This window comes from Kitasatospora sp. NPDC023176, assembly GCF_055560495.1.
On record NZ_JBVHIP010000010.1, the window covers coordinates 55,384 to 165,625 of the forward strand.

Below are 110,242 nucleotides of genomic sequence, written 5' to 3' on the forward strand. Positions count from 1 at the left end.
CACTCGCCGTCCGCCAGTGGGAGCGGCTGCACCGGACGTACCGCCGCCTCGGCCACGCCGTGGAGCTGATCGACCCGGTGCCCGGCCTGCCCGACATGGTCTACGCCGCCAACGGCGCGACCGTGCTGGACGGCCGGGCCCTGGTGGCGACCTTCCGCTACCCCGAGCGGGCCGCCGAGTCCGACGCCTACCAGTCCTGGTTCCGGTTGCACGGCTACCGCGCGGTGCGCCGCGCCGGGCACGTCAACGAGGGCGAGGGCGACCACCTGGTGGTCGGCCGCCGGGTGCTCGCCGGTACGGGCTTCCGCACCTCGCGGGCCGCGCACGCCGAGGCGGAGCAGCTGTTCGGCGTGCCGGTGGTCAGCCTGACCCTGGTCGACCCGCGCTTCTACCACCTGGACACCGCGCTGGCCGTCCTCGGCGACGACCACGTCATGTACTACCCGGAGGCCTTCGACGCCGACAGCCGCTCCGTGCTGCGCGCCCTCTACCCGGACGCGATCCTCGCCGACCGGGCGGACGCCGAGGTGTTCGGGCTCAACGCGGTCTCCGACGGGCGCCGGGTCCTGCTCCCGGAGGCGGCCAAGAACCTGGCGGGCCGGCTCGCCGAGCACGGCTACGAGCCGATCCCGGTGGACGTCTCCGAGCTGCTCAAGGGCGGCGGCGGGGCGAAGTGCTGCACCCTGGAACTCCGCCCGTGACGAGCAGCGCCTGTAGGGTGCGCGGCGAACTCGCCCACCCGGGGCGCCGAGTCGGCGTCGGCCGCGGCCGGTTCGTCGGCCCCGGTCCGCCCGGTGTCATCCCGGGCGGACCGGGGCCGAGGTAGCCGGTCAGGCGCCGAGCCAGAGGTCCGGCCCGAACACCTCGTAGTGGATGTCGGCGGCCGGGACGCCCGCCGCGAGCAGTTGCCCGCGCACGGCGCGCAGGAAGGGCAGCGGGCCGCACAGGTAGGCGGTGGTGCCGACCGGGATCTCGACGGTCGACAGGTCGACCAGGCCGGTGCGCTCGGCCGGCCACTCGCCGAGCGGCTGCTCGTAGAAGACGTGGGCGGTGGCGTCGGGCAGCTTGGCGGTCAGCTGCTCCAGGTCGGCGCGGAAGGCGTGGCTGAGCTGGTCGCGGTCGCCGTGGACGGAGACGACCCGCCGGGTGGAGCCGGTGGCGGCGAGGTGGTCGAGCATCGCGGTCATCGGGGTGTTGCCGATGCCGGCGGAGGCGAGCAGCACCGGGCCATCGCCGTCGGCGAGGACGATGTCGCCCAGCGGGGGCGCCAGTTCGACGGTGTCGCCGGTGTGGAGGTGGTCGTGCAGGTGGCCGGAGACCTCGCCGCCGGGCTCGCGCTTGACGCTGAAGCGCAGCGCGCCGTCGGCTCCGCCGGAGAGGCTGTACTGACGGATCTGGCGGGCGCCGTCGGCGAGTTCGGTGCGCACCGAGACGTACTGGCCGGGCCGGGCGGCCGGGGCGGGGCGGCCGTCGGCGGGCCGGACCAGGTAGGTGGTGACGGTCTCGGTCTCCTGGTGGCGGGCGATGACGGTGTACGGGCGCCACAGGTCGGCCGGGTCGCCGCCGGCGGCGGCCTCGGCGCGCAGCCGGTCCTCGACGGCGATCAGCGCGTTGGCCATCAGCCAGTAGACCTCGTCCCAGGCGGCGGCGACCTCGGGGGTGACGGCCTCGCCGAGCACCTCGACGATCGCGGCGAACAGGTGCTCGTGGACGACCTCGTACTGTGCGCCGGCGATGCCGACCGAGACGTGCTTGTGGGCGATCCGGGCGAGCATCGCGTCCGGCCGCTGGTCGGGGTGGGCGATCAGCGCGGAGGCGAAGGCGGCTATCGAGCCGGCCAGGGCCTCGCGCTGGGTGCCGTTGGCCTGGTTGCCCCGGTTGAACAGGTCGCGCAGCAGTTCCGGGTGCGCGGCGAACAGCCGGTCGTAGAAGCGCGGGGTGATGTCACCGATCGCGCCGCCCACGACGGGCAGGGTGGCCTCGACGACCTCGGCGGACTTCGCGGACAGCATCAGAGGAGCTCCTGACTGGTAGCTGAGAACTACTGAGAACTACTGAGAACTGGTATCTGAGATTCGTATTCAAGCGGATGGGTACCGACTGATCCCTGAGGGGGATGGGGTCAGTCGGCGGGGCCGGCGGTGAGGCTGAGCAGCACCGGCCCGGTGGGGGAGGCCACCAGGTCGTCGATGCTGAGCGGGTCGAGCACGGCGAAGAACGCCTCCTGCGCGGTGCGCAGCGCCCCGCGCAGCCGGCAGGCGGCCCGCAGCGGACACGGCGGGTCGTCCTCGCAGCCGACCACGTCGCCGACGCCTTCGAGTTCGCGCAGCAGCAGGCCGAGCGAGCCGGTCCGCCCGGCGAAGGTGATCATCAGCCCGCCGCCGCGTCCGCGCCGGGCCTCCACCACCCCGAGGTGCTGCAGCCTGCTGACCACCTTCGCCGCGTGGGTGTACGGCACGCCGACCGCCTCGGCCACCTCGCGGGTGGTCGGGTTGTCGCCCTCGCCGGCCACGGCCAGTCGCATGGCGATGCGGAGGGCGATGTCGGTGCTCTTGGTCAGCCTCACGATCGAGACGCTAGCGAATGCGACTCCACAACTCCAATTTCCTGCACGTTCCTGGCTGAGACCCCGGTCACGCCGTGGGCCGGGCCGGCGGGGGTGGGTCGTGGGCCGGGCCGGGCGGTGGGTGCGGCGCTGCGAGGGTCGTCGCGACCGCATCCCGGTCGAAACTGAACAGTTGAAGACATTACCGATCAGCTCCTGACGCGTCATCAACACCCGATCTACGCTTCCTGCGGCTCCGGAGCCACGCCCTTCACCGCACCCCCCGACTGCCGACTCCCCTGGAGATCCCTTGAGATCACGTCGTGCACCCTGGCGCGCCTGGACGGCCGTGACGGCGATATCCGCCGCCACGGCCGCACTGCTCTCCCAGCCCGTCACCGCCGAGGCCGCCGCGCCGCCGCCCGCCGTGACGGCCCGGGTGCCGGTGGCGCCGTACCCGTCCGGGGTGGCGCTCACCCCGGACGGCTCCCGGGCCTACGTGACCAGCCAGAGCAGCGGCACGGTCAGCGTCCTGGACACCGTGAGCAAGGCGGTCACCGGCAGCTTCACCGCCGGGACGGGCTCCTACGCGGTCGCCGTGTCGCCCGACGGCAAGCGCGCCTACCTGACCCACCACCTGGACAACACGGTCAGCGTCCTGGACACCGTGAGCAAGGCGGTCACCGGCAGCTTCACCGCCGGGACGGGCTCCTACGCGGTCGCCGTGTCGCCCGACGGCAAGCGCGCCTACCTGACCCACCACCTGGACAACACGGTCAGCGTCGTGGACACCGCGAGCAACACCGTCACCGCCACCGTCCCGGTCGGCGTCCAGCCCTGGGGCCTGGCGCTGTCCCCGGACGGTACGCGCGCCTACGTCAGCAACGCCGGGGCCGGCACGGTGAGCGTGCTGGACACCGCGTCCGGCGCCGTCACGGCGACCGTCCCGGTCGGCGCCGAGCCGCACGGGCTCGCCGTCTCCCCGGACGGCAAGCGCCTGTACGTCGCGGCCTCCGGCGCCAAGGCGGTGAACGTGGTCGACACCGTGAGCAGCACGGTGAGCGCCACCGTTCCGGTCGGCCACAGCGCCTTCGGCCTGGCGCTCAGCTCCGACGGCAGCCGGCTGTGGGCCGCCGACGGGGACGACACCACGGCCGCCGTGCTCGACACCGGTGCCAACGCCCTGCTGGGCACCGTCACCGTCGGCAACGGCCCGTACTCCGTCGCCCTCGCCCCGGACGGCTCCACCGCGTACGTCTCCAACTACGCCGACAACACGCTCAGCGTCATCGACGCGGCCAGCCGGACCGTCACCGCGACCGTCCCGGTCGGCGCCAGCCCGTACACCCTGGCGCTGAGCGCCGACGGGCGGCGCGGCTACCTCGCCGACTTCACCGGCAACGCCGTCGAGGTGCTGAACTTCCCGCTGCCGGTGCCCGTGGTGACCGGGATCAGCCCCAACGGCGGCTCCGGGGTGGGCGGCACCACGGTGACCGTCACCGGCACCGACCTGAACGGCGCCACCGCCGTCACCTTCGGCGCGGCCGGCCCGGCCACCTCGTTCAGCTGCACCAGGACCAGCTGCACCGCGACCGCCCCCGCCACCACGGTGACCGGCCCGGTGGACGTCCAGGTCACCACGGCGGGCGGCACCAGCGCCGCCGGCCCGGCCGACCGCTTCGGCTACACCGCGCCCAGCGCCCACCTGGCCGTCGCGCTCGCCGCGACCCCGGTCTCCGGCCTGCTCGGCGGTCGGGTCGACTACACCGTGACCCTCACCAACCAGGGCCCCGACCCGCTCACGGCGGCCACCGTCTCCGCCGCCCTGCCCGCCGGGCTGACCACGACCTCGGGCGACTGCACCGTCGCCGCGGGCAAGCTCACCTGCACCCTGGCCGCGCCGCTCGCCAAGGGCGCCGCCACCACCCGGCACTTCTCGGTGGCCGTCGGGCTGCTGAGCCTGGTCTCCTCCTGGGACGTCACGGTGGCCCGCACCGCCGGGGCCCCCGCCGACCCCTCGCCCGCGACCAGCCGGTCCACCCGCAGCTGCACCTCCGTCCTCGGCCTGCTGATCACCTGCCGCTGACCGGCGCTCTCGGAAGACCCCGTCCGTGAGAACCCAAGAACGCCCGGGCGGGGTCTTCCTCGTGCCCGGGGCCACGATCCCGGCGCACCGCTGGACGGAGTGTCCGATTCGGACGTACAGTCCGTCCATGCCTGCCGAAACCCCCGACCCGCGCGTCCTGGCCTGGTCACCGGTCTGCCGCGCGGTGGCGCTGCTGCTCGGGCCCTACGCCGAGGTGGTGCTGCACGACACCGCCACCGACCGGGTGCTGGCGATCTGGAACCCGATGACGGCCCGCGCCCCCGGCGACCCGTCCCTGCTGGGCGAACTGGACGAACTGGACCCATCGGCGCCGGACGTCTACGGACCGTACGAGAAGCTGCTGCCGGACGGGCGGCGGCTGTCCACGGTCAGCGCGGTGCTGCGCGACGCGGCCGGCCGGCCGTCGGCGGTGCTCTGCGTCAACCTGGACCGCGGCCCGCTGGACCAGGCCGCCGCCCTGCTGGCGAACTTCGCCGCGCCCACCGCCCCCCGCCCCGAGTCGCTGTTCGAGCGGGACTGGACGGAGCGGATCAACGACGTGGTCGGCGGCCACGTCCGCGCGCAAGGCCGCCCGCTGGAACGCTTCACCCGGGAGGATCGGCTCGCCGTGCTGCGCGAGCTGGACGCGGCCGGGGTGTTCGCCGTCCGCCGCGCCGTGCCCGCCGTGGCCATCGCGCTGCGGATCTCCCGCTCCACCGCCTACGCCCTGCTCGCCGAGCTCAAGCACCCGGCCGGCCCCGGCGTCGGCCCCAGGAAGGACTGAGTACCCGATGACCCAGCTGCCCGACTTCCGGATCGAAGCCCACTTCACCCGCTGGGAGTTCACCGCCCGCCACCACCTGACCGCCTCCGACGCCCAGACCATGTCGATGGCCGAACTGCTGGCCCTGGCCGGCCCGGAGGACCGCGAGGCCTGGGAGACCCTGTCGCTCGGCTACACCGAGACCTTCGGCGATCCGGGCCTGCGGCAGGCGATCGCCGGGATGTACGAGCGGGTCGAGGCGGACGACGTGATCTGCTTCGGCGGTGCCCAGGAGGGCATCAACCTCGCCATGCAGGTGCTGCTCGGCCCGGCCGACCACGCGGTGGTGGTGACCCCCAACTACCAGTCCGCGGAGACCATTCCGCTCTCGCTCTGCGAGGTCACCGGCGTCGCGCTGGACGAGCGGCAGGACTGGGCGCTGGACCTGGACGCGGTGGCGGCGGCGCTGCGGCCGAACACCAAGGTGCTCTCGGTCAACTTCCCCAACAACCCGACCGGCACGCTGATCGACGCCGCCGACCTCGCCCGGCTGGCCGAGCTGTGCGAGGAGCGCGGCATCCGGCTGTTCTCCGACGAGGTCTACCGCGGCCTGGAGCGCGAGCCCGAGCGCATCCTGCCGCAGGCCGCCGACCTCTCGCCCACCGCGCTCTCGCTCAACGTGACCTCCAAGTCGCTGGGCCTGCCCGGCCTGCGGATCGGCTGGATCGCCTGCCGGGACCGGGAGCTGCGCAGCCGGCTGGAGCGGGCCAAGCACTACACCACGATCTGCAACTCGGCGCCCAGCGAGGTGCTGGCCCGGATCGCGATCACCGCCCGGGAGCGGATCCTGGCCCGCAACCGGGGCATCATCGCCGCCAATCTGCCGCTCTTCGACGCCTTCTTCGCCGAGTTCCCCGAACTCTTCGAGTGGCGGGCCCCGGACGGCGGCTGCGTCAGCTACCCGCGCTACCTCGGGGCGGACGGCGTGGAGGACTTCTGCACCGCGCTGGTCGAGCAGGCGGGCGTGCTGCTGATGCCGGCGAGCATGTTCCGTTCCGAGCTCACCCCGACCCCGGCCGACCGCTTCCGGATCGGCGTCGGCCGCAGCGATCCGGGCCCGGCGCTGGAGGCCTTCGCCGAGTGGCTGCGCAAGCGCTGAGAGGCGCGCGAGGCCGGGACACCCGCTGGGTGTCCCGGCCTCGCGGCTGGTCGGGCCGCGCCGCGGGTGCGGCCCTGGGCACGACCCTGGGCGTGGTCCTCGGTGCGATCCTCGGTGCGGGCCTGGGAGTGGTCCTCGATGCGGTCAGAGCTTCTGCCAGGCCGGCTTGGCCGCGTAGGTGTCGCGGAAGTAGTCGGCGAGCTTGAGGCGGGAGGCGGCGGCCTCGTCGACCACCACGGTGGCGTGCGGGTGCAGCTGCAGCGCCGAGGCGGGGACGGCGGCGGCCAGCGGGCCCTCGACGGCCAGGGCGACGGCCTCGGCCTTGGCCTCGCCGGTGGCCAGCAGGACCAGGTGGCGGGCCTCCAGGATGGTGCCGATGCCCTGGGTGATGACGTGGTGCGGGACCTCGTCGATGCTGTCGAAGAAGCGGGCGTTGTCGACCCGGGTCTGCCGGGTCAGGGTCTTGATCCTGGTCCGGGAGGCGAGCGAGGAGCAGGGCTCGTTGAAGCCGATGTGGCCGTCGGTGCCGATGCCGAGCAGCTGGAGGTCCACGCCGCCGGCCTCGGCCAGCGCGCGGTCGTAGGCGGTGGCGGCCGCGGCGATGTCGGCGGCGTTGCCGTCCGGGCCCAGGAAGGAGGCCTCGGTCAGGCCGAGCGGCTCGACGACCTCGCGCAGCACCACCGAGCGGTAGGACTCCGGGTGGCCGGCCGGCAGCCCGACGTACTCGTCCAGCTGGCAGATGCGCGCCCGGGAGGCGTCCAGTCGGCCGTCCCGGACCCGGGTGGCGAGGGCCTGGTAGATCGGCAGTGGGGTCGAGCCGGTCGCGACGCCGAGCAGGGCCTCGGGCTTGTCGGTCAGCAGATCGGTGATCGCCGCGGCGATGAGGTCGCCGGCCGCAGAGGCGTCAGGGACGATCACGATTTCCATACTGGGTCCACCGTTCTGAGGCGAGGCTGAGGTCTAGACCTTCGAGGTCTAGACCAGTTTGCCGTGAACGTGGCCCCCAGGTCCACCCGGGGCGGGTGCCGGAGCCCGGGCGTTCTGCCTGGTGGGGGCTCCCGGTGCCGGACGGACGGAGAGCCGGGGCCCGAAGAGGCCCCGGCTCCCTGTGCCCTGTCGAACGGGCCGCCCTGTCCTACGGATGCCGTTCCACGGGTGGACGGCCGGGGTGTGCTGGTCCCTCCGATCCCTTCGCTCCCTCCGGAGCGGACTGGATCAGAACGGGTTGGTACAGGTGGTCACCTGCTTGCTGGCGTCCAGCGCCGGGCCGGCGGTGGCGCAGATGATGTGGGGGGCGGCGGCGGTGACCTTGGGGGTGACGGCCTGGGCGGAGCCGAGTCGGACGGTCGTCGCACTGGCGACCGTCTCCCACGGGCTGCCCCAGGCCTGCTGGGAGCGCACCTCTACCTGAACCATCGTCAACTGGTTGGGGTCCGCGTTGACCTGGGCGATGCCGACGATGCCCTCGCTGTCGGCCTGGTGCGTGATGCAGGGGCGGTTGAGCACCGTGGCGCAGGCCGCGGTGCCGGCCTCGGACGTCGCCGTGGCGGCCATGGCGGGGGCGGCGGACAGCCCTGCGATCCCTGCCACCGTCATCATCACGGCTGCAATCCGAGTGCGCATGATACGAACCTCCTTGGAATTTAAGGGAATCTCACTCCTTGAGATGAGTGTTGCACACATCCTGGAATCGGCGGATGTGCGTTGCGTCACACTCATGGTGACGGTTCAACTACTGGCTGCAATCATTCGCCGGATGTTCGGCGCCCGGACACGTCGCGGCCTGACGGACGATCAGTCCGTGGATCGGTTCGCGGGCGGCACGGCCGTCCGCCGCCGGCCGTCGCCCCGCCGTCCACCGGCGCCGACGCGCAGGTCTGACAACCGAAGTCGTCCGAGGTCAGGGCCATGATCGCGCGGGCGATCGCGTCCGGCCCGGGCATCCGCTCCAACCCGTCGGTGTTCAACGGACCGTAGGCCTTCCGGAACGCCGCCCAGGCCGCGTCCGGGATCCCCGGCGGGCGGACGAAGGCGGTGCCCGTGGTGCCGGGGAGGATCGCGTGGATCCTGATGCCCCGCGTCCCGTACGCCAATGCGGCCGCTTTGACCAGACCTTGAATCACCCTTTTCCTGGCTGTGTAGGCGCCGACGTCCGGCCGGGCCTGCTCGGCGGCCGAGGGCGGGGTGCGGACGGCCAACCCCCGTGACCGGCCTTTGCGGAGGTTCCGGGCAAGGCGCGTCGAGCCGTACCCGAAGTGGCTGAAGTCGTGCAAGATGAGGGGGAGTTGACGTCCACGGCCGCCGCCCTGGCAGCAGCCGCCCCGACCCCGCCTCGGCCGACCGGCCCCGAGGAGGAGCCGCCCTCCTCCCACTGCGGAGGCAACTCCCCGCCGGCCGTCCGGTGTTGGCCGTGGCCCTTCACTCGTCCGGGTGGCGCATTGCCACCGGGGCGAATCGGACGGATACCATCGAGCCGATCCCACGGAGGTGGCTGCGTGGACACGGTCATCGTGCAACTGCCCGGCCCGGGGCCGGACCTGGCGCCCGGCGCGGCGGGCGGCGGATCGTCCGGCGCGCCCGGACTGCTGCGGATGGGCCCCGGCGAGGCCTCGGTGTTCGGTCGCGGCGAGCCCGCCCGCCCGGTCGCCATCCCGCTGCCCGACCAGGGCGTCTCCCGTCGCGCGGGCGAGGTCGTCGCCGCCGAGGACTACTGGCGGCTGTCCAACTTCAGCACCACCGCCACCTATGTGGTGGAGAACCTCGAAGGCGCGGGGGAGCACATCAAGGTCGCCCCCGGACGCCTCGGCGCGCCCGTCCCCTTCGAACTCTCCCGCGTCCTGCTGCCCGCCCTCGGCGAACCCGCCACTTTCAAGGTCTTCGCCCCGCAGCACGCCTACCTGGACGGCCCGCCGGGCGGCACCGACGGCGAACGCACCGTCAGCCCCTTCGCCCTGGACCCGACTGCCAAGTACTTCCTGGTGCTGCTCGCGCTCTGCGAGCCCCGGCTGCGCTCGCCCTCCACCGCCGCCGTCCCCGGGGTGACCGAGGTGCTGGGCCGGCTGCGCGCCCTGCCCTCCTGTCGCGGGCTGACCCGCTCGGCGGTGAACTACCACATCGACTACCTGGTCGGCGCCAAACTGCGGCTGCGCGAGCCGTACGAGGAGGGCCCGGCCGGCGGCAAGCGCGAGGAACTGGTGGCCCTGGCCCTGCGGTTCGACCTCGTCCGGGAGGAACACCTCTCGCTGCTCCCGCCCCGGCGCCCGGTCACCCGGCCGTGACCCCCGCGGACCAGCCGGACGCCGACCAGCCGGACGCGGACCAGCCGGACGCCGACGGGCCGCACGCCGACGGGCTCGACACCGCGCAGCCGGAGGCCCCGCCGCCCGACACCGGGGGGCCCGGCACCGAGGCGCCCGACGACCGGCCCCCGGAGCGGCCCGGCGCCGCGCGGCCGCCCTTCGAGGTCCCCGACGGCTACCCGCTGGCCGGCTACCGCGCCGGCGCCTTCCTCGGCGCCGGCGCCTGGGGCAGCGTCTACGCCGCCGAGGGCCCGGACGGAACCCCGGTCGCCGTCAAGATCCTCGGCCCGGCCCGCTCCAGCCCCGGCCAGCGCCGCACCATGGCCCAGATGGCCGCCGGCGAGCTGCGCTTCAGCCGCCGCGCCGACCACCCCCACCTGATCCGCACCCTCGCCGTGGTCACCGTCGACGACCCCGGCCACCCCGAACTGGACGGCGCCGTCGCCCTGGTGATGGAACGCGCCGCCCACAGCCTCCAGGACCTCCTCGCCACCGCCCGCCCGGGCACGCCGCTGCCCGGCGCCGAACGCATCCTCACCGAGGTCTGCGCCGGGCTGACCCACATGCACCGGGCCGGCTGGGTGCACGGGGACCTCAAACCGGCCAACATCCTGCTGATGCCCGACGGCACCGCCAAGATCGCCGACTTCGGCCTGACCGCCGAGCTGGAGGGCACCCACGCCTACGCCCCGCCGCTCGGTTCGCCCGACCACGTCCCGCCCGAGTGGTGGTCCCAGCGCACCGGCGCGCGCGGGGTCGCCGTGCGCCCCAGCGCCGACGTCTGGGCCTTCGGGGTGATCGCCCACCAGCTGCTCACCGGCGGACTGCACCCCTTCCTCGGCGCCACCGCCCGGGCCCGCTCGCTGGCCGCCCAGTCGTACGCGCGCGGCGCCGCGCCGCTGCGGCTGGACCAGGCGCTGCCGGTCCGCTGGCGGCCGGTGGTGGCGGCCTGCCTGGCGTCCGGCCGGGAGGAGCGCGCCCGCACCGACCTCGCCGCGCTGGTCGCCCGCGCCACCGCCGGCCCGGGCGGGCGCCGCCGGACGCTGCGGGCCGGTGCCGCCCTGCTGGCCTGCGTGGCCGTCCTGTTCGCGCTGACCGGCGGCCCCGAGCCCGGAGGGCCGGGCGTCCACCGGGCCGCACCGCCGCTGCCCGGGGCGATCCCGGCCGGCTCCGACGTCCCGGTCGCCTACCGGAGCATGATCGAGGACGCCGCCCGGCGCTGCCCGGAGCCGGAGGTCACCCCGGTCCTGCTGGCCGCGATGCTCAAGGCGGAGAGCGGCTTCGACCCGAACGCGGCCCGCCCGGAGACCGGCGAGTACGGCATCGCGATGTGGACGCCCGCCGTCTTCGAGGCCTGGGCCAAGGCCGCCAACCACGCCGGCCCGAAGTCCTACCTGGACCCGGGAGACGCGATCGCCGCGATGGGCAACTACGTCTGCTGGCTCGACCAGCAGCTCAAGCGGCGAGGCTTCACCCGCGACCTGCCCGCCCTGGTCACCGCCGCCTACCGGACCAGCGACAAGACCGTGGCCGCCACCGGGGGCGTCCCCGAGCGGGTCCGACCGCACGTCGACAAGGTGCTCCGGTACCTGGCCGACTATGGCGGGTGACCGCGCATACCGGGATGAGTTGTGCTACATCCCCCCGTATCCCGGCGCGGGCACCCGGAGGACCGGCCTCCGGTCTGGGATCCTCGGGCGCATGATCACGAAGCTCCGCGCGGCCGCCGCGCAGTGGACCCTCGTCGTCCCGGTGGCGGCGTTCGTCGTCCTCGTCCTGACCTGGCACAAGGACCTGCCCGGCTGGGTGGTGGGCGTGGTCGCGTGCTTCCTGATCGCGGCCGTGCTGGCCGCCGTGCACCACGCCGAGGTGATCGCCCACTGGACCGGGGAGCCGTTCGGATCGCTGGTGCTCGCGGTGGCCGTCACCGTGATCGAGGTCGCGCTGATCGTCACCCTGATGGCCGACGGAGGCGACAAGTCCTCGACCCTCGCCCGGGACACCGTGTTCGCCGCCGTGATGATCACCTGCAACGGGATCATGGGCCTGTCCATCATCGTGGCCGCGGCCAAGTACCGCACCGCCGTCTTCAACGCCGAGGGCACCGGCACGGCGCTCGCCTGCATCGCCACCCTCGCGACCCTCAGCATGGTGCTGCCGACCTTCACCACCAGCACCCCCGGCCCGCAGTTCTCCACCACCCAGCTGAGCTACGCGGCCGTCGCCTCGCTCGTGGTGTACGGGCTGTTCGTGACCACCCAGACCCTGCGGCACCGGGACTACTTCCTGCCCGTCACCCCGGAGGGCAGGGTCCGCAGGATCGAGGAGGAGGACGACCACGCGACCCCGCCCACCCTCCGGGCCGCCGGGGTCAGCCTGCTGCTGCTCGCCGTCGCGCTGGTCGCGGTGGTGGGCCTGGCCAAGGGCGTCTCGCCGACCATCGAGTCCGCGGTGGCCGGTGCCGGGCTGCCGAACGCCGTGGTCGGCGTGGTGATCGCCATGATGGTGCTGCTGCCGGAGACCATCGCGGCCCTGCGCGCGGCCCTGCGCAACCGGGTCCAGACCAGCCTCAACCTGGCCCTCGGCTCGGCGCTCGCCAGCATCGGCCTGACCATCCCGGCGGTCGCCATCGCCTCCGCCTGGCTCTCCGGCCCGCTCGTCCTCGGCCTCGAACCCTCGCACCTGGTGCTGCTGACCCTGACGATCGTGCTCGGCACCCTGACCGTCATCCCGCGCCGGGCGACCCTGCTGCAGGGCGCGCTGCACCTGGGCGTCATGGCCGAGTTCGTGGTGCTGGCGGTGAATCCGTGACGAGGGTGAACCACTGAGGCCCTCCGGGCCGTCGAGATGAACGGAAGCCCCTGGCACGTCCCCCCGTGCGGTCAGGGGCTTCCGTCGTCTCCGGCCGTGACCGGCCTGGGAGGAGCGGGTCACGACCGGGAGTCCCCGGCCCACCGGTGATGCGGCGGGCCGGGGACTCGCTGATGGCCGCGGCTCAGACGCGGCCCGCGCCTCCCGGAGGGCTCAGACCCCCGGAGGCGGCGTCAGGGGCCTCCTCCGGAGGCCGGGTGCCTCAGGAGGAGGTGCGGCGACGGCGGGTGTAGACCACCGCGCCCGCGCCGGCGACCAGCAGCGCGGTGCCGACGCCCGCGTACAGCAGGGTGCCGTCGCTACCGGTGGTGGCCAGCTTCCTGCCGTCCGAGGCGGCGCCATCGGTACGGCAGGCCGGGACGAGCCTGCGCGGTGGGAGGGGGTCTCCGGTCGGCCACTGGACCGGGAGCCGGCCGCGTACGACGTGAGGGGCACAAAATTCCTCCAGTGGGAAACGTGACGCAAGGGAGGTTTGGCCGAAATACGGCGCTGAGGGCGATTGGTCCGGCTGGTCCCTCGCAACAATCCGATCACCCGGTTGTGGGGAAATCGTGCGTCCCGCAGGTATCCGAGGCGGTCGGGGCCGGCCGGCCCTGCCCCGGCGGACGGAACGGAGGCTCCGCGGGTGGCCGGTATTGGCCGGTCCGTGGCACGGGTCCGCGTGTCGGGGCGGCGGGCGGAAGCCGTGGTTCTCTATCGTCCGTCTGGAACCGCCCAGCCCACCGATTCCGTTGTGCGTGCGGCCGATCGCGCGAGCAGCCGGTCGAGCCGGCAGCCGATCCGACCCACGGGGAGTGCTCGATGCCCGGCCCAGAGCAGCAGGTGCGACCGGAGCGGCAGCGGCCCGCCCGGACCGAGGACAGCGCCGACGTCATCGTGGTCGGCGCCGGACCGGCCGGCTCCACCGCCGCCTACCACCTCGCCCGCACCGGCCTGGACGTGCTGCTGCTGGAGAAGTCCGCCTTCCCGCGCGAGAAGGTCTGCGGCGACGGTCTCACCCCGCGCACCGTCAAGCAGCTGGTCGACATGGGCATCGACGTCTCCGAGGAGGCCGGCTGGCTGCACAACAAGGGCCTGCGGCTGATCTCCGGACACCGCTCACTGGAGTTCGACTGGCCCGAGCTGTCCGCCTTCCCCGGCCACGGACTCGTGCGCCGGCGCGCCGACTTCGACGAACTGCTCGCCCGCAAGGCCGCGGCGGCCGGCGCCAGACTCATCGAACGGGCCAACGTGGCAGGCCCGCTGACGGACGAGCGGTCCGGCCGGATCACCGGCGTCAGCGCCAAGCTGGGCGAGGAGCGCCGGCCCGTCGAGTACCGGGCCCCGATCGTGGTCGCCGCGGACGGCAACTCCACCCGGCTCTCCGTCGCGATGAAGCGCTACCGGCGCACCGACCGCGCGATGGGCGTGGCCTACCGCACCTACTTCACCACCCCGCGCCACGAGGACCGCTACCTGGAGGCCTGGCTCGACCTGCGCGACCCCACCGACCCCGCCCACCGCCTGCTGCCCGGCTACGCCTGGGTGTTCGGCATGGGCGACGGCACCGCCAACGTCGGCCTCGGCGTCCTCGACACCGCCAAGACCGACCTCGACTGGCGGGACCTGCTGCGCCGCTGGTGCGCCGACCTCCCGCCCGGCTACGACTACCACCCCGAGGCCGTCACCGAGCCGATCCGCGGCTCCGCCCTCCCGATGGGCCTCAACCGCCAACCCCACTACGCCGACGGCCTGTTGCTGATCGGCGACGCGGGCGGCACGGTCAGCCCCGGCACCGGTGAGGGCATCGCCTACGCGATGGAGTCCGGCCGCCACGCCGCCGAGACCATCGTCCAGGCGCACGCCCGCCGCACCGACCGCGGCCGCGAACTCGCCCTGCGCGCCTACCCGCAGAGGCTGCGCTCCGCCTACGCGGGCTACTTCGCGCTCGGCCGGCTGGCCGCCGACCTGCTCGGCCGCCCCCGGCTGCTCGGCGCCGCCGGCGCCGCCGGGCTGGGCCACCCGGCGCTGCTGAAGGTGGCGTTCCGGCTGATGGTCAACCTGACCGAACCGAACTCCAAGGACGCCCTGGACCGGCTGCTCCACCTGCTCGGGCGGGTCGCCCCGGGGCGGTGAGGCCGACGCCGGAATCGCTCATTCTTTCGGGTGAGTGGTTCCGGCGTCCCGGGCTTGGCCGAAACCGGGGAAATCGGCACGCCGTCCGCCAGGTCGTGTTGACGAATGATCAGCAGATCCGCTTGCCTTGTGCCGAACCGGACACGGAGGGTGAGCACAGCGCCCCCTCCGTGCGGACGTTCCCGACCGACCCCTACGACGGAGACACCGTGCGCCTTCGCCTTCGCCTGCTCGTCGCGCCCCTCGCCGCAGCCGCCGCCCTGACCGCCGTGAGCATCCCCGCCGCGGCCGCCGACCCGAGGGCGGCCACCCCGTCCGACCAGTGCTCCGCGGCCTTCGAGCACGACGATCCGCGCCTCGGCCCCCAGGACCTCCCGACCACCGGCCCCGTCGGCCGCCAGCTCCTCGGCTATCAGCGCACCGGCGGCGCCAGCGACCAGGACTTCCTGGCCCAGTACTACGACCCGAGCGCGAACGGCGGCAAGGGCGGCTGGAAGTACCCGCCCGCCGACGGCTACGCCACCCTGCCCGACGGCACCCCGGTCGAGTTCGACCTCACGCTCTACCCGAACCAGAACATCGACCGCTACGGCAGCGAGTACGGGGCCTTCCTCGCCCCCGAGGGCCTGCCCTACGCCGACCGCGCCATCCCGCCGCAGAGCCTCGACGGCACCCCCGCGGCCGGCTGCAACTACCACGACTACAAGGTGGTCAAGCCGTTCACGGTGCACGCCGGGCCCATCGCCCCCTGGTTCAACCAGCCCGGCTGGGGCCTGCAGTACCAGCTCGACGCGACCCTCCTCCCCGGCGGCCCGGCCAAGCTCAACGTGCTCTGGCTGGTGGAGAACGGCTACCTCGCCCGGATCTGACCGGACGTCACCGTCCGGCGGCCGACCGCCGGACGGGCCGTCGCCCACCCGGAAATTCGCTGGCGGGGACGGCGCGGCGGGAGGTAGGAAGGCGGGGTGACCACCAGCAACCCGGCGACCGACCGGCGCCTCTTCCAGCCCGCCGTCCTCGACCTCGGAGACGCCCTGCTCCGCCCCTGGGGCCGCGCCCTCGACCTGCCCGGCGGCACCCTCGCCGCGGTGTCGGCGGCCGCCGCGGACCAGGAGGTCGCCCGCTGGAACCCGCTGCGCGACGCCACCGACCCGGCCGGCGCCGGCGCCTACCTCGACCGCGCCGACGAGCGCTGGGCCGACGGCGACACCGCCTGCTTCGCCATCACCGACGCCGCCGACGGCCGGCTCCACGGAAACGTCGCCCTGCAATGGACCGACCGGGCCGAGGGCATCGCCATGGTCGGCTACTGGCTGCTCGCCGCCGCCCGCGGCCGCGGCCTCGCCACCCGTGCCACCACCGCCGTCACCCGGTGGGGCGTCCGCACCGCCGGCGTCCGCCGCATCGAGCTCTACCACGCCGTCGGCAACGACCCCTCCTGCGGCGTCGCCACCCGGGCCGGCTTCCCGTACGAGGGCACCCTGCGGGCCTCCTACCGCAGCGGCGACGGCCCCTACCACGACGAGCACCTGCACGCCCGCCTGGCGACCGACCCGGAGCCGGACGCCGACCGACCGCGTGCCGGATCCGTGATCGCGGGCGGTCCGAAGGCTGCTGACGGAACGTGAGGAACCCGGGCGGCCGGCACCCCGCCGGTGCACCGCACCGCTGCACCAGGCCGGCAGGCCCGAACCCGGCCCGGCGGCTGCGCCTGGCCGAGGCGTTCGTCCCGGCGGCTAACGGTGGTACTGGGCGAGCTGGATGAGGTTGCCGCAGGTGTCGTCCAGCACCGCGACGGTGACCGGACCCATCGCCGTCGGCTCCTGGGCGAACCGCACCCCGAGCCGGTGCAGGCGGTCGTACTCGGCGTGCACGTTGTCCACCGCGAACTGGGCGGCCGGGATGCCGTCCTCGACCAGCGCGGTCTTGTACGGGCCGACGGCGCGGTGGTGGTCGGGCTCCAGCAGCAGTTCGGTGCCGTCCGGCTGTTCGGGGGAGACCACGGTGAGCCACCGGTGCTCGCCGACCGGCACGTCCTCCTTCTTCAGGAAGCCCAGCACCTCGGTGTAGAAGCGCAGCGCCTTGCCCTGGTCGTCGACGAACACGGTGGTCAGGTTGATCCTCATGGGGAGTCCTCCGAAGTGCCCGGATGGTGGCGACGGTTGCCGAGCCGATCGTAGATCGCGTGCAGCCAGGGCTGCCGGACGGCGGGCAACCGGGCGAGGCGGTGGCTCAGCAGGTACCGGTCGGGCTCGAACAGCCACCCCGGGCGCAGCGGCAGCGGGTCGTCGCGCTCCTCCCCGGCGGGCAGCCTGGTCGTGCGGCGGGCCGGCGGGAAGGCCAGGTACGTCCACACCGCGGCGTCCAGCGGGACGGGCACCGCGCCGTGGCCGGCGGGCGGCTGCCAGGCGGCGCCCGTCCACGGGTGGCGGGGGACGAGCGCGATGTCCGGGGCCGGGGCGGGGGTGAGGCCGGGCCCGGCCAGGCCCAGGGTGCGGGCCGGGGCGCCGGCGGGGAGCAGCCGCCGCAGGGTGCGGCCGAAGGTCTCGGTGAGCAGGCCCGGAGGCACGGCCACCGGCTCTCCGCCGGAGGCCGCCAGCACCTCGGCCAGGGCCGCCCCGACCGTGGCGGTCCAGCGGTCGTTCCACCAGCCGTCCGGCTCGACCGGCGGCAGCGGCGGCACCGCCCAGCCGTCCCCGGCCGGGCGGGCCGGGCCCTCGACCGGCAACCGCCACACGGCCCGCGGGTGGAGCCACACCGCCTGCCACTGGTAGCAGTCGTCGATCCGGGCGCCGACCGTGCGCCCGCACCCCTCGCAGGCGAGGTTCGGACTCCCGGCCGCCGCGCAGCAGCCGTCGCACCGCTCGGGGATCAGCACGGTCCCGCGGGTGTCGCCCGGGGCCAGCAGCACCGCGCCGCCGGACCCGCACCACAGGCCGTCGACCGGCGCGTACACGCCCCGCGCGACGGCCTCCGCGACCGTGATCTCGGCCCAGGGCCGCCAGGGCGGCTCGGACGGTTCCGGGTCGACGGCGAAGGTGCCCGGTTCCAGCAGCGGCGGCAGGTACCTGTGCCCGCCCTGGCGGTGGGCGTGCGGCGGCAGCGCCACCTCCGCCACCGGCACCGTCAGCTCCGTACCGCACCCCGCGCACGCGAACACCGCCACGCGCTCTCCCCCCGCTCGCCCGTGAACACCCGGAGTATTCCGGCCCGGGCGCCGGCCGCCAAGCGGATTTCGCCCGCCGCGGCGCCCGATGCCGACAGGCTGCGCGCCGGGCCGGGGACCGTCCTAACCTGGAAGGGCGCGCACGGTGCGTGGCCTGCGGCGGAAGCACGGGAGAGACGGCCATGACGGTGATCTCGGCGGCCCTCATCGGTACCGACTGGCAGCCCCGGCTGCCCGGCGGCGCCGAGCTGCTGCGCGAGTGCGCCGCACGGGGCTGGACGGTCGTGCTGACCGGCCCCGGGCCGGCCGGGGCGCCCGCCCTGACCGTGACCGCCCCCGGTAGTGACCCGGTACGGGCCGCGCTGGCCCTGGTGGACGGCGCGCCCTCGCACGCCGTGGCCGTGGCCGGGAGCGTGCGCGAGGTGCGGGCGGCGCGGCGGGCCGGGGTGCCCTGCGTCGCCCTGGAGGCCGGCGGGGACGCCAGCCCCGAGCTGCGGGCGGCCGGCGCGGCCGAGGTGCACCGCGACGCCGCCGCCCTGCTGCGTGTCCTGGATGACAGCCTGCTCGCCCGTCCCCGGGCCTTCGGGCGCGTGGCCGCCGCAACAGGCGGTCCCCGGAACGGTTAACGCCAGCCCGTACCGGGCAACCGCCCGGGTGCGAGCACGTCACCGGAAGTGTCGGAGGTGACCGAGATGGACGGACCCGCGTTGAGCGGATGGGAGCGGCGGCTCCTCGAGGAGATCGAGTCCGATCTGCGCCAGGACACGCGTCTCGACCGGAAGTTGAGCACGATGGGGGCGGGGCGGCCGAACCGGGTGCTGGCCGCGCTGCGCAGCGCCGGGCGCCGGATCTCGGCCGGGGTGGTGCTGACCGTGCTGGTGATGACGGCGATCTGCGCCGGCATCGGCGTGCGCACCCCGGCGACCGCCGTGCTGATCGCCCTCGGGGTGGTCTGGGCGGCCTCGGTGGCGGCGGCGGTGGCCGCCACGGCGCTGTTGCGGCGGCGCCGGGGACCGGGCCGGGGCTACACCGTCGACCAGGACCGGCCGGACCGGCGCGAGCGTGGTGAGGGCGGGGAGGGTCGTGAAGGTCGTGAACGCCGGCCCTGGGACCGCCCGGAGGCGTGACCCGAGGATGGACCGAACCACCGAGAGGTGCACATGAGTACCGACCTGTGGGAGTACCGACCGGGCTCCCACCCCGCCGCCGACCCCACCCTGGTCGGGTACGAGGTGCAGGCCACCGACGGCCCGCTCGGCCGGGTCGACCAGGACGCCGGCGACCACCTGATGGTCGACGCCGGCCCCTGGGTACCGGGCACCCGGGTGCTCGTCCCGGTCGGCATGGTCGCCCGGATCGACCACCTGGACCGCGCCGTCCACCTCGACTGCCCCCGGGCCCGGCTCGGCACCGTCCCACCGCCCGCCGAGGACCTCACCGCCTGCCGCCGGACCTGAGCCATGGGCTGGCCGTCCACCACCCTGACCGGTCGGACGATCGCCTTCCTGGTCGCCCCCTACGGCGCCGAACAGCGGGAACTGGCCTCGCCCTGGCAGGCCGTCGTCGAGTCCGGCGGCCTCCCGCGGCTGCTCTCCACCGCCCCGGGCCGGGTCCAGGCCGTCCGGAGCGAGGCGCTCGGGGACACCTTCGCGGTGGACGGCCTGGTAGCGGAGGCGGATCCGGCCGCCTACGACGGGCTGGTGCTGCCCGGCGGCGTCGCCAACCCGGACCGGCTGCGGCTGGACCGGGCCGCGGTCGCCTTCGTCCACGCCTGCTGCGTCACCGGCCGCCCCGTCGCGGCGATCTGCCACGCGGCCTGGACGCTGATCGAGGCCGACGCCGTCCGCGGCCGGACCCTCACCTCCTGGCCCAGCCTGCGGACAGACCTGGTCAACGCGGGCGCCCACTGGGTGGACGAGGAGGTGCACGTCTGCCGGGAGGGGCCCGGCCCGCTGGTGACCAGCCGCAGGCCGGGGGACCTGCCGGTGTTCGAGGACACCCTGGTCACCGAGTTCGCCCACGCGGCGGCCGAGCGGCGGAACTGAGCCGCCTCCTCAGGCCCTTCAGACCATGACGAGCGTGCACGCGGCCCGGTGGACGCCGTCGCCCTCCGGGGCGGGGCCTGTCGGCAGGTGAACCGGGCGCCGGGCAGGTGTCGGCCGGAGTGATGCCCAACCGCTGGGCCGGGGTGGCGGCGACGGTCGTGCCCGGGGCAGTGGAGCCGTCCGCGACCTGGCGGCGGACGGGCGCCCCGAACACCTCGGGCAGATCGTCGTGGCGACGTGCGGCGCTGAGGGAGCCGGCGGTGTACGGCGCTGAGGGAGTGCTCCGGGAAGCGCCCGCACCGTCCGGCCCGGCGCGCGGGTCGGTTCCCGCGGTCAGTCCCCGCGCAGCCGGACGAAGGTGGCGGTGGGCGGGCGGCCGGTGAGGGTGAGTTCGGCGCGCAGCGGGGCGGTGAGCGGGTGCACCTGGCCGTGGTCGGGGTCGGTGGCGGGCGGGCCGAGCAGCGGGCCGGCCGCCCGGGCGACCTCGCGGGCCTGGACGGGGGTCAGCCGGGGGCTGGTCAGCAGCACCCGGCCGTCGTCCAGCCGCAGCACCAGGGCGTGCGGCCGGGCCGCCGGGCCGGTGAGGGCGCTGACGGTGGCGTCCACGGTGTCGGAGCGCCGGTACTTGACCCAGCCGTGGCCGGCGCCGCGCGCGCGGTACGGGGAGGCGGCGGCCTTGCACACCAGGCCCTCCACGCCGGTGTCGGCCAGCCGCGCCATCCACTCCAGCGCCTCCGCCCGGTCGGTGGTGGCCAGGACGGGCTGGATCGGCGGCGGGACGTCGGCCAGGGCGGCGAGCAGCAGCCGGCGCCGGTCGGTGAGCGGGAGGCGCCGGACGTCGCGGCCGGGCAGCGCGAGCAGGTCGAAGGCGATCAGCCCGAGGGCGACGTCCGGGGCAGCGGCCCGGGACCGGCGGGTGTGCAGCAGCTCCTCGAAGGCGAACCGGCCGGCCCGCCAGGCGACGAGTTCGGCGTCCAGCACCAGCCCCTCCGGCAGCCGGGCGACGGCGGCGGCGATCGGCGGAAACTCGGGGGCGAGGTCGCGGCCGCTGCGGGACTGCAGGAACGCCGGGCGGTCGCCGCGGGCGAAGGCGACGCAGCGGAAGCCGTCCAGTTTCAGCTCGTACTGGACGCCGCCCCCGCCCAGCCCGTCGGCGGGCGGCACGGCGGGGACGGCGACGGGGCGCATCACCCCGACGGGCGGGTGCAGCACCTGTACCTGCCGGGGTTCCGTGGATGCGGCGGGTTTCGTGAGTGCGGCGGATGCGGCGGACACGGAGGGCGAGGAGGGCAGTGGCCGGGCCTGCTCCGGGTCCAGCAGCGGCGCGAACAGGTCGCCGTGCGCCGCCAGCCGTCCCGGCAGCTCGGCCAGGGTGAAGACCAGCTCCGCCTCCCCGCGGGCCCGCTCCAGCTCGGCCCAGGTGAGCGGGGTGGAGACCGTCGGCAGCGGCCGGGCGCGCAGCGTGTACGGGGCGGCGGTGGTCTTCTTGGCGTTGTTCTGCGACCAGTCGACCAGCACCCGGCCGCGCCGCCGGGCCTTGGCCATGGTGTGCACCGCCAGCTCCGGGTGCTCCGCCTCCAGGGCGGCGGCCAGCGCCTTCGCGTACCCGGACACCTCGGCGCTGGGGGTGGGCTCGATCGGCACCAGCAGGTGCAGGCCCTTGGAGCCGGAGGTCTTCACCCAGGCCGACAGGCCGTCCGCGGCCAGCCGCTCGCGCAGCAGCAGCGCGACCGCCCGGCAGGTCAGCACGTCGGCGCCCTCGCCCGGGTCGAGGTCCAGGACCAGCCGGTCCGCCAGCCCGGGCGCGGCGGCGTGCCACTGCGGGACGTGCAGCTCCAGGCAGCCCAGGTTGGCGACGGCCAGCAGGGCCGCGCCGTTCTCCAGCACCACCTGGCGCAGCCGCTCGCCGCTGGTCGGCACGTCCACCGTGCGCACCCAGTCCGGGGTGCCGGGCGGCGGGTTCTTGGCGACGAACACCTCCGCCTCGACGCCGTCCGGGCAGCGCAGGAAGGACACCGGGCGGTCGCGCAGATGGGGGAGCAGGGCGGTGTGCACGGCGGCGTAGTAGCGCAGCACGTCGCCCTTGAGGGTGCCGATGCTCGGGTAGTACACCTTGTCGAGGTGGGACAGGGCGAGGGTGTGTCCGTCCACCGTCATCTGCGGCACGGTCGGTCTCCGAAGGCTCCTACGGGTGGCCCCCGCAGCCAGTCTGCCCCGGCGCGGCGCCCACCGCCCGGGGCGGCCACCGCCGCCGGGGCCTGTCATCGCCCGGGCCTGTCACCCCCGGGGCCTATCACCGCCCGGGGCCGTCAGCGCCGCGCGGGGCCGACCAGGGCGTGGGCGTCCGCGACCAGGTCCTCGATCCGCGCCCAGTCCGGCTCCGGGCCGTCCAGGTAGGCGCCCAGCCAGCCCCGGTGCCCGACGTACGGCGGGCGGAAGTAGCGGGCCGGGTCCTGCCCGACCAGCCGCTCCTGGGCGCCGCCGGGCGCCGCGCACCAGAAGGCCAGCCGGTCGTCGTGGTGGTGGTCCGAGAGCATCACGAACACCCGGGCCCGGCGGCCGGAGCCCGTGAACCAGGTCGGCTCCCCGTGGCTGACTCGCTCCTCGACCTCCGGCAGCGCCAGGCAGAGCGCCCGCAGCCGGTCCACCGGGGTGGGCGTCACCGGGACGGCATGGGCCGGGGCGCGCCCGGATAGGTGCCGAAGTACCAGTGGTTGCCCTCCGGGTCGGCGGCGGCGAAGTCGCGCGAGCCGTAGTCCGTCTCGGTCAGCCCGGTGGTGATCCGGGCCCCGGCGGCGACGGCCCGGGCGTGCACGCCGTCCGGGTCGGCGGTGACCACGTACGCGCTGAAGCTGCCCGGCTCGCCCCGCCACTGGCCCGGCGCCGTCTCGCGCACCGAGCCGAGCATCACGCCGCCGCCCTCCGGCCAGGCCAGCTCGGCGTGGGCGACGAAGCCGTCCTCCCCGTAGCTGACCACCTCCCGGAAGCCGAAGGCGTCCGACAGGAAGCGGATCAGGGCCCGGGCGTCGTTCGCGCGCAGGGTGGGCCAGACCTGCGGGGCAGGGGTCTCGGTGTCCATGACCGTCACTCCTCGGGTGGGTGGGTTACGCCTCCCACTCTGCGACCGCCCCGCCCGCCCCGCCTTGGACGTTTCGGAACTTCCCCTCCTCCGGTCCCTCCGCCGCCAGCCAGGCGCTCGGCGCGGCCCCGGCCAGCGCGCGGAACTCCCGGGCCAGGTGCGCCTGGTCGAAGTAGCCGCAGCGGGCGGCCAGTTCCGCCAGCCGGGGCGGCGGCGAACCACCCGCGAGCAGGTGCCGGGCCCGGTCGAAGCGGATCACCCGGGCGGCGGCCTTCGGGGTGAGCCCGGTCTCCCGGCGGAACCGGTCCTGGAGGTACCGGGCGCTCCAACCGGTCTCCCGGGCCAGCTCCGCCACCGGCAGCGCGCCGCCGCTGCGCCGCAGCGCCCGCCACGCCCAGCCCACCTCCGGCGGCACCAGCCCGGACGGCCGGGCGGCCCGCAGCAGCGCCCCGTCCAGCACCGCGAACCGCTCCGCCCAGCCGTCGGCCGCCTGGAGGCGCTCCCGCAGTCGCGGGCCGAGCCGCCCCAGCACCTCCTCCGCCGGGACGTCGATCCCGGCCAACTCCCCGGCGGGTAGCCCGAACAGCGCCCGGGCGGCGAGCGGGTGCACGGCGATCTGCACCCCGGACTGGGCGCCCTCGTGGGTGATCAGCGCGGGGGAGGTGTGCAGCCCGCCGAGCAGCGTCGGATAGCTGCCGGGCGGCTGCGCCGGATCCGGGTGGCCGGAGATCACCAGCGGCTCGTCCAGGGTGAGGATGAAGGTCAGGTACGGGGAGGGCAGACCGCGGTGCACGGCCGGGGCCAGGCCGCGCTGCCGGTAGCCGGAGTACCAGGCCACGTACGGGCGCAGGGCCGTCGCGGGCCGGGCGCGGACGGCCTCGTCGACCGCCCCGGCGGCTTGCGTCGTCACGGGTTCCAGTATCGGCGTCCGCGGTCGCGCGCGGGAGCGGGGTTGCCTATGGTGAGGGCACGGTCACCCTGTGAGGGGCGCGGTGCGCCGCGAGGGGGAGGACCGTCGGGGGGTAACAGCGACGAAGGAGTCCCCGTGACCACTGCCCGAGACATCATGCACACCGGCGCCCAGTGCATCGGCGCCCACCAGACCCTGGACGAGGCCGCGCGGATGATGCGCGAGAAGAACGTGGGCGCGCTGCCGATCTGCGGCGACGACCAGAAGCTGCACGGCATCATCACCGACCGTGACATCGTGGTGCGCTGTCTCGCCGAGGGCAAGGACCCGGCCACCATGACGGCCATCGAACTGGCCGGACACCTGCACTGCGTGCGGGCCGACGACAGCATCGACGCGGTGCTCAAGAAGATGGAGCAGCACCAGATCCGGCGCATCCCGGTGATCGACGGCGAGCGGCTGGTCGGCATGATCAGCGAGGCCGACCTGGCGATGGGCCACCGCGACGGCCACCGGCTGACGGACCAGCAGATCATCGAGTTCATGGACAGCGTCTACATGAAGCGGTGACCGCCGGCCGTAGGGTCGCCCCTACGGCCGCCCCGTCCGCGTGCCCGTGACCGGCCGGTCCCCCCGTACCGGCCGGGCCTTCCGAGGGTGCCGGACGGGGCCTTCGCGCGTCTTGTACAAATGCGCAGCGCCCGACCGGGCGGGCCCCGTCAGCCGGCGTCGAGCACGGCGCTGGTGACCCGCCCGACGACCCGGTCGGCCGGCTCCGGCGCGGTGGTGGAGCGGCGGGAGGCCAGGAAGTCGCGCGGCGAACAGCCCACCATGGCGCGGAAGGTACGGTCCAGGTGGGACTGGTCGTAGTAGCCGCAGAGCGCGGCCAGGTCGGCGCGCGCGAACCGGCCGTCCGGGGCGGTCAGCAGCCGCAGCGTCCGCTGCAGCCGCAGGATGCCGGCGGCCTGCTTGGGGGCCAGCCCCAGCTGCTCGCGGAAGCGCAGCTCCAGTCGGCGGCGGCTCCAGCCCGTGCCCTCGACCAGCGTCCGGACCGGCACCCGCCCGTCCGAGCGCCGCAGTTGCTGCCAGGCCCAGGTGACGTCCGGCTCCCAGGCCGGGCCGTCGGCGAACAGCGCGGTGAAGTAGCCGTCCAGCAGGGCGAACCGGGCCCGCCAGCCGGGGGCGTCGGCCAGTCGGGCGGCCAGCGGGCCCAGCCGGGGGCCCAGCACCTCCCCGGCCTCCGCCCACTGGCCGCCGAGCTCCCCGGCCACCGGGCCGAACGCCCGGAACGCGCCCTGCGGGGTGAGCGAGACGGCCAACCCGTGCAGCGCGCCGCTGTGTTCGGCGATCGTCGCGGTGCGGCGCAGCCCGGCCGCGATCGAGCCGAGGGAGACGGCGGGGGCGGGCGCCACGGCGTCGGTGAGCCGCATCCGGCCCTCGAAGGCCAGCGCCACCGTCACCACGTCGGTGGGCACCTCCAGACGCCGGCGCGGGCTCTCCAGGGCCAGCCGGTAGCCGTGGTAGTCGAGGACGTACCGGCGCAGCGGTGCGGCGGGCAGGCCGAGCACGGTCTCCGGCCCGGTTGTCGGCAGGGTGTCCTGGACCATCGCAACTCCCCTTCTCACAGCTGACACTGGCGGGTGTACGGATCATCCCAGGCGGGCCGGCCCGGTGTCCCGCGTCTCACCGTGCGGAATCCTGGTTCTCACTTGCCGGGATGAGGGCACACTGGCGGGTATGGGAAAGCAGTACGAAAGCATCGACGGCCGGCTGCGGCAGTTCATCGAACGCCAGCCCCTCTACTTCGTCGCGACCGCGCCGCTGGCCGCCGACGGACACGTCAACCTCTCGCCCAAGGGCCGCTCCGGCACCCTCGCGGTCATCGACGAACTCACCCTCGCCTACCTGGACTTCGGCGGTTCACAGGCCGAAACCATCGCCCACCTGCGGGAGAACGGCCGGATCACCCTGATGTGGTGCGCCTTCGACGGCCCGCCCACCGTCGTCCGGGTGCACGGCCACGGTGAACCGGTCTTTCGCGACGACCCGCGCTTCGCCGAACTGCTCGGCCGCTTCGAGCCCGGCGCGGACGGATCGGGCCTGCGGGCGATCGTGCTGGTCCGGGCCGAGCGGGTCTCCGACTCCTGCGGATACGCCGTGCCGTTCATGGACTACCGGGCCGAGCGCGAACTGCACGCCCAGTTCTTCGACCGCAAGGACGAGGAGGAGTTCGGCGCCTACTGCGAGCGCAAGCCGCACGTCGGCACCAGCATCGACGGCCTGCCGGCCCTGCCGCTGCCGCTCCCGGCCCGACCGGTGCGACGGGCCTGACGGGCCTGACGGGCCTGACAGGTATGAGGGGCGTGAGGGGTGTGACGGGTCTGATGGGGACGTTTCCGAAGAGCTGCCATTATCAGCGGCATGAATGACCGTCAGATGGACATGGAATCCGCCGGCATGCCGACCCACCCCGTCGTCGAGCGGATCGAGCGGGCCGCGGCCACGGCCGGAGTACTGATCGCGGGCATCGGCCCGGCGCAGTGGAAGCTCCCCACCCCCTGCGCGGACTGGGACGTCACCGCGCTGGTGAACCACCTGGTGGGCGGGATCAACCTGTACGTCGGCCGGCTGACCGGCACCGACCCCGGCAGGGCGCACGAGGACGACTGGCTCGGGGACGACCCGGTCGCCGCCTACCGGGCCGCCGCCGCGGCGGACCTCGCGGCCTGGCGCCGCCCCGGCGCGCTGGACCGTACCGTCACCATCGCGCTCGGTGAGCTGCCGGGCGAGTTCGCCGCCACCGTCCACCTGACCGAACTGGCCGTGCACGGCGCGGACATCGCGGTGGCGACCGGTCAGGAGAAGCTGCTGGACACCGAACTGCTGACCGGCCTGCTGGCCGCGATCCAGGGCTTGGGCGTCGACCCGTACCGCGTCCCCGGCATCTTCGGCCCGAAGGCCCCGGTCCCGGAGGACGCCCCGGTCCACCTGCGCCTGCTGGCCCACCTGGGCCGGACGGTCCAGGCCTGAGGACGCTGGGGGCGTGGCGCCGGGGGGGCGGGTCGTGACATGACGAAGCCGCCGCACCCCTGGGGAGGGGTGCGGCGGCCTGCGCGCGGCGGGGGGCTTACTTGCCCAGGCCGGCCTTGGCGGAGCAGATCGGCCAGGCGCCCGGGCCCTGGGCGGCGAGGACCTTCTCGCCGATCGCGATCTGCTGGTCCTTGGTGGCCTGGTGGGCCTGCGGGGCGTAGGCGGTGCCACCGAAGGCGGCCCAGGTGCTGGAGGTGAACTGCAGGCCGCCGTAGAAGCCGTTGCCGGAGTTGATGGCCCAGTTGCCGGTGGCCTCACAGGAGGCGACCTTGTCCCAGACCGTGGCCGGGGCGGCGGAGGCGCTGGTGGCCGCGACGAGGCCGGCCACCGGGAGGGCGGTGAGCGCCCCGGCCATCAGAGCCATCCGGACGCGGTTGCGGCGCTTCGGGGTGGCAGTGGTGGTGGCAGCGGCGGTCTCGTTACGGAAGGTCATGCGGTTCCTTTCGGAGGGGGTCTGCGAGCGTGCGGAACCAGGCCCTCGGAAGGGCGTCGGGTTCGGGGGCGCGTCACTCGCGTGGTCCGGCACCGTTCCTGCCCGGGGGCGCTGGGCCCGGCCGGAGCGGAATCACTCGGTGCAACGAGTTCGAAGGTACGGGGGTGGTTGTGGCGGTTTCAAGGATTCGCAGGTTTAGGCACGTCAGAGGCTTGTTACCGCAGGTAGCGATCACGAAAATCAGGTGATTCGGCCCGATTTCAACCTATTTCCAAGATCAAACCACCCTCCGGAGTGGCCCCCGTCACCCCGGAGGCGCTGTGAGGCCGCGCACACCGTCGACAGCGCGTGACGGCCCGCCCCGCCCCCGGTGCCGGAACCGCCGCCCCGCGCGGCCGTCCGGGTGGCCCGCGCCACAGCCCTCACCCGGAGTGCCCCTGTCCGCCACTCCCGGTGGCGGGCATAGCCTTCGGCCCATGAGCAATGAGAGCGATGCGGCGGACGCGGGCGCCGTCGACGACGCGGGCCGCCCGGCCGGCGAGAGGCACGGGGAGTACGAGGCGGCCGCCGCCCCCAGCGGCTTCGAGCTGGGGACCGACGGGCCCAAGGTGATCCTCGCGGGCCTGGACGGCTCCGACTCCTCCTGGCGCGCCACCGCCTACGCCGCCGGACTGGCCCGCCGGCAGGGCGCCGTCCTGGCCGTCGCCTACGTCCAGCCGATACTCGGCGCCGCGACCGCGCTGGCCGGGGCCGCGGTGGAGGAGACCACCCAGGAGATCGCCGACGAACTCCTCGCCGCGCTGCGCGAGGCCGAGCACCGGGTGCGCGAGGTCTGGCGGGTCGACTGGCGCTTCCTCACCATGCGTGGCGACCCGTACACCGGCCTGGCCAAGCTCGCCGACGAGCTGCGCGCCGACGCCGTAGTGGTTGGCGTCTCCGAGCAGGCCGGGCACAAGGTGATCGGCTCCGTCGCGGTCCGGCTGGTCAAGGCGGGCCGCTGGCCGGTCACCGTCGTCCCGTAGACCGAAAGCCCCGGTCGGGGCCCCGGCCGTGACCTGGACCGAGGCGCCGGCCGTGACCTTCGGCTGTGACCTGGACCGAGGCTCCGCCGTGACCTCGGCCGTGACCTCGGCCGCGACGTCGCCGGGCCGGACCGCCCACCGGGCGGCTCCGGAGCGGCCGGTAGGGTGCGTGACCATGACGGAAACGCCGGGCGCGCACCCCACCGAGCCGGCCCACCCGACCGGCAACGACCTGCACCTGGACCTCCCCGCCACCGGCGGCCGCCGCTCCGCGCTGATGGCGGCCCTGCGCGAGGCGATCCGCAGCGGCCGACTGGCCCCCGGCACCCGGCTGCCGCCCTACCGGGCCCTCGCCGCCGACCTCGGCCTGGCCCGCAACACCGCCGCCGAGGCCTACGCCGAACTGGTCGCCGAGGGCTGGCTCACCGCCCGCCAGGGCTCCGGCACCACCGTCGCCGAACGCGCCGCACCCGCACCCTCCCGCCGCACCCGGCGCCCCGCGCACCGGCCCGGGCCCGTGCACGACCTGCGCCAGGGCCGGCCCGACGCCTCGTCCTTCCCCCGCACCGCCTGGCTGGCCGCCGCCCGCCGGGCCCTCACCGCCGCACCCAACGAGGCCTTCGGGCCCGGCGATCCGCACGGCCGCCGCGAACTGCGCACCGTCCTCGCCGACTACCTCGCCCGCGCCCGCGGGGTGCGCACCGACCCCGACCGGATCGTGGTCTGCGCCGGCTTCGCCCACGCGCTGCGGCTGCTCTTCGACGGCGCCACGCCCGTCCTGCCGCCCGCCGAGCAGGGCCCGCTGGCCGTGGAGGCCTACGGACTGGGCTTCCACCGCGAACTGCTGGCCGCCGCCGGGGTCGCCACCGTGCCGCTGCCGATCGACGAACAGGGCGCCCGGGTCGATGAGTTGGCGCTCCGCCCGGAGATCCGCACAGCCCTGCTCACCCCCGCCCACCAGTTCCCGACCGGCGGCCCGCTGCACGCCGGGCGCCGCGCCGCCGTCGTCGACTGGGCCCGCGGGCACGGCGGCCTCGTCCTGGAGGACGACTACGACGGGGAGTTCCGCTACGACCGCCAGCCGGTCGGCGCCCTCCAGGGGCTCGACCCCGACCGGGTCCTCTACCTGGGCAGCACCAGCAAGAGCCTCAGCCCCGCGCTGCGCCTCGGCTGGATGGTCCTGCCGGACCACCTGGTGGACCGGGCGCTCGCGGCCAAGGGCGAACGCGAGGCCTGGGTGAGCGCGTTGGACCAGCTGACGCTGGCCGAGTTCATCGACTCCGGCGGCTACGACCGGCACCTGCGCCGGATGCGGCGCCGCTACCGGGACCGCCGGGACCAGCTGGTGGCCGCGCTGGCGGCGCACGCCCCGCACGTCGAGGCGTCCGGCATCGCGGCCGGTCTGCACGCCGTCCTGCGACTGGCCCCCGGTACCGAGCGGTCCGTCCTCAAGGCCGCCGCCTACCGGGGCCTGGCCGTCGAGGGGCTCGCGGACTACCGCCACCCGGCGGCCGGCGCGGAGGCGGTGCCCGCCGTCGACGGCCTGGTGGTCGGCTACGCCACGCCGCCCGACCACGCCTACCCGGCGGCGCTCCAGGCGCTGTGCGACGTCCTGCCGCCGCCGTCCTGAGCGGGCCGGAAGGCTGGTCCGGCGCGGGTGGTGGGCCGGAAGGCCTGTCCGGTGCGGGCGTCGGGCATCGGGTGGTGGGGCAGGCAGGCCGCGAAGGATAGGCCACCGGAGGTTCCGCCGGGCCGGAACGCGGTCGGTCGGTCCGGGGCGTCCGCCCGCCGCTCGTGCGTCGGTACGGGTTCGGGCCGAGGAGGGCGGCCCCGGCGACGTCGCCCCCTACGCTCCATGGACATGCGCAGAACACATCTGAGCCGTGCCGCGGTCGCCGTGGGTCCGGCCGTCGCCGCCGGTCTGCTGTTGTCCGCGGCACCCGCCCAGGCGGACAGCCCGCTGCCCCTCACAGCCGTCTCCGACCGCCAGACGACCGGCCGGGGAGGTGAGTTCACGCTGACCCTGACGCTCACCAATCCGTACGACACCCCGATCCAGTTCGTCTACCAGAGCGTCCAGCAGACGTACGACAGCAGTCTGGTGCAGGGGCTCAAGTTCACCGCCACGGCCTGCGGCGCCCAGACCAACGGCTGCAGCGACAACGTGCACGGCGGCATCGCCCGCTACGACGTCCCGCTCGCCCCCGGCGCCAGCAGCACCTTCACGGTCACCTACACCGTGGCCCCCGACTCGGCCTGCGGCCAGGGCGTCCGGATCGACTTCTACTCGTACCTCTACTACGAGTACAACGGCGGTCTGGCCAACAACTCCGGCATCCTGGGCATCCCGGGCACCCAGGTCGCCTGCTGATCCGATCCCTTCCTCCTCCCGGCGCGGCCCCTGCGGCCGCACCCCCGTACACCCGTCAGGTGCCGGCCACCCCCGTACCGGCACCTGACGGGCCTTTCGCGTTTCCGGACCCGGACCCGGACCCGGACCCGGACCGGGGTCGCGGTCGGGTCCGGGTCGGGGCCGCAGGGTGCCCGGCCGTTGTGCCGGGTTGACGGCCGGCGGGCGTGGGGGAGGGCGCGCGGGCGGTGTGTCGGAGCAGTGGCGGGCGCTGGGGGAGCTGGGTGCGCGGGCGCGAACGGATGTTCCGGTGGCGGATGGGGCGCGCGGGGGCGGATCGCGCGAGATTCACCCTATCGGGGGGTAGTCGGCCGCCGTACGGGCTCGGTCGGGTTCTGGTGATCTAGGGTTCCGGATGGGCCGCCGGGCGATGGCGGTCCCGCTCCCGAAACTCGCCAACTTCCCCACCAGTAAGCGGATCTGATGATCCGTTGCGGACGCGTGTGCCCAGGGCGGAGCGGTACGGCCCTGACCGCGTGGTCCGACCCACACGAATGGAGACCCCTGCCGATGCCCGTGGACACGAGCCCGGAGACACAGCAGGACCGGCAGCAGAGCCTTGCGACGGCCGCTGCCCGCAACCTTGCCACCACCACCAAGTCCGCACCGCAGATGCAGGAGATCACCTCCCGCTGGCTGCTCAAGGTGCTCCCGTGGGTCGAGGCCCACGGCGGTGCGTACCGGGTGAACCGACGGCTCACCTACACCGTCGGCAACGGCGTGGTGGAGTTCATCAAGACCGGCTCCCAGGTCCGGGTGATCCCGGCGGAGCTGGGCGAACTCGCCCTGCTGCGCGGCTACGAGGACGAGGAGGTGCTGACCGCCCTCGCCGACCGGTGCGAGCAGCGGGACTTCGGTCCGGGCGAGGTGCTCACCACCCAGGGCGAGGCGGCCGACCGGATCTTCCTGATCGCGCACGGCAAGATCAACAAGATCGGCACCGGCAAGTACGGCGACGAGACCGTGGTCGGCGTGGCCGGCGACGGCGACCGCTTCGGCGACGACGCGCTGCTGAACCCGGACGCCGCCTGGGAGTACACCGCGAGGACCGCCACCTCCGGTGTCGCCCTCACTCTGAGCCGGGACGACTTCGCCCGCATCCGGGACAACGCGCCGACCCTCCAGGAGCACCTGGAGTCGTTCCTGTCCCTGCCGCTGCAGGCCCAGAACGAGCGCGGCGAGGCCGAGATCGCCATGTCGGCCGGCCACCGCGGCGAGTACCAACTCCCCGGCGCCTTCGTGGACTACGAGCTCAAGCCGCGCGAGTACGAGCTGAGCGTCGCGCAGACCGTCCTCAAGATCCACACCCGCGTCGCGGACCTGTACAACCAGCCGATGAACCAGACCGAGCACCAGCTCCGGTTGACCATCGAGGCCCTGCGCGAGCGCCAGGAGCACGAGATGATCAACAACCCGGAGTTCGGCCTGCTCAACAACGCCGACTTCGACCAGCGGATCCAGACCCACTCCGGCCCGCCCACCCCGGACGACCTGGACGAGCTGCTCAACCGCCGCCGCGACCCCGACTACCTGCTGGCCCACCCCAAGGCCATCGCCGCGATCGGCCGCGAGTTCAACGCCCGCGGCATCTACCCGCACCACGTCGACCTCGGCGGGCAGCAGGTGCCGGCCTGGCGCGGGGTGCCGATCCTGCCGTGCAGCAAGATCCCGATCACCAAGGAGAACACCAGCTCGATCCTGGTGATCCGTACCGGCGAGGACAACCAGGGCGTCATCGGCCTGCACCAGACCGGCCTCCCGGACGAGTACCAGCCCTCGCTCTCCGTCCGCTTCATGGGGATCGACGAGAAGGCGATCATCTCCTACCTGGTCAGCGCCTACTACTCCTGCGCGATCCTGGTGCCGGACGCGGTCGGCGTGCTGGAGAACGTCGAGATCGCGCACCGTCGCCACTGAGCGCCTGGAACAGCGAGCGCAGGCCGTAACCGGTCGGCGCGAAGATCGTTTCACCTGATGACGGACGGTCCGCCCCGGAGGTGGGCCGTCCGTCTGATCACGTCTGAATGCGCTTGGTCGTGCCCGATCGGTTCTGACCCGGCCCAGGTCATCGCCGCCCGTTTCCGTCGGCTGTTCAGACCGGATCCTTCCGTCCTCCCCAGGCGACCCGAGAGGTGTGTGGAGCCCATGCCGCAGCGGCGGCAGTTCCGACGGATACCGCGGCACGGCGGCGGGTCCGCGGCCCCCGGGCGACGGGTGCGGCTGATCGGCGCGGCGGTCGGCGTGGTGGCGATGTGCGCGCTGGTCGGCGGCGCCAGCGCCTCGGGTGCCGAACGCCCCGGCGGGCATCCGCACGGCCCGGCCGTCGACACCTGCGTGTGCACCGAGACGGACCTCTCGACGTCGGTCGGCCCGGGCGGCAGCGTGGACGTCGGGGTGGACGTGGACGTCCAGGTCGGCGTCAGCGTCGCCCCGGACATCGGCCGGCACCACGGGCCGCGCCCGCCGCACGACCATGACCACGAGCACCACCCGTGTCACCGGCCGCCCACGGCGGCACCGTTACCCGCGGTGCCCTCGTCCTCGGGCACGGCCGGGCTCCGGCAGCAGCCGGGGCGGCCGGCGGAGGAGCACGGTGGGGGCGGTGACCACGACGGGGACGGGCGGCACCACCACCACCATCACCATCACCACCATCCGTGCCCGAGCCCCACCCCGACGCCTACGCCGACTCCCACGCACACGCCGACGCCGACGCCGACCCACACCCCCAGTCCCACGCCGACGCCTACACCCACGCCGACCCACACCCCCAGTCCCACGCCGACGCCGACGCCTACACCCACGCCGACGCCGACGCCGTCTCCGACGGTGGCACCCCCCAGCCCGAGCCCGGTGCCCACCCCGCCGCCGTCGCCCCCGGCGCCCGCGCCCCCGCCGCCGCCTGCCCCCGCACCGGCCGTACCGCCCCCGGCGGTGCCCGCCGCGCCCGCGGACCCGGCGCCCGACGCACCTGCCCCGCAGGCGCCGCCGCCCGTCGTGGTACCTGTCCCCGTGGTGCCCGCCCCGGCGGCCCCCGACGTGGTGGCGCCCAGCCCCGTGGTGCCGAGCCCGGTCCGGCCGAGTCCGCTGTGGCCGACGCCGTCGGCGCACCCGGTGTTCAAGGTGCGGGCCACCAGGCCGATGCCCGTCACGAAGCACCACCATGCCGCCTCGACGACCACCACGATGCTGCTGATCACCGTTCCCGCGGTTCTCGCGGCGGCGGCGCTGCGCCCCGGTGGCCGAGGCCGCGGTCGCTCCGGGTCCTGACGGCGTCAGCGTCCTTCATGCACCTCCGGAGCCTGACGGCTTCCGGTCCGCCCGGAGGACCTCCGGGCCCCGACGGACAGTTTCCCGGGCTCGACCGACCGGTCGGGTCCCGGACTTCCCCGTTCACGTCACAAGCCAAGCCAGAGAAGGGAGTTCCCATGTCAGAGTGGGTGGCGCTGGTCATCGCCTTGGCGGCGGCCTGTGCCGTTGTGTTGGCGGTGGTGGTGCTGAGGCGCCGCCAGCGGGGTGTCGTCGAGAACGCCGACGAGACGCCCGACGTCATCGAGTACATCACGATGATGATCGGCGTGGTCTACGCGATCGTCCTCGGTCTCGCCATCGCGGGTGTCTGGGAGGCGCGCGGCGCCGCCCAGGACGACCTGTTCACCGAGGCGCAGGCGCTGCGGGAGGTGAGCGACCGGGCGGTGGTCTACCCGGCCGAGTTCCGCGACCAGGTCCGGGCCGACGTCGACGCCTACGTCACGTACGTGGTGCACGTCGAGTGGGACTACATGGGCAAGAACGGCGAGATCACCGACAAGGGCACCCAGTTGCTGGACAAGGTCCAGAACGAGGTGGCCACCCGGGCGCCGGCCTCGGACCTGGAGGCCCAGGCCTACCAGCCGATCATGGACCGGATCAGCCAGGCCTCCGGCGCCCGCAACCAGCGCGGCCAGAACGCCGGGCCGACCATGCCGGGCGTGGTCTGGTTCGGGCTGATCGGTGGCGCGGTGGTGACCGTCGGCATGCTGTTCGCGCTGCAGATCAGGCGCACGCCGAGGGAGTTGATCCTGGCGGCCTGCTTCAGCGTGCTGATCGCCTTCCTGTTGTTCATGATCTGGGACTTCGACGATCCGTTCGCCCGGAGCGTCTCGGTCACCACCCAGCCCTTCGAGGACCTCTTCCCCTCGCTCAACCTCTAGAGCTGTCAGCACGCTCGACCGCAGGAGCGGCACAGGCCGACACCGGTGGCCCCGGACGGGACCACCGGTGTCGGCCTGTGCCCGACGCGATGTCAGCGCAGGCTGCTGTCCAGCGAGTTGAGCATGGTGCCGGAGGCGTCGTCGTTCTCCAGGGAGAAGGCGAACAGGCCGCCCAGGCCCTTGCTCTTGGCGTAGGCCCCGCGCGCCTGGACGGCCTGCGGGGTGTCACCGGTCCAGAAGTCGGTGCCGTCGTAGACCCAGCTGCTCTCCGTCACCGGGTCCCAGTGGGTCTGCGCGGCGGTCGGGTTGAGCTCCTTCCAGGCGGCCAGCCCGGCCTCATGGCTGAGCGGCTTGGCGGCCGTCGGGCCGGTCGCGCTCTGGTACAGGCCGTAGTTCGAGCCGGCCGGGACGCCCGTCCAGCCGCGCCAGTAGAACGGGATGCCGAGCACGATCTTGTTCGCCGGGAAGCCGCCGGGGATGCCGTACTCGGGCAGGCCGGCGGTGTACGCGGTGAGCGTGGTGTCCACGTTGTACTTGCGGGTGCCAGGGGTGATCGGCGTGGTCGGGTCGGCCGGGCTGTCGTGCAGCGGGTCCTGGTGGTTGGTCGGGCCCTTGGCGTCCCAGGAGCCGTGCATGTCGTAGGACATCACGTCGGCGTAGTCCAGGTAGGCGCCGATCCTGTCGGTCTCCAGCTGGGCGATCTTGTCCTGGCCGCTGGGCAGCGCCGCGCTCAGCAGGTACCGCTTGCCCTGGGCGGCGCCGAGGGCGTCCAGCTGGGTGCGGAACTCCTTGAGCAGCAGGGTGTAGTTCTGCTTGTCGGCGGGGGAGTAGTGGTTGCCGGTGTGGCCGCCGGCCGAGCCCGGGTACTCCCAGTCGAGGTCGACGCCGTCGAAGATGCCGGCCGCCGAGGCCGGTCCGCTGGACCACCCCGGGCCAGGAAGGGCGGCGCACCGGTAGGTTGACCGGGACGGAACAGACCCGCCGAACGGAGGCGCGCATGGACAGTCAGGGCTGGGACGACCGCTACGCCGCGAGCGAACTGGTGTGGGGGACCGCGCCCAACCGGTGGGTGGTCCGCGAACTGACCGGACACACCCCCGGCCACGCCCTCGACCTGGCCACCGGGGAGGGCCGCAACGCCATCTGGCTGGCCGCCCAGGGCTGGGAGGTCACCGGCCTCGACTTCTCCGCCGTCGCCCTCGAACGCGCCGAACGGCTCACGTCCGAACTGCCCGACGAGGTCGCCGACCGCCTCACCTGGCGACACGGCGACGCCCGCGGCTACGAGGCCCCCGACGCCGACTACGACCTCGTCCTGATCGCCTACCTCCACCTGCCCGCCGACGACCGCCGGGCCGCGCTGCACCGCGCCGCCGAGGCACTCGCCCCCGGCGGCACCCTGCTGGTGATCGGGCACGACCTCAGCAACCTCACCGAGGGCGTCGGCGGCCCGCCGGACCCGGCCGTACTGTTCACCCCCGAGGACGTCCTCGCCGACCTCGCCCCGTACGGCCTGCGCACGGTACGGGCCGAGCGCCTCCACCGCGAGGTCGGCGAGCCCGGTCACAAGGGCGGCCCGACGGGCGTCGCGATCGACGCGCTGGTCCGGCTGGAGCGGGGTGCCGAGTGACCGCCCGGCTCACCCGCCGCCTGCTGCTCACCGGACTCGTGGCCGCCGCCCCGCTGGCACTGGCCGGCTGCTCCTCGGGCAAGTCGAAGGACAAGACCGGCCCGGCGGCCAAGGCCAGTGACCCGGGTGGCGCCGCCTTCGTGATGATCATCCGGCACGGCGAGAAGCCCGACGGCAGCCAGCCCGGCCTGGACGAGAACGGCAAGCACGACAGCAAGTCCCTCACCCAGCGCGGCTGGGACCGCGCCAAGGCCCTGCCCACCCTGTTCGCCCCGCCCGCCACCGGACTGCGCGCCCCGGCCCGGATCTACGCCGCCACCGACCAGGGCCCGATGGCCGGCGCCCACCGGATGCGGCAGACCGTCACCCCGCTGGGCGCCAAGCTCGGGCTGACCGTGGACACCACCTACGCCGAGTCCCAGGAGACCGGACTGGCCGGCGCCGCCCTCGCGGGCACCCAACCCGTGCTGATCTGCTGGGAGCACTCCCGGATCCCGCGGATCGTCGAGGCGCTCGGCGCCGCCGGCAGCGGGGCGCCGACCAGCTGGCCGGACCGGTTCGACCTGGTCTGGGTCCTCTCCCGCTCGGCCGGCGGGCCCTGGACCTTCCAGGAGGTGCGCCAGCACCTGCTGGACGGCGACGCCTGATCCACCCGCGGGCGCCCCGCAGGCTCTCATCGAGCACCAACGGCGGACGCCCGCCCGGGAGAGGGGGTCAGACGGCGCTGAGCGTCACCACCGCGTACTGGACGACGGTCAGCGGCACGCTGACCGTGCCGCCGGTCACGGTGTACGGGACGGGCCGCGGCCGCGGGTCGGTGCCGTCCGGGCTGGCGACGGTGATGGCGGTGACGCCCGCCCCGGCCGGGAGGGTGTAGGAGAGCGTGCAGTTGGCGGGGGTGGTGCGGAAGTCCGCCGGGGTGTCACCGAAGTTGGTGAAGTTGACCAGGTGGACGACGGTGTCGCCGCCGAGCCGCCGGGCGTCCAGGAAGATCCGCCGGTCCCCGGCCAGGGTGACGGCGGGCGGCGCGGACTGGCGTACGGCGGCGAGCAGTTGGTCGGCCGAGGCCTGGGTCGGTGGCGGTCAGGTAGCTGAGGCCGGGCAGCGCCTTGAGGTACCAACAGGTGCCGCTGCCGTAGGAGTTGCGCCGGCTCGCGGGCAGCGGGTCGGCCAGGCGCAGTCCGAGCACGTCGGACAGCGCGAACTCGGCGCACCGGCCGCCCAGTTCGTCCAGCGCGGTGGGGGCGGGGCCGGTGACGACGACCGTCCCGTCGCCCGCGACGAAGCCGCGCAGCACGGCGGCCTCGGCGTCCGAGACGGCCTGGAGGTTGGGCAGCAGCAGCACCGTGAAGCGGGCCAGGTCGGCGGCGCTCAGGCCGGGGCTGGGCACGGTGTCGAAGGGCACGTGGGCGTAGACCAGCGCCCACGCTGCCGTAGAACACGTTGGGCTTGCCGGCCAGGTCGCGCTGGACCCAGTCTTCCCCTGGTCGTCCTTGTAGAAGGAACGGCCCTTCTCGCCGCCGGGGGAGATGAGTTCGAGGGACGGGTGGTACATGACGACCTTGAGGCCGGCCGCGTGGGCCAGGCCGGTGAAGGTCTTCACATCGGCCATGTGGGCGGCGAACTCGGCGTCGGTGAGCCAGTTGGAGAGCAGGATGTCGAGTTCGGTCACGCTGACGTTCTGCGCTTTGAGGGCGTCGATGTAACTCTGCATGTCGGCGGGCTCGTTGAAGGTGCCGTCGGCGATCCGGGCGAAGCGGGCGGAGCACCGCCGGAAGTGCGGCCCGGGGGACCGCTGGGTAGGGGGCCCCCGAGCCGCTGTCCGATGATCAGAGATTTCTCCGTGTGCGATAGGTTCGCAGCAAGGACGGCGGCAGGAACGAGGAGGGCACGATGACCGTTTCGCTGGCCAAGGGGCAGAAGATCAGCCTGGAGAAGCCGGGCGGTGGGCAGTTGAGCGTGGTCCGGATGGGCCTGGGCTGGCGGGCCGTGCAGCGCAAGGGCTTCCTGGCCAAGCTGCTGTCCGCCGGACAGGAGATCGACCTGGACGCCTCGGCGGTGCTGTTCGCCGGCGGCAAGGCACTGGACGTGGTCTTCTTCCAGCACCTCACCAGCAACGACGGCTCGGTGCGGCACAGCGGGGACAACCTGGTCGGCGGCGCGGGCGACGCGACCGACGACGAGTCGATCACCGTCGACCTGACCAAGGTGGCCGCCGAGGTCGACCAGATCCTGTTCACGGTGAACTCCTTCACCGGACAGACCTTCCAGGAGGTCGAGGCCGCCTTCTGCCGACTGGTGGACGAGACCACCGGCACCGAGCTGGCCCGCTACACCCTGACCGGCGGCGGCCCCTACACCGCCCAGATCATGGCCAAGGTGCAGCGCACGCCCGGCGGCTGGCAGATGGCCGCGATCGGCCAGCCGGCCGGCGGGCGCACCTTCCAGGACCTGATGCCGGAGCTGATCAAGTACCTGTGATGCCTGCCGGCCCCCGGGTTCCGGTGCCGTGCGGTGGACGCTACTCGACGTCCCGGCGCCGGAACCCGGCCAGGGCCAGCGCGATCAGCGCGGCCGCGACCAGGGTGAGCACGGCCAGCGGCGTCCAGTCCATCGGGGCCGCCGGGAGCCGGGGCACCCGGCCGAACGGGGACAGCCGGTCCAGGCCCGCCGGGAGCTTCAGCAGCGGGCCCAGGTAGCCGATCACGAACGCGTACCCGGGGACGGCCCAGGCCAGCGGCAGCGCCCGGGGCAGCCAGCCGTAGACGGCGGCGGCGAAACCCACCGTCACCCAGAGGGCGGGCACGAAGGCCAGCGCCGCTCCGGTCAGCCGGAGGAACACGCCCCCGTCGCCGGTGGACAGCGCCCCGGCCAGACCGAAGCCCACGCCCGCCGCCAGCATCACCGCGGTGGAACCCAGCAGCGCCGCCGCCAGGTGCCCGCCCAGCCAGCCGGACCGCGACACCCCGGCGGCCAGCACCGGCACCGCCCGCCCGGCGCTCTCCTCGGCGCGCGGGCGCAGCGTCGCCAGCACCGCGTAGACCCCGCCGACCACCGCGACGACCAGCATGGTCAGCGCGGCGAAGGAGTCGGCGAGGGTGTGACCGCCGAGCCGGGCCAGCGCCTCCTTGATCTGGTCGACGTCCTTGAGCATCGAGTCGGCCCCGCCGAGCAGCGAGCCGTACATCGCGCCGAGCAGCAGCAGGGCTGCGGCGAAGGCGCCGATCAGGCCGCGGTGCAGCCGCAGCGCCAGGCCGAGCGGGGTGCCCAGGGCGGGGCTCCCGGTGGCCGGGCCGGGACGGGCGGCGCGCAGCCCGGCGCCGAAGTCGCGGCGGGTGCTCAGCGCGAACCCGGCCGCGGCGGTGACGGCGGCCAGTGCCAGCGCGGGCGGCAACGGCCACCAGCGGTCGTCGACGAAGGGGTAGCCGCGCTGCAGCCAGCCGATCGGGGAGGCCCAGGAGAGCCCGGTCCCGCCGGCGTCCCCGGCGGCGCGCAGCGCGTAGGCGGCGCCGAGCACGGCCAGGGCCAGCCCGGAGGCCGTCCGGGTGTGCGCGGTGATCTGCGCGGTGACGGCGGCCACCGTGCCGAACAGCAGCCCGCCGACGGCGGTCGCGGCGCCGAAGAGCAGGGCGCCGCCGCCGGTCAGTCCGGGGATGCCGAGGCCGGGCAGGCCGACGGCGAGCAGCAGACCGAGCGCGAGGTCGGCGACGGCGGCGGTGGCCAGCGCGGCGGCCAGCTGGGCGTGCCGGCCGACGGCGGCCGAGCGGACCAGTTCGGCGCGGCCGCTCTCCTCCTCGGCCCGGGTGTGCCGGGTGACGGTCAGGACGCTCAGCAGGCCGGCCAGGACGACCAGCAGGCCGAGCAGCCGGTGGCCGAGCATCGCGCCCCAGGTGTAGTCGGCCAGGTAGTGGGCCGGGCCGGTCATGGCGAGCACGGCCGGGCTGCCCGAGCCACGGGCGATCGCGGCGCGGTCGGCGGCGGTCGGGTAGACGGTGTGGGCGCTGTCAGCGGTGGCCAGGGTGAGCAGCGCGAGGCCGAGCACCCAGGCGGACAGCCGGACCCGGTCGCGGCGCAGCGCGAAGCGCAGCAGGGTGGCGGTGCCGGCCAGGGTGCCGGGCCCGCCGGTGCGGTCCGGCCCGGTGCGCCGGGCGGTGGGTGGGGTGGTGGTCATCGGACGGCCTCGGGATCGGGGCGGTGCCCGTTGGCGGCCAGCTCGTCGCCGTAGTGGCGCAGCATCAGCTCCTCCAGCGTGGGCGGGTGGCTGACCAGGGTGCGCAGCCCGGCCTCGCTCAGCCTTCGTACCGCGGCGTCGAGTCGGGCGCCGTCGACGGCGAACCGGACCCGCCGGCCGTCGGTGCGCAGGGCGTGCACGCCCGCCAGCGCCTCCAGCCCGGTGACCGGGCGGTCGGTCTCCGCCTCCACGGTGGTGCGGGTGAGGTGGCGCAGTTCGGTCAGGGTGCCGCTCTCCACCACCCGGCCCTGCCGGATGATGCTGACCCGGTCGCCCAGCTTCTCCACCTCGTCCAGGACGTGGCTGGAGAGCAGGACGGTGCGGCCCCGCGCCTTGGCCTGCCGGACGACGTCCTGGAAGACCACCTCCATCAGCGGGTCCAGGCCGGAGGTCGGCTCGTCCAGCAGCAGGAGTTCGGCGTCGGAGGCGAGGGCGGCGACGATGGCGACCTTCTGCCGGTTGCCCTTGGAGTAGCTGCGGCCCTTCTTGGTCGGGTCGAGGTCGAAGCGCTCGATCAGTTCGTCCCGGCGGCGCCGGTCGAGCCGGCCGCGCAGCCGGGAGAGCAGGTCGATGGCCTCGCCACCGGTGAGGTTGGGCCACAGCTCGACGTCGCCGGGGACGTAGGCGAGGCGGCGGTGCAGCTCGACGGCGTCGCTCCACGGGTCCTTGCCGAGCAGCCGGGCGCTGCCGCCGTCCACGCGCAGCAGACCGAGCAGGACGCGGAGGGTGGTGGACTTCCCGGCTCCGTTGGGGCCGAGGAAGCCGTGGACCTCGCCGGTCTCGACGGTGAGGTCGAGGCCGTCCAGTGCGGTGGTCCGGCCGAAGGTCTTGCGCAGGCCGGACAGGATGATGGCCTTGGTCATGCTTCCGAAGCTACCGTAGTTTCAGAAAAACGTGAATATTGGGAAGCATTAAAGTGCGAGCAGGGGATGGATGATCGCCGGAGAGGGGCGAGTGGTGGAGCAGACACCGCGGAAGGCGCGGGAGCAGGCACCGAAGAGCGCGCCGGAGCAGGCGGCGCAGGGGGCGCCGTGGCACGGGCGCGAGCGGGCCGTGTCGGACTTCGTCGAGCGGTTCGCGGCCGAGTTGGTGGTCGCGGGCATGGGCCGGATGCCGTCCCGGATCTTCTCCTGCCTGATGGCCGAGGAGAGCGGTGTGCTGACCTCCGCCGAGCTCTCCGAGCGCCTGCAGATCAGCCCGGCTGCCGTCTCCGGCGGGATGCGCTACCTGATCCAGGTCGGGCTGGTCGCCAAGGAGCGCGAGCCCGGCTCGCGGCGTGACCGCTACCGGGTGCTCAACGACGTCTGGTTCGAGTCGCTGACCCGGCGCGACGAACTGCTGCTGCGCTGGGTCCGGGTGCTCAAGGAGGGTGAACTGGCCGTCGGCGTGGGCACGGTGGCGGCGGAGCGGCTGGCGGAGAGCGCGGCCTTCTTCGAGTTCATGATCGACGAGCTGCACGGGATGCTCGGCCGCTGGCGCGAGCACCGGGCGGGGCTGACGACGGGGAAGTAGACCCTCCGGCGGGGCGCGGTCCCGGGGAACGCGCCGACGGCGGCAGAGCGGGCCCCTGCGGGCCGGCCTGCCGCCGTCGGTGCTTGGCGGTGCCTGTTCGCGCGCGGTTAGTTCTTCACGGTCGCCGAGGGGGAGGGCGACAGCGAGGAGCTGGGCGTGCCGGTCGGTGTGGCGGACGCGGTGGCGCCGGGGGTTGCCGTGGCGCTCGGGCTGGCGTTCGGCGTGGGCGTCGGGCAGCCGCTGGGAGTGGCCGTCGGCGACGGGGTGCCGCTCGGCGTGGCCGTCGGGGACGGCGTGCCGGTGGGCGTGGCCGTGCCGGTGGGCGTCGCGGTCGCCGTCGGGCTCGGGCAGGACGTCGGCGTACCCGTCGGGGTGCCGGTCGGCGTGGCCGTCGAGGTCGGCGTGCCGGTGGGCGTGGTCGTCGGGGTGGCCGTCGGACTCGCGGAGGGCGAGGGCGAACCACCGGGAGTCGGCGTGGTGGTCGGCGTGGTGGTCGGCTGCGCGGACGGCGTCGGGGTCGGCGTCACCGGCGGCACGGTCGGCTGGCCGTCGGGCGTCGGGCCGGTGCCGGCACCGTCGTTGCCGGTCGGGGTAGCGCCCGAGGTGCCGGTGCCGCCGGACGGCCGGAGGAACGGCGACGGCGAGGAGTCGGGCAGGGTCGGGACGCCGGGGCGGTCCGCGACGGTGGTGACCGCGCCGCTGCCGAAGTGGGCCATCCAGTTGCGGACGGTGCCCAGGTACTCGGTGGAGTTGTTGTAGCTGAGGATCGCCCGGTCCAGCTGGGCCGGATCGGAGAGGTCCCGGCCGCCCGCGCACAGGTAGCGGCCCGCGGTCTCGGCGGCGTCGAAGATGTTGTTCGGGTCGGCGGTGCCCTTGCCGGTGGCGTCCACGCCCCAGGAGGCCCAGGTGGAGGGGATGAACTGCATCGGGCCGACCGCGCGGTCCCAGCGCGGGTCGCCGTCGTAGCGGCCGCCGTCGGTGTCGGGTATCGCGGCGAAGCCGTTGCCATCCAGCGCCGGGCCGAGGATCGGGGTGAGCGTCTTGCCGGCGGCGTCCACCTGGCCGCCGTTGGCCTGGCCGGACTCGACCTGGCCGATCGCGGCGAGCAGCTGCCAGGGCAGGTGGCAGCCCGGCGAGCGCTGCGCCAGCGAGGCCTCGGCCTGGCGGTAGGCGGCGAAGACGGTGGCGGGCAGCGAGGCGCCGGTGGCGGCGAAGGGGCCGGCCGAGGGCAGGCCGGGCTGGGTGCCGGGCGGCTGCGGGAGCTGCACGGCGCTGCCGCCGTCGGCCGGAGTGCCGGGGACGCCGGTGGCGGGGCCGCCGAACGGGGTGGCGGGGGTGCCCTGGGTCTGGGTGGCGCCGTCCTGCGCCGGCCCGGCGTCGGCGGCGGCGACCTGGGCGAGGCCGAGGCCCGACACCTGAGAGCCGGTCAGCGCGGCCAGCGCGGCGAGTGCCGCCGCCGTTCCCGTGACCCGCTTGCCGAGTCGCACCTTCCGCCCGTCGTTGGCACTGCCGAACCTCGCCGCCATCTGATGCCCCTCCCCATCGCCGTCCGGACCCTCCCGGAACGGTTGAACCCTCGTCATCGTGCCCGCCCGCCGGTGGGCGGCACCCGCCGCCGGTGACGATTAGTATCACGACGATCTGACAGGGACAGGATGGACGGAAGGCGTCCCGGAGCCCATCGAGGCGTTAACGCCGCACCTCAGCCGGGGTGCGGCGGGCCCGAAGCCTCGCCCAGGCGTCTGCCGCCAGCGCCATCTCGGCCACCACGGCAGGGAGTTGGCCGCGAGCTTGACTCCAGGTGTCGGGGCGCCACGGCGGTCGGACGGGCGGTTCGAAGCGCGGGGGTGGTGCGTGGGCGTCGTTGCGGGCTCCCCGGCGGCGCCCGCGGTACACCCGGCTGACCTGCCCGGATGTTCGTCGAAGGGTCGGGCTGTTCCTAGCAGGGCGGGCGGGCCGGCGCCAGGGGGCGTCCCCAACTCGGCCCTGGACGGATGACGTTCAGGTGAAAGTGAGCATGCCAGGAAACCCGGTCCGGCATGCTGTGCCGCGTGACCATGTGGATGGAGGCCGAAGCCGTGAGCGCGAACCTGCCGGAGACCGTCGCCGAGGGGGCGGTGGTCCTGCCGGCACCCCCTCGAGTGGTGGACGACCTGGCCCGGGACCTGACCCAGGCCGCCGCCGCCGTCCGGGCGGTGTCGCGGAGCGGCCGCACCACCGGCGGGGATGTCGCCGTCGCCGCCTACACCGCCGTGGTGTGCACCGGGCGTTCGGCCGCCCGCGCTCTGGAGGAGGCTGCCGCCTGGTGTCGGCAGGCCCCCGAGGCCGAGGTGCACTCGCTCGCCTGGGCGCGGGTGCCCGGGCACCGGCACGACGTCTTCGAGTACCGCGTCACCATGGCCGTCAGCTTCCCCGACGGCGAGACCGGTGAGCACCTCGGAGACACCCATCATTCGTGCCGCTGACATCGTATGATCGCCCCCATGGGTGATCGGGGTACGAACGAGACGTCCGGCGGAGATGCCGACGCCAACGCCGACGGCAACGCCAACGCCAACGAGACTGCGGGAGAAGCCGCTTCGGCGCCGGGCGGTGAGGACGCCGGCGCCGGCCCGCGCGAGCTGTCGCGGGCCGCCGCCATCGGTGCCACGGTGGTCTGCATCGTCAGCGGCTGCGTGGCGATGCTGGCCGTGCTCCACTGGCTGGGCTGGACCGTCCCGGGCATCGGCTGGATCGTCGCCAAGGCCGGGATCAAGCTGTCCGTGGGCGGCTTCGCAGTGCTGGCCGTCGCCGCCGACCACCTGCGCGGCAAGCTCCGGGCGAAGCCCCGTAGTTGACCGGCCGGGGACTCAACCGGCCGGTGGGGCCGGGCAGGTGAGGTCGTGCTCGGGCGCCCGGCCGTCCAGCAGGTAGCGCTCGACCGTGTCCGTGACGCAGGGGTCGGACCCCGGGTACTGGCCGTGGTCGCCGTTGCCGGTGACGGTCACCAGCTTCGAACCGCGCAGCGCGCGGTGGGCGCCGACCGCCGACTCGTAGTACGTCGCCGGGTCGTGCAGCGAGTTGAGCATCAGCACCGGCGGCAGGTGGGCGCCGGTCACCTTCACCTTGGGGGCCGGGTCCGTCGGCCAGGCCGCGCAGACCGCGCCGAAGGCCAGTAGGCGGGCGCCGGCCAGCGGGTAGCGGGCGGTGTCCTCCGTGCCGCGCTCGATCCAGGTGTCCATGTCCTTGGTCCACGGGGTGTCGCCGCACGTCACCGAGAAGAACTCGGCGAGGAACTCCGGGCCGAGGTACTGGCCGAACACCCGGCGGGCCGTCTGCTTGGCTGCCGGGTCGGCGCCCTGCCAGTCGTCCAGGGCGGTCAGCGAACTCGCCAGCAGCGGGAAGGCCTTCTCGCGGTAGACGGCGCTGATCGTGCCGTTGTCCAGCTGGTTCGGGCCGAGCGTCAACGACCCGTCGGTGATGGGCCGGTCGTGCAGGGCGGCGCGCCGCTGCTCCCAGTGCGCCTTGACCTCCTCCGGAGTCGATCCCCAGTGGTAGGTGGAGTCCCGGGCGGCCATCCAGGGCAGGAAGTCCTCCTCGAACCGGCGCTGGAAGCTCATCGGCTGGCCCAGCTCGTACTGCTCCCACGTGCCCTCGAAGCCGATGTTGCTGTCCAGTACCATCCGCTCGACCCGGTGCGGGAAGAGCGTCCCGTAGTAGGCGCCGATCATGGTGGCGTAGGAGGCGCCGTAGTAGCTGATCCGCTTCTCGCCGAGCAGCGAGCGGTAGAGGTCCATGTCGTGGACGGTCTGCTCGGTGGTCAGGTAGGGCAGCAGGTCGCCGCTGTGCTCCTGGCAGTCGGCGACCAGCTTGCGGGAGTTGGCGATGACCTTGTCGATCGCCGCGGGGGACTGGTCGCGGAAGTCCCCGGCCAGGAACTCCTGGAAGTCCTCCGGGGTCTGGCACTGGACGCGGGTGCTGCCTCCGACGCCGCGCTGGTCGAAGCTGGCGATGTCGTACGCGGCGGCTACCGCGGGGGCGCCCTGGAGGAGGTCCATCGGCCGCAGCAGGCCCTGCGCGCCCGGACCGCCCGCCGTCTCCATCAGCGTGCCCTTGCGGTGCGCCTGGTCGGTGGCGCGGTGCCGGGAGACGGCGATGGACAGGTCGGGTCCGGCGCCGGGGTGGTGCCAGTCGCGCGGGACGGCCATGGTGGCGCAGTCGAGCGCCGGCTGCTCCGCGCAGGGCTGCCAGTCGAGCGTCTGCTGGGTGTAGCGGGCGGGCGCGCGCTCGGCGTCGCCGGGGTTGCGCCCCGCGTCAGCGTTCGCCGTGGCGGGCAGGGCGAGGCCGGCGAGGACGGCGGTGGCGACGACGACGGCCGCGCGGCGGGTGCGGGATGCGGTGGTGTTCACGGGAACGATCGTGTCCGACACGGCATCTGACGGTCCATGGGGCAGGACACCGTCTTCGGGGTGGTGCTGGATACACCCCGGAGCGGGGGTATCCAGCACCACGGGTCCTCAGGGTTCAGTAGGCGGTGGTGAAGCGGGCGCGCCGGTGCACGGGCTGCTCGGCCTCGTCGAGCAGCACGACGGCGAGGTCCTCCATCGATATCGTCGAGTTGCCCTCGGCGTCGAGGAGCAGCTCGTCCCGGCCGAGCCGGAAGCGGCCGGTGCGCACCCCGGGTTCGAGCAGGGCGGCCGGGCTGAGGTACGTCCAGTCGACCTGCTCGTCCGCGCGGTAGAGGTCCAGCTGCGCACTGCAGGCCAGCGCGATCGGCCGGATCTCGGCGGGGAAGCCGGGGGACTCCACCAGGATCGTGCCGTCGGTGCCCGGGACGGTCAGGCTGCCCGCGCCGCCGACGGCGAGCAGCCGCACGCCGGTGCCGGCCAGGCCCGCCAGCAGGCCCCGGGTGGTGGCGGCCAGTTCGTGCTCGCGGCCGGGGGCGGGCCGGGTGGCGGTGATCACCAGCTCCTGGCCGGCGGCGAGCCGGGCGACGTCCCCGGGGGTGCTCGCGTCGCCGACGGCGAGGGTGACGGTCGACGGCAGGCCGTGCGGCTTGGCCGGGTCCCTGGTGACGGCGGTGACGTCGTGGCCTCGGGAGAGCGCCTCGGTCACGACCCGCCGGCCGACGTTGCCGGTGGCGCCGAACACGGTGATACGCATGAAGGTTTCTCCTTGGATCCTTTGAACGGGACGGCGGTGGTGCGATGAGCCGGCGTGGGGGCAGTGGGGTTGGCGGGGGCGGGGGCTGTGGGTTCAGGCGTTCTCGCGTAGCGGGCCCGGCCGGACGTCCCGCCCCGGGCCCGGTGCCGCGGGCGCCGCTGCCGCGGGCCCGGGCCGCCGGATCTGGGCGACGATCAGCGAGCCGAGCACCACCACGGCGCCGAGCGCCTGCAGCGGGCTGAGGTCCTGTCCGAGCGCGAGCCAGCCGACCAGCGTGGCGACCACCGGGCTGAGCAGGGAGAGGAAGGACAGCGAGGTGGGCGGCAGCGCGCGCAGCCCGCGGAACCAGACGGCGTAGGTGAGGGCCGCGCCGATCAGGCAGAGGTAGGCGTAGCCGAGCACGTTGTCGGCCGTGTAGTGGGTGGGCGGGGCGCCCTCGCTCAGCAGGGTCACCGGCACCAGCAGCAGCCCGCCGGCGGTGAGTTGCCAGCCGGTGGTGGCGAGCAGCGGCGCGGGGGAGACCCAGCGCTTGGAGAGCACGACGCCGAAGGCCATCACCACCGCCCCGCCGAGCGCGGCGGCCACCCCGATCGCGTCCGGTCGGGCGTCGGCGCGCAGTACCAGCAGGCTGACGCCCGCCACGCCGGCGATGCCGGAGAGCACGGTGCGCAGGGTGAGCCGGTCGCCGAGCAGCCCGGCCGAGAGCCCGGCGGTGATCAGGGGCTGGACGGCGCCGACGGTGGCCGCGATGCCGCCGGGGAGGCGGTAGGCGGCGATGAACAGCAGGGCCTGGAAGGCGCCGATGTTGAGCGCGCCGAGGACGAGCGCGCGCCACCACCAGCCGCCCTTGGGCAGGGTGCGGGTGAGGGCGATCAGCAGCAGCCCGGCGGGCAGGCAGCGGATGACGGCGGCGAGGAGCGGACGGTGGGGCGGGAGCAGCTCGGTGGTGACGGCGTAGGTCGTCCCCCAGGCGGCGGGGGCGAGGGCCGTCACCAGCACGACGGCGAGTCGATTGCTTAGCACTAAGCCAATGTATCTCAGCGCTAAGGCATTATTCGGCGGATTCCACCCGTGACGTGGCTCACAGTTACCTCATCGCTAAGGAATTCTGTCGGCATCGCCTACCCTGAACCCGTGGCAGATCATCTCGACCGCGTCGTCGCGCAATGGGGCGCCGAGCGCCCCGACCTGGACGTCTCCCCGATGGAGGTGTTCGGCCGGCTCAAGCGGCTCTACCGCCTGGTGGACGCCGAACTCAACCGCACCTTCGCCGAGCACGGCCTGGACGCCCCCTCCTTCGACGTCCTGGCCACCCTCAAACGCAGCGGCCCGCCCTACCGCCTCACCCCCACCGGCCTGATGCAGTCCGCCATGGTCACCTCCGGCGCGATCACCCAGCGCCTCGACCGCCTGGAGGCCCGGGGTCTGGTCACCCGCACCCGCAGCGACCAGGACCGCCGCAGCCGCGACGTCGAACTCACCCCCGAGGGCCACGCCCTGATCGACCGCGCCCTGCCCGACCACATCGCCGGCGAACACCGCATGCTGGCCGGCCTCGACGAGACCCGGAAGGCCGCCCTCGTCGACGGCATGCGCGCCCTGCTCGCCGACCTCGGCGACGACACCTCCGGCTGACCCGCCCGCACCGGTAAACCGCTTGCCGCCCCCGGCGGTCCTCCCCTTGGATGGCGGTCATGGATGACCCGATCTGGCACGCGCTCACCGTCGAGGTCCGGCGCGCGGTGGACGCGTACCTCGCCGTCGGGCGCCACGTCCACGCGATCAAGGCGATCCGCGACGCCTCACCGGAACCGGCGCCCGGCATCCGGGCCTGCAACGACCTGATCGCGGACCGGATGGCGGAACTCGGACTGCTACCGAACGGCCCGGTGCCCGGGAAGGCGTGAGCCGCGGCCGGCCTCCGGGGTGACCAGGGGGTTCACCGCCACCGCCTTGAAGAAGGTGTAGTGGAGCGTCCCGCCCGGCTCGGCCGTGCGGCGCAGCTCGGCGATGCCGCGGTCGAACTCCGCCGCAGTGGTCAGTCCGGCGGCCAGGGCGTCCGCCCGGACGGCCTCGACCATCGCGACGAAGGTCCGCCGGGTGAAGCCGTCCACCAGGGCCGGGCGGCTGCCGTCGGCGTAGACCGTACGGGGGCGGACCGTCACGTCCGCGAAGCCGGCCGCCGTCAGTAGCGGGTGGAGCCGGCGGCCCAGGAGGGCGTCCCCGCCCGCGTCGGCTTGGAGCCGGACCAGGTGGTCGACGGTGCGGCGGGCCGCCGGGGTCTCCGGGTGGAAGAAGGCGGAGCCGTGGTCGCCCTCGATCACGGTGATCGTGCCGCCCGGCCGCAGTACCCGGCGCAGCGCGGCCAGCCCGGCGGCCGGATCGGGCAGGTGCTCCAGCACGAAACACAGGAAGACGTGGTCGAACGCGCCGTCCGGGAACGGCAGTCGATGCAGGTCGCCGTGGTGCCAGGTGACCTGCGCGGTCGGGGCCAGCGCGGTGATCCGGGCCCGGGCCCGGGCCAGTGACTCCGCCGAGACGTCCGCCGCCGTCAGCAGCACGCCCGGGCTGGCGGCCAGCAGGTGTGCGGTCTGCGCACCCACCCCGCAGCCGGCCTCCAGCACCCGGCTGCCGGCCGGGTAGGCGGTGCCCGTGTGCAACAGTTCGGCGAGGGTGCCGGCCTGGTCGCCGAGGCGCTGGGCCTCGGCGTCGGAGTAGCCGTGGACGTAGGGACCGTGGCTGGAGGGGCCGTGGATGTCGGGGGCGGCGGGCAGCGGGCTGGTTCTGGTGGTCATGGCTCAACCCTCCCGCCAGTATGGACCGGTGAACAGGTCCAAAGACACCGGGGCTGAGAGGTCCAAAGAGACCGGTGCCGACTTCCTCCAGCTCGACGCCGCCGAGGCCCCGCCCGGCGGTCTCACCGACTGGCTGACCGCCCGGCTGCGCGAGGCCGTCGCGGACGGCCGCCTGCCGACCGGCAGCCGGGTGCCCGCCAGCCGGGTGCTCGCGGCCGAACTCGGGGTCTCCCGGGGCGTGGTGACCGACGCCTACCGGCGGCTCGCCGAGGCGGGGCAGCTCGCCGGGCGGGGCCGGGGCGGCACGGTCGTCGTCGCCCTGACGCCACCCGCGCGGCAGGCCGTTCCTCGGCCGGAGCCGAAGGCCGCCCCGGCGCCCGCACTGTTCCGGGACGACCCGGACGCCGAGGTGTTCGACCACCTGCGCGCCACCCCCGCCCGGATCGACCTCACCCCCGGCGTGCCCGACCTCGCCGCCTTCCCCCGTGCCGCCTGGCTGCGGGCCGAACGGGCCGTCCTGGACGGCCTCGCCGCCCCCGACCTCGGCTACGGCGACGTCCGCGGCACCCCCGCGCTGCGGCAGGCCGTCGCCCACTGGCTGGCCCGCAACCGGGGCATCCGCGCGGATCCGGACGAGGTGCTGGTGGTCGCCGGGACGGCCCAGGCGCTGGCCCTGCTCGGTCGGGCCCTCGGCCGGGCGGGCATCACCGAGGTCGCCGTCGAGGACCCGGGCTCGCTCGGCGCCCGCCAGCACCTCGCCCACTGGCTCGCCGCCACCCCGCCCGTGCCGGTCGACGCCGAGGGCATCCGGGTCGACGCGCTGCGCGCCACCCGTGCCCCGGCCGTGCTGCTCACCCCCGCCCACCAGTACCCGACCGGGGTCGTCCTCGGCGGCGAACGGCGCCGTGAACTCCTGTGCTGGGCGGGCGAAGGCGGGCTGGTCATCGAGGACGACTACGACGCCGAACACCGCTACGACCGCCCGCCCGTCCCCGCGCTGCGGGCCGAACTGCCCGACCGGGTCTGCTACGCGGGCAGCATCTCCAAGCTGCTCGCCCCCGCCCTGCGCACCGGCTGGCTGCTGGTGCCCCGGCCGCTGCGCGGCGCCGTCCTCGACGCCAAGCGCTTCGCCGACCTCGGCAACCCGGTACTGCCCCAGCTGGTGCTGGCCCGGCTGATGGAGTCCGGCGAACTCGACCGCCACCTAAGGCTGTTGCGCGGTCGACACCGCCGCCGCCGGGACGCCATGATCACCGCCATCCGCACCCAGCTGCCCACCGCCACGGTGCACGGCGCCGCCGCCGGGCTGCACCTCATGCTCACCCTCCCGGAGGAACTCGGCTGCACCGACACCGAGTTGGCCACCGCCGCGCTGGCCCGCGGGGTGAAGGTCCAGCCGCTGTCCTGGCACGCCCGGCTGCCGTATCCGCCCGGGCTGGTGCTCGGCTACGCGGCGCTCTCGCCCGGCGCGATCGCCGAAGGGATCGCCACACTGGGGGAGTTGGTGCGGCGCGCGGGTGTCAGCCGTCCCCGTCGCGGCGACGGCCCGGCCCCGGGATGACGAGGAACTCGGTGACCGGGCCGACCGGCCGGACGCTCGCGCCGTGGCCAGCCCAGGTCGGGTAGCAGCCGCCGCCCCAGCCGGTGCGGAAGGCGAGCAGGCCGGCGCCGGAGGCGGGGTCGGTGACCAGGACCGGGCCGAGGCCGGTCGGCTCCCGGGCGAAGGCCCGCTCCGGCAGTTCGCCGTCGTCACCCCCCGGCAGGGCGGACAGCATGCGGCTCCGGCGCCTGCTGCTCCACGCCCCCGGTGGTTCGGGTCCCTGGTGGTTCATGCCCCCGGGGGTTCAGGGCTCGGCGGTTCAGGGCCCGGCGGTTCGGGCCTCCGGCCGCCACCACGGGTCGGCCTCGGCCCGGGCCAGCTCGGCCTCGTACGCGGCGGCCTCGAAGGTGTACTCCATCGGGCGGGTCGCGCCGTCGGGCAGTTCCCAGTCGGACCAGAGCACGACCTCGCCGATCCGCTGCACGACGGCGGAGAGGTAGCCGCAGCAGCCGCCGTCGCATTCGGGCTCGCCCAGGTTCACCCGGCGCGGCTCACCCGTCGCCCGCAGCTCGCTCGCGCCCGCGACCGGGAACTGGGCGAAGGGCGACCGGCCGCGGCCGTCGGAGCCGACCGACCCCTCGATGACGTCCTCGCCGTTGACCAGGAACCGCACCAGCGGCCAGCGGTCGTCGGGTTGCGGCAGCACGAGTTCCAGGCGATCGAACATGGGGGCACTCTAAGTGCTCGGAGCCGGTGCGGTCGTGGGGATTCACGGGCTGCCGGACGGCGGGTTCCTGGGTACGCTGGCGAACCGTACGCCGTTGCCGACCCTGGAGGCACCGATGGCCCCGTTACGGCGCGTAGCCCAGATGACGACGGTGCTGGTGGTGTTGGCGGCCGCGCTCGGTCCGGCTCCGGCCGGGTCGGTGACGCGCGGTAGCGAACTCCCCGGCGAGAGGACCCTGACGATGGCCGGCGAGCGGATGACCGGCGAGCAGCAGGGGGACTCCCGTCAGCTGGCCGGGCGCCGCATCGTGCTCTCCTACCCGGGCCCGACCCCGGCGCCGGAGGTGCTGCGGGCGATCCGGGAGGGCCGGGCCGCCGGGGTGATCCTGTTCGGCGAGAACGTCACCAGCCCGGAGCAACTTGCCGAGGCCGTGGGCCAGTTGAAGCAGGCGGCCGCCGAGGCCGCGCACCCGCGCCCGCTGCTGCTGATGACCGACCAGGAGGGGGGCAAGGTTCGCCGCCTGCCCGGCGCGCCCGAACTCTCCGCCCGCCGCACCGGATCGGCCCCGAACCCGCTCATCGCCGCCGTGGACTCCGGCACCGGCGCCGCCGGCACGCTCGCCGACGCCGGGCTGAACGTCAACCTCGCCCCGGTGCTCGACGTCTACGACACCCCGGGCAACTTCATCGACCGCTTCGAACGCTCCTACGGACAGGACCCCACCCGGGTCGGTGAGTTGGGCAGCGCCTTCCTGGCCACCCAGCAGAGCCTGGGGGTGGCGGCCACCGCCAAGCACTTCCCCGGCCTCGGCGCCGCGGCCCACGACGAGAACACCGATGCCCGCCCCGTCACCCTCCCCGTCCCGCTGGACCGGCTGCGCACCCGCGACGAGGCCCCGTACCGGGCCGCCATCGCGGCGGGCGTGCGCCTGGTGATGGCCTCCTGGGCGGTCTACCCGGCCCTGGACCCGGACCGCCCGGCGGGGATGTCGCCCACCGTGATCCAGGGCGAACTCCGCGACCGCCTCGGCTTCGACGGCGTCACCGTCACCGACGCCCTGGAGGCGGACGCCCTCACCCCGTACGGCCCCGCCGGCCCCCGCGCCGTCGCCGCCGCGGCGGCCGGCATGGACCTCATCCTGTGCTCCGCCCGCGACCCCCGGCAGGGCGAGGACGCCACCACCGCCCTGGCGGCCGCCCTCGACTCCGGCGACCTCGACCGCGCCGCCTTCGCGGCGGCCGTCGACCGGGTGGACGCGCTGCGGGAGAGCCTGGGCTGACGGCTGACGGCTGACGGCTGACGGCTGACGGCTGACGGCTGACGGCTGACGGGCGGGCGACGGGCGGCGGGCGGGCGACGGAGGCTGCTTCGAGCGGGTCTACGCCCGCCACTGCGCCTCCCGGCCGTCGCGGCCGGAGCCCGATCCCGGCGAGGACTTCGACGTCGAGGGCCGGGCGGAGACGCGCCGGCGCCTGCCGCGCCTGGCGGCGCTGTTCCTCGGTCCGGCTGCCGGGTAGGGCGGTTCATCCCTGGTTCAACCGGGCGATACCCGAGGAGGTGCGGGGATTCGCCCGGCCGGACGGGAATGCGCCATCGTAGGCGTGCTTTCGGTCGGAGGCGATGGTTCGAAGGGAAAATGGCAATCCAGGGTTGGAATCACATGGCAGAGTCGTGGTCGCGGCACAGATGAAATGTCATATGTGCCATAGTGAAGTGCTGTATTCCGATTCCTCACACTCTCCGAAGGAGAAGCCATGAACCGCATCGCCAGGATCGCCGCGGGTACGGCCGGTGCCGTCGCACTGCTGAGCGCGCCGGTGCCGGCGCTCGCCGCCGACCAGGCGTCCGCCACCGTCACCACCTGCGGCTGGTCGGGCCTGCAGGCCGGACTGTCCACCAGGGTCTGCGCGGACGTCACCGGTAACAGCGTCGTGCTGTACGGGCAGATCGGGCTGGCCGGGCCGCCCTCGCCGGGGACGCCGTGGCCGCCGGCGCCGCAGGACCTGATCACCGGGCTGTCGGCCGAGGTGGCCGGGGTCGGCTCGCTCGGTGCGGTGGCCGGGCGTGCCGTGTTCCAGGTCAGTACGGTCCGGGTGGCCGGGATCAGCACCACCGCGCCGTGCGGGTCGGTCGTGCACGCCTCCTTCTCGGTGGAGGGGAGCTTGCGCGGACCGTCCCCGGTCACCGTGGATGTGCCTGTAGGCTGCTGATGGTTCGTCATCCAGACTGCCGGGCCCGGGAGTTGGCAGCGTCCCGGGCTCGGCCTTTCGTCGTCCCGGTTCGGCCGGCGCTGTGGGCGTGGTCACCTTCCGCTGTGACGACTTGAAGAAATCTTCATCTGTCGCGATGATGCGTACCGGCCGCGGTACGGACCCCGCCCGGCCGTACGACCACCGAGCGGATCCGAGGGAGGCAACGGGCGATGCCGGTCCCGCTGTACCAGGCCAAGGCGGAGTTCTTCCGCACTCTCGGCCACCCGGTTCGGATCCGGGTCCTGGAACTGCTCCAGGACGGCCCCCGGCCGGTGCGCGAGCTGCTGGCGGAGATCGAGGTCGAGCCGTCCAACCTCTCCCAGCAGCTCGCGGTGCTGCGCCGCACCCAGCTGGTCACGGCCACCCGCGAGGGCAACACGGTGGTGTACGCGCTCAGCACCCCGGACGTCGCCGAGCTGCTGCGCGCGGCGCGCCGGATCCTGACCGAGTTGATCACCGACCAGGGCGCGCTGCTCACCGAGCTGCGCACCGCCGGCGGCCGGTCGCCCCGCTGAGCCCGCAGCCCGCAGCGTCCGACCCCGAGGAGAGCACCACCGTGAGCGACCACGCCGCCAGCGCTGACCACGCCGCCAGCGCCGACCACGCCACCAGCGCCGGCAGTCCGGTGAACGGCGACAGCACGAGCGACGAGAAGCGCCGCCGCAGGGCGATGCTGATCCGGGCGGGCATCTACATCTTCGCCACGCACCTGTTCGCGGGCTTCGTCCTGCTGCTGTTCGCGCTCGGTGGCCGCAAGTAGCCCGGCCGTCCGTGACGGGCGTTACCGGCCCCCGCCGCCCGGCACCAGGTAGCGGTCGCTGGTGCTGGTCCAGACCTGGACGCCGGTGACCAGCTCCCGGGTGCCGTCCAGGTACCAGCGTCCCGCCGGGTGGCGGCGGCCCAGCTCGCGGCGCAGCTCCTCGTTCTCCCGGCGCAGCCGGCTGACCCGGGCGCGGACCGCGCGGACGGCCCGGCTGCGGGTGCAGCCGCGGACCCGTTGCAGGGTGAGGACGGTGTTGAAGGCGGCGGCGCTCTGCCGTTCCTCCCGCTCCAGCGAGTAGAGGTCGTTGATCAGCGTCGCGGCGTCGGCGGTGTTGGCGCGCAGGCGGTGCAGCGCGGGCTCCGCGTGCAGGGCGGCGGGGGCGTCGGCGCCGTGGACCCGTTCCAGTATGTTCATGAACGGGTAGAGGCAGCTGCCGTGGCGGCGCAGCCGCATGGTGTCCGCCAGGCCGAGGCCCAGGGCGGGGACGGTGCCGCGGGCGCGGTGCTCGGCCTCGGCAGGGAAGGTGGCCAGGCAGGCGCGCCACTCGTGGGCCGCCCGGGCGCGCCAGGCGGGGGAGGCCGAGTCGCTCTGCCGGCCCCACAGTTCCCGCCAGGCGGTGAGGAGTTGGCCGTCCGGGGGGGTGGGGCGGACGTCGCCGTCGAGGGCCGAGATCAGTGGGTCGACCAGTGCGTGGGCCTCGGCGGGCCGGCGCCCGGGCGGGCCGTCGAAGCGGTCGTCCAGGACGGTGAACCAGCCCAGCATGTCCACCAGCAGGTCCAGTTCGGTGCCCCGGGCGCGTGGGAAGGCGTGGCCGATCAACTCGTGCAGCGCGTAGGCCCGGTAGCCGGGCAGTTCGGTCGGGGCGAGCAGGCCGTGGCGGACCGCCCAGTCGGCGTGTCGGTCGGCGGCGGCGCGCAGTTCGGCGGTTGGTCGCGTGGGCGGTACGGGGGCGGGGGTGTCCGGCCGGGCCGCGGTGCCGGTGAACGGACAGCCCGCGGGGCGCGTCCGCTCCGGCGCGGTGGGTCCGGCGTCCGTCGTGGGTTCGGCGTCCGTCGCGGGCCCGGCGTGCGCGGTGGGCGCGGTGCCGTGTGCCGCCGTGAGGGCGTCCGCGCGGGGCGCGAGCCGGACCCGCAGCCCATGGGCCTGGACGGTCGTCCACACCACCTCCCGGGCCCGGGCCCCCGGCACCGCCACCGGCCGCCAGCGGCGCAGGATCGCGGCCGCCGCGACGGTCAGTTCGGCCCAGGCGAAGGCTTCCCCGATGCACTTGTGCTTGCCCGCCCCGAACGGCAGGAAGGACGGCCGTCCGAGCCCGCCGCCGTCCTGCCAGCGCTTGGGCCGAAAGCTCAGCGGCTCGTCGTAGCGCACCGGGTCGCGGTGCAGCGCGGTGAGGCTGTACAGCAGCTCGGTGCCGGCCGGGATCCGGTAGGGGCCGAGGTTCACCGGCACCTGGGCGGTGCGCATCAGGAAGGCGTTGGGGGCGTGCAGCCGCACCACCTCCTGGGTGACGCTGCGGGTGTAGGTGAGCCGGGCGAGGGCCTCCGGGGTGGGGGTGGTGCCGGCCGGCAGGTGCTCGTCCAGCTCGGCGAGGACCCTGGCCTCGACCTCGGGGTGGCGCAGGAGTTCGTCCAGCAGCCAGGTGAGGGTGGTGGAGACGGTCTCGGTGCCGGCGCCGAACATGGTGATCGCCTCGGAGCGGACGTCGGCCTCGGTGAGCGGGCGGCCGGTGGCCGGGTCGGTGGCGGCGCGCAGCAGGGCCGGCAGGGTGCCCCCGCGCCGCTCCGTACGGGCCGTGCCGGCGCGGCCGTTGACGGCCTGGTCGACCACCCGGTTGAGCACCCGGACGGCGGCGTCGAAGCGCCGGTTGACGGGCAGCGGCAGCCGGGCGAAGGCCGGGTGGGGGTAGAGGGACTGGACGATCTGGCCCTTCACCAGGTCCGGGAGCGCCCGGTGGAAGGCGAGGGTGGCGTCCTCGCTGAGCCGGGCGCCGAACAGCGAGCGGGTGACGATCTCCAGGGCCAGGTGGTTCATCTCCTTGGCCACGTCGAGGACTTGACCGGGCCGCCAGCGTCCGGCGCGCTCCTCGGTGACCTGGTGCATCACGCTCAGGTACCCGGCCATCCGGTCCGCGCCGAAGGCGGGCTGGATGATCCGGCGGCGGTCGCGGTGCGCCTGGCCCTCGGACATCAGCAGGCCGTCGCCGAAGGCGGTCTTCAGGGTGTCCTGGACGGCGCCGCGCGGACAGTCGTGGGCGAGCGCGACGAGCAGGGTGTGGACGAGCCGGGCGTCGGTCACCACGCAGACGGTGCGTGGCCCGAGCCGGATGCGGACCACGCCGCCGTGGCGGGCCAGTGAGCCGAGGAAGCCGAGCGGGTCGCGCAGCAGGGCGGCGGCGTGGCCGAGGCCGGGCAGTGCGCCGGGAGCGAGCGGGGGGACGGCCGCGTGGGTGGTGGGTGCGGGGGGTGGCGTGGTTCTCGGGGAGACGATTCGTTTCTGTGTCTCTGCCAGCAGGGTTTGGGTCGGCAGGGGCATGACACTTCCTCTCATCAGAGGCCGGTGCGGACGGTACCGGGGAAGGGCACCGGCGGGCCGGCCGGGGGGCGGGGCCGACGAATGCGGACCCCGCGTGCGCCGGGGGACAGAGGGCGCACGACATAGGAAACGCGCCGGTCCGGCGGGCGTTGTGCCGAACGCGCGCGGATCACTCCAACGGACGATCACTCCGGCGGCGGTCGGAGCGCTCCGCGGCACCGGTGCCGCGAGCGGCCCCTGTCCGGCCTGACCTGCGCCGATCCCCCGCCCCGGCGGTGCGCGCCCGGCCCGCGCGGCAGGGTCTTTGGACCCTCGCCGCACGGTCGCGCGAGGGCCAGCATGGTGGGCGGAACAGGAGGAACCTGATGACCCGTCTGCGCCCCCGGCCGGCCCTCGACGTCCGGGTGGAGATCCGCGGCGAGCTGCCGCGCGAGGACGCCGGGTACGCCCGGGCCCGGGCGCAGGACACCGCGCCGGCACTGGGCCCCGACGCCCACGCGCTGCGGCTGCGGCTCACCCTCGCCCAGGCGGACGTGGAACCGGACGGCACCGGCCCGGCCCGGTCCCGCCGTGACGACGGGCACTACGGCCTGATAACGCCGGTAGCGGACGGCCGTCGCGGGGCAGGAATCCCCCCGGCACGGGACTGATCCGCTCGCGACCGCGCTGCCCAGGCTTCACCGCCCGGGCCCCCGCCCAAGGCTCCACCGCCCAAGGCTCCACCGCCCAAGGCTCCACCGCCCAAGGCTCCACCGCCCAAGGCTCCACCGCCCAAGGCTCCACCGCCCAAGGCTTCACCACCTCCAGACTCCACCAACTCCACGACAGGGGACCGGGACCATGGACTGCGACGACGAGGTCATGCTGACCGTCCGGATCACCGCCGCCGAGCGGGCGCTGCTCCGGGACCTCGCGCGCGGCCAGGGCGGCGACGTCTCCGGGGTCGCGGTAGACGGGCTGCTGGAGGTCATCCCGGCGCTGCACGACGACGGTTCGGCGCTGCCGCTGCTGCGGGTGCTGTCCAGGCCGGCGCCCTGCGCGGTGACGCTCTGGCTGCCCGCCCCGATCGCGGACCTGCTGCCACTGCTGGGCGAGCGGCTGGTGCGCACCGGCGGGCCGTCGGCCGGACCGGCCAGTGCCGCGCTCTCCGCCGCGCTGCGGCTGTGGCTCGCCGGGGACCGCGCGGTGCTCGCGGCCGGGCTGGCCCGGCTGCACGGCGGCTGCGGGGCGCGAAGGCTCGCTGGTGAAGCGGCGGTGGGCGGGCCGGTCCGGATCGAGGTCGCGGCCTGAGGCATCAGCTCGACCTGACCAGCCGTCGTACGCCGTGCGGCGATCGCATGTCCGGGGCGGAAATTCTCCTGGTCAGGGCACTGGTCCCGGGCCGGGGACGGGGCTGACATCTCGCCACGGCCGACGGGGTCGCAGACCCTGGCCCCGGCCGGGTGGTCGCCGCCACCCCGGGCCGGGGAGCGCGCACCTCCCGAGTGCGCTCCTGGGCATCGTCCTGCCCGCACGTTCCTGCTCCCGCCGTTCCGCCGTGTCCACGGTCTCGAACGCGCCCAGGAATTTCGCAAGAGGTTTCTGTTATTCCCGGATGCTCCGGCCGCTCTCCCTCGTGTCGGAAGGTCCGGGCCTCGCATCACAGGGGCACGGACCATCGCACGAGGAAAGGAACGCGATGGGACACCGGAGCAGTGAGCTCCGTCGGCGCAGGCGCCGCAGGCTCACCCGCAGGAGTGCCCTGGTCGCCGTGGCGGTGGCGGCCGGACTGGTGGCGGGCACGCTGGGCCTGCGCACCGCCCTGGAGCCGGGGGCGGCGCACCGCGCCGTCACGGTGGCGGACGCGTCGGTCGACGCGGTCGCGGACGACGGGGGGCCGGGGGAGACCGGCACCGCCGAGGGCGCCACCAGGGCGCCCGCCCCGAAGCGGGACGAGAAGGCCGCCGCGCCCAAGTCCATACCCAAGGACCAGCCCGACCGCGGCCTGGTCTACGCGGGGTTGAACCTGCCGTCCAGCGACCGCTGCGGCAACATGCTGGAGGTCACCGGCAGCAGCCAGTGCAGCCACGGCCCGGACGCGCCGCCCAAGGAGGTGGACATCCGCAAGGACGTCCCGCCGGTCGCCGCCCCGGCCGCCCAGGCGCCCGCGCTCACCCCGCCCACCGGCGCCCAACCGCCGTCCGCCGCAGACCTGTTGAAGGGTGGCGTGCCCGTCCTCGACGTCGCCCAGAAGGCGCTGCTCGGTGACGCCGGCACCGCCGCCGCCCCGCAGGACGCCGCCGCCCCGGCCGCCGGTTCGGGCCTGGTCTGCGAGGGTGACGGCAGCAGCGGCAACCGCGTCCAGGTGGTGTACGTGCACACGCCGGGCAACGACCGCTTCGCCCAGTACCTGCCCTCGTTCAAGAAGTGGGCCGCCGACGTCGACGTCATCTACAACGCCAGCGCCGCCGAGACCGGCGGGGTGCGGCACGTCCGCTTCGTCACCGAACCCGACTGCACCGCCTCGGTGTTGAACGTGCAGATCTCCGACGCCGAGATCCAGGACTTCAACGCGAGCAACCGGGCGCTGGCCGCGCAGGGGTTCAACCGCAAGGACCGCAAGTACATGATGTTCACCGATGCCAAGGTGTACTGCGGGATCGGCACCTTCGCCGGCGACGAGCGCTCCGGGCAGGACAACCTGAGCAACTTCGGCCCCTCGTACGGCCGGACGGACTCCGGCTGCTGGGGCGGTCACACCGCCGCGCACGAACTCGGGCACAACCTGGGCGCGGTGAACAACAGCGCGCCCAACTCCAGCAAGGCCGGGCACTGTACGGACACCTGGGACCTGATGTGCTACTCGGACGCCCCCTACTACCCGAAGATGCGAGTCGTCTGCCCGGACCGCGCGCATGACGACCGGCTCGACTGCGGCCACGACGACTACTACAACACCTCGCCCGCGCCCGGCAGTTACCTGGCCACCCACTGGAACGTCGCCGACAACCGCTTCCTCATCGCGGGCAACGGCGGTGGCAACGGCTCCGGCACCGGTCCTACCCCCACGCCCACCCCGACCCCGACCCCGAGCACGGGTCCGACGGCTACGGGCACGCCCACCCGCACGCCCTCGCCGTCCCCGACGCCCACCGGCAGCCCCACCGCCACGCCGACCCGGTCCCCGTCGCCGACCGCGACCCCGACCACGGGCGACACCCGCCCCGACGTGACGGTCAGTCAGATCACCCAGAACTCGGTGATGCTGAGCTGGAACCCGGTCGCCTCCGCCGCCGGCTACGACGTCCGGCTGAACGGCCAGACCATCGGCACCGTCCGCTCGACCGTGGTCGGCCTGGTCCGGCTGGCCCCCGGCACCGGCTACACCGTGGCGGTCGCCGTCCGGGACGCCGCCGGAAAGGTGGCCGAGCCCGGCCACCCGGCGAGCTTCCGCACCCTCGCCGACGCCGGCCGCCCGCAGCCGGGCGCCCACTACACCATGGTCAACGGCCTCACCGGCCAGGCCGCCGACCTGTGGGGCAGCTCGATGAACGACGGCACCGTGGCGATCGGCTACCAGCGCACCGGATACGCCAACCAGAAGTGGCAGTTCGAGGACGCCGGCAGCGGCGCGGTGCGGATCAAGTCCGCGCGCTCCGGCAAGTGCCTGCAACTCGGCGGGAGCCCGGTCGCCGGACAGTACGTGGCCCAGCAGCCGTGCGCCGACACCGCCGCGCAGAAGTGGCAACTCGCCGCCGGTGACAGCGGGTTCACCATCAAGGCGGACGGCTCCGATCTGGTACTCGGACTCAGTGACCGGTGGTACTACGGTGGTTGGCTGCTGGAGCTTCAGCAGCCGAACGACCGGCCGTACCAGAACTGGTCACTGCTGAAGACCTCGTAGGCCCGGAGCAGGCCCGGAAGCCCGCTCCACCCCGCACCGCGGGTGCGGCCGCCCCCACCCGAGGGCGGCCGCACCCGGCGCCACCGCTCCCCGACACCCTCACCCCACCGCCCGAGGAACGCCCGACATGCGAACCCGCACCCGCCCGCTGCTCGCCTCCCTCGCCCTCGCCACCGCGGCCGTCCTGCCCGCCGCCGCACCCGCCGCCGCCCACGGCGACGCCGTCCACCTGGACGTGGCCGGCCAGCAGAACGGCCGGGTCAGCGCCGTCGCCACCTGGGAGAACGACCACGACCCGGTCACCGAGGACTTCGCCGGCACGCTCTCCGCGACCGCCGCCGACGGCCGGACCGTCGGGCCCTGGCTGCTGGTCGCCGTGCCGGGCCGGCCGGGGACGTACACCACCCGGGAACTGCTGCCCGCCGGGCACTGGAAGGTCGCCGTCGACTGCGCCTTCCCCTCACTGGGCCACGGCGAGCGCGAACTCGACGTCGAGGCGGCCGCGATCAGCGACCCGGCGCCGGTGGACGCGGCCGCCGCCTCCGGGACCCCGGCACCCGCCGCCACCCCCGCGCCGACCGCCGCCTCGGCCCCGCCCGTCGCCGGACCGCCCGTGGCCGCCGGGCCGGCCACCACCACCGCGCCCGTCCACGAGACCACCGACGACGCCACCACCTGGGCCGCCATCGGTACCGCCACCGCGGCCGTCGCCCTGGTCGCCACCGGCTTCTGGCTGCGCGGCCGCAGGCGCCGCTGACGGACCGCGCCATCCGCGCGGTCAACGTCGGTACGGGTGAGGGCACCACCCAGCCCGACGCCCGCTAACGGGCGCTACTTCACGGCCTCGCCGGACTTCGCCCAGTTGTCGCGCAGCCGGTCCAGGTAGGACTGCGCCTGCGGACCGATCTTGACGCCCCGGGCGAAGGCGAGCATGTTGCCCGCCCCGGCGTTGTAGCCGAGGGCGGTGAGCTCGTCCCTGCTGAGCGGGGCGCTCACCTTGGCGGGGAGCTGTTCCGCGAGGTCGTGGAGGTGCCAGGCGGCCGCCTGGACGGCGAGGTCGCGGTCGTCCGGCAGTTCCTCCCAGTGACGGGAGGCGAACGGGCGGCCCGGCTTGGTGTCGTCGAAGGCGGCCCGGTGCATGTTGGCGATGCCGAAGGAGGCGTCCGGTTTGCCGCGCTGCCAGGCCCGTTCGAAGTCCGGGTCGTGCGGCTTGTACGCCTCGTTGTAGAGGATCGCCATCAGCAGCTGGGGGCTGACCCCGGCCTCGGCGGCGTACCGGCGCACCGGCGCCGCGTAGTCGGCCGGCTCGTAGCGGCCGGAGGGCTTCGAGGGAGCCGCCGAGGGCGCGCCCGGGGAGCTGCCGGAGGACGGGGAGGCGGCGGACGGTGACGCGGAGGGCGCCGCCGTGCCGGCCGCGGTGTCGTGGCCGCCGCCGCGGAGGATGCCCCAACCGGCCGCCGCGAGGACGCCGATCACGATCCAGCGCCCCCAGCGCGGTCCCTGCTGCTGCTCGCTCACCGCTGCCGGCCCCTCCCCGTTCGCCCGTCATCCAGTTCGATCGCCGTACGGTCGACCGCGCCCCTCGGGAGGCGTGTTCGACCCTATTCGGCGGGCTTCCGCTCCCCGTCGAGGTTGCGCAGGAAGTCCTTCGCCTTCTCGACACCGGTGTCGATCTGCCCGCTGTACTTGCGGTCCGTGCGGTCGTCGATCGCGTCGCCGACCTTCTCCAGGCCCTGCCCGAGCACGTCGCTGTGCTCACGGGCGAGGTCGGTGGCCTTGTCCGCGAGGTTCTTAAGACTTTCAAACATGGTGACGCTCTACTCCTTTGGTGCGTTCCTGTTGATGTGCCGACGTGGCGGGGATCATGGTCATCCTAACGAGGGCCCGCCGGGCGGTCCGCTGCCGCGGAACGGCGGCGGGTGACTTTGCTGAAATGGGTTTGTATGCTCCACACCAGCCTCTACAGGTCTGTAGACGGTGGGAATCGCCACAGGATGGATGGCGTCCCGGCCCGCGCGGTGGCGTGGCCGCGCCGCCGCAGCCGAAACGATCGAGGGAAGTGCGCATGGCCGGCCAGCGGGCGAGAACGCCGTACCAGGATGCGGGACCTCGCGCCGAGGACCCCGCCGTGCCCGCCCAGCGCTCCCGCGGCGCCGGTGACGGCGCCGACCAGGCACGGGACGCCCGCCCCCAGCGCGCCGGGGCCTCGCGCCGCCGGCAGCAGGCCCGTCGGCGCGGTGGACCGGTCGCCGCGCTCGCCGCGGTCGGACTGCCGCTGCTCGGCGGGATCGCCGACGAGCTGGGCGGCCCCGGGGTCGGCATCCTGTTCGCGGTCGGCGCGGTGCTCGGCACCGGCGCCGCGGCGCTGCTGTGCGGCCGGACCGGCCGCTGGTGGGTGGTGACCGCCGCTCCGGTGGTGGTGCTGCTCACGGCCTCGGGCGTCGAGTACCTGGCCAACCCCGACAAGTACCAGGGCAAGGGCCTGGGTACCGGCGCGGTGCGCTGGGTGGTCGGGGCGTTCCCGGTGATGGCGGTGGCGGTGGCCGTCGCGCTGCTGGTCATCGTGGTGCGGACGGTGCTCGACCGCCGTAGGCCCGCCCGGTCGGGTGCCCCGAACGGAAGGGGCCGCCGTGGCTGAGCGGACCGACCGCCCCGCCGAGCGGGGCCATCGACCGGCCGAGCGTGCCAATCGTCCGCGCGGGCGCGCCGCGCGCCGCGGCCCCGCGCCGCTCACCGTGGCCGGCCGCACCCTGGCCTGCGCCGTCTCGGTCGCCGTGCTCGGCGCCAGCGGCTTCACCTGGTACGAGTACCGCAGCCTGGACGATGGCATGATCAAGTCCGGCGCGCTGAGCGAGGCCAAGAAGAACGCCCCGGCGCACCTGGACAAGTCCGTCAACCTGCTGCTGATCGGTCTGGACAGCCGCAAGGACATGGACGGCAACGACCTGCCCAAGCAGTTCGTCGAGGACGAACTGCACGCCGGCTCCAGCGAGATCGGCGGCTACAACACCAACGCCCTGATCGTGCTGCACATCCCGGCCAACGGCGGCAAGGTCACCGCGCTGTCCGTCCCGCGCGACGACTACGTGCAGACCGCCGGCGCGGACGGCAAGATGCACAAGATCAAGGAGGCCTACGGCATCGCCAAGGAGGCCGCCGAGTCCAAGCTCGCCGGAAAGGGCCTGTCCAAGGCGGAGTCGGAGCGGCAGAGCCGGGAGGCGGGCCGCTCGGCCACGATCCAGACCGTGCAGAGCTTCCTGGACGTCCCGATCGACCACTTCGCCGAGGTCAACCTGATCGGCTTCTACGACATCGCCAAGGCGGTGGAGCCGATCCAGGTCTGCCTCAACCACCCGGTCGACGATCCGATCATCGCCCGGACCGCCAGCCACGAGGGCGGCGGCACCGGCCTCAAGCTGCCCGCCGGGATCAGCTCGCTGGACGCCGCCCAGGCGCTCTCCTTCGTCCGCCAGCGCCACCACCTCACCAACGGCGACCTCGACCGCACCCACCGGCAGCAGGCGTTCATCTCCTCCGTCGAGTACAAGCTCAAGCAGCAGGGCATCCTCAACGACTTCGGGCAGATGCAGAAGCTGTTCGGAGTGGTGAAGAAGGACGTCGTGATCGACAACGAGTGGAACATCCTCGACTTCGCCCAGCAGGCGCCCAACCTCACCGGCGGCAACGTCGAGTTCAACACCCTGCCGATCACCGGGTTCAAGACCGTCGGCGGGCAGGAGGTCAACACCGTCAACCCGGACCTGATCAAGAAGATCGTCCGGCAGCTGTTCAGCCACGAACAGGCGCCCGCCGCCCCGGCCGCGACGCCCGGCGACGCCCCGGCGGGGACGACCCCGCCCGCGCCCGCGCCCTCGCCGAGCGCCGCGCCCAAGTCCGTGGTCGACGTCAACGCGGCGGCGGGTGCCGGCGCCGCCGGCACCGAGTCCAAGGCCCTGGTCGAACTCGGTTACCAGGCGGGCCGGATCGGCGACGCCCCTGCGCGGACCCGCACCACCACCGTGACGTACGGCAGCGGTGCCAAGGCCGACGCCCAGGCGGTCGCGGCCCGGTACGGCGTCACGGCCGTGCCGTCCTCGGCGGTCGCGGCGGGCCACGTGCTGGTCACCCTCGGCGCCGGCAGGACCCCGACCCCCACCCCGTCCGCGTCCGCGTCGGGCACGCCGGCCCCGGCCGACGGCTCCGCCGACCCGGCCGCCGGGCTGCCGATGCAGGGGCCCGCGGTGAAGGCCGGCGGGATCCCCTGCGTGGACTGAGCCGGGCGACGGGAGCCCAGCTGACCGGACCGGACCGGACCGGCCTGGACCGGACCGGCCTGGCCGAGGCGGGGCGGTGAACAGCTTTGCGGGCAGGGCTGGTTGGACGACCGGACGTGCGACCGGTCAGGGGCGCGGGGCCTTCTGACCGTGCACGGCGGTGTACTCGGCGGCGAGCCAGGGCGCCAGGTCGTCGATGAGGACGGCCAGGGTGGCGCGGTCGGTGGTGGGGGTGCGGGCGACGGCCGCCGCGAGGCGCATCTGCTCGGCGCGGCCGGGGTAGTGGACGGCGAAGGCCTCGGCGGAGGCGGTGAGGTCGCTCGTCCAGCCGTTCCAGCGGGGCATCACCAGGGTGAAGCCGGTGCGCACGAGCCGACGGGAGACCGCCCGGCTCAGCGTGGTGAGCCGGGATTCCGCGTCGGTGGCCAGTCGTTCGCGCCAGCGGGGGAGGGCGAGCGCGAGGTCGCCGTTGGTCTCGCGGGCGAGCAGGGAGGTCGGGCGGTAGCGGGGGAGCAGCGCGCCGAGGTCCTCGCCGAGCAGTGGGGTGCACAGACAGGCGACGAACCAGCCCAGGTCGTGCCGCTCCAGCTCGCTGAGCAGGGTGTCCACGTCGAACAGCAGCACGCCGACACCGTCGACCTGCGGAAAGGCCGCGTCGAGGGCGGCCCCGACGGCGTCGGCCCCGGCGCGGTCCTCCGGGGTGGGCTCGTGGCGCAGGGCGAGCAGCAGGTCCAGGTCGGAGACGCCGGGGACGGCGGTGCCGCGGGGGATGCTGCCGTACAGGTAGGCGCTGTGCAGCCGGGCGGGGTCGAAGGCGGCGGCGATCCGCTCCCGGGCGGCGTCGACCACCGGCCCGAACTCCGGCGGGACGCGCTCCAGTGAGCCCTCCCGCGCGATGTACCCGTCCTCGTCCAGTCCGCGGCTGATCATGACGACACTCTGCCGGTCCGCCGCGCCGTCGGCCAGCGAATATCGGCGGGACGTCCGTGGAGCTGACACCGGGCCGGATGGCCGGTCCGGACTGTCGGTGGGGTGTGCGAGCGCCCATCGTGTACGAACACGGAGGGAGCGCGCACGGGTACCCGGGGCATCGGTCGGTCGACCGCGCCCCGGTCGCCCCGGTGGAGGTGCGCTCGGCGGCCGGGCGGTTGCTCGGGCCAGCCGACGCGAAGGTGCTGCTGCCTGGCGCGCGCAGCTGCCACCTGCTGGGTCCAACGGCTGTTGGCAGCAAGGGAGTTGCGTGATCAGGGTGTCGTGGCCGAGGCCGTGGTGCAGGGCGGCAGCGTGGACGGCGCGGCGGTCGCGCACGTAGCCGTCCGCGTGTTCGCCGAGGTGGAGGTGGCGGGTGGGGAGGTCATCTTGGTCGGCGAGTTCGCCGAGGTGGATGTCGCGGGTGGGGAGGTCATCTTGGTCGGCGAGCCCGAGGTGGTGGACCCGGAGGTGGTGGGCCCTGAGGTGGTCGAGCCGGAGGTGGTGGGCCCTGAGGTCGTCGAACCCGAGGTCGTCGAACCCGAGGTGGTCGAGCCGGAGGTGGTCGAACCCGAGGTGGTCGAACCCGAGGTGGTCGAGCCGGAGGTGGTGGACCCGGAGGTCGTCGAACCCGACGTGGTCGAGCCCGAGGTGGTGGCACCGGAAGAGGTCGCACCCGAAGAGGTCGCGCCCGAGGTCGAGGCCGTCGCCGTCGGGGTGGTCGGCTTCCACGGCGCCGGCGGCGGGACGCCCGGCGCCAGCGGCCCCTGCGGCGGTCCGACGTGCTTGTCCACGACGTCGATCCGCCCGGTCAGCCGGGAGAACCAGCCGCCGGTCTCGATGTTCACCAGGATGATCTCGGTCACCGGCTGTGGCGCCGGCACCACCACGATCAGCGTGCTCGGCTGGAAACCGGCCCAGGCCTTCCCGGTGTACTTGGCGTCGCTGACCAGCACCGGCGGCTTCAGCGGGTTGCCGCAGGCGCAGCGCACCCGGGGCACGCCCTGGGAGTCCACCAGCACGGCGGTGCCCGCCTGGAGGACGGACTGGTACTCGACCACCGCGCCGCTCTTGTAGCTGTGGTTGGTCACCCGGGTGTCCACCCGCAGGTACGCCGAGGTCAGCGAGCGCAGGTAGGACGGGATGGCGGACTGCTCGATGCCGGCCGCCGAGGCCCAGGCCCGTCCGCCGTCACCGCTGGACACCATGCCGATCAGCCGCTCGGTGTCGCAGCTGGGCCTGTTCATCGTCCCGCCGTACAGCCCGGCCGAGGCGCCCTGCACGCTGTGCAGGACGGTCGGGGAGGCGCTCTTCGGCCCACCGCCCGGCTGCTGCGCCGCCGTGGTGGTGGGCGCGGGGGCGGGGGCGCTCACGCCCTGGGTTTCCACCGAAGGGGTGAACGGGGCGGGCCCGGGGTCGGCCGGGGCCTGCAGTGCGACCTCGTTGGCGGTCGGCACGGCCTCGTGCTTGCCGCCCTGATTGCTGACGATCAGCACGGTCGCCACCACGGCCGCCACCACCACGCCCGCCGCCACCGACAGTCCCTTGCCGGAGCGCCACCACGGCGTGTGTGGCCGGCGTCCGCCGCCGCCCGCACCGCCGGCGGACGATCCGGACGGACCGGATGGTCCGGATGGTCCGGATGGACCGGACGGTCCGGAGGGCGGTGGCGGTACGGACGGCGGTCCGCCCGTGCCGCCACCCGAGGGCGGCCCGGCCAGCGGGCCGGACGGGGGGCCGGACGGGGGGCCGGTGGGCGAAGCGGTGGGTGGCTCGCTGGGCGGGCCGGGGGGAGGCGGTTGGGAACTCATCGAGGCTCCGTTTCGCAGGCGGCCGGCGCGAACGGTCGGCACGGGAAGCTCCTGCCACTGGAGTTCCATTTCTCCCCCGGTACCCCGTTCGCCGCAACAGCAGGTGGCACGGCCGTCGCCGAGCGTGCCCGGCGGCGGTCGGTCACCCTGGGAAACGAACCGCCCCGTTCGCGCGCAGAGTGCGAGCGGGGGCCGAACAGAGTCCGAGCAAGGGCCGAAGAGAGTCCGAGCAGAGTCCGAGCACAGGGAGGCGGCATGCAGCAGCCCACCACCGGGGCCGCGGGCCCGCCCGGAGCCGTCCGCGGCTGGCTGGACGCGCTCGCCGTGGTGCTGGCCGGGCTGGTCGCGATGGCGGCGGTGGCCGCGTTGGGCCTCTGGCTGGCCGGCGCCGGCGACCTCCCGGAGGGCGGCTTCCCGCCGGTGCTCGCCGCGACGATGGCGCTGGCGGTCGGCGGTTCCGTCCAACTCGACGGCGGCGCGGGCGGTTTCGCCGCGGTGGACGCCGGGGTGAATGCGATGCCGCTGAGCGTCTCGCTGGTCGGCGCGGTGGTGATGGCCGAGGTGTTCCTGCGCCAACTGCGGTTCCGGGCGGTCGCCGGGGGCCGTGAACTGCTCGGCCGGATCGCCCGGACGGTGGTGCTCTGGCTGCTCGCCCTGGTGCTGATCACCGTCACCGCCAAGCACACCTTCGTGATCGAACTCGGCGGCAGCCTGGCGCAGACCATCGGCGGCGCGCTCGGGCTCACCCCGGACGTCGGCTTCCACGCGGAGGGCGTCACCACCATCGGCATCGGGCTGGCCTGGCTGCTGCTGGTGCTCGCGGCGGTCTTCGCGGTGTCCCGCCGGGCGCCGCTGCCGCGCGGCCTGCTGCGCTACCAACTCGCCGTCCGTCCGGCCGCGTTCGCGCTCTGGATGGTGCTGCTGGCGTACGTGGCGATCGGCGCGGTGGCCGGGATCGTCACCGCGCTGGTGCACGGCGACGCCCGGCAGACCATGGCCGTGCTGCTGCTCGCCCTGCCCAACCTGGTCTGGCTGGCCTTCGGCCTCGGCCTCGGCGCCGTCTGGCACGGCCGGCTGGTCGGCGCGCTCGGCCTGCCCGTCCCCAAGCCGCTCAGCGCGGTGCTGCGCACGCCCAACGGCGAGGAGGCGACCATCGACCTCGGCACCCTGGCCGACCACGACGCGCGCAGCTGGTGGCTGCTGCCGCTGGCCGCCGTGCTGCTGGTCGCCGCAGCCTTCCTCGCCGCCTACCGGTCCCCGCGCACCGTGCGGCTCTGGCAGCACGCGGTGCGCTTCGCGCTGGCCACCGCCGTCACCATGCTGCTGGTGGGCCTGTGGACCCGGATAGACGCCGAGTACGGGCTGTCCGTGCTCGGTGTCGGCCTGGGCCAGGGCGGTTTGGGTGACCTGCTCGGCGCGGTGCTCGGCGGCAACAATCCGCTGGCGGCGCTGGGCAGCGGCAGCCTGACGCTGCGCCCGGCCCTGTGGACGGCGGTGCCGCTGGCGGCGGGCTGGGGGCTGCTGGCCGGGCTGTTCGGGGCGCTGCTCGCCTCGCGGGTGCGGCGGCGCGGCGAGGTGACGGAGGAGACGACGGGCGGCTGAGCCCGGCCACCGCGTTCCCGGTTCAGACCAGCTCGGCGATCAGGATGACCGCCGCCGGGACGGCCTGGCCGAGGGCGCCGCGCCACAGCTTCGGCTCCGAGACGAACAGGGTCGTCCCGCCGGCCACCATGAAGGCGGCGATGTAGAGGATCAGCGGCCGCCCCGATCCGGAGTGCCCGGTGTGCAGCAGGACCAGGCCGGTGACCAGGCCGAGGGCCAGGAACAGGTTGTAGAAGCCGACGTTGAACCGCCACAGCCGGACCTCCGGGGCGTCCGCGGTGCTGCCGGTGAGCAGGTAGCGCACCCGCGGGTGCCCGTACAGGTAGCTCTCCAGCGGCCACACCACCAGGTGGATCGCGGCGGCGAGCATGGCGAAGACCTGGCTCACGGCGTTCATGGTCGACTGCTTCCTCGTGTGTTCCAACGGCTTCCTCGTGCGGGCCGGCCGTCCCGGGGCTAGCGGTCCCAGGGCGGCGGGTGGACGACCGGGGCGGCCCAGGCGGGGGGCTCCGGCACCTGGGCGGGGCCGGGGGCCCGGGCGACCGCCGGGACGACCCGGGTGGGCGGCCCGTCCCCGCTCCACGGGGCGGGCACGGCGGCCGCCCGCAGTTCGGCAGCGAACCCCAGGCAGTCCGGGTAGCGGTCGTCGGGGGCCTTGGCGAGCGCCCGGGCGACCACCGCCCCGACCGCCTCCGGGAGATCCGGCCGGTGCCGGCGCAGGTCGGGCGGCGGGTCGTTGAGGTGGGCCCAGAGCAGTGCGAGGTCGCTCTCCCGGCGGAACGGCGGGGCGCCCGCGAGCATCTCGAACACCACGCAGCCGAGGCTGTACTGGTCGCAGCGCCCGTCCAGCGGCCGGCCGGAGATCTGCTCGGGCGCGGCGTAGTCGAGCGTTCCGACGATCTGGCCGACGCTGGTCAGCCCGCTCAGCGACAGGGACTTCTTGGTGAGCCCGAAGTCCGCCAGGTAGAGGTGCTCGGGGTGCTCGCTGTCGGTGCCGGCGGCGACCAGGACGTTGCCCGGCTTGACGTCCCGGTGCACCAGCCCGAGGCCGTGGGCGGCGTCCAGCGCGGAGGCGATCTGCAGCGTCAGCCGGGCGGTGCGCTCGATCGGGAGCGGGGCGTCCCGGTTGATCAGGGCGCGCAGGTCCCCGCCCTCGACGTAGCGCATCGCCAGGTACAGGATGCCGTCGTGCTCCCCGGCCCCGAAGACCGGGACGATGTGCGGGTGGTCGATCCCGGCGGCGGCCTCGGACTCGTGCATGAAGCGCTGCCGGAACACCTCGTTGCGGGCCAGCTCGGGGGCCAGCAGTTTGACCGCGACCGTCCGGCCGAGGCGCAGGTCCTTGGCCCGGTAGACCACGGCCATCCCGCCGCGTCCGATCTCCCGCTCCAGTCGGTAGTCGGCCACCTGCCGTCCGACCAGGCCGGCCGGCAGGCTGGGCGCCGACACCGGAGTCGGTTCGGCGGGGATCACGGCCCGCCGGTCCGGGTGGGCGGGTACGGGTCGGGCCGGGACGGTCCGGTGGTGGCCGGATCGGACACCTGCGGGTCGTGGACCTCCGGCTCCGGCGAGGGCGGCGGCCGGTCGGTGGCCGCGTACGTCTGCAACTGCAGCCCGTCGCAGTAGCACCAGCGGTCGTGCACCGGGTCGAACAGCCAGAGCGCCTCGCCGTCCGCCACCAGGCCGATCCGCAGGCCGCGGGTCCGCTCCCGGAAGGTCTCCAGGTCCAGGGTGCCGGCGGCGAGCTCCGCCAGCAGGGCCCGGTGGCGGGAGAGCGCGGCCTCGGCCTCGGCGAGTGCGGGGCGGGGGTCGGCGGTGCGGGTGGGCGGGCCGTCCGCGGCGGGGGGCGCCTGGGGGAGGGTGACCAGCAGCCGGGCGTCCACCCAGGCGGTCCAGCCGTTGGAGCAGAGCACCTGCGCCCAGTCGCCCTGGTCGGCGATCAGCCGGACCGGGAGCAACGGGTCGAGCCGGGCGGACGGCTGCGCCGGGTCCGGGGCCGCCCAGCTCGCCAGTCCGCCCGGCGGGGCGACATGGGTGGGGCGGAACGCGAACTCGTCCATGGGCGGCCACACTTCCTCCGCCGCGCGAGCCGGAGCCGGAGTCCGCCGCATTGGAGCGGGGGCGGGGGCTGCGTGCGGCACTGACACCGCAGTTCGCTTCCCACTCTACCGGCGGCCACCGGGGCGGCTACTTGCGCATGATGGTCGGCTCGCGCCGCCGCAGCAGGGCGAGCACGGCCAGCCCGTACCCCACCGAAAGGGCGAGCAGGGCACCCATGTCCAGCAGCCAGCCGGTGCGCTCGTGCCGGAACATCGGGTCCTCGGTGATCGGGCTGGGCACGACGAGCCGGCCCAGGTCCACGGTGCGGGCCATGGCGGCCAGGCCCCACCGGGACGGGACGAGCCAGGCGAACTGCTCCAGTCCGGGGACGCCGTTCAGTTTGAGCATCAGGCCGCTGAAGACGACCTGGACGATCGCGAGGAGCACCAGCAGCGGCATCGTGGTCTCCTCCCTGCCGACGAACGCGGAGACCACCAGGCCGAGCATCATCGACGTGAAGCCGAGCAGCGCGATCGCGAGGATCAGCTCGGGCAGCTGGGGCAGCAGCACGCCGCTGGTCACCGGTGGCGGGGCGTTCGGCCGCGGCTGTGCGGTGAGTCCGACCCCGGCCAGGCCGACCACCGTCAGCACTGCGGACTGGGCTGCCGTGACGAGGCCGAGCACCACCACCTTGGAGACCAGGTACGCCGATCTGGACAGCCCGACCACGCGTTCCCGCTGGTAGATCGCGCGCTCCTTGACCACCTCGCGCACCGCGTTGGCCGAGCCGATGAGCACACCGCCGAGGCAGAGCGTCAGCAGGCAGTTGATGGCGTTGTCGTCGCTGAGTCGTGAGCCGGCCATCCCCCGGCACATCAGGCCGATGATGAACGGCAGCGCGATCATCACGGTGAGGAACAGCCTGTCGGCGGCGAGCACCGTGGCGTACCGGCGCACCAGGGTGCCCAGCTGGGAGAACCAGCTCTGCGGCTTCTCCCGGCCGATCATGGGGGTGGAGGCCACCGGTGGCTGCGCCGGGTGCGCGGCCTCGGCCATCACGTACTGGCGGTACTGCGGCGAGGCGCGGAACCGCTGCTGGGAGACCCCCTCGGAGTCGCTCTCGAAGCTCTCGAAGGCCTCCGGCCAATCCTGCTCGCCGAAGTACGCCAGCGCCTCGGTCGGCGGCCCGTAGTAGGCGGTGCGGCCGCCGGGGGCGAGCACCAGCAGCCGGTCGCAGACGTTGAGGCTCAGCACGCTGTGCGTCACCACGACCACCGTCCGCCCGTCGTCGGCCAGTTCGCGCAGCAGGCGCATCACCGAGCGCTCCATGCCCGGGTCCAGGCCGGAGGTCGGTTCGTCGAGGAACAGCAGCGAGGGCTTGGTGAGCAGCTCCAGCGCGATGCTGACCCGCTTGCGCTGGCCGCCGGAGAGGCTGGCGATCACCTGGTGCTCCCGGCCGTCCAGGCCCAGTTCGCCGATCACCTCGGAGACCCTGGTCTCCCGCTCCTCCCGCGCGGTGTCCCCGGGGAAGCGCAGCTCGGCGGCGAAGGACAGGGCACGGTGGACGGTCAGCTGGGTGTGCAGGATGTCGTCCTGGGGGACGAGGCCGATCCGGCGGCGCAACTCGGCGTAGTCGCGGTACAGGTCGCGCCCGTCGTAGAGCACGGTGCCCTGGTCGGCGGGGCGCAGCCCGGTGAGGGCGTTGAGCAGGGTCGACTTGCCGGCGCCGCTCGGGCCGGCCACGGCGAGCAGCGCCTTCTCGGCGAGCGGGAAGCCGACGTCGTCCAGTAGCACCCGGTGGTCCGGGCCGACCCGGACGACCAGGTGCTGGACGTCCAGGGAGATCTCGCCGGTGTCCGTGTACTCGACCAGCCGGTCGTCGACCAGGCAGAGCGCGGAGTGGCCGATGCCGACGATGTCGGCCGGGCCGACCGGGGCGCGTCGGACCGGGCGGCCGTTGAGGTAGCTGCCGTTGTGGCTGTCCAGGTCGACGATCTCATGGCCGCCGCCCGGCAGTTCGCGCAGCTCGGCGTGGTGCCGGGAGACCACCAGGTCGTCCAGGACGAGGTCGTTGTCCGGCGAGCGGCCGATCCGTACGGTGCGGCCGGGCAGGTCCAGCACGGCGCTCGGGCTGCGGAAGGTGCCGGAGCTCTGCGGGGCGGGCAGGGCGGTGCGTTCGCCGGGGGCGGGGGCGGGCAGGCCGGTGAAGGTCGCGGCCGGGCCGGTGGCCGGATCGCCGAAGCGCAGCCGGGTGCCCGGGCCGACGTCCTCGTGGTCGACCCGGCGGCCCTGGTCGTAGGTGCCATTGGTGCTGCCGACGTCCTCCAGCTGCCAGTGGCCGGCGGCGGCGCGCAGCACCGCGTGGTGCCAGGACACCCGGGGGTCGTCCAGCACGATCTCGCTGGTCGGGTCGCGGCCCAGGTGGTAGGCCCGGGCCGGGTCGATCAGCTGGGACTCGTGGTCGGTGACCAGGACGAGGGGCGGCGCGGTGGGCGCGCCGGGGCGCTGTCCCATGCTGGGCATTCTATCGTCGGCGCCCGTGAACGGCCTTTCCGGATGCTGACATTGGACTGGACCACTGGCTCGGCGCAGCACTATCGTTCGGCGTGCCCGCAGGCCGAACCACCGGATGGGACCTCATGACGATCTGGCCGCAGCCGCGCAGCTCCCGGACCGTCCGAGCCGGCCGGGCCGACGGCCGGGTGCTGCGGCTGGGCCTGATGGACACCATGCTCGCGAACCTCGCCGTCTCCGTCGTGCTCTGCTTCGACCGGCCGTTGGACGAGGACCGGCTCGCCGCCGGGCTCGCCCTCGCCCTGCACCGGGTGCCGGTGTTCGCCGGACGGCTGCGCACCGACGACGGCGCGCTGCGGGCGGTCTGCGACGACTCCGGAGTGCCGCTGGAGGTCTACAGCGTGGACGGCACCCTCACCGAGGTGATGGGCCGGGTGGTGGCGGCCGGCTCCGAACTGGTCGACCCGGTGGACGCCGTGGCCGCGCGCACCGGGGACGCCCCGCTGCTCACCGTACGGATCACCCGCACCGCCGACGGCGGCACCGTGCTCGGCTGCTCCTGGCACCACGCGATCGGGGACCTGCACAGCTTCATGCTGCTGCTGCGGATCTGGTCGGCGGCGGTCGAGGGCGAACCGCTGCCGGAGGCCGAACTCGTCGCCGACCAGGACGCGTTGCTGGAGGCGGTGCTGCCGGCCGAGGACTGTGGACGCCCCGGCTTCCGGGTGCCCTCGGCGGCGGAGGCGGAGCTGCTGGCCCGCGAGGCGGCCGCCGGTCCGCGCGCCAACCGGACACTCCAGATCGCCTTCACCGATGCCGAAGTCGACCGGATGCGCGAGGAGTTCGGCGCGGCGGCCGGACGCCGGCTGTCCTCCGCGGACGTGCTCTGCGCCCATGTCCTCGCCACCCTGCGCGCCGTGGACGGCGACGAGGCCGAGCGGATGCTCACCGTGCCGGTCAACGCCCGCCGCTGGCTGGGGCTTTCGCCCGCCCTGGTGGGCAACCTGCTGAGCGAGGTGCACCTGCCGCACCGGCCGAAGGACGGACCGGCAGTGCTGGCCGCCGAACTGCGGTCGGCGGTCGAGGAGTTCCCGGCCGCCCACCTCAACCTCCGCGCCAACCTGGACTTCCTGGCCGGGCTGGGCCGTTCCCGGCTGGGGGAGTGCGTGCCGCTGGGCTTCGACCCGACGGAGCGCCGGTTCAGCTTCTCCAACTGGAGCGGCTTCGGTGCCTATCGGCTGAACTTCCAGGGCGGCCCGCCGGTGTTCTTCAGTCCGGCGGCCAACTATCCGCTGCCCTGGGTCAGTTGGACGATCGAAGGGTACCGCGGCGAGGGCCGGCTGAGCACCGTGGTGCTGCCCGCCCGGCTCGCCGCCCGACTGCGCGGGGCGGACGGCCGGGCGGCGCTGCACCGGTTCCGGTCGGCGACCGACCAGCCGCCCGCCTCGGCGGCGGTGCTGCCGAAGGTGCTGTGAGCTCCTTCTTCGGAGGGCCGACGGTGCGGTGACCTGCTGCGCTAGAAGGACTGCTCGATCGCGGTCCACAGCCGCAGCCGGGCCTCCAGCGCCGTCCGGACGGTCTCGGCGCAGGAGTCCCACACGGCCTGGTCGTCGCCGCACAGGTCGATCAGCATCTGCATCGCCATCGGGGTGTGCTGCTCGCCGTCCACCTCGATGTGGCGGGCCAGGTAGTCCTTGAACACGGTGAGCACGCCGTCGGGGTCGTCGATCCCGACCACCTGGGTGAACATGTCCGGGATGAGGTCCTCGCGGCCGAAGGCGAAGGCGGCGGCCCGGCCGTGCACCGGCGCGTTCTCCACGATCGACCAGGTGACGGAGGTGAAATCGACGGCGGGCTCGGGCACGCCGGCCGTCTTGAGGGCCTCCGGCACGGACCGGCCGGAGCCCAGCAGGGCCAGGAAGTCCGTCACCGGGCGGGGGTCGGCGCCGGCCTGGCGCATGCCCTCGACGTACAGCTCGAAGTGGCTGGTGAAGCCCTCGCCCAGCTCGTCGCTCTCCTCCACCAGGACGATCTCGTTGATCAGCCGGCGGCTGGCGGTCGGACCGCTCGGGACCCACGGCACGTCCACGCAGGTGAGGTCGCGCTGCAGGCTCTTGAGCAGCGACATGAAGTCCCAGACGGCGAAGACGTGGCTGTCCAGGAAGGTGCGGACGCGCTCGATGCTGGTCAGCGAGCGGTACACCGAGTGCTCGACGACCTCGCGGCGCAGCGGGTCGATGGCCTGCTGGAGACTGGTCAGGCCGGGGTGGGAACGGTCCCAGTGGTAGCGGTTGCTGGACAACGGTGCTCCTGTTCCAGGGGGTTGTGTTCTCTGAGGCTGTGTTCTCGGGGGAGGGGGCGGTGGCCGCGTGACGCGGGTCAGTGGGCTTTCATAACGGACCGCAGCGCGTGCCGCAACTGTTCGCGGCCGGGCTGGACGGCCCGGTCCAGCGCGGGGGCGAAGGGGAGCACCGCGCCGTCCGGGCGGGTGATCCGGCGCGGTGGGGCGATCAGGCGCATCTCCTCGGCGGCGGTGGCCAGCACCTCGGCGCCGAAGCCGCAGCTGCGGTTGGAGTCGTCCACCACGACCAGCCGGCCGGTGCGTTCCAGCGACTCGGCGAGCGCGGGCCAGTCGAAGGGGTGGACGGTGCGCGGGTCGAGGACCTCCGCCGAGAGCTCCGGTGCCAGCTCCTCGGCGACGGCCAGGGCGTCGTGCACCAGGTGCCCGAGGGCGACCACGGTGACGTCGGTGCCGGGGCGGTGGATCCGGGCCCGGCCGAGCGGGACGGGCGCCAGCTCCCAGGTGACGGTCTCGCGCACCGGCAGGGCCGCGGCCGGGGCGAACACCACCACCGGGTCCGGGTCACGGATCGCCGAGCGCAGCAGCCCGTAGGCGTCGGTCGGGGTGGCGGGCACCACGGTCTTCACCCCGGCGTGGGCGAACAGGCTGTACGGGTGGTCGGAGTGCTGCCCGGCCCAGCCGTCCCGGGAGCCCGAGCCGGGCACCAGGCAGGTCAGCGGGACGGCCGCCTGGCCGCCGGTCATCAGCGAGAACTTGTGGGCCTGGTTGACGAGTTGCTCGAAGACCAGGAAGAGCAGCGAGGGGATCTGGAACTCCAGCACCGGCCGCCGCCCGGCCAGTGCGGCGCCCATCGCCATCGCGGTGAAGGCCTGTTCGGACAGCGGGGTGTCCACGATCCGCCCGGGCCCGAAGCGGTCCAGCAGGCCCAGGGTCGGGCCGGTCATGCCCGCGCCGATGTCCTCGCCGAACACGCAGACCGCCGGGTCCTCGGCGAGTTCGTCGGCCAGCGCCCGGTTGAGCGCCTTGGTGTACGAGAGCCTGGTCACGCCGACACCCCCGCCCGGGGCCGCAGGCCGTCGGCGTACAGGTGGTCCAGCGCGCCCGCCGGGTCCGGGTGGGCCGAGGCGAGCGCGAACTTCTCGGCGGCGGCCAGCTGTTCGGCCACCGAGCGGTCCAGCTCGGCGACCGTCGCCGGGTCGAGCGGGGCGGCGGCCCGGGGCAGCGGGTCGCGCTCGCGCCAGGCCGCGACCTCCTCGGGGGCGCGGTAGCGCAGCTTCATCCGGCGCTCCATGGTGTGGTGGCCCTCGTAGCGGTAGGTGCGGCACTCCAGGAAGCCGGGGCCGTCGCCGGAGCGGGCCCGCCCGACCGCGCGCAGGGCGGCGGCGCGCACCGCCTCGGTGTCCATGCCGTCGACCTGCTCGGCGGGGATGCCGAAGGCCGCGGCCCGGCCGGTGGCGCTGCCTGCGACGGCGGTGGCGGCGGGCAGGGTGGTGGCGTAGCCGTTGTTCTCGCAGACGAAGACGACCGGCAGCCGCCACATCGCCGCGAGGTTGAGCGATTCCAGCAGCACGCCCTGGTTGAGCGCGCCGTCGCCGAAGAAGGCCACCGCCACCGCGTCGTCGTCGGCTTCCCCGTGTCGCGAGGCCCAGGCCGCGCCGACCGCGATCGGGGCCCCGGCGCCGACGATGCCGTTGGCGCCGAGGATGCCCAGCGAGAGGTCGGCGGCGTGCATCGAGCCGCCCCGGCCGCCGTTCAACCCGTCGACCCGGCCCGCGAGTTCGGCGAGCAGCCGGTGCGGGGCGGCGCCCCGGGCGAGCACGTGGCCGTGCCCGCGGTGGGTGCTGGTGAGCCGGTCGGCCGGGCCGAGCGCCGAGCAGACGCCGACGGCGACGGCCTCCTGGCCGATGTACGGGTGGATGCCGCCGGGGATCGCGCCGGACGTCACCAGGCCGAGCGCCAGCTCCTCGAAGCCGCGGATCAGCCGCAGCATCCGGTAGCGCTCGGCGGGGGTGGTCAGGGGTGCGGTCACCGCTCTGCCCGCCAGACCGTGGGGCAGTAGGCCGGGTCGGCGTAGTCCGGCCGGTCGTCGGCGGTGCGGCGCACCAGCACGTCGTGGTTGTACACCACCGGGCCGCCGTCCGGGCGTTCGTGCCGGCGGTACTCGTTGGCGCCGTCCTGGAGGTGCAGCGACACGGCCCGGCGGGGGAAGGACGCCAGGTTGGGGCCGCTGCCGTGGTAGGTGCGGCAGTGGTGGAAGGACATGTGGCCGCGCGGGATCAGCATCGGGACCTTGCGCACCCGCTGCCCGTTGAACGCGGCGTTGGCGTCCAGGATGGCGTCCAGCTCGCCGCTGTCGCGGTCGGCGAAGTGCCGGGTGGAGTCCTCGCCGGAGGGCAGCTCCCGCCAGCGGTGGCTGCCGTCGATCATGGTGATGGTGCCGTTCTCCTCGCGGCAGTCGTGGAACGGGATGAAGGCGGTGAGCATGTCCTCGGAGGTGGAGGTCTGCCAGTAGTGCTTGTCGAAGTGCCACGGCACCCGGTTGCTGGGCTCCCCGGGCACCGGCGGCTTGTAGATCAGGGTGGACTGGAAGATCCGGATCTCCTCGGCCCCGGCCAGCAGCGCGGCCACCGCTCCGACCAGCGGCTTGCGCAGGATCGCGCCGATCGCGTCACTCTCGTGGTGGACGTAGTCGTTGTGCCGCTGGACGGGCCCGTGCGAGGGCTCCCAGGCGGCCAACCGGGCCGGTCGGACGGGCAGTTCGCGGTCGCGGTGGCCCGCGTAGTACAGCTCGGTGGCGGCCTGGAGGGTGTCCAGCTCCTCGTCGCTGAACAGCCTGCGGGAGAGGTACCAGCCGTGCTCGCGGTAGTGCGCCACCTCCTCGGGGGTGGGCAGCAGGGAGTGTTCGGCGTCGGTGAGGCGGAACTCGGTGGCGGTGGTCATCGGTGGTGCTTCCCTTCTGGGAGCGGTCAGCCGGCGGTGACGGAGGTCTGGCGCTCGACCGCCTCGTACAGCGCCTTGATGTTCGCGGTGCCGAACGTGCCGGCGCCCTGGCGCTCGATCAGCTCCAGGAAGGAGGTGCGCCGGGGGTGGGTCGAGCGGGCGAAGATCTGGAACAGCTGGCCGCCGTGGTCCTGGTCGACCAGGACGTGCAGGTCGCGCAGGGTCTCCACCGGGATGGCCGTCCCGCCGAGCCGCTCGGTGAGCGCGTCGAAGTAGGCGCCCGGGGTGGTCAGGAACTCCACGCCGCGCGCGCGGATCGTCCGGACGGCGGTGGCGATGTCATGGGTGCTGAAGGCCAGGTGCTGCACCCCGGCGCCGCCGTGGGCGGCCAGGAACTCGTCGATCTGGCCGGGGCGGCGGGCGGTGTCGGGCTCGATCAGGGTGAAGGTGACCAGGCCGGAGGCGCTCTGCACCACGGTGGAGTCCATGGCCTGCTCGCCGACCTCGATGTACTCCTCGAAGATCGCGTGGAAGCCGAGCGCGGCCTCGCAGAACCGTACGGCGCCGGCGAGTTCGCCGCCGGGCAGGCAGATCGCGACGTGGTCGAGGGCGTCCAGCAGGCCCGGCCCGGCGGGCTCGGCGGCGGTGTCGGCGGGGTCGGTGGCGGGCCCGGCGGGTTCGGCGGGCCCGGCCGCGTGCATCGAGGTGAACCGCAGGGCCGTGTCGCCGAAGCCGGCGATCAGGCAGGCCTCCCGGTCCAGCACCCGGGCGCCGTGCCGTTCGGCCCGCTCCAGGGCGGCCCGCGGGTCGGCGCAGCCGAGGGCGAGGGCGGCGACGCCGTCCCCGTGCCGGGCGACGTAGGCGGACACCGGGTGGCCGGGGTCGGCGGCGGAGGTCAGCCGCAGCCGGATCGAGCCCTGGCGCAGGTCGATGGTGCGGGTGCCGTCCGCCGAGGTGCTCGGGGGGTCGGCGGTGAAGTCGTAGTCGGCGTGCAGTCCGGCTGCGGTCTTGTCGGCGTCCGCGCAGTGGAACTCGACGCGGGCGATGGTCTGGATGGACAACGGGATCTCCCCCCGGAGGGATGTCGGGTCGAGCGCGTGGTGGTGCGGGCGGTCGCGGCCGGGCGGGTCCGACCGTGTGCGTCGCGCGGCCCGGCGGGAACGGTCGGGCCCGCCTCAGCCGGTCGGCCGGACGGAGGCCGGGCCGAGGATCAGGCTCAGGTTGTGGCCGCCGAAGGCGAAGGCGTTGCTCAGTGCGGCGCGCACCGGGCCGGACCGGGCGGCGCCCCGGACGTGGTCCAGGTCGCAGGCCGGGTCGGGGTCGGTCAGGTTGAGCGTCGGCGGCAGTGTCCCCCGCGCCACCGCCAGGGCCGTCACCGCCGCCTCCAACGCGCCCGCGGCGCCCAGGAGATGGCCGGTGGCGCCCTTGGTGGAGCTGACCGCCGGCCGGTGCGCGCCGAAGACGGCGTGCAGGGCGGCGGTCTCCGCCGCGTCACCGAGCTTGGTGCCGGTGCCGTGGGCGTTCACGTAGTCGATGTCGCCCGGTGTCAGGCCCGCGTTGGCGAGCGCCATCCGCATCGCGTCGGCGGCGCCGGTGCCGTCCGGGCGGGGCATGGTCGGGTGGTGGGCGTCGGTGGAGGCGCCCCAGCCGAGCACGTCGGCGTACCCGGTGGCGCCGCGCGCGGCGGCGTGCCCGGCGCGCTCCAGGACGAGGACGGCGCTGCCCTCGCCCAGCACGAAGCCGTTGCGGCGGGCGTCGAAGGGCCGGCTGGACTGCTCGGGGTCGTCCCAACCCTGGGCCAGGGCGCGGGCGTTGGTGAAGGCGGCGGCGATGGTCGGGTGCAGCGAGGACTCGGTGCCGCCGCACACCACCACATCGGCGTCGCCCGCGCGGATCAGCCGCAGCCCCTCGGCGATCGCCTGGGCGCCGGCCGCGCAGGCCGTCACCACGGCCGAACTGTAGCCGCGGATCCCGTGCTTGATGGCGATCCGGGCGGCGGCCATGTTGGACAGCATGCCCGGCAGCAGGTACGGGCTGACGCCGGGGCGGCCGCGGTCCAGCCGCCGGTGGGACTGCTGCTCGAAGGTCTCCAGGCCGCCGCCCCCGGTGGCCAGCACCACGGCGGTGCGGTGCGGGTCGGCGTCCCGGCCGACCTCCAGGGCGGCGTCGGCGAGCGCGTCGTCGGCGGCGGCCAGGGCGAGCAGCACGAAGCGGTCCACGCAGCGGGTCTCGGTGGGCGGCAGCACCTCGCGGCCGTCCACAGCGGGGGCGATCCCGGCGGCCGGCAGCCAGCCGTGCGCGGGGTGGCCCTCGGGGACGGCCCGCAGGCCGGAGCGGCCGGCGGCCAGCGCCTCGAACACCTCGGCGGGCTTGCGGCCGAGCGGTGAGACCAGGCCGATGCCGGTGATGACGGCTGCTTCGCGCGCGGTCACCGGGCGCTCACCCCCGCCAGATGACGCTGACGCAGCAGTACCTTGCGGACCTTGCCGGTCGGGCCGAGCGGGATGTCGTCCCCGGTGACCACCAGGACTCGGCGCACGGTCGCGGCGGTGGCGTCGTCCAGGGCGGCGACCACCGCCTTGGCGCGGTCGGCGTCCGGGCCGTCGCCGCGGTCGGCGCCCTCGGTGAGGAGCAGCAGCACGTCGGTGACCACCTGCTCGCCGTCCCGTACCGCGACCACCGTGCAGTCCAGCACGTCCGTCCGCGCGGCCAGCACCCGTTCCTCCGACATCGCGGTGAACAGCCGCTTTCCGTCGCCGAGTTCGAGCGAGTCCACGGCCCGGTCGACGTGGTAGTAGTAGCCCTCCTCGTCCCGGTACATCAGGTCCCCGGTGAGGAAGCGGCCGCGCAGCCGGGTGCGGAAGGTGGTGGCCGAGTCGTTCCAGTAGCCGAGCGCCAGGGTCGGTGAGGCGGTGGCGAGTTCGCCGACCTCGCCGGGCCCGAGCGGCTCGCCGTCCGGGCCGACCACGACGCAGTCGACGAAGGCGTGCGGACGGCCGACGCAGCGCCCGTAGCGCTCGGTGCCGGGGCCGTGGGTGATGAAGAAATGGGAGTGGCCCATCTCGGTGGAGCCCAGGCCGTCCACGAACAGCGAGCCGGGCAGCCGGGAGCGGCCCGCGCGGGTGACGGCCTCCCGGCTGCCGGTGGCGATCAGCTGGCGGATGTGCACTTCGTGGGCGCAGTCGCCGGTGTTCCACCAGAGCGCGACGGAAGCCAAGTCCCGTGCGGCGAGGTCGTGGTGGGCGAGGTCGGCCCAGGTCGCGGCGAAGCCGATCACCCCGGTGGGGCGCCAGCGCTCGATCGCGTCCAGCACCCCGGCGCCGGCCTGGCCGGAGAGGCAGGCGAGCTCGGTGTGCGAGCTGAGCGCGAGGTTGAGCGCGATCAGGGTCGCGGCGTGTGGGGCGGGCAGGGCGCTGAGCATCCGGTCCTGGCCCTGGGGGCGGGGCAGCCGCAGCCGGTGGCGGATCGCCGCGTACAGGCTCGCGTGGGAGTGGACGACGGCCTTCGGCATGCCGGTGGTGCCGGAGGAGTGGGTGATCGCCACCGGGTCCCCGGACCAGTGCCGGTACGGCTCGGGGGCGGCCTCCGGGTCGCCCGCGCCGAGGGTGGCGATCTCGGGCAGCAGTGGCGCGCCCGGGTCGTGGCCGGCCAGGGCGGCCAGGTGGGCCGGGTCGGCGAGCACTCCGGCCGCGCCGATCCGGGCGATGTAGCGGGCGGCGCGCTCGGCGTCCAGGTGGGGGTTGAGCAGCGCGGGGACGGCGCCGAGCCGGGCCAGGGCGAGGAAGGCGAGCACGTGGTCGGCGGCGTCGCCGGCGTAGACCACGACCGGGTCGTGCCGGGTGATGCCGAGGCCGTGCAGGGCGGCGGCGCGGGCCCGGACGGCGCGGTCGAGCTCACGCAGGGTGAGCGGCTGCCAGGCGGGGTGGTGGTCCACCGGGGTGTCGAAGGTGAGCAGCGGCTCGTCCAGGCCCTGGCCGAGGGCGATCCGGGCGGTCAGCACGTTGCCGGCGCCCACGTCGGGGTCGTCCGCGAGCTGGGTGCGGAGACTGCGGATGGTCACGGGGGTGGATCCCTCCCTCGGGGCCGGGGCGGCCCGGGCGGCTGATCGGGGTGGCAGGGTGCTTCCGGCGCGCGGACGGCGGCGGGGATGCGGCGGGGATGCGGCGTGGGCGGGGCCGACGGCGGGCCGGGCGGCCGGCTGGTGTGCCGGGTGCTGCTGCGGCGGGCGGCGGGCGGCGGGCCTCGTCGATGGCAACGGGCGGGCGGGCCGGGCGGGTTCAGCCGCCCGGGTGGGTGAGCAGGACGGCCACCGCGTGGTCGCCGTCGGCGCTCTGCTCGGCGGCGATGACCAGCACGTGGTCGGCGTCCCCGTCGGCGAGCAGCAGCGCGGCCAGCTCGTACGCGTCCGCGGGGACGGTGCCGGGTACGGCCTCGGCCGGGCTGGTCGCCACGACGGGGCCGGTCAGGCCCCAGCGGGCGGCGATGTGCCCGAGGACGGCGTTGGGGTTGGACTGGAAGAACAGCAGGGGGGCCGGGCGCCGTCCGGGCTCCGCGCTGCGGTCGATGGCCCGCGCCGTGGCGCGGTCGCCGCTCGCGCTGGCGAGCAGCAGGGCGGTCCGCCCGGGGGCGGGTGGCGGGCCGTGGTGGGCGCGCAGGCAGTGGTCGGCGGTGTCGGCGATCAGGGGGCCCAGGCCGGAGGCGGCGAAGCCGGGCAGTGGCGGCGGGGGTCCGTGGAGGTCCGGGCCGGGGCGGCGGGCCTGGGCGAGGACGCGGAGCGGGCTGGCGGCAGGGGAGGTCATGGTGTGGGTGTCGGGGTCAGGCGGCGGCCAGCAGCAGCGCGGTGTTGGCGCCGCCGAAGGCGGAGTTGAGGCTGAGCGCGTAGCGGGGCCGGGCGGTGTGCGGGCCGTCCAGGACGAGGTCCAGCCGGACGGCCGGGTCGGGGCCGAGCCAGCCGGCGTTGACCGGGACCATTCCGGTGTCCAACGCGCCGATGGTGACGGTGAGTTCGAGCAGTGCGGAGGCCTCCAGGGCGTGGCCGTGCACGGACTTGCTGGAGCTGACCGGGAGTTCGGCGGTGTGCGGGCCGAACACCCGCCGCAGGGCGGTGGCTTCGGCCTGGTCGGCGAGGTCGGATCCGGTGCCGTTGGCGTTGACGTAGCCGACCTCGGCGGGGGCGACGCCGGCCCGGTTCAGCGCGGCCTCGATCGCCCGGGCCACGCCGGCGCCCTCCGGTTCCGGGCGGCAGACGTGGTGGGCGTCCCCGGCGCGGCCCCAGCCGGCCAGCCGGGCGAGTGCGGGGGCGCCGCGCCGTTCGGCGGCCGGGGCGGCCTCGACCAGGACGGCGGCGGTCGCGTCGCCGAGCAGGGTGCCGGTGCGTCCGGCGCTGAACGGGCGCAGTTCGCCGTCCCGGGCCAGGGCGCGTCCGGCGTCGAAGACGGCGAACACCCCGGGGTCGACCAGGTGGCCGGCCGCGACCAGGACGCGTTCGTGCCGTCCGGTGGCGACCAGTGCGGCGGCGTCGGCGACGGCGGTCGCGGCCGCCACGCAGGCGCCGGTGTACACCCGGGTGACGCCCGGCGCGCCCCAGTGCGCTCGGACCCCGGCCGCCACCGCGTCGGCGGTGGCGCGGGTGCGCTCGTCGCTGTGCAGGGCGAGCAGGACGGGCATCGCGGCGCCCTCGGCGGCGCTCAGCCCGGCCTGGCGGCAGGCCTGGCCGATCGCGTCGAGCGCGGCCCGGGCGAGCGGGAAGGTGCTGGCCAGCGGGACGTCCTCGGGCAGCAGGGCGGCCCGGGTGGTGCGGCGCTCGCGCACGTCGAAGCGGGTCACTTCACTGAACGCGGTCCTGCCGTGGGCGGCGGCCTCGGTCAGCGTGGCGAGTCCGCGCCCGACGGCGCTGAGCACGCCGACGCCGGTGACGACCGCCGGTAGGCGATGCCGTGCTGTGGTGCCGGTCACGGCCGGGCCCCGGCGCGTTCGGCCAGTACCGCCGAGCGCAGCAGTTCGGTGGCGTCGTCGACGGTCCGTACGGCGCCGAAGTGCTCGTCGTCGAGGTCCAGCTGGATGCCGTAGCGATGCTCGAACTCGGCGATCAGCCACGTGAGTTCGAGCGAGCCGAGGTCCTCGGGAACGGTGTCGGCGGCGCGCTGCCCGAACGCCGCCAGCATCGTCAGGACCTCGGCCCGGTCGGGGAGGGTGCCGGGGAGCGGGTCCGAGGGGAGGGCGGAGCCGGTCATGCCGCGCTGCCGGCGGTGGCGGGGAGGGCGTCGATCCGCTTGACGACGTCGGCGGTGAACTCGTCCAGCGTCATCATCGCGGTGGTCTCCATCTCGTCCAGGTCGAACTTGATCCCGAACTCGTCCTCGACCTGCACCGACAGCTCGGCCAGCGCGAGCGATTCGAGGTCCAGCCCGGCCGGGCCGAGGTCGGTGTCCCCGGTGACCTCGGAGACGTCGTACTGCATCTCGGTGAGGGCGGCCAGAACGAACGCGCGGATGCGGTCCTGCATGATGGTGGGCTCCTTGTCGGGGTTGTCGAGCGGTGGTGCGTCCGGTCAGCGCACGGCGGCCGCGGCGGTGTCGCGCAGGGCGGCCGGGTCGCGCAGCAGTTTTCCGGTGGCGGTGCGGGGGAGGGCGGGCAGCAGGACCAGTCGGCGCGGCCGCTTGTAGCCGGCGAGCCGGCGGGTGAGCTCGTCCTGGACGAGGGCGGGGTCGGCCCCGGCTTCGACGGCCAGGTAGGCCTCGACCGCCTCGCCGTCGAAGACCACGACGGCCTCGCGGACCTCGGGCAGCGCGGTGAGGGTCTGCTCGACCTCGGTGAGGTCGACCTTCAGTCCGCCGATCGAGACCTGCGAGTCGAGCCGGCCGAGCACGGTGACCAGGCCGGTCGCCCCGTCCAGCGAGGCGGCGTCCCGGGTGTGCAGCCAGCCGTCCGCCCAGCGCCGGGGATCGTCCAGGCCCGGGTACGGGGAGGCCGCCGCGCCGAGCTGCAACTCGCCCGCGACCAGCCGCATCTCCATGCCGTGGACGGGGCGCTTGGCAGGGTGCAGCGTACCGTCGAGGTCGGTGGCGATGACCCCGGTCTCGGTCATCCCGTACATGGTGCCGAGCGGGACGCCGTACCGCCGGGTGAACAGCGCGGGCAGCCCCGGGCGGACGAGTTCGCCGGCCACGATCATGCGCCGCAGCTGCGGCAACGGCGGGGGAGCGACCGTCCCCGCCAGGAGTTCGGCGTGGAAGGGCACTCCGATGACGGTGGTCGGCCGCTGGTCCGCGGCGACCGCGGTGAGGATCCCGGCGGCCGTCATCCGTTCCGGCACGGTGAGCGCGGCCCGGGCGTGCAGGCCGTTGAGCAGCCCGCCGACCAGTCCGAGCACGTGCACCACCGAGGACAGCAGCACCACCCGCTCGCCCTCGCCAGGGAACTCCACCAGCCTTCGGTAGCAGTCGAGTTCGCGCAGCAGGTCGGAGGCGGTGCGGGCGATGACCTTGGCCGGGCCGGTGGACCCGGAGCTGAGCTGGATCAGCGCGTGCCCGGTGCGGGCGGGGAGCCCGTCCGGCAGCGGGACGGCCACCGGCTCGACCTCGGAGAAGCCGCGCAGGGCCGCGGCGGGCCGGTGGGCGGAGCCTACCAGCACCTGCGGGGCCAGCCTGGCCACCGCCGCGTCGACCTCGTGGTCGGTCAACCGGTGGTCGAGCAGCGTGACTTGGGCCCGGAGTCGCCAGCAGGCCAGCAGCACGGCGACGAACGCCACCGAGGGCGGCAGCCGCAGCGCGGCGGTGCCGCCCGGGCCGAGCCCGGCGGCGGCCAGCCGTACGGACTGCTCCTCGACCAGGGCGCGCAGGGCGTCCCGGTCGAGCGGTGCGCCGAAGCGCAGGCACTCCTGGTGCCCCGGGCCGGCCAGCAGCGACCGCTCGACCCAGTCCGGCGGGGCGTCGGCGTGCGGTGGTGCGGAAAGCGGAAGTGAAAAGCGGGAAAAGCCGGTCAACGCGGCTCCACACGGGTGAGGGGATTTGACATGGACGCAATGGGCGTCGTTCTCAGTCAATACGGTCAATTCCGTTGCCAGACGATGGCACAGACGTTTGGTCAAATCAAGGTCTATACCAATGTGCTTGTTGCTCCTACGCTGCCGAACCGGGACCGGCCCGCGCGTGGTCGTCCCGGAAACGAGGATGTCCGTGGCAGCACTCACGCTGGCCGGGATCGAGAACGCGGCACGCGACCGACTCCCCCCGGAAATATGGGACTTCATCGAAGGCGGCAGCGACGCGGAACGCACCCTGACGGCCAATCGGGAGGTGTTCGGGCACCATGCACTGCGCCCGCGCACCCTGGTCGACGTCTCCGTGTGCGACCCGGCACTGACCCTCCTCGGCACACCGCTGCGACTCCCGCTCGGAATCGCCCCGATGGCCTACCACCGGCTGGTCGACCCGGAGGGCGAGACCGCCACCGCGCGCGCCGCCGGCAGGGCCGGCGCCCTGCTGGTCGCCGCCATGTTCGCCAGCCGCACCCTGGAGGAGATCGCCGCCGCCGCCACCGGCCCGCTCTGGCTCCAGCTCTACTGGCTGCGCCGGCGCGCGGCCCTGACCGCCCTGGTCGAACGCGCCGAGGCGGCCGGCTTCCGGGCCCTGGTGCTGACCGTGGACGCGCCCAGGATCGGCCGCCGGCTGCGCGACCGCCGCAACGGCTTCGCCATCCCGCCCACCGTCCGCGCGGTCAACCTGGACGACAGCCTGATGGCCGCCGGCCACCGCGCCGCCGAAGGCCGTTCGGGCATCGCCGAACACGCCCGCGAGCAGTTCGACCCCAGCCTGAGCTGGTCCGACCTCGCCTGGCTGCGCGCCCGCACCCGGCTGCCGCTGGTCCTCAAGGGCGTCCTCACCGCCGAGGACGCCCGGCTGGCCGTCGAACACGGCGTGGACGCCCTCCTGGTCTCCAACCACGGCGGCCGCCAGCTCGACGGCGCACTGCCGGCCCTGTCCGCCCTGCCCGAGGTGGTCGACGCGGTGCCCGCCGACCTCCCGGTGCTGCTCGACGGCGGCGTGCGCACCGGCACGGACATCGCCGTCGCCCTCGCCCTCGGCGCCCGGGCCGTACTGATCGGCCGGCCCGCCCTCTGGGGCCTGGCCGCCGACGGCGAGGCCGGGGTGCACCGGGTGCTCCAGCTGCTGCACGAGGAACTCGACCACACCATGGCCCTGTTGGGCCGGCCCCGGCTCGCCGACCTGGACCGCGGCGCCCTCGCCCCGTGGCCCCGCCCGGCCGGCTGAACCCCGCCGCACCCTCGCCACGTTCTCAGAAGGAGAACCGATGACCGAACCGAACGACCGCTTCCCCGGCTGGGACTGGGACGACCCGAAGGGACTGGACACCCGCCTTGAAGCGTTCAGCGCCCAGGTCGCCACCTGCGACACGCTCGAAGCGCGCCCCGGCGCCCTGCCGCGCGACCACGCCGAGCTGCGCGAACTCGGCATCACCGGCATCGAGTTCGCCGCCTTCCGGACCGCCCACCCGGAAGGACTCGGCACCGACCTCGCCACCCTGCGCGGCTCTGCCCCCGGCCCCGGCCCCGGCACCGACCCCGACCCTGACCCCGGGCCCGGCACCGCCACCGAACCCGGCACCCTCTACCGGGTCGACGGCGACCGCTGGTTCACCCAGCTCGACATCGCCCGGCCCCTGCCCTTCGCCGACGCCAGCGTCGACTGGGTCTACGCCGAGCACCTGATCGAGCACGTCACCCTGCCCGTCGCGGTCGGCTGGCTGCGCGAGGCCCGCCGGATCCTGCGCCCCGGCGGCGTCCTGCGCCTCACCACCCCCGACCTCGCCCGCTACCTGGTCGGCTACGCCACCGGCGACGGCTTCCTCGCCAAGCACCGGCGCCGCCTCACCACCCTCGGCTTCGGCCCGCCGATGCCCGCCCGCCCGGCCTTCCTGGTCAACCAGATCTTCCGGCACTACGGCCACCAGTGGATCTACGACCTGGACGAGCTGCGCCACGTGCTCACCCTGGCCGGGTTCGGCCCCGAACAGATCCGGCACTGCGCCTACCGCCAGGGCCTCCGTTCGGACGTCGCCGACCTCGACACGGCCTTCCGCACCGACGAGACCGTCTACGTTGAGGCCGACCGCTGAAGCCCGCCCAGCCACCGCCGAACCGCCGCTGAACGGACCGCCCATGCCCCTGCACCCCCAGGCCGAGGCCCTGCGCGCCCGCCGCGCGCGCAGCGGCGCCCCGCCGCTCTACTCCCTCACCCTCGCCGAGGCCCGCGCCGCCGACCTCGCCGACATCCGCGCCGCGGCCGGCACCCCCGAACCGGTCGCCGCCGTCGAGGAGCACCGCATCCCCGGCCCCGGCGGCGAACTCGCCCTGCGGCTCTACCGGCCCGAACCGCCCGGCCGCCCGCTGCCCGCCCTGCTCTACCTGTTCGGCGGCGGCTGGACCCTCGGCTCGGTCGACACCAGCGACGCGATCTGCCGCCGCCTCACCAACGCCGTCGGCTGCGTCACCGCCTCCGTCGGCTACCGGCCGGCCCCCGAACACCCCTTCCCCGCCGCCCTGCACGACTGCCGCGCCGCGCTCCACCGACTCGTCTCCCACTCCGAGGAGTTCGGCATCGACCCGGCCCGGATCGCGGTCGGCGGCGACAGCGCCGGCGGCAACCTCACCGCCGCCCTCACCCTGCTGCTGCGCGCCGAGGGCGGCCCGCAACTGCGCCACCAGCTGCTGGTCTACCCCAACACCGACCGCGCCGCCGACACCCCCTCGCTGCGCGAACACGACGACCCGCTGCTGTTCAACCGCCGCTCGGTGGACTGGTACTGGGGCCACTACCTGGCCGACCCGGCCGACGGCGCCAGTCCGTACGCCTCCCCGCTGCGCGCCGCCGACCTCTCCGGCCTGCCGCCCGCGACCGTCCTCACCGCCGAGTACGACCCGCTGCGCGACGAGGGCGAGCAGTACGCCGAGGCGTTGCGCGCGGCCGGCGTCCCGGTGGAGCTGCGCCGCTACCGGGGCGTGCCGCACGGCTTCTTCGCCATGGCCGGCACCCTGGACGCGGCCGCCGAGGCCCAGGCGCACGCCGCCGCCCGACTGCGGGAGGCGCTGCGGTGACCCTGCGACTGGAAGACCTGCACGGTTCGCTCGCCGACCCGCTGCTGGACGCGATGACGTTCCTCAACGAGGTCACCACCCGCTACCCCGAGGCCGTCTCCTTCGCCCCCGGCCGCCCCTACGAGGGCTTCTTCGAACCGGAGGACGTCCCCGCCTACCTGGACGGCTACCTCGACCACCTCGCCGACCGCGGCCTCGACCGGAACGCCGTGCGCACCGCGCTGTTCCAGTACGGCCCCACCAAGGGCATCATCGCCGACCTGGTCGCCCGCACCCTCGCCAACGACGAGGGCCTCACCGTCGCCCCCGAGGCCCTGGTGCTCACCGTCGGCGCCCAGGAGGGCATGCTGCTCGCCCTGCGCGCGCTGTGCGTCGGCCCGCAGGACGTGCTGCTGGTCAGCTCGCCCTGCTACGTCGGCGTCACCGGCGCCGCCCGGCTGCTCGACCTGACCACCCTGCCCGTCCCCGAGGGCCCCGACGGCGGCCCCGACCCGGAGGCCGTCCGCGCCGCCGCCCGGTCGGTACGGGCCGGGGGCCGCCGCCCGCGCGCCCTGTACGTCGTCCCGGACTTCGCCAACCCCTCCGGCACCAGCATGCCGGTCCAGGCCCGCACCCGGCTGCTGGACGCGGCCGCCGAGGAGGGCCTGCTGGTCATCGAGGACAACCCGTACGGCTTCTTCGCCCGCACCCCGGGCCTGCGGCCCACCCTCAAGGCGCTGGACCGCCGCCGCCAGGTCCTCTACCTGGGCTCCTTCGCCAAGACCTGCTTCCCCGGCGCCCGGGTCGGCTACGTCGTCGCGGACCAGGAGGTGGCCGGGCCGGGCGGGCGGCGCAGCCTGCTGGCGGACGAACTGGCCAAGCTGAAGAGCATGACGACGGTCAACACCCCGGCGCTCAGCCAGGCCGTCATCGGCGGCATGCTGCTGGCCCACGACTGCAGCCTGCGCGCCGCCAACGCCCGTGCCACGGCCCACTACGCGGCCGGCATGGACACCCTGCTGCGGGAGCTGGACCGGCACTTCCCGGCCTCCGAGCGGCGCCGGCTGGGCGTCTCCTGGAACCGGCCGGAGGGCGGCTTCTTCGCCGTGCTGACGGTCCCGTTCCGGGCCGACGACGCGGCGATGGAGCGCTGCGCGCGCGAGTACGGGGTGCTGTGGACGCCGATGGCACCGTTCTACCCGGCCGGCGGGGGCGAACACCGGCTTCGGCTCTCCATCAGCTCGCTGACGCGAGCTCAGATCATCGACGGCGTAGCCCAGTTGGCGTCCTTCATCGGCGCCTGAAGGCCTCGGCGGGCGCCTGACAGTAGCGGTAGGGCCCGGCTCGCCGTCACGAGCCGGGCCCCACCGATGCCCGGCGTCAGCGCACCCGGGTGGAGAACAGTCGCGCCGACCAGTACACCGCCAGGACGGTCATCAGTACGACCACCAGCAGCCCCTGCCAGACCACCGCGTCCCCGGCGTGCCCGGAGAACAGCGCGCGCATGCCCTCCACCGCCCAGTAGAAGGGGTTCCAGTGGGCGAGCTGCTGCAGCCACCGCGGTGCCAGGGTGAGCGGCAGCAGCACCCCGGAGAGCAGCGCGATCGGCTGGGCGATGGTGTTCACCACCGGCGACATCGCCGCGTCGGTGGGCACCATCAGCGCGATTCCGTAGGAGATCGCCGAGGTCATCAGCGCCAGCAGGCCCAGCAGCAGGTAGGCGAGCAGCAGGTTCGGCGGGCTGACCCGCAGGCCGAACGGCAGCGCGATCAGGGTGATCAGGACGGCCTGCACCAGCAGCGCCACCATCTCCCGCAGCGCCCGGCCGAGCAGCAGCGCCAGCCGGCTGACCGGGGTGACCCGGGAGCGCTCGATGATCCCGGCCTTGAGCTCGCCCAGCAGGCTGAAGCCGGTGAACAGCCCGCCGAAGATGCACAGCACCGCCAACAGGCCCGGCACGTACACCTGGTAGGCGTCGGCGTAGCTGGCGGCGCCCTGCGGGGCGAGCACCTTCTTCAGCAGCGGGGCGAACAGGAGCAGGTAGAACACCGGCTGGATGACGCCGACGGCGATCCAGATCGGGGTGCGGATCATGAGCAGCAGCTGGCGCTGGAGGACCAGCCAGGTGTCGCGGGCGAGCTTCACGGTCTCCCCAGGGGGTCGGGCGGGAAAGGGGCGTGGGAGGGCCGGCCGGTCAGGACTGCCGCAGCGAGCGGCCGGTGCGGGCCAGGAACACGTCGTCCAGGCTGGGCCGTTGGAGCTGGACGGTGCCGGGCGTCACGCCCGCCGCCTCCAGGGCGCGCAGCAGCCGCGGGATGGCGGCCGCGCCGTCCTCCAGGTAGAGCCGCAGCCCCTCCTCGCCGTCGGCCTCCAGCCGGTGCAGGTACGGCTGGGGGCGCAGCACCTCGGCCGCGCGCTCGACGACGTCCTCGCCGGAGGCGAGTCCGAGCAGCACGACGTCGCCGGAGATCTCGCGCTTGAGCGCGGTGGGCGTGCCCTCGGCCACCACCTGGCCGTGGTCGACGATGGCGACCCGGTCGCAGAGCGCGTCGGCCTCGTCCAGGTAGTGGGTGGTGACGACCACCGTCATGCCCTGGGTGCGCAGCCGGCGGATCTCCTCCCAGACGTACGCCCGGCTGGCCGGGTCCAGCCCGACGGTGGGCTCGTCCAGGAACAGCACCTGCGGCTGGTGGATCACCCCGAGGGCGATGTCCACCCGGCGGCGCTGGCCGCCGGAGTAGGTGGCGCACGGGCGGTCGCCGAACTCGCCGAGGTCGAAGGCCTTGAGGGCGTCCGCGGCGGCCTGGACGGCCGGCGCCTTGCCGGCGCCGTACAGCCTGGCCTGCAGCACCAGTTCCTCGCGGGCGCTGACGTTGTCGGTGGTGCCGCCGCCCTGGGCGACGTAGCCGATCCGGCGGCGGACCCCGGCCGGGTCCTTGAACAGGTCGGCCCCGGCGATGGTGGCCCGTCCGCCGTCCGGGCGGATCAGGGTGGCCAGCATGCGCAGGGTGGTGGTCTTCCCGGCGCCGTTGGGGCCGAGGAAGCCGTAGATCTCGCCGGCGGCGACGGACAGGTCGATGCCGCGCACGGCGTCGACGGTGGGGTCCCCGCCGCCGCGGCGGGAGGTCTTCTTGCGGTAGGACTTGCGCAGTCCCGCGGTCTCGATCAACCGGAACTCCCGTACGGGGATGGGCTGCCACGGCACCGGGGGAACGGGCGGGCTCGGCGCCTGTGAAGGCGGTGTTGCTGCGACACCCTAGGGGTGGACCCCACCCGGAGACAATGGCCTAGACCAATGGACGTGCGATCTCCTGTCTGCTAGGGCGTGTCTTTCGGATCACGTCGCCCGCCTGGCGTGATCCGACAGACACGCCCTGAAGGGGCGTTCACCGGGACGGCCGGGCCAGCGCCGCCAGCCGGTCCGCCGCGACGGCCGCCCCGCCGCCCGCCAGCAGTTCGCGGCCGACCTGAACCGCCCTGGCCCGGTAGTCCGTTGCTCCGAGTACGGCGCTGAGCGCCGCCGCCAGCCGCTCGGGCGTCACCCGGGCGAACGGCACCCGCAGGCCCGCCCCGGCCGCCGCCACCTGCGCGGCGACGAACGGCTGGTCGTGCCGGATCGGCGCGGTCACCAGCGGCACCCCGTGCGCCAGCGCCTCGCCCACGGTGTTCATCCCGCCGTGGCAGAGCACCGCGTCCAGCTCGCCGCGCGCCAGCAGCTCCAGCACCGGCGCCCGGTCCACCGCCACGGTGTGCGGCGGGAGTTCGGGCAGCAGCTCGCGCGGCGCGGCGAACACCGGCTGCACCTGCGGGCCGCACAGTTCCAGTGCCCGGGCGGCCCGCGCGTGGAAGTCCGCGCCGAGCCCGCCGGCCAGCGTGCCCATGGTGACCAGCACCCGCCGCCGCCCGGGCAGCAGCCGCTGCCAGGGAAAGTGCGGGTCGTGCGGGCGTGCCGAGAGCACCGGGCCGACCAGCGCGTGCTGCGGCGGCGGGGCGGCCCCGGTCAGCGCCGGCCCGGTGGTGGCCAGCACCAGGGCGGGGGAGAAGCGCGGGTCCAGGTACTCCTCGGTGGGCAGCCGGGCCCGCTCCCACAGCCCGCGCAGCAGCCCGGTCATCCAGGCCTCGACCTGCGGCAACGCCCGGTAGGGGCGGCCCAGTTCCATCGCCCCGGGCGCGAAGCTCGCCCACGGCAGGCCGTGCCGGTGGGCGGCCAGCGCGCCTGCCGGGGTGTGCTGGTCGACCAGCAGCACGTCCGGCCGGTACTCCCGCACGATGGTGTCCAGCGGCTTCGCGGTGAACCGTGCGTACGGGACGATGAACCCCTCCCAGAGCGAGCGCAGCGCGGCCAGGCCGTGCCCGCCCTGGGCGCGGAAGGCCCGGGTGCCGGTGCCGAGTACACGGGCGTCCGGGCCGAGCAGGGGTCGCAGTACCGACTCCGTACCGGTCCAGGCGACGTCGTGGCCGCGTGCGGTCAGTTCGGCGGCGATGCCCGCGGCCGGGTTGACGTGCCCGGTGAGCGGGGGCATCACCAGCAGGAACCGGCTCATCGTCCGTCCTCCTCGGGGAGCAGGGCCTGGAGGTCGGCCACGGTGAGCGCCTCCAGCGCGGCCAGGTCCAGCCGGGCGCGCAGGCCGGCCAGGTCGGCGGCCGGGCCGAAGCGTTCGGTCAGGCGGGCGGCCAGCTCGGCGAGTTCGCACTCGTCCAGCAGCAGGTCGCCGTCCAGCCGGGCGTCCGGGGTCAGCCGGTGCTCCCAGCCGGGCGGCGCTCCGGCCACCTCGCTCAGCAGGGCGGCCAACGCCCGGTTCAACGGGGCTGGGAGGCTGGGCGGTTCACGATCTGGCATGGGAGGTTCTCCCGTCCGGTCGACGGTGCGGAACATGGCGGTGCGCGGCGGCCCCGGCGCCCCGGAGGGACGGCCGGCCGAGGGTCGTGGCGAAGGGGCCGCGAACGGGACGGCTGGGGCGGGCGCGAAGGAGAAGGGCCCGAGATCACTTGTGCGACCAGGCGGGCGTGGGAATACTAGCCCGGGTGACCGCACTGGAGGCAGTGGCCGTCCACCTCCCCCCACACGCCGTGCCCATCGAGGCGGTGGGCGAGCGCATCGGCCTGACCCCACGTCAACTTCGTCTCTTCCGCCGCTTCCACGGCCTGGACCAGCTGCGACTGGATCCGGCCGGGACGCTGCCCGACCTGCTCGACGCAACCCTCGACAACCTGCCGGAGCTGCGCGGACGCGAGCGGCACGTCCGCTTCGTGATCCACGCCCGCAGCATGCCGGTGGCCGTGCCCTACCCGCTCAACCCCCTGCACGAGCTGCTCGCCGCGCGCGGACTGGCGCACGCGAACGCCTTCACCGTGACCCACCACGCCTGCGCGGTGGGCCTGCTGGCCATCGACCTGGCCGGCCGGCTGCTGGCCGGCGACCCCGACCCGCAGGCCCTCGCGCTGGTGCTGGCGGGGGAGAAGACCTTCACCAAGGACGCCCAGGTGGTGCCGGAGACCGGCATCTTCGCCGAGGGCGCCGCCGCCTGCCTGGTCAGCGCGGACGGGCCGCGGCACCGGGTGCGCTCCTTCGCGGTGCGCCAGCGCCCGGAGTTCGACGGGCGGCTGGCCGAGGACGCGGAACTGCTCGCCCGCTACCAGCGCGAGTACCCGAACGTGATGGTGGAGGCCATCGAGGCCGCGCTCGACGAAGCCGGTCTGGACCTCTCCCGACTGGCCGCGGTGCTCCCGCACAACGTCAACCAGGCGTCGTGGCGGATGGTGGCGCGCCGGATCGGCTATGGGCTCGAGAAGGTGGTGCTGGACAACGTGCTGTCGGTCGGGCACAGTTTCGCTGCGGACAGCCTCATCAATCTTCACACCGCCACCACGCGGGGGCTGATCCGCCGCGGCGACCACTACCTGATCGCCGCCGCCGGCATCGGGGCCACCTTCTCCGCGATGGTGATGCAGTACTGACGATCCGTCAGTCCGCGACTCGAACCCCCGAGCGCACTTCCCCCGTAGTGACCAGCAGAGCCCACTTCCACGTACGACGGGACGGGACACCCATGTCAGAACCCGTGGTCCAGACCACTGACTCCGAACTGCGCGAGCGCATCCTGCACGGCATCGGCGAGCTGCTGCCGCGCGTGCTCAAGCGCGAACTGCCCGAGATCCCGGCGGACGCCTGCCTGTTCGACGACCTCGGCCTCACCTCGGCCGGCACCATCGAACTCATCCTGGAACTCGAGGAGTCGCTCGACCTCCAGGTGGACGTGGAGCAGATCACCGAGGACGACCTGCGGTCGGTCACCAAGCTGGCCGACTACGTCGCCGGGCACCTCATCGCCGAGGACTGACCGGGTGGCCGCCGGTTCCCCCGGTCCCGCCGGTCCCTCCGGGCTGCGGATCACCCGGGCCCTGGCCCGGTGCTTCGACGGCCGCTCGGAGGCCTCGCTCGACCCCGACCTTCGGGTCTTCGTCTCCGACCTGGTCCGCCCGTACGGCCTGCCGCCGCGTGAGGACCTGCTGCGCGAGGGCGTCGGCCACTCCTACGAGGAGCTGGCCGCCGGGCTGCTGCGCGAGGCACTGGCCGAGGACGAGCCGGTGGACCTGCTGATCCTCGCCTTCGACACCCCGGACGTGCGCCCCGGCGCACCCTCCTCGCTCGCGCTCAGCCGGTCCGTCCCGGGCGAGCCGTTGGCCTTCGCCGTCTGCGACCAGGGCGGCGCCGCGGCCTTCACCGCGCTGCGGCTGGCGGCCGACTACCAGCGCACCGGCGCCTGCCGCCGGGCGGTGGTGGTGCTGGCCGAGCAGACCGCGCTGCACTACGAGCCGGCCGAGCCGGTGGCGATGCCCCGGCGGCACGCCGCGGTGGTGCTGGTCTGCGAGGAGGCGCCCGGCGCCGGGCTGGCGGTGCGGCAACTGCCCGGCGTCGACCGGCCCGAACCGCTGGTACGGGCCCGGGCGGAGGAACTGGGCCCCGAGGTGGCCGTGCTGGACTCGACCGGCGCCGGCCCGGCCGCGCAGCCCTTCACCGGCCTCTGGGCGCAGCTCGCCGAGCGGCTGCCCGAGTGGCGGGAGCGGCAACGGCCCTGGCTGCTCGCCGGGTTGGACCGCCGGCTCGGGGTGCTCAGCGTCCTGGCACAGCCGTGACCGGGCTCGAACTCCGGTTGATCCGCACCGATCAGCCGGAGGGCGTGGTCGCCCGGCTGTGGCGGACGCTGGACGCGCAGGAGCGCGCCCGCGCGGTACGGGCGGACGCGCTGCGCCGAAGCCGCTTCACCGTGGTGCGCGGCGCTGTCCGGGAGGTGGTCGCCGAGCGGCTGGGCATCCGCCCGGCCGAGGTGCTCTGGCGGCGGGGGCCGCAGGGCAAACCGGAGCCGGTGGGCGCCGGCGAGCTGCGGGTGAACTGGTCGGCCGCGGACTCCCTGGCCGTGCTGGCCCTCGCCGAGGGCCGGTCGGTCGGAGTGGACGTGGAGGGGCCGCGCGACGCCCGGCTGGCCGAGCGGATGGCCGCCCGCTGGTTCCCCTTCGAGGAGGCGCGCTTCGTCGCGGAGGCTGCCGAACCCGCCGAGCGGGCGGCGCGCTTCGCCGCACTGTGGTGCCGCCGGGAGGCCTGTGTGAAGGCCTACGGCGGACGGCTGACGCAGGCGTTCGGGGTGTCGGTGGCAGGCCGCTCCCCGCTGCTGCTGGCCGATCCGGGCCCGCTCGGGGCCGGCCCGGTGGGGCTGTGCGACGTGCCCGTCCCGGAGCCGTACCGGGCGGCCGTGGCCCTCGTCGGAGCCTTGCCGGATGGCCTCAACTCTACTGTATGGCAAGGAAGTTGATTGACAATCAGGACATTGGACGATCACCGGCGACCGCTGGTAGCGTCCGGCCGTACCCCCCGCTGAGCCCTTCCCGGTGAGCCGAGAGGCACGTACGACGTGACTGCGCACCACGACACCCCGCATGCCGCAGCACCGCATGCCGCAGTACCGCACGATCAGGCACCGCTCGACCCGGCGCCGCACGACGCACCGCTCGACCCGGCGCCGCACGACTCGGCACCGCACGGTCCGGCCCGGGCCGGCCGGCCGGTCACCGTCCGCTTCGCCGCGACCAGCGGCGGCTCGGGCCCGCTCACCCGCGGCCAGGACAACATGATCCGGTGCATCCGGCGCGCCGCCCCCGAGCAGATCAACAAGGAGTCGCTCTGGCCCGTCCCGCCCGGCACCTCGCTCGCCGCCGGCCTGAACGCCCTGCGGCTGCTGGTCGAACGGCACGAGTCGCTGCGGACGTCCTTCCCGCCCGGCTCGGGCCCGGACGCCTTCCCGGAGAGCCAAGTGGTGCACGGGGACGGCCGCTTCGCCGTCACCGTGGTCGAGACGGAGGGCCTGGCCGGCCATGAACTCGACACCCTGGCCGCGCGGTTGGGGCAGGTCGACGTCGCCGTCCCGCTGGAGCTGACCGCCGTCCCGAGGATCCGCTTCACCCTGCTCGCCGAGGGGCCCCGACTGCTGCGGCTGGTCGCCGTGGTGTGCCACGCCGGCGCCGACGGCGCCGCCACCGCCCTGCTGATCCAGGACTGGTACGCCCTCGCCGCCGGGAGGGAGCTCCCGCCCGCCACCGCCCCGACCCCGATCCAGATCGCCGCCGCCGAGCAGAGCCCGCAGGGCCGCCGCCGGGCGAGCGGCGCGCTGCGGCACTGGGCGAAGGTGCTGGGCTCCGGCCCCCAGGTCGTGTTCGCCGACTCCCGGATCACCGGCCCGCCGAGCGATCCCGGAGCCCTGCTGGTCCGCTCCCGCGCCGCGGCCGCCGACCTCGCCGCGGTCTGCCGCCGCACCGGCGCCAGCCCCTCCGTCGTCCTGCTCGCCGCCTTCTCCGCCCTGGTCGCCCACCGGGCCGACCGCACCGAACTGGCCATCGCGGCGCTCTCCGCCAACCGCCAGCGCGCCGCCCTGATCGACCACGTCGGTACCCTCGCCCAGGACGCCCTGATCCTGCTGGACACCGGCGCCGAGGACCTCGACCAGTTGATCGGGCGCGCCAAGGCCGCCTCGCTGAGCGCCTACTGGCACAGTGTCCTGGACGCCGAGCAGGTCTGGCAGCTGGTGGAGGACGCCGCCCATGTGCGCGGTTCCCGCTTCGCCCGCCAGGTGGTGGTCAACGACCTGAGCCTCACCATTCCGGCCGCCGTCGCCGACGCCCAACCGGTGCCGACCGCGGACCCGGAACTCACCGCGCTGCCCGCCCCGCTGCTGCCGGTCCGGCTGATGTTCACCATCCTGCGGATCAGCGGCAGCCTCGACTTCGCCCTGATCGCCTGCTCCCAGGTGCTCGACCCGGAGGAGACCGAGGGCTTCGCCCGCGCCCTGCTCGCCCTGCTCGCCGCGGCCGCCGAGGGGCCCGTCCCGCTCGCCCCGCTCCCCGGGGCGCCCGGCCCGCCGGTGGCTGCCGCGCCGCCCGGCCGCGAGGGCGGCGACTGGCGGCTCGTCGACGGCTCCCGGATCGACCTGACGGCCGTCCACACCCTGCTGGACGCGGCCCTCGACCCCGCCGCGGGGCAGCGGATCACGGTGGAGGAGGAGCGGCGGATCACCGTGGAGGAGGGGCGGTTGACGCTCGACCTGACCACCGCCGACCCACGGCTGACCCCCGCCGACGTGCACCGCGCGGTGGTCGCCGCGCTGCCCGGCCGGGACACCGCGATGGCGCCGCACCACTACCGGATCCGCTACCGGGGCCCGGACGGTGAGCGGCTCGGCGCCGGCAGCGGCCGCGACCCCGAGGTCGTCGCCCGGCTCGCCGCACTCACCTGAACGTGGGACCGCGGGGCCGCCGGGCCGTCCTCACTCCGACGGGTCCGGCCCGCCCTCCCGGTCGGCCTCGCCGAAGGCCCACGGCAGTTCCCAGGAGCAGGCCGAGGTGGCCCCGGAGGTGAGCCCCCACGGGTTCGGCACCTCCTGGGCCTCCTCCTCGTCCCCGTCCTGCAGCGGCAGCCGGTCGATCACCGCGACCAGCGCGGGCGGCAGCTGCGGTGCCAGCCCCCGGTGCACCCGGGAGAGGATGTCGCGCCGTACGTCCTCCGGCAGCAGTGGCCGTCTCATCCGCAACGGCCCCGGCCCGGGCGGGTGTTCGGTCGTGGACAGCTGCTCGGACCAGGCCCGCCAGTAGTCGGCGTCGTCGGTCTCGCCGAGCATCAGGTGGTGCAGATGGAGGCAGTAGGCGGCCGTCCCGCTGCCCGAGCCGGCCGCGAAGCGCCACCAGAACTCGGCCCCCTCCTCCTTGCCGGTGGCGTACAGCAGCGCGGCGAACACCTCCGCCCCCTCCGGCTGGATCCGGCGGGCGTTGACCAGCAGGTCCAGCCCCCGGGAGGCGCACGGCGCGCCCAGCACCAGGGCGACCACCAGGCCCAGTTCGAAGGCGGCCTGCTCGTGCTCCGTGGGCAGGTGGGCCGGGGCGGCGGTGAGCCGGGCCTGGCGCAGGGCCGCGATCCGCTCGGCGTGGGCGCGTTCGGGCCGGGGCACGCGGAACACCGTGCGCCCCCCGTCGGCCCCGCCCGCCCCGTCCGTCGGCGGGGCCTTCGGATCGGCGGTCATGCCTCGCCGCCCCTGTCCGGCAGTTCACCCACCCCGAGCCGGCGCGCCAGCCGCTCCCGGGCGTGCCGGAGATTGGAGTGCACCGTCGCCACCGGCCGGCTCAGGTAGGCCGCGATCACCCTGGTGTGCAGGCCCAGCAGATAGCGCAGGATCACCACGTCCCGCTGTCGGTCCGGCAGTTCGAGGATCGCCGCGTACAGCCGCACCTCGTCCGCCTCGCTGTGCAGCAGCCCGTCGGCGACCTGCTTGAACGCCCCGATGACGGCAGCGAAGGTGACGGCCTCCACCTCGACCGGCTCCTCCGCCGACACCCAGTCCCCGACGTGCCGGTTCGCCAACCGCCAGGCGTACGCAGCCGGTTCCTCGAACCGCAGCACCTGCGGCCAGCAGCGGGCCAGATCGGCCTTGACCGCCTCGACCACCAGGGCCGCGTCGGCCTGGCTGCCTATCCTGGTCAACGCGAGGGCGCGCCAAGCGGGTTCATGGGTCTCGCAGAACGCGGCGTAGCTGAGGTCCAGGCGCAGGCCCGCCTCCGTCATCACCGCCGCCCGCTCCGCCCCGGCCGTCGCGGCGCACTCCACCGCCGTCCCTCCGCGGTGCCCGCGCACCGGGGCACCCCTGTCGATCGTCATCGAGCCTGCTTTCCGTGGCCGTCGGCAGCGCACCGGGCCACCCGAGGATCGGGCTGTCCGCGCCCATCCTCATTCCAGCGGACTCGTTACTCCAGGCTTCAGGCCGAATACATATCGTCATGTCATGTGATCTGGACATTGATTGGAAGGGTGAGGACGGCGATTGGCCCCGGATACCGTGGGCAGCAATCGGACGGTGAGAGCGAAGCCGAAGGGGGACGCGCGATGACCCGCTACGACGGAGTCGACCTGCGGCTGAACGTGGCGCACTCCGCCCGGATGTACGACTACTACCTCGGCGGTTTCACCAACTTCGCCGCCGACCGCGAGGCCGCCGGCCACGTCCTCGCCACCGCGCCCTGGGTGCGCACCGCCGCCCGCGCCAACCGCTCCTTCATGCACCGCTCGACCCGTGCCCTCGCCCGGGCCGGCATCGACCAGTTCATCGACATCGGCACCGGCATCCCCACCTCGCCCAACCTCCACGAGGTCGCCCAGGGCATCCGACCGCGCGCCCGGGTCGTCTACGCCGACAACGACCCGATCGTCCTCACCCACGCCCTCGCCCTGCTCACCAGCACCCCGGAGGGACGCACCGCGTACGTCGAGGCGGACGTCACCGACCCCGTCGCGCTGCTCGCCGCGCCCGGCCTGTGCGAGACCATCGACCTCACCCGTCCGGTCGCGCTCTCCCTCAACGCCCTGCTGCACTTCGTGCCCGACGCCCAGGGCGCCCACGAACTGGTCGACCACCTCAAGTCCGTCCTCGCCCCCGGCAGCGCCCTGGTGATGAGCCATCTGACGGCTGACTTCGACCCGGAGGAGATCGGCCGGGTCGTCGGCATCTACCAGGCCGCCGGCACCGCCGTCCAGGCCCGCAGCCACGCCGAGTTCGCCCGGTTCTTCGACGGCTGGGACCTCCTCGCCCCCGGCATCGTGCCCACCGTGGACTGGCGGCCCCGCGCCGACGAGCCACCCGTCCCGGCCTCCGCCGCGGCCGGGTACGCCGGCGTGGCGCTCCGGCCCTGACCGCGACGTCCCGATCCCTCCGCCCCCAGCGCCCTGCCCGGGTACCCCGGCCCCCGCCGTCCCACCCGTGCACCCCCGCCACCCCGGGCCCAGACTGGGTGGTGAACCGATGCCGCCCCGTGAGGGAGACGCATGCTGCTGGGACTCACCACCGCGCTGGTCGCCACCGTCTGCTTCGGGTTCGGGGCGGTGTTCCAGGCGCGCGGGGCACGGTCGGCGCCGCGTGCGGACCGGGTGCGGGCGGGGCTGCTGGCTGCGCTGCTGCGCTCCTGGCAGTTCGTCCTCGGCACCGCCCTCGACATCCTCGGGTTCGTGCTGAGCATCGTCGCCCTGCGCAGCCTGCCGCTGTTCCTCGTCCAGGCCGTCACCAACGCCAGTCTGGCCGTCACCGCCCTGGCCGCCGTCTGGCTCCTGGGTGCGCGGCTGCGCCGGGGTGATGTCGTGGGCATCCTCGCGGTGGTCGTCGGCCTCCTTCTGCTGGCGTCGGGCTCCGGCCGGGAGGGCCGGGAGTACGCCCCGGCGGCCTTCCACTGGGCGCTGCTGGCCACCACCGTCGTGATGCTGCTGGCCACCCTGGTCCTGGTGCGCCGCGAGGGCACCGCCGTGGCCGCCGGTCTGGGCCTGCTCGCCGGGGTCGGCTTCGGGATCACCAGCCTCGCGGTGCGCGTGCTGGACGCGTCCGGTCCGACCGCCGTGCTCACCGATCCGGCCGCCTACGCCCTGGCGCTCGGCGGCCTGGGCGGCTACCTGGCGTACGCCCTCGCCCTGCAGCGCGGCACGGTGACGGCCGCGACCGCCGCCGGAACGGTGGCCGAGACCTTCGGCCCGGCCCTGGTGGGCGTGGTGTCGCTGGGGGATTCCGCGCGACCGGGTTTCGCCTGGTGCGCCCTGACGGGCTTCGCGATCGCGGTCGGCGGAACGTTCCTGCTCTCCCGCTTCGGTGAACTGGAGGGCGAGTCCGCCGAACTGTCCGTCCCGCGCCCGGACTCCGCGCCCGGACTCCGCGGCCGCGACCGCCGTCCCGCCCCGGTAGCTCGGACGGCTCTGCCGTGCGAAGGTGACTTGCCGGACGAATCGGACGGCAGGACGCCCAGGAAGCGGCAGGTGCGCGATGGCTGAGGAAGCCGCGACGGTGGAGGAAGCCCGCTCCGGGCGGTCGGCACCCACCGGCCGCCCCGTCGCGCTGATCACCGGCGCCTCCTCGGGCATCGGCCTGGCCACCGCCACCCGGCTGGCCGACGCCGGTTGGCGGACCCTGCTCTCCGGCACCGACCGCGCCCGGCTCGACGCCCTCGCCCAGCGCACCGGCGGACACGCCCTGCCCGAGGACCTCGGCAAACCGGACGGCCCCGCCCGCCTCGCCGAGGCCGCGCTGGCCACCGCCGGCCGGGTGGACGCGCTGGTCGCCAGCGCCGGCCTCGGCTGGCGCGGCCCGTTCGCCGAGACCCCGTCCGACGCCCTCGACCGGATGATCGAGGTCAACCTCGCCGCACCGCTGCGCCTGGTCCGGCTGCTGCTGCCCGGGATGCTGGAGCGCCGGCACGGCCGGATCGTGCTGCTGGGTTCGATCGCCGGCCAGGTCGGCGTGCGGGACGAGTCCGGCTACTCGGCCACCAAGGGCGGGCTGGCGATGTTCGCCGAGAGCCTCTGGTACGAGCTGCGCGGCACCGGTGTCGGCGTCCGTCTCGTGCTGCCCGGCGCGGTGGACACCCCGTTCTTCGACCGGCGGGGCACCCCGTACCAGCGCGAACGCCCCCGTCCGGTCTCGGCGGAGCGGGTCGCGGCCACCGTGATCGCGACCATCACCACCGAGCGGGACCGCCTCTACGTCCCGCACTGGCTCGGCTTCCCGGCCCGGATCCACGGGGTCGCCCCCGGCGTGTTCCGCCGGATGGCCGCCCGCTTCGGGTGAGCCGCGGAGTCCCCGGGTGAGCCCCGCGGTCAGGGCGCTGGGCGCGGCGGCCGCCGTCGAGCTCCTGCACCTCGCCCCGGCGGCGGTCCGCCTGCCGCCGGTGCGCCGCATCCTGGCCCGCCGCACCGCCGGGTACGGCACCGCCCCGAGCCACCTCGCCCTCACCTTCGACGACGGCCCCGACCCGCGCAGCACCCCGTACGTCCTCGACGCCCTGGACGAACTCGGCGCCCGCGCCACCTTCTTCGTGCTCGGCTCGATGCTGGAACGCGCCCCCGCCCTCGGCCGCGAGCTGGTGCTGCGCGGCCACGAGGTCGCCGTGCACGGCTGGCACCACCGCCGGCAGTGGTACCCGGCCCCGGCCCGCGACCTGCGCGAACTGCGCCGCGCCACCGAGGCGGTGACCGACCTGTGCGGCGCCCGCCCGCACTGGTACCGACCGCCGTACGGCGTGCTGACGGCCGGTGCCGCGCTGGCCGCCCGCCGCCTCGGCCTGCGCAGCGTGCTGTGGACCGCGTGGGGCCGCGACTGGACGGCCGAGGCCACCGGCGACTCCGTCTACGCGACCGCCCGCCCCGGCCTCACCGCCGGCGCCACCCTCCTGCTGCACGACTCCGACTGCACCTCCGCCCCCGACTCCTGGCGCGCCACCGTGGCCGCCCTCCCGCTGATCGCCGCCCACTGCCGCACCCAGGCCCTCACCCTCGGCCCCCTGCGCGACCACGCCGTCCCGTCCCGCCCCTCGCCCGCGGCGCACGCCAGCCGGTCTTCTGCTGCCCGGTGACCCCAGGTCCGCAGCGGCTGACGACCCCGGCTACCCCAGCCCGACCCGCTCCAGCGCCGCCCCGAACCCCTTCTGCCAGGCCTCCGGGGTGGCACCGGGCGAGGGTTCGGGTGCCGGCCTGCCCAGCGCGGCGAGGGCGTTGCGGACCACCTCGGCCGGGCGGGCGGTGGCGACGTCGGCGTGGCCGAGCTCCAGTTCGTGCTGGAGGTTGTCCCGGCCGTGGCCCTGGACGACGTCGAGCAGCAGCAGCCGGCGTCCGAGCGCCCGGGCCTCGCTGCAGGTGTCGCCGGAGCTGGTGACGACCAGGTCGGCGGCGGCCATCAGGGCCGGGATCCGGTCGGTGTAGCCGAAGGCGTGCAGTCGCGGCTGGTGGCGGGCGGCCGCCCGCAGCCGGCGTTCGAGTTCCTGGTTGCGCCCGGCCACGGCGAGCACGTGCGGCCCCGCGGCGGCCAGCGAGGCGGCGGTGTGCGCGATCGGCCCGAGCCCCCAGGAGCCGGACATCAGCAGCACGCACCCGGCATCCGGCGGCACGCCGAATTCGGCGCGGGCCGCGGCCCGCGCCGGTGGCCGGTAGAACGGCCGGCGCAGCGGCGCGGGGAGGACGCACACGGAGGCGTCGGGCCGGTAGCGGCGCACGGCGCAGGCGGCGACCTCCGAGGTGACCAGGAACAGGTCGGTGCCCTCCTGCACCCACAGCCGGTGCGGGGTGACGTCCGTGCAGAACACGAAATGCCGGAAGTCCCGCCGAGGCAGCCGGTTGACCGCCGAGGTGGCGGTGGCGAACACCGAGACCACCAGCTGCGGCCGCTGCGCCCGCACCAGTTCGCCCAGCGCCGGGACGAGCCGGCTGCGGGCGGCCGCGTCGGCGAGCAGCGCGAGCCGGGAACCGGGGCGCAGCGCGGCGAAGTGGAAGGCGTCGTAGACCCCGGGCAGGTCGAGCAGCCGCCGGAAGACGGCCTCCCCGGCGGCGCCCGACCGCTGCCCGAGCAGGGCCATGGCGTCCACGGTGCCGGTGGTCCAGCCGCGTTCCCGCAGGGTGTCCGCGCACGCCTGGGCCATCACGTCGTGGCCCTGGCCGAGCGAGCCGGAGACCAGCAGGGCGTGCGGCATCGGGCGGCCCGGTCAGCCGGCGGCGGGTGTGGCGGCGGCGGCCCGGTGCCAGTCGGCGTAGCGGTGCACGCCGTCGGCGAAGTTGGTCTTCGGCGACCAGCCGAGCAGCCGTTTGGCCTGGGCGGAGGAGATCCGCCGCCCGGTGTAGTCGGCCTTGCGCCCGTCGATGTGCTCGATGCTGACCGGTCCGAGCAGCCGGTCGACGGTGTCGGCGATGTCGCGCACCGAGACGGCGGTGGAGCCCTCCAGGGCGAAGGTCTGGTCCTCGGCGGCGGGGGAGAGGGCCCGGACGTGGGCGTCGGCGAGGTCCTCGACGTAGACGAAGTTGCGGCTCTGCCGGCCGTCGCCGGCGATGGTGATCGGCCGCCCGGCCAGGGCCGCCTGGACGAACCGGGCGACGACCAGTTCGTCGCGCATCCGCGGCCCGTACGGGATGCCGTAGCGCAGGATGGTGAAGTGCTGTCCGTACAGCTCGCGGTAGCTGTGCACGAGCATCTCGGCGGCGAGTTTGGTGGCCACGTACAGGTGCCCGCTGTGTTCCAGCTCGATCGGCACGTGTTCGTCCAACTCCTGTTCCCCGCCGTCGAGCTGCTCGTCGGTGAGGGCGGCGCCGTAGACCCACACGGTGCTCGCCAGGACGGTGCGGCTCAGTCCGCTGCGCCGGGCGGCCTCGAGCACCGCCTCGGTGCCGTCGATGTTGGTCCGCACGGCCCGGACGGGGTCGGCGGAGACCTGTTCGACGTCGGCCATCGCGGCGAGGTGGTAGACGACCTCGCTGCCGGCCAGCGCGGAGGTCAGCGCGGGCAGGTCGAGGACGTCGATCCGGGCGTGTTCGGCGTCGGGGTTGAGGTACTTGTCGGTGGTGTCCACGGCGAGGACCTCGTGGCCGGCCGCGATCAGGTGGTCCACGACGTGTGAGCCGATGAACCCGCAGCCCCCGGTGACGGCTATCCGCACGGTCTTGCTCCTTTCGCTCCGGCTACCCGGCCATCCGCCGGTGCACCGTCGAGACGGCCTCGATCACCAGCTCCGTCTCGTCCTCGGTCATGTCGGAGTGCACCGGCAGGCAGACCTGTCGGGCGCAGACGTCCTCGGCCACCGGCAGCGGCCCGCCCCGGTAGGGGGCGAGCACCGGCTGCAGGTGCAGCGGCAGGTCGTACACCTCGCCGGACAGCCGCACCCCGTACTCCTCGGCCACCGCCCGCTTGAAGGCGGGGCGGTCGACGCCGGGCGCCAGCAGCGCCACGTACTTGTAGTAGTTGCCGCGGCTGCCGGGCGGTTCGAGCACCGGCCGCAGCCCGTCGACGCCGGCCAGGGCGTCGTCGTAGCGGCGGGCGACGGCCCGGCGGGTCTCGATGAACTCCTTGAGCCGGCGCAGGTGCACCGTGCCGACGGCCGCGTGCAGCTCACTCATCCGCCAGGAGTAGCCGAGCCGGACGTGGTGGTTGGCGCCGAAGGAGCCCTTGCCCTGGTCGCGGTGGATCCGGGCCTCGTCGCGCAGCTCCGGCGACTCGGTGAGGATCATGCCGCCCTCGCCGCTGGTGGTGACCTTGGTCGGGTAGAAGGAGAAGGCTCCGGCCAGGCCGAAGGTCCCGGCGGCGCGCCCGCCCAGGCTGCTGCCGTGGGCGTGCGCCGCGTCCTCGACGAGCGGGACGCCGTGCCGGTCGCAGAGCGCGCGCAGGGCGTCCACCTCCGGGGTGACCAGTCCGCCGATGTGGACGAGTACGACGGCTGCGGTATCCGGGGTGAGGGCCGCGGCGAGGGTCTCGGGGGAGAGCGCGAGGGTGGCCGGGTCGACGTCGGCGATCACCGGGCGACCGCCCGCGTGGATCACCGCGCCGGCCGTGGCGTAGAAGGTGACGGCGGGGACGACCACGTCGCGGCCGCGGACGTCGACGGTGCGCAGGATCACCTCCAGCGCCGCCGTGCCGCTGCTCACCGCGACGGCGTGGGAGGCGCCGTGCTCGGCGGCGAAGGCCTGCTCGAAGCGCTCGGTCCACGGGCCGAGGGTCAGGGCGCCGGTGGTGAGCATCTCGGTCACGGCGTCGGCGACGGCCGCGCGGTCGTTCTCGTCGAACACGATGCGGGCGGCTGGCACGCCCATGGGGCACCTCCGGCGGCGGGCTGGAATCAGCACCAATCGGGACGGGTCGGCCCGGACCGGGTGGAAACGGTCAGGCCAGTGGCCCATCACGCTACTTCGCCGGGGCGGTCGCGGCCCGCCGTCACCCCCGCACGGGTGACCTGCGGCTGCTCCCGCCGCAGGCCACCGGCCGCCCCCGGCTGCTCCCGGGGGAGGCCGCGCGCTCCGCCGTACGGGGGAGGGGCGTACTGCGTCCGCAGTACGCAGACGGCCTGCGCAGAGATGACGACGGAGGAGGGGGTGCTGACCAAGGATTGGTCATGCTGCGAGCGGACCGCCTCCGTGCATCCGTGACCCGCACCCGTCCCCGTCCCGCATCTTCCGTCG

112 protein-coding genes and 1 pseudogene (1 of these 113 cut by a window edge) are annotated in these 110,242 nt (G+C 74.6%); 56 read left to right on the forward strand and 57 right to left on the reverse strand.

The window, feature by feature from the left end; genetic code table 11:
- Positions 1-701, forward strand: partial view of a dimethylargininase gene (gene ddaH, locus ACZ3YL_RS16420; protein WP_188306021.1) — the 3' portion only. Its footprint begins 124 nt before the window's first position; the window shows 701 of its 825 coding nt (coding positions 125-825); its start codon lies off the left edge, out of view; it ends in the stop codon at positions 699-701.
- A gap of 129 nt (positions 702-830) precedes the next feature.
- Here the strand turns inward: ddaH and ACZ3YL_RS16425 are convergent, their stop codons facing one another.
- Positions 831-2,012: a globin domain-containing protein gene (locus tag ACZ3YL_RS16425; protein ID WP_465657960.1), complete on the reverse strand. Its 1,182-nt coding sequence runs from the start codon at positions 2,010-2,012 to the stop codon at positions 831-833.
- Positions 2,013-2,122: 110 nt separating this feature from the next.
- On the reverse strand, positions 2,123-2,566 hold the full coding sequence (locus tag ACZ3YL_RS16430) for an RrF2 family transcriptional regulator (protein WP_465657962.1): 444 nt from the start codon (positions 2,564-2,566) through the stop codon (positions 2,123-2,125).
- Between the two features lie 289 nt (positions 2,567-2,855).
- Between ACZ3YL_RS16430 and ACZ3YL_RS16435 the strand changes: the two genes are divergently transcribed.
- The 3 genes from ACZ3YL_RS16435 (at position 2,856) to ACZ3YL_RS16445 (ending at position 6,553) form a co-directional block, all read left to right on the forward strand.
- Positions 2,856-4,631, forward strand: coding sequence for a beta-propeller fold lactonase family protein (locus tag ACZ3YL_RS16435; protein ID WP_465657964.1), 1,776 nt, complete (start codon positions 2,856-2,858; stop codon positions 4,629-4,631).
- Between the two features lie 127 nt (positions 4,632-4,758).
- The gene (locus ACZ3YL_RS16440) at positions 4,759-5,415 is read left to right on the forward strand and encodes a helix-turn-helix transcriptional regulator (RefSeq protein ID WP_465657966.1); all 657 of its coding nucleotides are present in this window, start codon (positions 4,759-4,761) and stop codon (positions 5,413-5,415) included.
- A 7-nt stretch (positions 5,416-5,422) separates the two neighbouring features.
- Entirely contained in the window at positions 5,423-6,553 is a 1,131-nt protein-coding gene (locus ACZ3YL_RS16445; RefSeq protein WP_188306026.1) for an aminotransferase class I/II-fold pyridoxal phosphate-dependent enzyme, read from the forward strand.
- Between the two features lie 144 nt (positions 6,554-6,697).
- On the opposite strand, the gene nagB is transcribed toward ACZ3YL_RS16445, so the two are convergent.
- From nagB to ACZ3YL_RS16460, 3 genes are all read right to left on the reverse strand, one after another.
- Positions 6,698-7,480, reverse strand: coding sequence for a glucosamine-6-phosphate deaminase (nagB, locus tag ACZ3YL_RS16450; RefSeq protein WP_188306027.1), 783 nt, complete (start codon positions 7,478-7,480; stop codon positions 6,698-6,700).
- 288 nt (positions 7,481-7,768) lie between these two features.
- Positions 7,769-8,176 carry a hypothetical protein gene (locus tag ACZ3YL_RS16455; protein WP_188306028.1) on the reverse strand — a complete coding sequence of 136 codons (408 nt, stop codon included), beginning with the start codon at positions 8,174-8,176 and terminating at the stop codon, positions 7,769-7,771.
- A 122-nt stretch (positions 8,177-8,298) separates the two neighbouring features.
- Positions 8,299-8,826 carry an SDR family oxidoreductase gene (locus ACZ3YL_RS16460; RefSeq protein ID WP_223242555.1) on the reverse strand — a complete coding sequence of 176 codons (528 nt, stop codon included), beginning with the start codon at positions 8,824-8,826 and terminating at the stop codon, positions 8,299-8,301.
- 222 nt (positions 8,827-9,048) lie between these two features.
- Here ACZ3YL_RS16460 and ACZ3YL_RS16465 point away from each other — a divergent pair, with 222 nt between their 5' ends.
- The 3 genes from ACZ3YL_RS16465 to ACZ3YL_RS16475 all read left to right on the forward strand — a co-directional run bounded on the left by ACZ3YL_RS16465 (position 9,049) and on the right by ACZ3YL_RS16475 (position 12,663).
- A complete protein-coding gene (locus ACZ3YL_RS16465; protein ID WP_465657969.1) occupies positions 9,049-9,831 on the forward strand; it encodes a serine/threonine protein kinase in 783 nt (260 codons plus the stop codon).
- Positions 9,828-11,462, forward strand: coding sequence for a serine/threonine-protein kinase (locus ACZ3YL_RS16470; protein ID WP_465657971.1), 1,635 nt, complete (start codon positions 9,828-9,830; stop codon positions 11,460-11,462). The genes ACZ3YL_RS16465 and ACZ3YL_RS16470 overlap by 4 nt, the downstream gene beginning before the upstream one ends.
- Before the next feature lie 91 nt (positions 11,463-11,553).
- Positions 11,554-12,663, forward strand: coding sequence for a calcium:cation antiporter (locus ACZ3YL_RS16475; RefSeq protein ID WP_188306731.1), 1,110 nt, complete (start codon positions 11,554-11,556; stop codon positions 12,661-12,663).
- 262 nt (positions 12,664-12,925) lie between these two features.
- Here ACZ3YL_RS16475 and ACZ3YL_RS16480 read toward each other — a convergent pair whose 3' ends face one another.
- Positions 12,926-13,537, reverse strand: coding sequence for an LPXTG cell wall anchor domain-containing protein (locus tag ACZ3YL_RS16480; protein ID WP_188306737.1), 612 nt, complete (start codon positions 13,535-13,537; stop codon positions 12,926-12,928).
- Here ACZ3YL_RS16480 and ACZ3YL_RS16485 point away from each other — a divergent pair.
- The 3 genes from ACZ3YL_RS16485 (at position 13,525) to ACZ3YL_RS16495 (ending at position 16,466) form a co-directional block, all read left to right on the forward strand.
- Entirely contained in the window at positions 13,525-14,838 is a 1,314-nt protein-coding gene (locus ACZ3YL_RS16485) for a geranylgeranyl reductase family protein (protein WP_188306732.1), read from the forward strand. The genes ACZ3YL_RS16480 and ACZ3YL_RS16485 overlap by 13 nt on opposite strands.
- 209 nt (positions 14,839-15,047) lie before the next feature.
- The gene (locus tag ACZ3YL_RS16490) at positions 15,048-15,707 is read left to right on the forward strand and encodes a TNT domain-containing protein (RefSeq protein WP_317621227.1); all 660 of its coding nucleotides are present in this window, start codon (positions 15,048-15,050) and stop codon (positions 15,705-15,707) included.
- 96 nt (positions 15,708-15,803) lie between these two features.
- The gene (locus ACZ3YL_RS16495; protein ID WP_465657974.1) at positions 15,804-16,466 is read left to right on the forward strand and encodes a GNAT family N-acetyltransferase; all 663 of its coding nucleotides are present in this window, start codon (positions 15,804-15,806) and stop codon (positions 16,464-16,466) included.
- A gap of 108 nt (positions 16,467-16,574) precedes the next feature.
- On the opposite strand, the gene ACZ3YL_RS16500 is transcribed toward ACZ3YL_RS16495, so the two are convergent.
- Together ACZ3YL_RS16500 and ACZ3YL_RS16505 are read right to left on the reverse strand one after the other, a co-directional pair.
- A complete protein-coding gene (locus ACZ3YL_RS16500; RefSeq protein ID WP_188306733.1) occupies positions 16,575-16,964 on the reverse strand; it encodes a VOC family protein in 390 nt (129 codons plus the stop codon).
- Positions 16,961-18,004: a hypothetical protein gene (locus ACZ3YL_RS16505; RefSeq protein WP_188306734.1), complete on the reverse strand. Its 1,044-nt coding sequence runs from the start codon at positions 18,002-18,004 to the stop codon at positions 16,961-16,963. Before ACZ3YL_RS16505 ends, ACZ3YL_RS16500 begins: the two co-directional genes overlap by 4 nt.
- Before the next feature lie 182 nt (positions 18,005-18,186).
- Here ACZ3YL_RS16505 and ACZ3YL_RS16510 point away from each other — a divergent pair, with 182 nt between their 5' ends.
- The 4 genes from ACZ3YL_RS16510 to ACZ3YL_RS16525 all read left to right on the forward strand — a co-directional run bounded on the left by ACZ3YL_RS16510 (position 18,187) and on the right by ACZ3YL_RS16525 (position 20,049).
- The gene (locus ACZ3YL_RS16510) at positions 18,187-18,630 is read left to right on the forward strand and encodes an HAD family hydrolase (RefSeq protein ID WP_465657977.1); all 444 of its coding nucleotides are present in this window, start codon (positions 18,187-18,189) and stop codon (positions 18,628-18,630) included.
- Positions 18,631-18,696: 66 nt separating this feature from the next.
- Positions 18,697-19,131 (forward strand): DUF3040 domain-containing protein, encoded by a 435-nt coding sequence (locus tag ACZ3YL_RS16515; protein ID WP_188303723.1) that lies wholly within the window; start codon positions 18,697-18,699, stop codon positions 19,129-19,131.
- A 33-nt stretch (positions 19,132-19,164) separates the two neighbouring features.
- Positions 19,165-19,461: a PRC-barrel domain containing protein gene (locus ACZ3YL_RS16520; protein WP_188303722.1), complete on the forward strand. Its 297-nt coding sequence runs from the start codon at positions 19,165-19,167 to the stop codon at positions 19,459-19,461.
- 3 nt (positions 19,462-19,464) lie between these two features.
- Positions 19,465-20,049 carry a type 1 glutamine amidotransferase domain-containing protein gene (locus ACZ3YL_RS16525; protein ID WP_465657979.1) on the forward strand — a complete coding sequence of 195 codons (585 nt, stop codon included), beginning with the start codon at positions 19,465-19,467 and terminating at the stop codon, positions 20,047-20,049.
- Positions 20,050-20,382: 333 nt separating this feature from the next.
- On the opposite strand, the gene ACZ3YL_RS16530 is transcribed toward ACZ3YL_RS16525, so the two are convergent.
- The 5 genes and pseudogenes from ACZ3YL_RS16530 to ACZ3YL_RS16550 all read right to left on the reverse strand — a co-directional run bounded on the left by ACZ3YL_RS16530 (position 20,383) and on the right by ACZ3YL_RS16550 (position 24,038).
- On the reverse strand, positions 20,383-21,237 hold the full coding sequence (locus tag ACZ3YL_RS16530; RefSeq protein ID WP_223241968.1) for an ATP-dependent DNA ligase: 855 nt from the start codon (positions 21,235-21,237) through the stop codon (positions 20,383-20,385).
- A gap of 96 nt (positions 21,238-21,333) precedes the next feature.
- Positions 21,334-22,206, reverse strand: a pseudogene (ligD, locus tag ACZ3YL_RS16535) (non-homologous end-joining DNA ligase); the annotation flags it as partial.
- Positions 22,207-22,358: 152 nt separating this feature from the next.
- The gene (locus ACZ3YL_RS16540; protein WP_188303719.1) at positions 22,359-22,712 is read right to left on the reverse strand and encodes an MmcQ/YjbR family DNA-binding protein; all 354 of its coding nucleotides are present in this window, start codon (positions 22,710-22,712) and stop codon (positions 22,359-22,361) included.
- Complete coding sequence (locus ACZ3YL_RS16545) at positions 22,709-23,128, reverse strand: VOC family protein (protein WP_188303718.1); 420 nt, start codon at positions 23,126-23,128, stop codon at positions 22,709-22,711. Before ACZ3YL_RS16545 ends, ACZ3YL_RS16540 begins: the two co-directional genes overlap by 4 nt.
- 25 nt (positions 23,129-23,153) lie before the next feature.
- Positions 23,154-24,038 carry a helix-turn-helix domain-containing protein gene (locus tag ACZ3YL_RS16550; RefSeq protein ID WP_188303717.1) on the reverse strand — a complete coding sequence of 295 codons (885 nt, stop codon included), beginning with the start codon at positions 24,036-24,038 and terminating at the stop codon, positions 23,154-23,156.
- 135 nt (positions 24,039-24,173) lie between these two features.
- On the opposite strand from ACZ3YL_RS16550, the gene ACZ3YL_RS16555 reads away from it, so the two are divergent.
- Entirely contained in the window at positions 24,174-24,608 is a 435-nt protein-coding gene (locus ACZ3YL_RS16555; protein ID WP_188303716.1) for a CBS domain-containing protein, read from the forward strand.
- Between the two features lie 149 nt (positions 24,609-24,757).
- Here the strand turns inward: ACZ3YL_RS16555 and ACZ3YL_RS16560 are convergent, their stop codons facing one another.
- On the reverse strand, positions 24,758-25,645 hold the full coding sequence (locus tag ACZ3YL_RS16560; RefSeq protein ID WP_188303715.1) for a helix-turn-helix domain-containing protein: 888 nt from the start codon (positions 25,643-25,645) through the stop codon (positions 24,758-24,760).
- Positions 25,646-25,775: 130 nt separating this feature from the next.
- Between ACZ3YL_RS16560 and ACZ3YL_RS16565 the strand changes: the two genes are divergently transcribed.
- Complete coding sequence (locus ACZ3YL_RS16565; protein WP_188303714.1) at positions 25,776-26,369, forward strand: pyridoxamine 5'-phosphate oxidase family protein; 594 nt, start codon at positions 25,776-25,778, stop codon at positions 26,367-26,369.
- Positions 26,370-26,459: 90 nt separating this feature from the next.
- Entirely contained in the window at positions 26,460-27,068 is a 609-nt protein-coding gene (locus ACZ3YL_RS16570) for a TIGR03086 family metal-binding protein (protein WP_262985988.1), read from the forward strand.
- Positions 27,069-27,165: 97 nt separating this feature from the next.
- On the opposite strand, the gene ACZ3YL_RS16575 is transcribed toward ACZ3YL_RS16570, so the two are convergent.
- Complete coding sequence (locus ACZ3YL_RS16575; protein WP_188303713.1) at positions 27,166-27,561, reverse strand: transglycosylase family protein; 396 nt, start codon at positions 27,559-27,561, stop codon at positions 27,166-27,168.
- A 476-nt stretch (positions 27,562-28,037) separates the two neighbouring features.
- On the opposite strand from ACZ3YL_RS16575, the gene ACZ3YL_RS16580 reads away from it, so the two are divergent.
- The 4 genes from ACZ3YL_RS16580 to ACZ3YL_RS16595 all read left to right on the forward strand — a co-directional run bounded on the left by ACZ3YL_RS16580 (position 28,038) and on the right by ACZ3YL_RS16595 (position 32,910).
- Complete coding sequence (locus ACZ3YL_RS16580; protein ID WP_188303712.1) at positions 28,038-28,583, forward strand: universal stress protein; 546 nt, start codon at positions 28,038-28,040, stop codon at positions 28,581-28,583.
- Positions 28,584-28,758: 175 nt separating this feature from the next.
- Positions 28,759-30,213, forward strand: coding sequence for a MocR-like pyridoxine biosynthesis transcription factor PdxR (pdxR, locus tag ACZ3YL_RS16585; protein WP_465657983.1), 1,455 nt, complete (start codon positions 28,759-28,761; stop codon positions 30,211-30,213).
- Positions 30,214-30,444: 231 nt separating this feature from the next.
- Positions 30,445-30,954 carry a hypothetical protein gene (locus ACZ3YL_RS16590; protein WP_465657986.1) on the forward strand — a complete coding sequence of 170 codons (510 nt, stop codon included), beginning with the start codon at positions 30,445-30,447 and terminating at the stop codon, positions 30,952-30,954.
- A 549-nt stretch (positions 30,955-31,503) separates the two neighbouring features.
- A complete protein-coding gene (locus tag ACZ3YL_RS16595) occupies positions 31,504-32,910 on the forward strand; it encodes a family 2B encapsulin nanocompartment shell protein (protein WP_465657990.1) in 1,407 nt (468 codons plus the stop codon).
- A gap of 728 nt (positions 32,911-33,638) precedes the next feature.
- Here the strand turns inward: ACZ3YL_RS16595 and ACZ3YL_RS16600 are convergent.
- Entirely contained in the window at positions 33,639-34,193 is a 555-nt protein-coding gene (locus ACZ3YL_RS16600; protein WP_465657992.1) for a hypothetical protein, read from the reverse strand.
- A 228-nt stretch (positions 34,194-34,421) separates the two neighbouring features.
- On the opposite strand from ACZ3YL_RS16600, the gene ACZ3YL_RS16605 reads away from it, so the two are divergent.
- The gene (locus ACZ3YL_RS16605; RefSeq protein ID WP_188303707.1) at positions 34,422-35,186 is read left to right on the forward strand and encodes a bestrophin-like domain; all 765 of its coding nucleotides are present in this window, start codon (positions 34,422-34,424) and stop codon (positions 35,184-35,186) included.
- Positions 35,187-35,278: 92 nt separating this feature from the next.
- On the opposite strand, the gene ACZ3YL_RS16610 is transcribed toward ACZ3YL_RS16605, so the two are convergent.
- Complete coding sequence (locus ACZ3YL_RS16610; protein WP_465658172.1) at positions 35,279-36,082, reverse strand: glycoside hydrolase family 18 protein; 804 nt, start codon at positions 36,080-36,082, stop codon at positions 35,279-35,281.
- Between the two features lie 101 nt (positions 36,083-36,183).
- On the opposite strand from ACZ3YL_RS16610, the gene ACZ3YL_RS16615 reads away from it, so the two are divergent.
- Both ACZ3YL_RS16615 and ACZ3YL_RS16620 read left to right on the forward strand, forming a co-directional pair.
- Complete coding sequence (locus ACZ3YL_RS16615; protein WP_188303706.1) at positions 36,184-36,816, forward strand: class I SAM-dependent methyltransferase; 633 nt, start codon at positions 36,184-36,186, stop codon at positions 36,814-36,816.
- On the forward strand, positions 36,813-37,463 hold the full coding sequence (locus ACZ3YL_RS16620; protein WP_465657995.1) for a histidine phosphatase family protein: 651 nt from the start codon (positions 36,813-36,815) through the stop codon (positions 37,461-37,463). The genes ACZ3YL_RS16615 and ACZ3YL_RS16620 overlap by 4 nt, the downstream gene beginning before the upstream one ends.
- A 275-nt stretch (positions 37,464-37,738) precedes the next feature.
- Here the strand turns inward: ACZ3YL_RS16620 and ACZ3YL_RS16625 are convergent, their stop codons facing one another.
- Entirely contained in the window at positions 37,739-38,530 is a 792-nt protein-coding gene (locus tag ACZ3YL_RS16625) for a hypothetical protein (RefSeq protein ID WP_465657997.1), read from the reverse strand.
- Positions 38,531-38,709: 179 nt separating this feature from the next.
- Here ACZ3YL_RS16625 and ACZ3YL_RS16630 point away from each other — a divergent pair, with 179 nt between their 5' ends.
- Positions 38,710-39,297, forward strand: a complete 588-nt coding sequence (locus ACZ3YL_RS16630; protein WP_188303702.1) for a TerD family protein — start codon at positions 38,710-38,712, stop codon at positions 39,295-39,297.
- A 40-nt stretch (positions 39,298-39,337) separates the two neighbouring features.
- On the opposite strand, the gene ACZ3YL_RS16635 is transcribed toward ACZ3YL_RS16630, so the two are convergent.
- Together ACZ3YL_RS16635 and ACZ3YL_RS16640 are read right to left on the reverse strand one after the other, a co-directional pair.
- Complete coding sequence (locus tag ACZ3YL_RS16635; protein ID WP_465658000.1) at positions 39,338-40,987, reverse strand: ABC transporter permease; 1,650 nt, start codon at positions 40,985-40,987, stop codon at positions 39,338-39,340.
- Positions 40,984-41,910, reverse strand: a complete 927-nt coding sequence (locus ACZ3YL_RS16640; protein WP_465658002.1) for an ABC transporter ATP-binding protein — start codon at positions 41,908-41,910, stop codon at positions 40,984-40,986. The genes ACZ3YL_RS16635 and ACZ3YL_RS16640 overlap by 4 nt, the downstream gene beginning before the upstream one ends.
- Positions 41,911-42,004: 94 nt before the next feature.
- Here ACZ3YL_RS16640 and ACZ3YL_RS16645 point away from each other — a divergent pair, with 94 nt between their 5' ends.
- Positions 42,005-42,559, forward strand: a complete 555-nt coding sequence (locus ACZ3YL_RS16645) for a GbsR/MarR family transcriptional regulator (protein WP_317621302.1) — start codon at positions 42,005-42,007, stop codon at positions 42,557-42,559.
- 107 nt (positions 42,560-42,666) lie between these two features.
- Here ACZ3YL_RS16645 and ACZ3YL_RS16650 read toward each other — a convergent pair whose 3' ends face one another.
- Positions 42,667-44,085 (reverse strand): hypothetical protein, encoded by a 1,419-nt coding sequence (locus ACZ3YL_RS16650; RefSeq protein WP_465658004.1) that lies wholly within the window; start codon positions 44,083-44,085, stop codon positions 42,667-42,669.
- A 525-nt stretch (positions 44,086-44,610) separates the two neighbouring features.
- Here ACZ3YL_RS16650 and ACZ3YL_RS16655 point away from each other — a divergent pair.
- A complete protein-coding gene (locus ACZ3YL_RS16655; protein ID WP_465658006.1) occupies positions 44,611-45,024 on the forward strand; it encodes a hypothetical protein in 414 nt (137 codons plus the stop codon).
- Positions 45,025-45,042: 18 nt separating this feature from the next.
- A complete protein-coding gene (locus tag ACZ3YL_RS16660; RefSeq protein ID WP_188305449.1) occupies positions 45,043-45,396 on the forward strand; it encodes a hypothetical protein in 354 nt (117 codons plus the stop codon).
- A 12-nt stretch (positions 45,397-45,408) separates the two neighbouring features.
- Here ACZ3YL_RS16660 and ACZ3YL_RS16665 read toward each other — a convergent pair whose 3' ends face one another.
- From ACZ3YL_RS16665 to ACZ3YL_RS16675, 3 genes are all read right to left on the reverse strand, one after another.
- The gene (locus tag ACZ3YL_RS16665; protein WP_465658008.1) at positions 45,409-46,947 is read right to left on the reverse strand and encodes an alpha/beta hydrolase; all 1,539 of its coding nucleotides are present in this window, start codon (positions 46,945-46,947) and stop codon (positions 45,409-45,411) included.
- A 115-nt stretch (positions 46,948-47,062) separates the two neighbouring features.
- Entirely contained in the window at positions 47,063-47,701 is a 639-nt protein-coding gene (locus ACZ3YL_RS16670; RefSeq protein ID WP_465658010.1) for an NAD(P)-dependent oxidoreductase, read from the reverse strand.
- Between the two features lie 93 nt (positions 47,702-47,794).
- The gene (locus ACZ3YL_RS16675) at positions 47,795-48,724 is read right to left on the reverse strand and encodes an EamA family transporter (protein ID WP_465658012.1); all 930 of its coding nucleotides are present in this window, start codon (positions 48,722-48,724) and stop codon (positions 47,795-47,797) included.
- 111 nt (positions 48,725-48,835) lie between these two features.
- Here ACZ3YL_RS16675 and ACZ3YL_RS16680 point away from each other — a divergent pair, with 111 nt between their 5' ends.
- Positions 48,836-49,336 (forward strand): MarR family winged helix-turn-helix transcriptional regulator, encoded by a 501-nt coding sequence (locus tag ACZ3YL_RS16680; RefSeq protein WP_188305446.1) that lies wholly within the window; start codon positions 48,836-48,838, stop codon positions 49,334-49,336.
- Between the two features lie 59 nt (positions 49,337-49,395).
- Complete coding sequence (locus tag ACZ3YL_RS16685) at positions 49,396-49,608, forward strand: hypothetical protein (protein ID WP_188305445.1); 213 nt, start codon at positions 49,396-49,398, stop codon at positions 49,606-49,608.
- Here the strand turns inward: ACZ3YL_RS16685 and ACZ3YL_RS16690 are convergent.
- Positions 49,576-50,496, reverse strand: a complete 921-nt coding sequence (locus ACZ3YL_RS16690; RefSeq protein WP_465658013.1) for a methyltransferase domain-containing protein — start codon at positions 50,494-50,496, stop codon at positions 49,576-49,578. The genes ACZ3YL_RS16685 and ACZ3YL_RS16690 overlap by 33 nt on opposite strands.
- On the opposite strand from ACZ3YL_RS16690, the gene pdxR (ACZ3YL_RS16695) reads away from it, so the two are divergent.
- Positions 50,495-52,057: a MocR-like pyridoxine biosynthesis transcription factor PdxR gene (pdxR, locus tag ACZ3YL_RS16695; RefSeq protein ID WP_465658015.1), complete on the forward strand. Its 1,563-nt coding sequence runs from the start codon at positions 50,495-50,497 to the stop codon at positions 52,055-52,057. The two genes, ACZ3YL_RS16690 and pdxR (ACZ3YL_RS16695), sit on opposite strands and share 2 nt — an antisense overlap.
- On the opposite strand, the gene ACZ3YL_RS16700 is transcribed toward pdxR (ACZ3YL_RS16695), so the two are convergent.
- Positions 52,017-52,271, reverse strand: a complete 255-nt coding sequence (locus ACZ3YL_RS16700; RefSeq protein WP_465658016.1) for a hypothetical protein — start codon at positions 52,269-52,271, stop codon at positions 52,017-52,019. The two genes, pdxR (ACZ3YL_RS16695) and ACZ3YL_RS16700, sit on opposite strands and share 41 nt — an antisense overlap.
- An 84-nt stretch (positions 52,272-52,355) precedes the next feature.
- The gene (locus ACZ3YL_RS16705; RefSeq protein WP_188305441.1) at positions 52,356-52,763 is read right to left on the reverse strand and encodes a hypothetical protein; all 408 of its coding nucleotides are present in this window, start codon (positions 52,761-52,763) and stop codon (positions 52,356-52,358) included.
- 142 nt (positions 52,764-52,905) lie between these two features.
- On the opposite strand from ACZ3YL_RS16705, the gene ACZ3YL_RS16710 reads away from it, so the two are divergent.
- From ACZ3YL_RS16710 to ACZ3YL_RS16725, 4 genes are all read left to right on the forward strand, one after another.
- Positions 52,906-54,042, forward strand: a complete 1,137-nt coding sequence (locus tag ACZ3YL_RS16710; RefSeq protein WP_465658019.1) for a glycoside hydrolase family 3 N-terminal domain-containing protein — start codon at positions 52,906-52,908, stop codon at positions 54,040-54,042.
- Positions 54,043-54,517: 475 nt separating this feature from the next.
- Positions 54,518-54,973 carry a hypothetical protein gene (locus tag ACZ3YL_RS16715; protein WP_465658020.1) on the forward strand — a complete coding sequence of 152 codons (456 nt, stop codon included), beginning with the start codon at positions 54,518-54,520 and terminating at the stop codon, positions 54,971-54,973.
- Between the two features lie 212 nt (positions 54,974-55,185).
- Positions 55,186-55,530, forward strand: a complete 345-nt coding sequence (locus ACZ3YL_RS16720; RefSeq protein ID WP_188305438.1) for an ArsR/SmtB family transcription factor — start codon at positions 55,186-55,188, stop codon at positions 55,528-55,530.
- A 41-nt stretch (positions 55,531-55,571) separates the two neighbouring features.
- Positions 55,572-55,775: a DUF6126 family protein gene (locus tag ACZ3YL_RS16725; protein WP_188305453.1), complete on the forward strand. Its 204-nt coding sequence runs from the start codon at positions 55,572-55,574 to the stop codon at positions 55,773-55,775.
- Positions 55,776-55,796: 21 nt separating this feature from the next.
- Here ACZ3YL_RS16725 and ACZ3YL_RS16730 read toward each other — a convergent pair whose 3' ends face one another.
- The gene (locus ACZ3YL_RS16730) at positions 55,797-58,310 is read right to left on the reverse strand and encodes a cytochrome P450 (protein WP_465658022.1); all 2,514 of its coding nucleotides are present in this window, start codon (positions 58,308-58,310) and stop codon (positions 55,797-55,799) included.
- 365 nt (positions 58,311-58,675) lie between these two features.
- Between ACZ3YL_RS16730 and ACZ3YL_RS16735 the strand changes: the two genes are divergently transcribed.
- The 4 genes from ACZ3YL_RS16735 (at position 58,676) to ACZ3YL_RS16750 (ending at position 62,950) form a co-directional block, all read left to right on the forward strand.
- On the forward strand, positions 58,676-58,960 hold the full coding sequence (locus ACZ3YL_RS16735; protein WP_188306729.1) for a hypothetical protein: 285 nt from the start codon (positions 58,676-58,678) through the stop codon (positions 58,958-58,960).
- Between the two features lie 190 nt (positions 58,961-59,150).
- Entirely contained in the window at positions 59,151-59,600 is a 450-nt protein-coding gene (locus tag ACZ3YL_RS16740) for a hypothetical protein (RefSeq protein ID WP_465658024.1), read from the forward strand.
- Between the two features lie 388 nt (positions 59,601-59,988).
- Positions 59,989-62,193, forward strand: coding sequence for an RICIN domain-containing protein (locus ACZ3YL_RS16745; protein WP_188306727.1), 2,205 nt, complete (start codon positions 59,989-59,991; stop codon positions 62,191-62,193).
- Positions 62,194-62,320: 127 nt separating this feature from the next.
- A complete protein-coding gene (locus ACZ3YL_RS16750; protein ID WP_465658026.1) occupies positions 62,321-62,950 on the forward strand; it encodes a hypothetical protein in 630 nt (209 codons plus the stop codon).
- 74 nt (positions 62,951-63,024) lie between these two features.
- Here ACZ3YL_RS16750 and ACZ3YL_RS16755 read toward each other — a convergent pair whose 3' ends face one another.
- Together ACZ3YL_RS16755 and ACZ3YL_RS16760 are read right to left on the reverse strand one after the other, a co-directional pair.
- Positions 63,025-63,711 carry a lytic transglycosylase domain-containing protein gene (locus tag ACZ3YL_RS16755; RefSeq protein ID WP_465658027.1) on the reverse strand — a complete coding sequence of 229 codons (687 nt, stop codon included), beginning with the start codon at positions 63,709-63,711 and terminating at the stop codon, positions 63,025-63,027.
- 83 nt (positions 63,712-63,794) lie between these two features.
- Positions 63,795-64,001: an antitoxin gene (locus tag ACZ3YL_RS16760; protein ID WP_188306724.1), complete on the reverse strand. Its 207-nt coding sequence runs from the start codon at positions 63,999-64,001 to the stop codon at positions 63,795-63,797.
- A gap of 320 nt (positions 64,002-64,321) precedes the next feature.
- On the opposite strand from ACZ3YL_RS16760, the gene ACZ3YL_RS16765 reads away from it, so the two are divergent.
- Both ACZ3YL_RS16765 and ACZ3YL_RS16770 read left to right on the forward strand, forming a co-directional pair.
- Complete coding sequence (locus ACZ3YL_RS16765) at positions 64,322-64,831, forward strand: DUF6542 domain-containing protein (protein ID WP_465658029.1); 510 nt, start codon at positions 64,322-64,324, stop codon at positions 64,829-64,831.
- Entirely contained in the window at positions 64,824-66,467 is a 1,644-nt protein-coding gene (locus ACZ3YL_RS16770) for an LCP family protein (RefSeq protein ID WP_465658031.1), read from the forward strand. Before ACZ3YL_RS16765 ends, ACZ3YL_RS16770 begins: the two co-directional genes overlap by 8 nt.
- A 126-nt stretch (positions 66,468-66,593) precedes the next feature.
- On the opposite strand, the gene ACZ3YL_RS16775 is transcribed toward ACZ3YL_RS16770, so the two are convergent.
- The gene (locus tag ACZ3YL_RS16775) at positions 66,594-67,397 is read right to left on the reverse strand and encodes a nucleotidyltransferase domain-containing protein (protein WP_465658032.1); all 804 of its coding nucleotides are present in this window, start codon (positions 67,395-67,397) and stop codon (positions 66,594-66,596) included.
- 314 nt (positions 67,398-67,711) lie between these two features.
- Positions 67,712-68,971: a DUF6777 domain-containing protein gene (locus ACZ3YL_RS16780; RefSeq protein WP_465658034.1), complete on the reverse strand. Its 1,260-nt coding sequence runs from the start codon at positions 68,969-68,971 to the stop codon at positions 67,712-67,714.
- A 531-nt stretch (positions 68,972-69,502) separates the two neighbouring features.
- Between ACZ3YL_RS16780 and ACZ3YL_RS16785 the strand changes: the two genes are divergently transcribed.
- A complete protein-coding gene (locus ACZ3YL_RS16785; RefSeq protein WP_188303853.1) occupies positions 69,503-70,849 on the forward strand; it encodes a streptophobe family protein in 1,347 nt (448 codons plus the stop codon).
- Between the two features lie 22 nt (positions 70,850-70,871).
- Here ACZ3YL_RS16785 and ACZ3YL_RS16790 read toward each other — a convergent pair whose 3' ends face one another.
- The 4 genes from ACZ3YL_RS16790 to ACZ3YL_RS16805 all read right to left on the reverse strand — a co-directional run bounded on the left by ACZ3YL_RS16790 (position 70,872) and on the right by ACZ3YL_RS16805 (position 75,403).
- Positions 70,872-71,246, reverse strand: coding sequence for a DUF1304 domain-containing protein (locus tag ACZ3YL_RS16790; RefSeq protein ID WP_188303852.1), 375 nt, complete (start codon positions 71,244-71,246; stop codon positions 70,872-70,874).
- 59 nt (positions 71,247-71,305) lie between these two features.
- On the reverse strand, positions 71,306-72,322 hold the full coding sequence (locus ACZ3YL_RS16795) for a serine/threonine-protein kinase (protein WP_317620972.1): 1,017 nt from the start codon (positions 72,320-72,322) through the stop codon (positions 71,306-71,308).
- The gene (locus ACZ3YL_RS16800; RefSeq protein ID WP_465658036.1) at positions 72,319-72,909 is read right to left on the reverse strand and encodes a hypothetical protein; all 591 of its coding nucleotides are present in this window, start codon (positions 72,907-72,909) and stop codon (positions 72,319-72,321) included. Before ACZ3YL_RS16800 ends, ACZ3YL_RS16795 begins: the two co-directional genes overlap by 4 nt.
- A 127-nt stretch (positions 72,910-73,036) precedes the next feature.
- The gene (locus ACZ3YL_RS16805) at positions 73,037-75,403 is read right to left on the reverse strand and encodes an ABC transporter ATP-binding protein/permease (protein ID WP_465658038.1); all 2,367 of its coding nucleotides are present in this window, start codon (positions 75,401-75,403) and stop codon (positions 73,037-73,039) included.
- Positions 75,404-75,528: 125 nt separating this feature from the next.
- On the opposite strand from ACZ3YL_RS16805, the gene ACZ3YL_RS16810 reads away from it, so the two are divergent.
- Positions 75,529-76,878, forward strand: coding sequence for an acyltransferase (locus ACZ3YL_RS16810; protein WP_465658040.1), 1,350 nt, complete (start codon positions 75,529-75,531; stop codon positions 76,876-76,878).
- Between the two features lie 41 nt (positions 76,879-76,919).
- Here ACZ3YL_RS16810 and ACZ3YL_RS16815 read toward each other — a convergent pair whose 3' ends face one another.
- From ACZ3YL_RS16815 to ACZ3YL_RS16870, 12 genes are all read right to left on the reverse strand, one after another.
- On the reverse strand, positions 76,920-77,705 hold the full coding sequence (locus ACZ3YL_RS16815) for a DUF3050 domain-containing protein (protein ID WP_465658042.1): 786 nt from the start codon (positions 77,703-77,705) through the stop codon (positions 76,920-76,922).
- Between the two features lie 77 nt (positions 77,706-77,782).
- Positions 77,783-78,751 (reverse strand): alpha-ketoacid dehydrogenase subunit beta, encoded by a 969-nt coding sequence (locus ACZ3YL_RS16820; protein ID WP_465658043.1) that lies wholly within the window; start codon positions 78,749-78,751, stop codon positions 77,783-77,785.
- Entirely contained in the window at positions 78,748-79,734 is a 987-nt protein-coding gene (locus ACZ3YL_RS16825; RefSeq protein ID WP_317620971.1) for a thiamine pyrophosphate-dependent dehydrogenase E1 component subunit alpha, read from the reverse strand. The genes ACZ3YL_RS16820 and ACZ3YL_RS16825 overlap by 4 nt, the downstream gene beginning before the upstream one ends.
- Entirely contained in the window at positions 79,731-80,645 is a 915-nt protein-coding gene (locus tag ACZ3YL_RS16830) for a phytanoyl-CoA dioxygenase family protein (RefSeq protein ID WP_465658045.1), read from the reverse strand. Before ACZ3YL_RS16830 ends, ACZ3YL_RS16825 begins: the two co-directional genes overlap by 4 nt.
- A gap of 26 nt (positions 80,646-80,671) precedes the next feature.
- The gene (gene hppD, locus ACZ3YL_RS16835) at positions 80,672-81,706 is read right to left on the reverse strand and encodes a 4-hydroxyphenylpyruvate dioxygenase (protein WP_188303845.1); all 1,035 of its coding nucleotides are present in this window, start codon (positions 81,704-81,706) and stop codon (positions 80,672-80,674) included.
- A gap of 114 nt (positions 81,707-81,820) precedes the next feature.
- Positions 81,821-83,077 (reverse strand): beta-ketoacyl-[acyl-carrier-protein] synthase family protein, encoded by a 1,257-nt coding sequence (locus tag ACZ3YL_RS16840; RefSeq protein WP_465658047.1) that lies wholly within the window; start codon positions 83,075-83,077, stop codon positions 81,821-81,823.
- The gene (locus ACZ3YL_RS16845) at positions 83,074-84,705 is read right to left on the reverse strand and encodes a class I adenylate-forming enzyme family protein (protein ID WP_465658049.1); all 1,632 of its coding nucleotides are present in this window, start codon (positions 84,703-84,705) and stop codon (positions 83,074-83,076) included. Before ACZ3YL_RS16845 ends, ACZ3YL_RS16840 begins: the two co-directional genes overlap by 4 nt.
- A 217-nt stretch (positions 84,706-84,922) precedes the next feature.
- Positions 84,923-85,444, reverse strand: coding sequence for a beta-ketoacyl synthase N-terminal-like domain-containing protein (locus tag ACZ3YL_RS16850; RefSeq protein WP_188303842.1), 522 nt, complete (start codon positions 85,442-85,444; stop codon positions 84,923-84,925).
- A 16-nt stretch (positions 85,445-85,460) separates the two neighbouring features.
- Positions 85,461-86,600: a beta-ketoacyl synthase N-terminal-like domain-containing protein gene (locus ACZ3YL_RS16855; protein ID WP_465658051.1), complete on the reverse strand. Its 1,140-nt coding sequence runs from the start codon at positions 86,598-86,600 to the stop codon at positions 85,461-85,463.
- Complete coding sequence (locus ACZ3YL_RS16860) at positions 86,597-86,878, reverse strand: acyl carrier protein (protein WP_465658053.1); 282 nt, start codon at positions 86,876-86,878, stop codon at positions 86,597-86,599. Before ACZ3YL_RS16860 ends, ACZ3YL_RS16855 begins: the two co-directional genes overlap by 4 nt.
- Complete coding sequence (locus ACZ3YL_RS16865) at positions 86,875-87,150, reverse strand: acyl carrier protein (RefSeq protein ID WP_188304079.1); 276 nt, start codon at positions 87,148-87,150, stop codon at positions 86,875-86,877. Before ACZ3YL_RS16865 ends, ACZ3YL_RS16860 begins: the two co-directional genes overlap by 4 nt.
- A 45-nt stretch (positions 87,151-87,195) precedes the next feature.
- Positions 87,196-88,629 (reverse strand): class I adenylate-forming enzyme family protein, encoded by a 1,434-nt coding sequence (locus tag ACZ3YL_RS16870; protein ID WP_223242066.1) that lies wholly within the window; start codon positions 88,627-88,629, stop codon positions 87,196-87,198.
- A 187-nt stretch (positions 88,630-88,816) separates the two neighbouring features.
- Between ACZ3YL_RS16870 and ACZ3YL_RS16875 the strand changes: the two genes are divergently transcribed.
- The 4 genes from ACZ3YL_RS16875 to ACZ3YL_RS16890 are packed head-to-tail and all read left to right on the forward strand — an operon-like array spanning position 88,817 to position 93,044.
- Entirely contained in the window at positions 88,817-89,917 is a 1,101-nt protein-coding gene (locus ACZ3YL_RS16875; RefSeq protein ID WP_465658055.1) for an alpha-hydroxy acid oxidase, read from the forward strand.
- Between the two features lie 40 nt (positions 89,918-89,957).
- Complete coding sequence (locus ACZ3YL_RS16880; RefSeq protein WP_465658057.1) at positions 89,958-90,782, forward strand: class I SAM-dependent methyltransferase; 825 nt, start codon at positions 89,958-89,960, stop codon at positions 90,780-90,782.
- A gap of 43 nt (positions 90,783-90,825) precedes the next feature.
- Positions 90,826-91,761 carry an alpha/beta hydrolase gene (locus ACZ3YL_RS16885; protein WP_188304083.1) on the forward strand — a complete coding sequence of 312 codons (936 nt, stop codon included), beginning with the start codon at positions 90,826-90,828 and terminating at the stop codon, positions 91,759-91,761.
- The gene (locus ACZ3YL_RS16890; protein ID WP_465658059.1) at positions 91,758-93,044 is read left to right on the forward strand and encodes an aminotransferase-like domain-containing protein; all 1,287 of its coding nucleotides are present in this window, start codon (positions 91,758-91,760) and stop codon (positions 93,042-93,044) included. Before ACZ3YL_RS16885 ends, ACZ3YL_RS16890 begins: the two co-directional genes overlap by 4 nt.
- A gap of 76 nt (positions 93,045-93,120) precedes the next feature.
- Here the strand turns inward: ACZ3YL_RS16890 and ACZ3YL_RS16895 are convergent, their stop codons facing one another.
- The 4 genes from ACZ3YL_RS16895 to ACZ3YL_RS16910 all read right to left on the reverse strand — a co-directional run bounded on the left by ACZ3YL_RS16895 (position 93,121) and on the right by ACZ3YL_RS16910 (position 96,580).
- Entirely contained in the window at positions 93,121-93,885 is a 765-nt protein-coding gene (locus ACZ3YL_RS16895; RefSeq protein WP_188304084.1) for an ABC transporter permease, read from the reverse strand.
- A 49-nt stretch (positions 93,886-93,934) separates the two neighbouring features.
- Positions 93,935-94,909, reverse strand: coding sequence for an ATP-binding cassette domain-containing protein (locus ACZ3YL_RS16900; RefSeq protein WP_188304085.1), 975 nt, complete (start codon positions 94,907-94,909; stop codon positions 93,935-93,937).
- Between the two features lie 217 nt (positions 94,910-95,126).
- Positions 95,127-96,284, reverse strand: coding sequence for a glycosyltransferase (locus tag ACZ3YL_RS16905; protein WP_188304086.1), 1,158 nt, complete (start codon positions 96,282-96,284; stop codon positions 95,127-95,129).
- On the reverse strand, positions 96,281-96,580 hold the full coding sequence (locus tag ACZ3YL_RS16910) for a hypothetical protein (RefSeq protein ID WP_465658062.1): 300 nt from the start codon (positions 96,578-96,580) through the stop codon (positions 96,281-96,283). Before ACZ3YL_RS16910 ends, ACZ3YL_RS16905 begins: the two co-directional genes overlap by 4 nt.
- A 185-nt stretch (positions 96,581-96,765) precedes the next feature.
- Between ACZ3YL_RS16910 and ACZ3YL_RS16915 the strand changes: the two genes are divergently transcribed.
- The 5 genes from ACZ3YL_RS16915 to ACZ3YL_RS16935 all read left to right on the forward strand — a co-directional run bounded on the left by ACZ3YL_RS16915 (position 96,766) and on the right by ACZ3YL_RS16935 (position 101,525).
- Positions 96,766-97,698 carry a 3-oxoacyl-[acyl-carrier-protein] synthase III C-terminal domain-containing protein gene (locus tag ACZ3YL_RS16915; protein WP_465658064.1) on the forward strand — a complete coding sequence of 311 codons (933 nt, stop codon included), beginning with the start codon at positions 96,766-96,768 and terminating at the stop codon, positions 97,696-97,698.
- Positions 97,699-97,790: 92 nt separating this feature from the next.
- The gene (locus tag ACZ3YL_RS16920; protein WP_188304089.1) at positions 97,791-98,081 is read left to right on the forward strand and encodes a phosphopantetheine-binding protein; all 291 of its coding nucleotides are present in this window, start codon (positions 97,791-97,793) and stop codon (positions 98,079-98,081) included.
- Positions 98,082-98,085: 4 nt separating this feature from the next.
- Positions 98,086-98,877: a hypothetical protein gene (locus tag ACZ3YL_RS16925; RefSeq protein ID WP_465658067.1), complete on the forward strand. Its 792-nt coding sequence runs from the start codon at positions 98,086-98,088 to the stop codon at positions 98,875-98,877.
- A complete protein-coding gene (locus ACZ3YL_RS16930; RefSeq protein ID WP_188304091.1) occupies positions 98,874-99,551 on the forward strand; it encodes a 4'-phosphopantetheinyl transferase family protein in 678 nt (225 codons plus the stop codon). Before ACZ3YL_RS16925 ends, ACZ3YL_RS16930 begins: the two co-directional genes overlap by 4 nt.
- A 99-nt stretch (positions 99,552-99,650) precedes the next feature.
- A complete protein-coding gene (locus tag ACZ3YL_RS16935) occupies positions 99,651-101,525 on the forward strand; it encodes a condensation domain-containing protein (protein WP_465658069.1) in 1,875 nt (624 codons plus the stop codon).
- A gap of 30 nt (positions 101,526-101,555) precedes the next feature.
- Here the strand turns inward: ACZ3YL_RS16935 and ACZ3YL_RS16940 are convergent, their stop codons facing one another.
- Positions 101,556-102,305 carry a hypothetical protein gene (locus ACZ3YL_RS16940; RefSeq protein WP_188304093.1) on the reverse strand — a complete coding sequence of 250 codons (750 nt, stop codon included), beginning with the start codon at positions 102,303-102,305 and terminating at the stop codon, positions 101,556-101,558.
- Positions 102,302-102,937 carry an RNA polymerase sigma factor gene (locus ACZ3YL_RS16945; protein ID WP_188304094.1) on the reverse strand — a complete coding sequence of 212 codons (636 nt, stop codon included), beginning with the start codon at positions 102,935-102,937 and terminating at the stop codon, positions 102,302-102,304. The genes ACZ3YL_RS16940 and ACZ3YL_RS16945 overlap by 4 nt, the downstream gene beginning before the upstream one ends.
- Before the next feature lie 225 nt (positions 102,938-103,162).
- Here ACZ3YL_RS16945 and ACZ3YL_RS16950 point away from each other — a divergent pair, with 225 nt between their 5' ends.
- From ACZ3YL_RS16950 to ACZ3YL_RS16965, 4 genes are all read left to right on the forward strand, one after another.
- Positions 103,163-103,966 (forward strand): SAM-dependent methyltransferase, encoded by an 804-nt coding sequence (locus ACZ3YL_RS16950; protein WP_465658072.1) that lies wholly within the window; start codon positions 103,163-103,165, stop codon positions 103,964-103,966.
- 132 nt (positions 103,967-104,098) lie between these two features.
- Positions 104,099-105,085, forward strand: coding sequence for a DMT family protein (locus ACZ3YL_RS16955; protein WP_188304096.1), 987 nt, complete (start codon positions 104,099-104,101; stop codon positions 105,083-105,085).
- Positions 105,078-105,878 (forward strand): SDR family NAD(P)-dependent oxidoreductase, encoded by an 801-nt coding sequence (locus ACZ3YL_RS16960; protein WP_188304097.1) that lies wholly within the window; start codon positions 105,078-105,080, stop codon positions 105,876-105,878. Before ACZ3YL_RS16955 ends, ACZ3YL_RS16960 begins: the two co-directional genes overlap by 8 nt.
- 16 nt (positions 105,879-105,894) lie before the next feature.
- Positions 105,895-106,662 (forward strand): polysaccharide deacetylase family protein, encoded by a 768-nt coding sequence (locus ACZ3YL_RS16965; protein ID WP_465658076.1) that lies wholly within the window; start codon positions 105,895-105,897, stop codon positions 106,660-106,662.
- 30 nt (positions 106,663-106,692) lie between these two features.
- Here ACZ3YL_RS16965 and ACZ3YL_RS16970 read toward each other — a convergent pair whose 3' ends face one another.
- From ACZ3YL_RS16970 to ACZ3YL_RS16980, 3 genes are read right to left on the reverse strand one after another with little or no spacing between them, the layout of a single operon-like run.
- Positions 106,693-107,772 (reverse strand): glycosyltransferase family protein, encoded by a 1,080-nt coding sequence (locus ACZ3YL_RS16970; protein ID WP_465658078.1) that lies wholly within the window; start codon positions 107,770-107,772, stop codon positions 106,693-106,695.
- Positions 107,773-107,784: 12 nt separating this feature from the next.
- The gene (locus tag ACZ3YL_RS16975; RefSeq protein WP_465658080.1) at positions 107,785-108,729 is read right to left on the reverse strand and encodes an NAD-dependent epimerase/dehydratase family protein; all 945 of its coding nucleotides are present in this window, start codon (positions 108,727-108,729) and stop codon (positions 107,785-107,787) included.
- A 22-nt stretch (positions 108,730-108,751) separates the two neighbouring features.
- Entirely contained in the window at positions 108,752-109,876 is a 1,125-nt protein-coding gene (locus tag ACZ3YL_RS16980; protein WP_465658082.1) for a DegT/DnrJ/EryC1/StrS family aminotransferase, read from the reverse strand.
- Positions 109,877-110,242 lie beyond the last annotated feature (366 nt).

Coding starts and splice junctions, on each gene's coding strand:
- ACZ3YL_RS16720 (WP_188305438.1), top strand. CDS start 55,186: ATGCCGGTCCCGCTGTACCAGGCCAAGGCGGAGTTCTTCCGCACTCTC.
- ACZ3YL_RS16515 (WP_188303723.1), top strand. CDS start 18,697: ATGGACGGACCCGCGTTGAGCGGATGGGAGCGGCGGCTCCTCGAGGAG.
- ACZ3YL_RS16615 (WP_188303706.1), top strand. CDS start 36,184: ATGGACAGTCAGGGCTGGGACGACCGCTACGCCGCGAGCGAACTGGTG.
- ACZ3YL_RS16690 (WP_465658013.1), bottom strand. CDS start 50,496: ATGACCACCAGAACCAGCCCGCTGCCCGCCGCCCCCGACATCCACGGC.
- ACZ3YL_RS16885 (WP_188304083.1), top strand. CDS start 90,826: ATGCCCCTGCACCCCCAGGCCGAGGCCCTGCGCGCCCGCCGCGCGCGC.
- ACZ3YL_RS16650 (WP_465658004.1), bottom strand. CDS start 44,085: ATGGCGGCGAGGTTCGGCAGTGCCAACGACGGGCGGAAGGTGCGACTC.
- ACZ3YL_RS16635 (WP_465658000.1), bottom strand. CDS start 40,987: ATGACCACCACCCCACCCACCGCCCGGCGCACCGGGCCGGACCGCACC.
- ACZ3YL_RS16700 (WP_465658016.1), bottom strand. CDS start 52,271: ATGCTGTCCGCCCTGCCGGGGGGTGACGACGGCGAACTGCCGGAGCGG.
- ACZ3YL_RS16440 (WP_465657966.1), top strand. CDS start 4,759: ATGCCTGCCGAAACCCCCGACCCGCGCGTCCTGGCCTGGTCACCGGTC.
- ACZ3YL_RS16685 (WP_188305445.1), top strand. CDS start 49,396: ATGGATGACCCGATCTGGCACGCGCTCACCGTCGAGGTCCGGCGCGCG.
- ACZ3YL_RS16630 (WP_188303702.1), top strand. CDS start 38,710: ATGACCGTTTCGCTGGCCAAGGGGCAGAAGATCAGCCTGGAGAAGCCG.
- ACZ3YL_RS16545 (WP_188303718.1), bottom strand. CDS start 23,128: ATGGACACCGAGACCCCTGCCCCGCAGGTCTGGCCCACCCTGCGCGCG.
- ACZ3YL_RS16910 (WP_465658062.1), bottom strand. CDS start 96,580: ATGCCAGATCGTGAACCGCCCAGCCTCCCAGCCCCGTTGAACCGGGCG.
- ACZ3YL_RS16875 (WP_465658055.1), top strand. CDS start 88,817: ATGTCCGTGGCAGCACTCACGCTGGCCGGGATCGAGAACGCGGCACGC.
- ACZ3YL_RS16970 (WP_465658078.1), bottom strand. CDS start 107,772: ATGCCGCACGCCCTGCTGGTCTCCGGCTCGCTCGGCCAGGGCCACGAC.
- ACZ3YL_RS16605 (WP_188303707.1), top strand. CDS start 34,422: ATGTCAGAGTGGGTGGCGCTGGTCATCGCCTTGGCGGCGGCCTGTGCC.
- ACZ3YL_RS16425 (WP_465657960.1), bottom strand. CDS start 2,012: ATGCTGTCCGCGAAGTCCGCCGAGGTCGTCGAGGCCACCCTGCCCGTC.
- ACZ3YL_RS16710 (WP_465658019.1), top strand. CDS start 52,906: ATGACGACGGTGCTGGTGGTGTTGGCGGCCGCGCTCGGTCCGGCTCCG.
- ACZ3YL_RS16560 (WP_188303715.1), bottom strand. CDS start 25,645: ATGGTCCAGGACACCCTGCCGACAACCGGGCCGGAGACCGTGCTCGGC.
- ACZ3YL_RS16730 (WP_465658022.1), bottom strand. CDS start 58,310: ATGCCCCTGCCGACCCAAACCCTGCTGGCAGAGACACAGAAACGAATC.
- ACZ3YL_RS16640 (WP_465658002.1), bottom strand. CDS start 41,910: ATGACCAAGGCCATCATCCTGTCCGGCCTGCGCAAGACCTTCGGCCGG.
- ACZ3YL_RS16735 (WP_188306729.1), top strand. CDS start 58,676: ATGACCCGTCTGCGCCCCCGGCCGGCCCTCGACGTCCGGGTGGAGATC.
- ACZ3YL_RS16670 (WP_465658010.1), bottom strand. CDS start 47,701: ATGCGTATCACCGTGTTCGGCGCCACCGGCAACGTCGGCCGGCGGGTC.
- ACZ3YL_RS16785 (WP_188303853.1), top strand. CDS start 69,503: ATGCAGCAGCCCACCACCGGGGCCGCGGGCCCGCCCGGAGCCGTCCGC.
- ACZ3YL_RS16880 (WP_465658057.1), top strand. CDS start 89,958: ATGACCGAACCGAACGACCGCTTCCCCGGCTGGGACTGGGACGACCCG.
- ACZ3YL_RS16955 (WP_188304096.1), top strand. CDS start 104,099: ATGCTGCTGGGACTCACCACCGCGCTGGTCGCCACCGTCTGCTTCGGG.
- ACZ3YL_RS16740 (WP_465658024.1), top strand. CDS start 59,151: ATGGACTGCGACGACGAGGTCATGCTGACCGTCCGGATCACCGCCGCC.
- pdxR (WP_465657983.1), top strand. CDS start 28,759: ATGACGGAAACGCCGGGCGCGCACCCCACCGAGCCGGCCCACCCGACC.
- ACZ3YL_RS16850 (WP_188303842.1), bottom strand. CDS start 85,444: ATGACCTCCCCTGCCGCCAGCCCGCTCCGCGTCCTCGCCCAGGCCCGC.
- ACZ3YL_RS16455 (WP_188306028.1), bottom strand. CDS start 8,176: ATGCGCACTCGGATTGCAGCCGTGATGATGACGGTGGCAGGGATCGCA.
- nagB (WP_188306027.1), bottom strand. CDS start 7,480: ATGGAAATCGTGATCGTCCCTGACGCCTCTGCGGCCGGCGACCTCATC.
- ACZ3YL_RS16660 (WP_188305449.1), top strand. CDS start 45,043: ATGGGTGATCGGGGTACGAACGAGACGTCCGGCGGAGATGCCGACGCC.
- ACZ3YL_RS16445 (WP_188306026.1), top strand. CDS start 5,423: ATGACCCAGCTGCCCGACTTCCGGATCGAAGCCCACTTCACCCGCTGG.
- ACZ3YL_RS16805 (WP_465658038.1), bottom strand. CDS start 75,403: ATGGGACAGCGCCCCGGCGCGCCCACCGCGCCGCCCCTCGTCCTGGTC.
- ACZ3YL_RS16860 (WP_465658053.1), bottom strand. CDS start 86,878: ATGACCGGCTCCGCCCTCCCCTCGGACCCGCTCCCCGGCACCCTCCCC.
- ACZ3YL_RS16590 (WP_465657986.1), top strand. CDS start 30,445: ATGCGCAGAACACATCTGAGCCGTGCCGCGGTCGCCGTGGGTCCGGCC.
- ACZ3YL_RS16905 (WP_188304086.1), bottom strand. CDS start 96,284: ATGAGCCGGTTCCTGCTGGTGATGCCCCCGCTCACCGGGCACGTCAAC.
- ACZ3YL_RS16705 (WP_188305441.1), bottom strand. CDS start 52,763: ATGTTCGATCGCCTGGAACTCGTGCTGCCGCAACCCGACGACCGCTGG.
- ACZ3YL_RS16750 (WP_465658026.1), top strand. CDS start 62,321: ATGCGAACCCGCACCCGCCCGCTGCTCGCCTCCCTCGCCCTCGCCACC.
- ACZ3YL_RS16525 (WP_465657979.1), top strand. CDS start 19,465: ATGGGCTGGCCGTCCACCACCCTGACCGGTCGGACGATCGCCTTCCTG.
- ACZ3YL_RS16940 (WP_188304093.1), bottom strand. CDS start 102,305: ATGACCGCCGATCCGAAGGCCCCGCCGACGGACGGGGCGGGCGGGGCC.
- ACZ3YL_RS16625 (WP_465657997.1), bottom strand. CDS start 38,530: ATGCAGAGTTACATCGACGCCCTCAAAGCGCAGAACGTCAGCGTGACC.
- ACZ3YL_RS16485 (WP_188306732.1), top strand. CDS start 13,525: ATGCCCGGCCCAGAGCAGCAGGTGCGACCGGAGCGGCAGCGGCCCGCC.
- ACZ3YL_RS16790 (WP_188303852.1), bottom strand. CDS start 71,246: ATGAACGCCGTGAGCCAGGTCTTCGCCATGCTCGCCGCCGCGATCCAC.
- ACZ3YL_RS16510 (WP_465657977.1), top strand. CDS start 18,187: ATGACGGTGATCTCGGCGGCCCTCATCGGTACCGACTGGCAGCCCCGG.
- ACZ3YL_RS16865 (WP_188304079.1), bottom strand. CDS start 87,150: ATGCAGGACCGCATCCGCGCGTTCGTTCTGGCCGCCCTCACCGAGATG.
- ACZ3YL_RS16500 (WP_188306733.1), bottom strand. CDS start 16,964: ATGAGGATCAACCTGACCACCGTGTTCGTCGACGACCAGGGCAAGGCG.
- ACZ3YL_RS16950 (WP_465658072.1), top strand. CDS start 103,163: ATGACCCGCTACGACGGAGTCGACCTGCGGCTGAACGTGGCGCACTCC.
- ACZ3YL_RS16760 (WP_188306724.1), bottom strand. CDS start 64,001: ATGTTTGAAAGTCTTAAGAACCTCGCGGACAAGGCCACCGACCTCGCC.
- ACZ3YL_RS16945 (WP_188304094.1), bottom strand. CDS start 102,937: ATGACGATCGACAGGGGTGCCCCGGTGCGCGGGCACCGCGGAGGGACG.
- ACZ3YL_RS16745 (WP_188306727.1), top strand. CDS start 59,989: ATGGGACACCGGAGCAGTGAGCTCCGTCGGCGCAGGCGCCGCAGGCTC.
- ACZ3YL_RS16520 (WP_188303722.1), top strand. CDS start 19,165: ATGAGTACCGACCTGTGGGAGTACCGACCGGGCTCCCACCCCGCCGCC.
- ACZ3YL_RS16530 (WP_223241968.1), bottom strand. CDS start 21,237: ATGCGCCCCGTCGCCGTCCCCGCCGTGCCGCCCGCCGACGGGCTGGGC.
- pdxR (WP_465658015.1), top strand. CDS start 50,495: ATGGCTCAACCCTCCCGCCAGTATGGACCGGTGAACAGGTCCAAAGAC.
- ACZ3YL_RS16580 (WP_188303712.1), top strand. CDS start 28,038: ATGAGCAATGAGAGCGATGCGGCGGACGCGGGCGCCGTCGACGACGCG.
- ACZ3YL_RS16575 (WP_188303713.1), bottom strand. CDS start 27,561: ATGACCTTCCGTAACGAGACCGCCGCTGCCACCACCACTGCCACCCCG.
- ACZ3YL_RS16595 (WP_465657990.1), top strand. CDS start 31,504: ATGCCCGTGGACACGAGCCCGGAGACACAGCAGGACCGGCAGCAGAGC.
- ACZ3YL_RS16980 (WP_465658082.1), bottom strand. CDS start 109,876: ATGGGCGTGCCAGCCGCCCGCATCGTGTTCGACGAGAACGACCGCGCG.
- ACZ3YL_RS16800 (WP_465658036.1), bottom strand. CDS start 72,909: ATGGACGAGTTCGCGTTCCGCCCCACCCATGTCGCCCCGCCGGGCGGA.
- ACZ3YL_RS16830 (WP_465658045.1), bottom strand. CDS start 80,645: ATGACCACCGCCACCGAGTTCCGCCTCACCGACGCCGAACACTCCCTG.
- ACZ3YL_RS16810 (WP_465658040.1), top strand. CDS start 75,529: ATGACGATCTGGCCGCAGCCGCGCAGCTCCCGGACCGTCCGAGCCGGC.
- ACZ3YL_RS16920 (WP_188304089.1), top strand. CDS start 97,791: ATGTCAGAACCCGTGGTCCAGACCACTGACTCCGAACTGCGCGAGCGC.
- ACZ3YL_RS16775 (WP_465658032.1), bottom strand. CDS start 67,397: ATGATCAGCCGCGGACTGGACGAGGACGGGTACATCGCGCGGGAGGGC.
- ACZ3YL_RS16570 (WP_262985988.1), top strand. CDS start 26,460: ATGAATGACCGTCAGATGGACATGGAATCCGCCGGCATGCCGACCCAC.
- ACZ3YL_RS16715 (WP_465658020.1), top strand. CDS start 54,518: ATGAACCGCATCGCCAGGATCGCCGCGGGTACGGCCGGTGCCGTCGCA.
- ACZ3YL_RS16475 (WP_188306731.1), top strand. CDS start 11,554: ATGATCACGAAGCTCCGCGCGGCCGCCGCGCAGTGGACCCTCGTCGTC.
- ACZ3YL_RS16960 (WP_188304097.1), top strand. CDS start 105,078: ATGGCTGAGGAAGCCGCGACGGTGGAGGAAGCCCGCTCCGGGCGGTCG.
- ACZ3YL_RS16565 (WP_188303714.1), top strand. CDS start 25,776: ATGGGAAAGCAGTACGAAAGCATCGACGGCCGGCTGCGGCAGTTCATC.